The following is a 100,953-nucleotide window of genomic DNA, read 5'->3' as shown; positions in this document are numbered from 1 at the left end:
CCGCTACGGTCCTGGCCGAACTGAACACGGACCGGCTGGCAGTGACGCTGGAAAACCACAGCGTCATAGGCGGGCTGTTCGAAACAGTCGCTTCCGCGGTCGTCACGGCCGGACTCGGCAAGCGCGTAGTGCCTGTGGCGCTGCCGGACSAGTTCCTCGACGCCGGCGCCCTGCCCACMCTSCACGASCGCTACGGCCTCGCCACCGACCGCATCGTGGCMAAGGTMCTCGCCGAACTCGGCTAGCCAACCCGCGCTGGACTGAGATCCGAACGAAGCGATCAACAGCAGCGGAAAGCACGGCACCGGTCCCGTCCGGTGCCGTGCTTTCTGCCGTACTATCGAAACAATCACTGTAAACAGTCGACTAATAACATTGAGGACATGCCATGGCCGGACTATCAGCCCCGCTGCTGGGACTGGAGAAGCAAAACCTGCGCGAGCAAGCTCTCTCCGCACTGAGGACCGCCATCACCAGCGGTGAGCTGGAACCCGGCCGGCACCTGGTGGAAACCGAACTTTCGGACATGCTGCAGATCAGCCGTGGCACCCTGCGCGAGGCACTGCGCCAACTCGCGCAGGAAGGCCTGCTCTCCGCCGGGCCCCGAGGCCGGCTCTCCGTCCGGCACCTGGACGAAAAGGAAATCCGCGACATCTTCGCCGTCCGGGCCGCCCTCGAATCATTGGGGGCCCGCACACTGTGCGAACTCCCGGACAGGGCTCAGGCCATCGCCACCCTGCACCGGAAGCTAGAGGACATGGAAGCAGCGCAGGACGCGTCTCTAGCGGAACGGATCGAATCCGACATGGAATTCCACCGCACGCTGTGCCGGCTCACCGGCAACGAGACCCTCCTTCACTCCTGGACCTCACTTGAAGGCTCCATCCGGATGTCCATCATGTTCGCCGGACTGGAAAAAGGCGTCAAAAACATGAGCGTGGACCGCCACCGCGATATCATCGTGGCCATCGAAACCGGGGACGCATCCGTGGTGCGCAAGACCATCCGCGAACACATGGACACCGCCGCCGACAACCTTGTGGCATAACTGCACTCTGTACATTTGCTGCCGCCTGAGATTTGCGCGTGCTGCCCGGGATGGCCCTCGAGGCTGTCTGCCTGGGGCCCAACTTTTGGCAGCTAGTTGCCCTCAGGGCAGATCGGCATGACATGACCACGGCCCGCATCTGGTGCACATGCCGAAATCTACGACGCCGGTATTGCCGTACTGGGTCATAGTCGTTTAAAACCGCACGGCCGCCTCGGCCGCGTGGACCTCGCACATGAGGCCTCTGGTGCTCATAAGGGCACCGGCGTAGCGTCCCTTACGGGGGAAAGTTCCTGGCGGGATCGCCATGACATCCCAGGGAAATGCATTGGAGGGCCTATCATGGCCGGCTGGAATGCTGAGACTGCGGCCGGCCCCTTGGGTGCGGCCGCAGTCACTCTTGTGGAGGGGTCTTGCTTCTGTATCTCGTTGTCGAACGGGGACATTGCATCCCGAGTATCCCCATGGGCTTTTCGTCCAGAACACTCGTATCCTCTCCGGCTGGAAACTTACGATTAATGGCCAAGGGCTTGAGGCGCTGGTTGCGGAGACGAAGGAACCGTACCGTGCATTGTTTGTGGGGCGCGTTCCCCGCACACTGGATCGCGCTCGTCGAAGTGCATGCGCTGACGGCAGCGATTCGGGCGGCAGGTGACGGTGTGTCCGACCGGGGCAACCCTGCGTATCACAGGTCGACTCCGATTCTGTTGACGGGCGGGCGTAGGAACGGCTGGCTCAGTTCCGCGCGATCGGCGGCAGGTCGGCCGTGACCTTGCGGGCTCGTACGGCGCCGCCGGTGGCGGCGAGCCAGCATCCGGCCATCATCAGCGGGAAACCGATCAGCAGGCCGACCGTCAGCGGCTCGCCGAGAATGAGCGTGCCCAGCACGATCGCAACGACGGGGTTGACGTATGTGAACAGCGGCGCCCGCACCGGGCCCACGCGCGCGATCAGCGCGAAGAAGGTGATGAATGCCAGCGCCGTGCACAGGACGGCCAGCGCGATGAGCGCTAGCGTGTCCTCGAGGGTCGGCACCTGGTGCTGCGTCAGGAACGCGATCGGCGTGTAGAAGATCCCTACCGCGAGGAGCGCGAGGGTGATGGAGCCGAGCGAGGGCACGTCGCGCAGCTTGGTTGCGATGACGAACGGCGCGATCGCGTACAGCAGCGCGACCAGCAGGACTTCGCCGACGGCGATGAAACCATTCCCGCCTTCGACTGCGAGGCCCGGCCCGGCGACCATCACGAACACGCCGACGAAGCCGACGAAGAGTCCGATGCTGCGCGCCGGGCTTAGGACCGACCGGTCACCGCCGCTGAACGCGATGATCGTCGCGAACAGCGGGACCGTTGCGACGAGCAGGCCCGTGAGCCCCGACGGCAGTGTCTGCTCGGCATGACCGAGGAGCAGGAAGGGTCCCGCCATCTCGATGGCGCCGAACAGCAGCACCCAGCCGATCTTCGCGAACGCGGGTCGCAGTGCCTTCTGCCGGATGACGAACGGCAAAAGGATCACGGCGCCGAGGAGAGTGCGGCCCGCCACCACCGCAGCCGGAGAGTAGGACTCGACGGCGACACTGATAAAGAGATAGGGAGTGCCCCACAGCACTGCCATCGCGGCGAATAGCAGCCACGCACGCGTGTCGTAGCCCTGCGAGGAGTTCATATGGTCACGCCCTCGGCCTCGCCCCACACATACTCGCGCAGGATGGCACGCCAGCGCTGTCGATGCAGCAGGAATGGCGCCATGACGAGAACCGCTACGACTATACGTGCCGCGGCGATCGACAGAGGTTCGATGTCCCTTAGTGCGATTTCGATGAAGAGGTAAGGCGCTCCCCAAAGGAGTGAAACCAGGGCAAACAGCCCCCACGCGCTTGCTTTCACGCTCTACCTGCCGGGTTGCCAAAAGGATCATTTTCCAACACGGTATCCAGCCTAAGGAGAGGGCGGACGTCAGCGGAAGGCTACTTGTAAAGCTGTTGGGGTAGAAACTATTCACTTGGAAAGTCGACAGGCTAGAATTTGTTACATGGTATCTCTGGATGATGTGGACTGGGAGCTATTGCGGCTGTTGCAGGATGATGCCCGCCTCGGATATCGAGAGCTGGGGAGACACGTAGGGTTGACCGCCCCTGCAGTCGCTAGCAGAGTGCGACGTCTGGAGCGGCACGGGGTGATAACTGGCTACAGTGCCCGTGTCGACCCCCTTGCTGCTGGATACGCGGTTGAGGCTTTCATTCACATTGAAAGTACCGGCAAGCGGCAGTCCTATGGGATCGCAACCCAAGCTATCGCCGACCCGTATGTACTCGAGGATCATCGGGTGGCGGGCCAGGACGATCACATCTTGCGTGTGGTCGCGGAGACCATCCGGGATCTGGAACCATTCATCGACTCGCTCAACGATAAGGGCCGCTCTGCGACATCATTTATCTTCTCGTCGCCCAAGCGATGGGCTCCGGTCGCTCAACCGGGGTCCAGGGAGCCAGGGAGCCAGGGAGCCAGGACAACAGAACCAGCGACTGAGCTCCAGGAGTCGGAACGAGCGCGAACGGGACGCCCCGCAAGCCAGTATTAGCCGGCCCAACTCCGTCGACGCTGGAACTGGACCAACTCCGTCAGTGGGGCCACACCCAAAGCTGACACATGTCTCCTTACCTGGTCCTCGCAGCGGTCGGCCCTGCGCGCTTGATGGCCAGAGTATCCATCGCCCAGATGCTGCACGGCTTCGGTCCCGGCAAAGGATCAACGCCAGCCGGGCATACCCGCTGGGCTGGCCGGCCCCGACAGCACTCGGCGTCCTTCGCGGCAGGCCGAAGAATGTCTGGTCCACGGCCACCTCCCGCTTGCGGTGTGGCTATACCGCGGCACTGCGGTGGCGCGTGAAATGCGACGTGGCGCGCTTCGATGGCTATTAGTAGGAGCGGGGCAGACCCAGGACCTTGGTGGCAACGAAGCTCTTGATCAGATTGTTGTTGACCGGGGCTACTTGGAACATGCGGGTTTCGCGGAACTTGCGTTCGACGTCGTATTCGTCCACGAAACCGTAGCCGCCGTGGGTATCCAAGCAGGCGTTCGCTGCCGCCCAGCTGGCTTCGGAGGCCAGGTGCTTAGCCATGTTGGCCTCGGCACCGCAGGGTTCGCCGGCGTCAAAGAGCCGCGCGGCCTCGTAGCGCATCATGTCCGCGGCCCGGACCTTCATGTAGGCGTCGGTGATGGGGAACTGGACCCCCTGGTTGGTACCGATTTTGCGGCCGAACACCTCGCGGCTGTTGGCGTAGGCCACGCCGCGCGTTGTGAACCAGTAGCCGTCACCGATCGCCTCGGAGGCCAGCAGGATGCGCTCGGCGTTCCAGCCGTCAATGACATAGCGGAAGCCCTTGCCCACCTCGCCGATGACGGCCGATGCCGGCACGCGCATGCCGTGGTAGTGGATCTGGTTGGTGGCGTAGTTGAACATGGTGCGGACCTTGACCACCTCGAGGGTCTCCGGCTGTTCGGCACGGACCTGGCGCAGGTCCACCAGGAAGAGGGTCAGGCCGTCCGTCTTGTCGGTGCCCTTGCCTTCAGGCTTTTCGGAGGTGCGGGCCAGGACGAAGAGCAGGTCTGATTCCTCGATGCGGCTGGTCCAGCTCTTATGACCGGTGATGATGAAATCGTCGCCGTCGCGCACGGCTGCGGTCTCGATGCTGGTGGTGTCCGAGCCTGCCTTGTCTTCGGTGATGGAGAAGGCCTGCAGCCGTAGTGAGCCAGCGGCGATCTGCGGCAGGTACTCGTTCTTTTGGGCGGCGTTGCCGTGCCTGAGCAGAGCGCCCATGGTGTACATCTGCGCGTGACATGCCGCTGAATGCCCGCCGGACTTGTTGATTTCCTCCATGATGACGCTGGCCTCGGTCAGGCCAAGGCCCAGGCCGCCGTATTCGGTGGGGATCAGGGCCGAGAGCAGGCCGGCTTCGGTGAGCGTGTCCACAAATTCCTGAGGGTAGCGGCGGTCGCGGTCCGTTTCGCGCCAGTATTCGTCGGGGAAGCCTGCACACAGGAGGCGGGTCTGCTCGCGCAGCTGGTCCAGTCCGGCGGTGAGGGTATGCATCGGTGCTCCTTTGAATGGTTGACGGCGACCTTCTGTCACTGCTGGGACACGACGATACGCCAATATATTAGGAGCTGGCAAGGCCTTTCATCTACATTAGCTAACGACCGTAAACCTTGACATTGCCGGAAACGAGCCGCCAAACTGGTCGAAGACCGTAATATATTGAGTTGAGGAGATCAACGATGACCGACGAAGCAACGCAGTCAGCAACAACCGAAGGCCGCGTAGTGGAGGGCTGGACGGGGCGCCTTTTTGAAGACTTCTCCCCCGGCGACATCTACTACCACCCGTTCGGCAAGACCGTGACGGAGGCGGACAACCAGTCCTTCACGCTCATGACGCAGAACGTGGCCAAGACCCACGTGGACCGCAATTTCGCCAAGGCCACCGAGTTCGGCCTGCCACTGGTCAACTCCACCTTCACGCTCGCGCTGGTGACCGGCCAGTCCACCATCGACCTGTCCATGAATGTCTTCGCGAACATGGGCTGGGACGAGGTCCGGATGCCGAACCCCGTCTACGAGGGAGACACCATTTACTCCCGGTCCAAGGTCCTCTCCACCCGGGAGTCCAAGTCCCGTCCCAACCTCGGCCTGGTCACCGTCGCCACCGAGGGCTTCAACCAGGACAGCAAGATCGTGATCAGCTACCGCCGTACATTCATGGTGTACCGGCAGGGCCACCTCCCCGGCGTCGAGTCCGCCCGCCCGGATGAGTCCACGCTTCCCTCGATCGGGGACTTCCAGTGACGGTCCCGGGAAGCCTTAGGACGGCGAGCCTCACCGCCGTGGCGACCGTCGCTGCTGCGGTCACCGCTTTGTTCGTTCCCGGTGACCGCCCCGAACGGTTCGCCAAGGCAGCCGCCGCGGGCGCGGGCGTCGTGATGATTGACCTCGAAGACGCCGTGGCCCCGGACGCCAAGTCCGCAGCGCTGGCAGCGGCGGTGGAGGCAGTGGCACCGTCCGACGGAGGCGCCCCGGTGCGTGCCCTGGTCCGGGTGAACCCGCAGGGTTCCGGCCATTACGACGCCGACATTACCTTGCTGCTCTCCGCCGCCCGGACGCCGGGGTCCGGCCTGCTGGGCCTCGTAGTGCCGAAGGCCGAAGACCCCGGCGCACTGCGCCAGCTGCGCGCCGACATGCCCGAGCACCTGGCCCTGGTCCCGCTCATCGAGTCCGCGCTCGGCGTGGTGAACGCCGTGGAACTGGCACGGGTACGGGGCGTGACCCGGCTGGCGTTCGGCGCCATCGACTTCGCCCTCGACATAGACGCCGACGGCGGGGACCGCTTCCTTGACCACGCCCGGTCCCAACTTGTCCTGGCCTCCCGCGCTGCCGGCATCGCCGCACCGCTCGATTCGCCGTCGACCGACATCAAAGACACCACCCGCGTGGCTGAGTCCGCTCGGCTGGGCCGGAACTTCGGTTTCGGCGGCAAGCTCTGCATCCACCCCGCCCAGCTCGCCACCGTTTGCGAGGCGTTTGTGCCCACGGAGGCGGACATAGAGTGGGCACGGTCCGTGATCGGCGCCGAAGGCGGCGCTGCCCAGGTGGATGGCCAGATGATCGACCGGCCCGTCACAGAGCGGGCCAGACGTATCCTGCAGCGTGCAGGGAAGGAGCAGTAAATGGGCACCCTCCCCCTGGCGGGCATCACCGTCATCTCCCTGGAACAGGCCGTAGCCGCCCCGTTCGCCACCCGCCAGCTCGCCGACCTCGGCGCCCGGGTGATCAAGGTGGAACGGGACACCGGCGACTTCGCCCGCGGCTACGACACCAAGGTCCACGGCATGGCCAGCTACTTTGTCTGGCTGAACCGGTCCAAGGAAAGCATCGTCCTGGACCTGAAGTCCGACGAAGGCATGGCGGTGCTCCGCAAGCTCGTGTCCACCGCTGACGTGCTGGTCCAAAACCTCGCCCCCGGTGCCATCGAACGCCTGGGACTGGGCCCGGATGAGGCTCTGGCCCTGAACCCGCGCCTGATCCACACTTCCATCTCCGGTTACGGCCGCGGCGGTTCCTATGAACAGAAAAAGGCCTACGACCTGCTGGTCCAGTGCGAGACCGGCCTGCTCAGCGTCACCGGCACCCCGGACTCCCCCGCCAAGGTGGGCGTGTCTATCGCCGACGTATCCGCCGGCATGTACGCCTACTCCGGCATCCTGACCTCACTGCTGCAGCGGGGCACCACAGGCCGCGGCGACGTCCTGGAGATCTCCATGCTCGAGGCACTGGGCGAATGGATGGCCCAGCCCTACTTCTACGCGGAATATGGCGGGACCCCACCCGTCCGCAGCGGCGCGCAGCATGCCAGCATCGGCCCCTATGGACCGTTCGGCGCTGCCGACGGCACCGTGTTCTTCGGCATCCAGAACGAGCGCGAATGGGCCAAGTTTTGCACTGATGTGCTGCAGCAGCCCGGACTTGCGCAGGACGCACGCTTCGCCGGCAACGCGCTGCGTGTGGACAACCGTCCGGCGCTGCACGAAGCCATCAACGCAGTCCTCGGGACGCTGTCGGTGGCCGAGGTCCTGTCCCGGCTGGACGCCGCGGGCGTTGCCAACGCCCAATTGCGGGACATGCACGAGTTCTCCGCGCACCCCCAACTGGCAGAACGCAACCGCTGGCGGGATGTTGGCTCCCCTGTTGGCCCGCTGCGCAGCCTGCTCCCGCCGGTTACGTCCCGGGAAACCGACGTCAGGATGGATCCGGTGCCGGAGATCGGCGAACACACGGACAAGATCCTGGCCGAACTGGGGCTCTGAGCACAGGGCTGGCTACGCCCGGAACCACCACCCAAGTTTCCCGGGCTTCGCATTAGCCACGGCAGGTCCGGTAACCCCGGGCCTGACGTGGCTGATGCCGTATGTTAGGTGGGGAAATTGATCAGAAAGAGTCCGCAGCCCATGACCAGCCGCAGCCCCCGCAGCAGCGCACGCCCGCAACTGAGCGAGAAGGCAACGGCCCATATCCGGGGCCTCATCATGTCCGGTGAACTGCGGCCCGGAACCTTGGTCCGCCCCGAGACGATCGGCGAGCAACTGGGCATCTCCACCACGCCGGCGCGCGAGGCGCTCCAGGCCCTCAGGGTTGAAGGCTTCCTGGAACTTGTGCCGCGGCACGGGTTCGTCGTGGCGTCGCTGACCGGGCAGGACATTCGCGACCTCTTCCAGGTCCAGGCCCTTATCGGCGGGGAACTAGCCGCCCGGGCCGCCGCCAACGCCACCGAACAGGACGTGGCCGAACTCGAAGCACTGCACCACGAACTGAGCGCGGCCGCCGCCCGGAACAACCACGAACTCCTGGAAGAGAAGAACCACGCCTTCCACCGCGAGATCAACCTGATGGCCGATTCCCGGAAAACCGTATGGGTCCTGGGGCTGGTTACCCGCTACGTTCCCCGGCAGTTCTACTCCACCATCCCCGGCTGGCCCCAAGCCACGATGGACGACCACGCCGAACTGCTCCAAAGCATCAAAGCAAAAGACCCGGAGGCGGCACGGGCAGCGATGCACCAGCACATCGTCCATTCGGGTGAACTGCTGGCCGCCCACTTCGACGACCGCATCGCCGCAGCCCAGCGTGACGTCCAGCCTCTTTCCTAGGCACGGTTCAGATTGCGGGTGACGTTCTCTTCTCCCAGACGTGCCACCGAACTACTGGACCAGGCGGGCGGACGGCCACTTTCCGGCACTAATCAGGCTAAGAACCGTTTCTTCCAGGACGTCCGCGACCATCCGGACGGCACTCGTGGACCGCGAGCCCGTGGGCCTGGCGAGGACGATCCTCCGGGGGATCCCCGGGTTGACGATGGGAGCTGCGTTGAGGGTTCCTCCCGCCGCTTCGGCCGCCACCATGATGCCTGGCAGGACCGTCCATCCGAGCCCGCCCTGCACCAGCTGTTTCTGAACCACGGCATCATTGGTTTCCACTGCTATGTCCAGCGCCAGCCCGATTCGCGCCGCGGAACTTTCCACGAGCGAGCGGATGCCGTGCGGCGGGCTCGGCATCACAAGGGGCCGCTGCAACAGGTCGCGAAGGTCCACACCCTCAGCCGCGAGAAGGCCTTCCATTGGGGGTGCCACTGCCCACAGGTCCTCATCCAAGAGCGTTCTAACGTCAAGTGCGGCCGCCGGCGGCTGGTTGTAGGTGAGGGCAACGTCCACGTCCCCGGCCTCAAGCCAGCGGCTGAGGTGGCCGCCATACCCGGTCACTATCCGCAGCCGGACCCCCGGATGCCGCTCCGTCACGGCGGAAACCACGGGGACAGCGAGTAAGGCGGCGGTGCTGGCCAGAAGGCCCACGGTCACGATTCCGTAGAGGCCCGCACCGGAGGAGCGCGCCTCCTCACGGGCGCGGTCCAGCTCGCTGAGTGCCCGCCGTGCGCGTTCGATGACCTGGACGCCGATGTCCGTTGCCCTCATCCCTGCGCGGCTCCGGTCGAAGAGTACTGCCCCGAGCTCGGCCTCCAAGTTGTGAATTTGGCGGGTGACCGCGGGCTGCACCACATGCAGCAGCTCAGCGGCCCGTGTCACGCTTCCCGTGTCCGCCACCGCCAGCAGTGCCTGGAGCTGCCGCATTTCCATGGTTCCTCCGTCCGGAGCCTAGGCAGTGCCTTAACTGCCGTTCCTGGGGCAGTGACTTGCTCGGCTCACGATCACCCTATGACATCCTTCCATCACAAAAAGGTATTTGTGACCATGATCCATAACGCGGACGATGGAATGAATCCCGTTGGTGCCCCCAACAACATCCTGATGGCACCTGACACACCTGCACTGCACGAAGGATTGAGATGCTGCCCAACGTAACCACCCCTGATCCAAAGCCCGCCGAATCCGGGCCCGAATCCAGCAGCACGCCAGACGCCGACGTCCGGCGCCCGCTGCGGGGCCGGTCCGCCGCGATGGCCCGGAACATGGACGCGAGCCTCAGCATCCCTACGGCCTCAACCATCCGCACGTTCGAGGTGTCGGCCCTGATGCAGTGGCGGGAAAAGCTGCGGGCAGAGGGCTTCAACGTCCCCATCGCCGCCGTCCTCGCCACAGCGATGGCCCGGGCGGCCCAGGGTCCTGTGCCCGCAGCACGGCGGAGGATTGAAACGGCGGAGAAGGACCTGGTCCTGGTCGAAGAAGCAACGGTGAACCTTGGTGTGGCCGTGGATGTTGAGACCGCCGCCGGCCATTCGATCATGGTCCCCGTGATCCGTGACGCCGCCAGCCTTTCCTTCCCGGCCTTCGTCAGCCGCCTCGGCGAACTGTCCCAGGCGTGCCGGGCCGGGACGGTCGCCGTCACCGACCTTCGCGGCGCCACCCTGATCCTGACAAGCACCGGCCGGTTCGGGTCCACCACCGGCGTCCCGCTGCTCCCGCCGGGTCCGGGAATCATCGTCGCGGCGGGAGCCATCGGCGTCCCGGCCGGACTTGAGACACTCGCCCGTACCCAGCATGTGGATCCCGTGCTCACCCTGTCCTCAACCTACGACCACCGGGCCATCCAGGGCGCGGATTCCGGGCTCTTCCTGGGAACCGTCGAGAAGCTCCTGCGCTCCCCGGAATTCCTCGCTGATCTCGAAGGCGAACTGCGCGGCACACCGGCCGGTGATGTCCTGCTCGACATTCCCGCCCAGCCGGGGTCCGAGCACGACGACATCAGGCTGGCCGAGTACGAAAGCTCCGCAAGCACCGCCGTCGCCCGGCTTGAACCGGTGCGTGCCCGCGAGGAAGGGTCCTGGCTTCCCGACGGTGTGGAAGTGGAATTCAGCCACCTCTCGGACCCGGAGTCCCGCCAGTGGCTCGCCGAGCTCCTGCGGAACGGAACGCCGTCGCCCGCTTCCTCCCGCCGCCTTCAGGCACTGCGGCTGGCCACCGAACTCGACGTCTTCGAGGCCTATCTGCAGACCCAGTTCCTGGGGCAGAAGACCCTGTCCGTCCAGGGGCTGGAAGCGACAGTCCTCGCCCTTGCCGAAATGGCCGGCCATGCTGCGGAGGCAGGCTATTCGGACGCCGTCCTGGGTATGGCGCACCGCGGCCGGCTGAGCATCATGGCCCATGTCCTGAACTGGCCGGCGGAGCGTATCCTGGCGGAGTTCCTGCCCACGGCGCGTGCCTCGGAAAATGCGCCGGTAGGCGATGTCCGCCAGCACCTCGGCGGTAAGGGCAGGTTTGACGACGTCGACGGCGCGTCCATCAACGTCACGCTCGAACAAAACCCCAGCCACCTGGAATTTGTCTCCCCCGTGGCGCTCGGCGCGGTCCGCGCCAAGCAGGACCAGCTCGTGGCCGGCGGAGAAAGCAGGGAGCAGGCCCGTCGCCGCGTCCTTCCCGTCCTCCTCCACGGCGACGCCGCCTTCACCGGCCAGGGCGTGGTGTACGAGACCCTGAACCTGCAGAACCTGGCACCGTACGACGTGGGCGGCAGCATCCACATCGTCCAGGACAACCGCCTCGGCTTCACCGCCACCCCCTTCCAGCTCCGATCCACATTGTGGCCTTCCGACGTCGTCAAGGGCTTTGACGTGCCGGTCATCCACACCGACGCCGACGACATCGACGCCAACCTGGTCGCCGCCAAGATCGCCTTCGACTACCGCGAACGCTTCGGCAAGGACATCATCATCCACGTGCTCGGCTATCGCCGGCACGGCCACAACGAGACGGACGAGCCGCGCTACACGCAGCCTGTCTACTACACCGACATCGACGAACACCCTCCCGTGCACGAAATCTACGCTTCCCGCCTCGAGGCCTCCGGACTGGTCCCGTCCGACTACGTGGAAACCACCAAGACCGCGGCGCGCGCTGCGCTGGTGGAGTCCTTGGAGAAAGCCCGGACGTTTGATCTGAATACCGTCGTCAACCAGGAGCTGCCTCTCCGCCCGGCCGTGCGGGCTGCCCTGGAAACCGCACCGGCCGACTGGGCCGTCCAGGTCCTCGACCTGGCCGAGCAGGACCGGGATGGCTTCGCGATCCATCCGAAGCTCATGCGCCAGTTCTCAAAGCGGCTGAACACCCGGGCCCAGGACGCCATGGTTGACTGGGGGCAGGCAGAACTGCTCGCACTGAAACTCATCAACGAGGCGGGCGTGCCCATCAGGTTGACGGGCGAAGACGTTGAGCGTGGGACCTTCAGCCACCGGCACATCGTTGTCCACGACGCCACCACCGGTGACAAGGCCGAGCGCCTGGCCTTCGACAAAGCCCCGTTCCTCGTGGCAAACACACCCCTGACCGAGGTCGCCACCGTTGGATTCGAATACGGCTACGGCCGGACAAACACGAACTCCCTGCAGATCTGGGAGGCGCAGTTCGGCGACTTCGTCAACGTGGCCCAAGTCATGTTCGACCAGTTCATCATGGCCGGACGCGACAAATGGGGCCGCGACAGCAGGCTGGTTATCCTCCTCCCCCACGGCTGGGAAGGCGCCGGACCCGAGCACTCCTCGGCACGGCTGGAGAGGTTCCTCCAGCTTGCCGCACGGAACAACTCGCGCATCCTGATCCCCACCACCGCGGCCCAGTACTTCGCGGCCCTGGTAGGAGCAGCGGCGGCAGATGACCCGCGTCCGCACGTGATCTTCACCCCCAAGTCCCTCCTCCGGGCAGAGTCGGCCAAGTCACCCGTGGCCGACTTCTCACCGGTCCGCTTCAACCCCGTCCTCTCCAGCGGAGCCTCCAGCGACCAGACCCGCAGGCTGCTGCTCTGCTCCGGGAAGGTCGGCGTCGAAGTCAAGGATCGCCTCGGCGACGGTGTGCGGCTCCTCCGGCTCGAAAGCCTCTACCCATTCCCGCAGGAGGAAATCCTGCGGGAAGTCGCCGCCGCGGCCAACCTCGAGGAAATCGTCTGGCTGCAGGAAGAACCGGAGAATATGGGCGCCTGGACCTACGTCCTTCCCAAACTCCTGAAGCTGGGCCTGGGCAAGTTCAACCTCGGCTACGTCGGCAGGCCCGAAGCGGCCTCCCCGGCGGACGGCTACTCCGCTGCACACAAAGCCGGGCAGGAGCGGCTTCTCGCCACGGCAGCCCGGGCCGGCGAAGTCGACTACCGCATCAGCTGACGCGGGGCCTAGAGTATCGGACAGGCGCGAAGGCGGTGCAGGCTTGCCTGCACCGCCTTCGCCAGTGAGAGGAGTCAAGGGAATGCGGATAGGAGTCGTCGAGGATGATGACGGCGTGGCCGGCGCGCTGCTCGATGCCCTGGCGTCCCACCGCATCGCCGCGGACCGCATGTCCCGCGGCGGGGACATCCTCACCCGCCACCCGGAATTCGACCTGATCCTCCTGGACCTCGGCCTGCCCGACATGGACGGCATCGAAGTCCTCCGCAGCCTCCGCCAGGTCTCGGCCGTCCCGGTCATCATCCTCACCGCCCGCGACGACGAACGGTCGGTGGTCAGGGGCCTGCGGAACGGAGCCGACGACTACTTGGTCAAGCCGGCGCGGATGACCGAGCTGCTGGCCCGGATCGAGGCGATCCGCCGGCGGGCCAGCAGGGCGCGGGAGTCGAAGGCGACCGTCCGCCAGTTCGGTGAACTGGCGGTTGACCTTGCGGGCCGGGAACTTACTGTGGCGGGCAAACCCGTCCCGTTGACCACCAAGGAATTCGACCTCCTCGCCGCACTGGTGGACAACCCCGGCACCGCGGTCAGCAGGCAGCAGTTGATGGACCAGGTCTGGGGCGACGCCTTTGTAGCAGTTTCAAAGTCCCTGGATGTCCACATGACGGCGCTGAGGGCCAAGCTCGGCCGCCCCGCCCGGATCGAGACCATCCGGGGCTTCGGCTACCGCTGGATCGGATAACGTTTGCGCAGCCGTCTCCTCCTGGTCCTGGCGATCCTGGGCACCGTTGTCGTCGCGGCCTTTGCCTTCCCACTGGCGACGTCCCTCGCTGATGCGCGGACCCGCGAATTCGTCCTCAGCCGGGACGCTGACCTGCAGCGCTTCGCAGACCTCGCAGACGGCTATGCCAGGAACGGAAATCCCGGGCTCCTCTTTGAAGAAGCCGGCGCCTACCACAGCCTGTACGGGGAAGACCTGGCTGTGGTCTCCACCAGGGGCGCGGCGCCGCGCGCGGTGGGAACAACCCTTGACGACCCCGCGGTCTCGGCCGCCATCGGCCGTGCCCTAAGGAACGAACGATCATCCGCGGTGGAGCTGCTGGCCCCGTGGAGCCCGGGCAGCATGGTCTTTGCCAAACCCATCGGCACAGGTGCGCAGGTTAACGGGGCTGTGGTGATTGTTGCATCCACCGCATCCGCCCGTGAAGACATCCTGCTGGCCTGGGCCATCATTACAGCAGGCTCGCTCGCCGCCATCGTCGGATTTGGAATCCTCGCGCTATCGGTGAGCAGGTGGGTACTACGCCCACTCGAAGAAGTCAGCACGCGCATGCAACGGCTGACGCGAAGCCTCCCCTTTGTTGCACTTGGCAGCGGAACCACGGATGCCCCCTCAGCGGCAGGCAGGACGGGCCCGCCTGAGTTGCGGGCCCTCTCATCCGCCTTTGAGACCATGGACAGCGCAGTCCACACGTCCGCGGATGCCCAGCGCAGGCTCGTGGCAGACACCGCCCACCAACTCCGCAATCCGCTGGCTGCCCTGCAGCTGAGGCTGGACACCCTCGGTCCCCGCGTGATGGAGGACGGCAAAAAGAGCCACGAACGCGCCATGGGCGAGGCCATCCGGCTCGAGGAAATCCTCGATGACCTGCTGGCTCTGTCGGTAGCCGAAGTTCCGCGGACCAAAGGCGGCGCCGCCGACAACACGTGCGTGCCGTACCTCGTCGCCGTCGAACGGGCGGACTACTGGCATGACACGGCCGCGGAATCCGGCACCGGCTTCCATGTGGACGACGACCCCGACGGGCTGGAAGCGCAGATCGATGCCGGCGACTTGGAACAGATCCTCGACGTGCTGTTCGACAACGCCTGCAAGTACGCCGGCCCAGGCAGCACGGTGCGGATCTCGGTGGGCATGGGTCCAGGCCACGGTCCTGAATCCGGCCAACGGACCGTGCTCACGGTGTCCGACGACGGCGCCGGGGTAGCTCCCGGGGAACTGCAACTGATCACGCGGCGGTTCTACCGCGGCACTTCACTGGGCGGCACGTCCGCAGGCGATGACCGACCCACGGGCACGGGCCTGGGCCTGTCCATCGTGGAAGCACTGGTGGAAAGCAACGGCGGCGAGCTGGTCATCCGGGGAACGCCCGGTGGCGGCCTGACGTTCGTTATGCTTTTCCCAGCCCCCGGGCCCAAGGAGGCGGGGACATGACACCTCAGCCAGACGCCGGTCCCCTGCTGTCCCGACGGCGGCTGCTCGCCGGCGCCGCGGCGATCACCGCCGGCATCACCCTCGGCGGCTGCAAGCCGGATGTGCGGACGTACAGCCTTGGCACCGCCGAAAACCGCGGCTTCTTCTTCGACTTCGGGCAATCACTGACCGCCGCCGTAGCCCGGTCCAACACAGGATTCACCCTGAACCCGCTCATAACCGGGGGCTCCGTCGAGAATGTACCGGATATCATGGCGGGGCGGCTGGACCTGGCCCTTGCTTTGGCAGACGTCGCCGCCACAGAACGGGACAACCTGCGGGCGGTGGGCCGCGTCTACCTGAACTATCTCCAGTTAGCGGTACCGGCCGATTCCCCGGTCCGGACGCTTGCTGAACTGCGCGGCCGCACCATCAGCCTGGGTGGCAGTTCGGCGACCACCAGGGCAGGCGGGCTGCTGCTCGAGGCTGCTGGCCTCCGGGAGTCCGATGTGCGGGTGCGGGCCGTGCCGGTCACGGCAGTCCTGGATGCCCTTGCAAGCGGCGAAGTGGAGGCAGCCCTGTTCGCCGGTGGCGTCCCCCACCCGGAGATGGATACCAGCGGCGGGCGCGGTCCCGCCCCAGGGATACGCCTGATCGATCTTTCACGCTACCTGCCCGCCCTGCAGGCCGAATACGGTCCGGTCTACCAGCAGGTCAGGTTGCCCGTGGGCCTTTACGGGGCGAGTAAAGAGATCGGGTCCATCGGCATCGCCAGCCTCCTCCTGGCCCGGGCGGACCTCCCGGATGATGTCGTGAGCCGGATCGTTGATGTCCTGATCGAGAGATCCTCCGAGCTGGTGCCGCCGGGCACAGTGGGTGTCCAGTATCTCGATACCAGGTCCCTGATCTACACATCCGGCGTACCCCTCCACCCCGGGGCCGCCGCGGCATACCGACGCCACCACAGATAACACCGGCATGGATGCCGTAATTTGATATATCGCACCAGAGAAAGACAGACCATGACCGCGCGCAAGTGAGTTCGTCCTCAGCTGAGTGATGAGGCGTCCTCCCACATTCCGCGCCCTCATCATGTCCGGCAGCCGCCGCCCGGCACGCAGGTGCGTCCCGAGGTGCTGGGCGAAGCGCTGCGAACCTCCACCCCGCCTGTACGCGAAGCTCTGCAATCCCTGCGCGTGGAAGGGTTCCTGGAACTTGTTCCCAGCAAGCCATTCCAGGTGTCGCCCCTGACGGGGGGAAGGACATCCGCGATATTTTCCGGGTCCAGGCACTCATTGGTGTGAGTTGGCCGCGCGGGCAACCCTGAACGCGTCCGAGGACGACATCGCCGAGCTTCAGGCCCTGCACCAGGAACTCATTGCCGCCGCAGCCCGGCACGACGAGGTGCTCCTCGAGGAGAAGAACCATGCCTTGCACCGTGAGATCAACCTGCTTGGCCGACTCCCGCAAAATCATCTGGGTGATGGGCCTCGTAACCCGCTACGTGCCCCGCCGCTGCTACTCGAACACGCAGGGTTGGCCCCAGGCCACCGTAGATGACCACTCCAAACTGCTCGAGGCCTTCGATCCAAGGACGCCGCCACGGCCCGGCAGGAAATGGAAGAGCACATCATGCACTCCGGAGAGCTGCTCGCTGCCCACTTCGACGAGCGCGTGGCGTCTTCCGAAAAGTCGGACGAGGCCCCCGACCAGGCCCAGGGGCTCGTCCGGGTGCAGGCGGGGTCACAACAACCCTAAGGGAGTCCTAAGAATTCGCCGTTTCCATTTCTTGAAGCGGTGATGTGAGACACATTTGAACTAGTTCACGGGTGCAAGACCCGAACATGACGCCAACGGCAGCAGAACGCCGGGGCATCAGCCAAGAACAAGGGAGTTCAAATGAGCACGCAACAAGCATCGGTGCCGGCCAAGCCCCGGGTGGTCAGTAATGTGGTCAAGGGTTGCCTGGGCAACCTGATCGAATGGTACGACTGGTTCGTCTACGCCTCATTCAGCATCTACTTCGCCGCCGAATTCTTCCCCGCCGGCAACGCCACCGTGCAACTGCTTTCCACAGCCGCAGTCTTCGCGGTCGGCTTCCTGATGCGGCCCCTGGGCGGCTGGCTCCTGGGCATGTACGCCGACCGGCACGGCCGCCGCAACGCCCTGGCCCTCTCCGTCCTGCTGATGAGTGGTGGCTCGCTTGCCATCGGCCTCACGCCATCCTTCGAGACAATCGGCATGATGGCGCCGATCATCCTCGTCGCCGCGCGCCTGCTCCAAGGCCTCAGCGTCGGCGGCGAATTCGGATCCAGCGCCACCTACCTCTCCGAGGTAGCGACACCAGGCAAGCGCGGATTCTTCTCCAGCTTCCAGTACGTGTCAATCGTCATCGGCCAGCTCTCTGCACTCCTGGTCATGATCCTGCTGCAGCGCATCCTGACCCCCGAACAGATGGGCGAATGGGGCTGGCGCGTACCGTTCATCATCGGCGCCGTCGCCGGGCTCGGTGTAATGATCCTGCGCCGCACCATGGACGAATCCGAGCACTACAAGATTGAAAAGGCCCGCGAAGCGGCAGGTCTGGAAAACGGCACCAAGCCGGTTGGCTCCCTGCGAGCCCTGCTGCAATACCCCAAGCAGCTCATTGCCGTCCTCGCACTGGCCATCGGCGGCACCGTTTCCTTCTACGTCTACACCACCTACATGCAGAAATACATGGTCAACACCTCCGGCATCGCCAAGGAAGACGCCTCCGTCATCAGCTTCTTCGCCCTGCTGATCTTCATGTTCCTGCAGCCCATCGCCGGCGGCCTGTCCGACAAAATCGGGCGGCGGAAAGTCATGCTCTTCTTCTCCATCGGCGGCACCATCATCACCGTCCCCGTCCTGACCCTCCTGGCCGAAACCACGAACGTATTCGCGGCCTTTGGGATGATGATGCTCGGGCTGGTCTTCACCTCCGGCTACACAGCCTGCGCCGCGATCGTCAAGGCAGAAATGTTCCCCACGAGGGTCCGCGCCCTGGGCGTCGGTCTCCCCCACGCCCTGGTCGCAGCAACCTTCGGCGGCACCGCAGAACCCATCGCCCTCGCCCTGAAGCAGGCCGGCATGGAATCCACCTTCTTCTGGTACGTGACCGCCTGCATCGCCCTCACCCTCGTCGCCACCATCAGGGTCAAGGACCCATCCAAGAACTCAACCCTCGAAGCAGACCTGCAGCCCACCGAGGCCGAGAAGGCTCAGCGCGAATCAACCATCGTCACCTCGGTCCGGAAAGCTTAGTAAGCCTCAGAGCAAGCATCCACCGACAAACAGAGCGTACGACGGCGGGAATATTCCGCCGTCGTACGCTTCCGACCGAGCTCCACCGCAGCCTCCAGGACCACCGCCTCATCGTGGACGCCATCACCGAACGCGACAAACACCGGGCGTGCGCCCTGATGGAAGGCCACCTCCGCACCTCCTACCCCGCCCTCACCCGCAGACGCTGAAACGCAACACCAGGGCGAGAGCGGGACCTCAGTATGACCGTCAGGAACGACACGGCCGGAACGGGCCGCCGGGATCCTGCCCAAAACACCGCGAAAGCCAGAGCACATGACCCTCAACCGAGCCACACCCCACAAGCACGTCAAATGGAGCCTCCTGATCAACACCTTGGTGGAAATCCGACTCCACGGCCAGGTGCTCAGAATCGGCTTTGTCGAAAATGCCATGCCCGACTCCTCTGCCCTCTGGATCGCCGCCGACCGTAACGGACCACGGCAGATGTTCGAAGCCTGCCAAGGCCACCAAGTCTGGGTCACGCCCCAAAAACTTTGCGACGAACTTAGCTACCGGATGACAGCCAAACAGATTCTGGGAGCAGGCACTCCAAAGCGTGTGTAAAAAACCTTTGACGCCCGCCGCCCGTCCGGCTGGCCAAGGGTTGACGTAAAACATCCCCCAAGCGTCCTCCGGCAATGCCTCCGTCCCACTTCCCTGAAGGGGCGGACGTGCGTCATCTGGAAGTACACCCAAAGCTGACACACGGTCGCTTGTCTGGTCCTCGGAACAACCGGAATTTTTCTGCGTTCGAGCGAGGAATCAGTCCGCCCGCGCCCACATCCGGGGACAATCCTCATAGGTTATCCACCGCCACTGCTGCCAGGGAGCTATCCCAAGGGCTCCCAATTTCAGCCGTGGATAGGCTAAATTGACCCCAGCTATGGAAGGATCGCAGTCACCACCAGTCCCGGCTGCGTGATCAACAAGCACGGGTTTGCCTGGCCGACGCAGGTTGGCGGAATCTTCATTATCGGCGTTCCCAAGCAGTGAGAAGTGAGGGCGCACGAAGGCCGGAACGTTGGAGTCGTTGAAGGGCGTGAACGAGTCCTCGAGACCCATCGGCATGAGACCGATCTGCATGGTGAGTTCGGCTCGAATTCGAATCCGTCCATCGCCTTCTGGTACTTCGCAGACTCCTGCACAACGCTCAGGTGGCGGTTGAATACCGCGCGCGCATGGGTGAAATACGATGGTGCAATGGTAACTAGCGTCGATGTGGCCCGGCATCTGGGGTTGTCGCAGTCGACGGTTTCACGTGCTTTGCGTGGGGATCCGGCTGTCGCGCCGTCAACCAAGGATCGGGTTTTGGCCGGGGCCCGGGAACTCGGTTATGTGCCGGATGCAGCGGCCCGCATGATGGTGACGCGGCGGACGCATGCTGTTGGCGTGGTCGTCGCTGATCTGACCAGCCCCATCTACCCTGTCATCGTGGAGTCGTTGCAGAACAGGCTTCTTGAGCGTGGCTATCGGATGGTGTTGATCCGTGATCCGGATGTTTCGACTGATCCTGATGCGGTTGATGTGCTCGACAGGGCGACGGTCGACGGGATGATTTTTGTCTCGGCACGGGAGTCTTCTGCGGCGGTCTTCAGGGTCCTGGAGCGCGGGACACCGGTGGTGCTGTTGAGCCGTGATGATCCCAGTGTTGAGGTCGAAGCGGTTCTTGCCGATGATCGGGGCGCGGGCGAGATCGTCGTGGCGCACCTGCAGGGGCTGGGTCATGAACGCATTGGAGTGCTGACCACGCTGCGGGACCGTTCCAATGGCCGCGACCGTGAGGACGGTTTCCGTGCAGCGATGGAACACCACGGCCTGGAGGTGCGCGAGGAGTGGATTCGGCACATTCGCCTGACTCACGAGGACGGGGTGCGGGCGGCCTTGGAGATGCTTGGTGGCCAGGACAGGCCGACAGCACTGTTTTGCGTGACGGATGCTTTTGCGTTTGCTGCCCTGGACGCGGCCGCGCAATTGGGGATCAATGTTCCTGAGGAGCTCTCCGTCGTCGGATTCGATGATTCCGGGCCGGCGGGGTGGGCTTTTATCAACCTCACCACGGTGCATCAGCCGATTCCGGAAATGTCGTATGCGGCTGTGGACCGTCTGGCTGGGAGGATCGAAGGCGAGCCTCCCAGCGAAACGATGAAATCCGTGTTCCCGGTCAGGCTGGAGGTACGGGCAACGACAGCCGCACCCGCTTAGGCGGTGTTGCGGCCGCCGCTCAGGTCGAGTGTCTGACCGGTCATGTAGCTCGCTTCGGCGGAAAGCAGCCAGGTCGCCAGAGCGGAGAATTCTTCCGGCAGGCCGACCCTGCCCATGGGGACTTTGGCGAGCAGTTGGGCGTTCCGTTCCGGGCTGAGGTCGTCAAGGAGCCGGGTCTTCATCATCGATGGTGCGATGGAATTGACGGTGACGCCGTACGGGGCGACTTCCTTCGCTGCCGTTTTGACCAGCGCGACCAGCCCGGCCTTGGACGCCGAGTAGGCGGCCTGGTGCGGGTTTCCCTCGCGGGCTGAAATCGATGACAGGATGGCCACCCGGCCGTACGCCTGCCGGGTGAGGGCCGGGAGAATGCTGGCCAGGCCGTGCAGGCACCCGTCGAGGTTTACGCTCAGGGTTCTGGCCCACCCGTCGGCCGGCATTTGCGTCACGGGAACCTCGGGTCCCTGGATTCCGTGGGCGAACAGGGCGCCGTCGATCCGGCCGTACCGGTGGAATACTGTCTGGACGGTGTGGTCCCAGTCCTGCCTTCGGGTGACGTTCAGGGCCATGCAGTTTGCGGGGCTGCTTCCGTCGCCCAGCCCGCCGTCGGCGACGTCCGTGCAGATGACTGTGGCGCCTTCGCGTGCGAGCCGGTCCGCGGTGTCGGATCCGAGTCCGCCGGCGGCGCCGGTCACCAGAATGACCTGGCCCCGGAAACGGCCGGGCCAGTAAGTCTCGGCGTTGGCGGTTCGGGGCCCTGGGTGGCTGCCTGCCGCTGGCCCCGGTGTTGTGACTTCGGTGAGTTCGCTCATGATGTTGATTCCATTTCGGTCTGCTGGAGTGAGCCGATCAGCGTGTCGGCTGCGGTGTGGAGGTGTTTGAGATGGGCGGCCGTGCCGCCGGTCTCGACGGCCCAGACGTCAGGGACTTCGACGCTGATGGGCGCCTCAGGCAGTGCCGCCAGGCTCTCCCGGAGAGGGAACACTCCCTCCCCCGGGGCCAGCCTCTTCGCGCGGGATTCGATCTGCCGGGCGGATCCGTTCACGTCCTGTCCCAGCGGCATGCGGTGCGGGACGGGCAGTGCCGGGGTCCCGGCCGGGCCGTCACAGAGCTGGATGACGGTGACCGCGCCGGCAGGCAGGGCTTTCAGGTCTGCAATGTGGCCGCCCGCCCGCACGAAATGGAGCACGTCCAGCATGATCCCGCACCCTGTCGCCTCGACCAGCAGGCCCGCAGCGGGGACAGAGTCGAGCGGCTGGTAGGAGATCGGCTCAATGGACGGACGGATTCCGTAGTTGCGGGCATCGTCAACCAGCGCCGCAAGGCTCTCCGTCAACCGGGCAGGATCCGGATCAGCGCCGATCACGTTCAGAACGCCCGCGCCGAGGGCCGCTCCCGCCTCCAGCACCGGTTCCCATTCCTTGCGACCGCGGCTTCCGTCCAGGGTGAAGACCTCAACGTCACGCACCGCCAGCCCCGTACCGGCCAGGCGTTCAATGGTCTGCGCCGACATGAACGAACCGGCCGACATCGGGTACCGAGCCTCATTCCGTGTGGCCGGATGAACCCGGATCCCGACCGAGCTGAAGCCGGCAGCAGCGGCGGCGTCCACCAGCTCCGGGGGACTCAAATGCAGCGCTGACAAGTGCGCCAGACCAATGGTTCTATTCATAACTTCCATCCTGCTCGCTAAGTGTTTGACTGCTGTCACGCGGGGTGCGTATGATCTAAATCACTGAATGACTACGTAGTCATTAAAGCATTCATTCCGCTCGCCAGCAAAGGTGCAGCCGAGCTAGAGAAAGGTTGCGGTGAACCGCAATGCCCAGTCCCCAAATCCCCAGCACCGGGAGTGCCGCCGCACTGAACGCTCCCAACCACCCGCCGGTGGCCATCAGCGCTAAAGCAGGACGGCGGGCAGCGCTGGCCAGCACCGTCGGCGCCGTCGTCGACTGGTATGACTTCTTCCTCTACGGCACCGCCGCCGCCGTCGTATTCGGACCGTTGTTCTTCCCCTCGGACAACCAGGTCGCCGGACTCCTGGCCTCCATGGGGTCATTCGCCGTCGGCTTCCTGTTCCGCCCCTTGGGCGGGGCCATCTTTGGCCACTTCGGCGACAAGTACGGCCGCCGGACCATGCTCTTCATCACCGTCATCATGATGGGAGTCGCCAGCACCGCCATCGGCTTACTTCCCGGTTACGCCGCGATCGGCGTCGCCGCGCCGATCCTACTGGTGGCCCTGCGGGCCATCCAAGGCATGGCCGTCGGTGGCGAATGGGGCGGCGCGGCCCTGATGGCCGTGGAAAACGCACCGGCGGGCAAACGGAACTTCCTCGCCACCGGTGTGCAGATCGGATCATTCGTCGGACTGCTGCTAGGCACCGCCGCGTTCTCCCTGGTCACCGCCCTGACGACAGCGGAACAGTTCCAGGCCTGGGGCTGGCGGCTCCCGTTCCTGATCAGCATCCTCTTCGCCCTTGTCGGCCTCTGGATCCGCTCCGGCGTACCCGAATCGGCGGAATTCACCGCCGTGAAGGAAGAACACAAAGACGCCCGTGCACCGTTGGCCGAAGCTCTGCGGACCAGCCCCAAGAAGATCCTCGCCGTGATCGGCATGCGAATGGTGGACCAGAGCACCTTCTACATGGGCTTCACCTTCGCGCTTGCCTACGTCAAGAACTTCACCGACACCCCTCCGGCCACAGTCCTGACCGCCTCGATGGTCGCCATGGTCCTCGCCATCCCCTTCCTGGCACTCTGGGGACGCCTCGCCGACAAGTACGGCCGGAAATGGTTCTACATCATCGGCCCGCTCGCCGCGGCCCTGGCAGCCGCACCGTTCTTCGCAGCACTGGAAAGCGGAGACCTGATCCCGATGATCCTGGGCTTCGTCGCCCTCATCAATCTCGGGCACAACATCTCCACCTGCGTCCAGCAGACATGGTTCACCGACATGTTCGACGTCCGGATCCGCTACAGCGGCGCAGGATTCGCCTACGCACTGGCCGGGGCCGTGGGCGGCTTCATCCCGCTCATCGCCACCGCCCTCATGGCCAGCAGCGGCAGCTGGTTCCCTGCCGCAGCCCTGCTCGCCGGACTCTGCCTAATAGCCCTCGTGTCCAGCCTCTGGTCCTACAAGTGGGCCAACCAGGAACACCGCTAAACCCAAGAAGCAGGACCCGCCCAAACCAGCGGCGACGCGACGGCGAATGCGCGGGCAACCGGGTCGAAACGCCCGGCTGCCCGCGCGCTCACCCCCTGCACGCAAAACACCGACCACAGATACAGCCAACAATTAAGGCCAGAGCCGAGTGAAAACCACAAAACCTGATGACCTGACCACAGCCCCCGCCAAAACCCTGGACTGCGACGTCCTCGTCATAGGCTCCGGCGCCGGCGGCCTAGCGGCTGCCGTTACGGCCGCCTACCACGGCCTGAAAGTCATCGTGGCAGAGAAAGCCCCGGTCTGCGGGGGCGCCACGTCCTGGTCCGGCGGCTGGGCCTGGACCCCGGCAAATCCACTGGCGAAAGCTGCCGGCGTCAGCGAGGACCGGGACGCCATCCGCACCTACCTGCGCCACCGCCTCGGCCCCGACTACCAGACCGAGAAGGTCGAAGCATTTCTAGAGGCCGTGCCGCACATGGTGGGCTTCTTCGAGAACAAAACCAGCCTGCAGTTCACCCCAGGCGAGAAAATCAAGGACATCTACGGCAAAACACCGGGAGCCGGAACCGGCCACCGCTCGGTCGGGCCCAAACCCATCAACGCCCGCAGCATCAAACCCGAAGTACGCGCCAAGATGCGCCACCAACTCTATGAAACCTCGTTCCTGGGCATGGGCATCATGGCCGGCCCCGACCTCACCAAATTCCTTTCAGCGTCACAGGGCAGCATCACCGGCCTGTTCCACGCCGCACGCCGCTTCACCCCCCACGTCTGGGACCTCCTGGTCCACCGCAGGAACATGCAACTGGTCAACGGAACCGCCCTGACCGCCCGGCTCATGAAATCCGCCGACGACCTCGGCGTCGACATCCGCGTCTCCACACCCGCTGCCCGCCTCCTGAACGACGGCACGGGCCGGGTAACCGGCGCCCTCGTCCACTCCCCCAAAGGCGCACTGGCCATCAATGCAGCCCGCGGCGTGGTGCTGGCAACCGGCGGATTCCCCCACGATATTCAACGACGCAAAGAACTGTTCCCCCAAACCCCTACCGGCCGCGAGCACTGGACGCTGGCACCGGCTGAAGCCACCGGCGACGGCATCTCGCTGGGCCAGTCCGTCGGCGCCCGGTTCAAAACCAACGTGAAGTCGCCCGCTGCATGGTGCCCGGTCTCACTCGTCCCCTACCGCAACGGCCGGACCGGAACCTTCCCACACATCATGGACCGCGCCAAACCCGGCTCCATCGGAGTAAGGGCCGACGGCAAACGGTTCGTCAACGAGGCCAACGGCTACTACGACTACATCACCGCCCTGATCGACGCAACGCCCGAAGGCGAGGCGGTCCAGTCCTGGCAGATCGCCGACACCCGGTTCGTCCGCAAGTACCCGCTGGGCATGGCCAAACCGCTCCCCGTGCCACTGTTTCCCTACCTGCGCTCGGACTACCTGAAGAAAGGCCGCACACTTGAAGAACTCGCGGCCAAATGCGGGATCGACCCCCTCGCCCTGCGGCACACCGTGGGGCGCTTCAACGAACACGCCCGCCAAGGGATGGACCCGGACTACGGGAGAGGGGACACCGACTTCAACCGCTACGGCGGCGATCCGAAAGTGGGCCCCAACCCGTCCCTGGCACCCCTTGAAAAAGGCCCCTACTACGCGGTCAAGATAGTGCCGGGCAGCTTCGGCACCTTCGCCGGCCTCGACGCGGACGGCCGCGCCCGCGTCCTGAACAATCACGGCGAAGCCATCCCGGGCCTGTATGTAGCAGGCAACGACCACGCATCAGTCATGGGCGGCCACTACCCCGCAGGCGGCATCAACCTGGGACCCGCACTTACATTCGGCTACATCGCCGGCCGCGACCTGGCCGGGGTCACCGACTACGAAGACAACCCCACACCCTTGGCACAAACACACCAGAAAAAACAGGACACCACAGCCCCGCAGCCTTCGACATTCCAGCGGTAACCACCGCACGATGCTGCCCCGGCACACGTCCAACGCCGGAAGGGTACGCGCTCTCCAAGCAGCTCCACGGAGCGCGTCGCCCCCTCCCCCAGCGATGGGGCATGCTGAACCACCGCGGCATCGCACCTCAGTGGCAGCGCAAGGGACTGTCCGATCTTGCCAGGCGGAGTCGTGCGGCCGCCGAATGGCTCCCGTCAACTGGTTGTGCGCGTTCTCGCGTGGGGAGTCAGCTGAGCTGTAAGTTGTTGCCGGTCTTGGTTTTTACCATGTTCGTCGCGTAGCTGATCAGGAATTGGTACTCGTCTTCCGGTGTCAGGTCACCGAGGAGTACGTCGATTACGAGGCCGTCCTCTAGGGCTACGAAGCTCCGGGCCAGGAATCCGGCCGGCGCTGAGAGGGTGAAAGCATTCTCCTGCGCGCCTCGTTCCAGAATCCCTTTGTAGAGGTTCGTTTGACGCTCCACAAACGCCATCTGCTGCCGAGCGGCTGCTTTGTTGCGCAGATAAACCGGAATGAGTTCCACGAGGATCCGGGAAGCGGTTTCACTTTCCCCGGCCCAAGGTATGCCCGAGTGGATGCAGGCCCTCAGTTGCGCTTCAGGGTCGCTTTCGGCCTGGATGCGGGCCTCCCGGCGGTCACAGTACTCCGTAACACCCTGATTGAAGACCTCGCTGAAGAGCTCGTCGACGTCCCGGTAGTAGTACAGCACCGCAGCCGGGGTGACGCCGGCTTCATTGGCAATGTCGGAAAGGCGGGCCGCTGATGATCCCCGGTCCAGCAGGACCCGTCCCGCCGCTGCAATGAGTTGATCGCGGCGTTCTGCCTGATTCCGTGGTCTTGCCATGCTCCAATGCTTTCACATCGGACCTCAGAGTGACCCTTGACACACAGTAGTGAGTTAATTAATCTTTATTTAACAAATTCTACGACGCAAGGATGCATCTGTCATGACCCGACTCCTCCCTCTAGCTCTTGTGCAGTCACCTGCCGAGTCTTTGACTGATTTCGCTGCTGGTCTTGAGCGAAGGGTTAATGCGCATGCGGTCGCGGACCTTTTCGTTTACCCGGAGCTCCACTTGAACACGCCAGATTCTCCGGGTACCCAGGACCGGCAGGCTTATATGGAAGCGTCGGCCGAACCTCTTGACGGTCCGCGGGGGCGTACTCTTGCGGAGCTTGCTGGAGACCTTGGGATCTGGCTTTTGCCAGGCAGCGTGCTTGAACGTGGTACGGACGGGCATATCTACAACACCGCCGTTGTCTACTCTCCACAAGGAAAGGCCGTGGCCAGCTACCGAAAGATCTTTCCCTGGAAACCCTATGAGACCGTTTGTTCCGGTAAGGACTTCGTGGTCTTCGATATGACCGGCTACGGCCGCGTCGGTTTGTCGATTTGCTACGACGCCTGGTTCCCCGAACACAGCAGGCATCTGGCGTGGATGGGGGCAGAGCTCGTTCTCAATGTTGTCCAGACCCCGACCAACGATCGTGTGCAGGAAGTTGTTATCGGCCAGGCCAACGCAATCGTCAACCAGAACTTTGTCGCCAGTGTGAACGCCGCGGGTCCGCACGGGGTCGGACGCAGTCTTCTGGTTGATCCTGAAGGGCGCGTACGAATCTCTGCTGCCGGGCCCGAAGATGCAACCTTGGTCGACGTCATCGACCTGGACCAGGTACGAAATGTGCGCCAGCATGGCACAGCGGGCGTCACCCGCCCCTGGGACCAGTTCGCTGAAAACGACGACACCATTCCATTGCCGCTCTACGCCGGCCAACTTGATCCCCGCCTTTGGCGGCACACCAACTCCCCGTCAACCCTGACCAACCTCAGCACTGCCCCAGCTTAAGGAAACCCTCATGTCCGCTGAGAACATCAAACTTACCCCGAAGCTATCCCTGCTGTCGGTGGTCGTGTTCGGCTTGGCCTATATGGCCCCGGGAATCGTGATATCGATCTTCGGCGTGATCTCCTCCACGAGCGACGGAACAGCCCCGACAGCATTCGCCCTCGCCGCCGTCGCGATGCTGCTGACTGCCCTCAGCTACGCGAAGATGGCAAAGATCTTTCCAAACTCGGGATCGGCCTACGTGTACGCGCGCCGGCTGCTCGATTCCCGCGTCGGCTTCCTCGTCGGGTGGGCAATCCTCCTCGACTACCTCTTCCTTCCCACCGTGGCCTGGCTCTTCCAGTCGTTCTACCTCGCAGCCCAGTTTCCCGACATCCCCGTCTGGGCGTGGCTCGCTCTCAACGCTGGACTGACAACGATCATCAACGTCACGGGTATCGTGCTCACCGACCGCGTGAACAAGACCCTGACCCTTCTGGTCGTTACCCTCATCGGCATTTTCATCGCCTACTGCCTGGCCTACCTCGGGGGAAACCCACCCGCCTCGCTCACGGACCCCTTCTGGAACCATGCAACCACGGTCGGCGGTGTCGCTGCCGCGGCCGCTGTCGCCGCCTACTCCTTCCTGGGATTCGACGCCGTCAGCACACTCAGCGAAGAAACCAAAGACGCCAAGCGCAACATTCCCCGGGCGATCCTCCTGACCGTCCTCGTCGGCGGAATACTCTTTGTCCTCGTCTCCTACATCATGCAGCTCGTTCACCCCGGCGGAGACTTCGAGGACGCAGCGACCGCGGCATACGCCATGCAGGTTCTCGTCGGCGGGCAGTTCTACGCCAACATCACCAACATCCTCGCCATCGTCGGCGGATTCGCGTCCGGGCTCGCCATCCAGGCCAGCACCAGCCGACTCCTCTACGTCATGGGCCGCGACGGAGTCCTACCCCGCCGGCTCTTCGGCCGCCTCCACCCCCGAACCAAAACGCCCATCTTCAACCTGGTCCTCGTCGGTGCCGTGGCCATGCTGGCACTGAACATTTCCTTGGAAATCGCAACCTCCTTCATCAACTTCGGGGCCTTCCTTGCATTCGCAACCGTCAACCTCTGCGTCATCGCCTACTTCATCCGAAGCCGCCGACAAGGCACAACCCTGTCAATCATCGGCTTCATCGTCCTGCCGATCCTGGGCGCCGCCGTCGACATCTACCTCCTCACCCAACTCAGTCCCATCGCCATCACCATCGGCCTCTGCTGGATTGGTCTGGGCGTTCTCTACCTCGTCTTCCTCACCAAAGGATTCCGCAAGGAACCACCAGAGATGCGTCTCCACGCCCGCGACGGCCAGCCGGGCGAAGCCCCCAACCTTCAGCACCCAAAGGCGGCCGACACACAGTCAACCAAGCAGACTGCCCAGGCGCAGCCCACCGAAATCTAAACTCCCAGACGAACCACAGGGACGCGCCCGGACACCAGCCTCCAAGTCCGTCCTTGTGTGTGTGGCGTGCGCGCTCTCGAAAAACGGGACCTTGTAAGCGCCATTTGCCACCAATCCCTTGTCACGATGGGCGCTCTCCAAAGTCGTACCGTTCCGAATGACAATCCACTGCATCCCGGGCTGCCGAACAGCAACCCGGGATGCAGTGCAAGTGCTGGGCAAACTCCCGGTCAAAGCAGAATCTGATAGGGAGCGCCTGCCATCGCTGAAAACCATTTCTTCGTCCCGAAGAGCCGAATCGCTACGTGCCCCCGTCTTTTAGCACCGAGTCAAAGATCACATAAAGAGCAAATCAGGAGTCCAGTGATTATCACGATCGAGGCCGACCGCTACTTCCACATCACAGGTCAATCCCCGACGGAAATCGAAGACAGTATCAATACGGCAGTAGAGATGGCCCGTGACCACTCGATGACTGAAGGATGGCAGGGCATTCTCGTAACGCGCCACGGATCTGGCATGTACACGGTGAATCTAAGCTCTGATGTTCCCTACGGAGCACCGGTGGAACGGGATCTGTTCAGCAGTAACAAGCCTTAGAGGGGTCGGATCAACGATGAGACCCATATCGTCCAAGCGGTCGTGGCAACCATTGATGAGAGTGTTGTGGGGTTTGCTCACCCCCGCAGTGTGGACTTGTCCGATAGGTGGCGGCGTTCTGTTTTCGTTCTGTGTCGCTAGTTCCCGATAACGAGGATGCTGGCCGCGGCTTCCACGACGTCGTCGGTGATGGTTTCGAGCTGGTTGATCTTGAGGACGCGGGTGATCTGGGGGAATAGCCGTTCGAGGAGACGGAAGTTGCCTCGGGTGATGCGTTCTACTGCGGCAATTGCCTGGGCATCGGTGAAGTCATCCGGGTCGAGGGTCCGGCCGAGCCGTTTCCAATGTCGGTCCAGAACAAAGAGGAGCTCGTCTCTGCCGAGGGCTCGGTATCGGTGGGAGAAGCCAAGACGGCTGTAAAGCTGGGGATAGTGCCGGAATCGTTGGTCTATGCCGGGCATACCGATAAGGATCATGGGCAGGTGGGTTCGGTCGTGGTTGTCACGGAGGAGCTCAAGGGCTGTGGCGTTGAGGCGTTCGGCTTCGTCGATGATGAGCAGCTCCACTAGCTCGGTGACTCTGTTCATTGAGCGTGGTGCGGCATCGAGTTTGTGCAGGTGTTCGTCGATGCACGAGCCGATTCTCACCTGGTATCGGTGTATGTCATCCATGAGGTTTTTAGGACGGCAGAGGACGTCTGGGGTGTAGAAGACTGCGCGGGAGCGGTTGGCGAGGGTGTAGTGCTTTTCGTCCTGGTCGCCGCGTGGTCCCCATTCGGTGATGTAAGGCTCCAGGTCATCCCAATTGGCGTAGCGACGCGCGGAGAGTGTTTTACCCACTCCGGCATCTCCGTGGCAGATCCCTATTGTTCGTTCTTTCCGGACTGCGTTCGCGAATTCGGTGAAGCGTCGGTGTTCTTTGGTGACGATGAAGGTGGTGTTCATCATTCGTCCTCTTCGTAGGTGCGAAGTCGGCGCCGGCGCCGTACTGGTTCAGTGATGTGCGGTTCTTCACGGCTGGTGATTGTTGGAATGCGGTCGTTGATGGTGCGGCGCAGTTCTTTCCGGCGCGCTCTGCGTGCAGCCTCGATGTCCCGCAGACTCAGGCGAAGGTTGGGGTGGTCTTCATCGACCGCGACGCAAACGAAGGTGTCGTGGTCGTAGACGCGGATTTCGGAGATGTCCCGGGGGTCGTAGCGGATGGTGACGGTTTGCCCCACGAAGGGCGCCAGCGTGGGTGAGAGGTAGCGCTGGCCTTGAAAGTGGATACCGTCGCGTTGCACGGTTCGGTTCTTTGGAACTGTCAGGAGGAGTCCGTCGAGGTCCTCCAGACTTTCGGGCATCCGGGGCAGCCAGCCGTCGGCGACCCAAGCATCCCGTGGTGAGACACCGATTTCGCTGTGGGGCCGGTCGTTGTAGGTGGCGACGAAGCCTCCGACGGCACGATCCAGTCCGGGGAGATCGAGTGCGGGCTGTGGTTTTCTGTTCCTCGGTCCCAGATGTCCGGGGAGGGTGGGAAGAACTTCGGTGTTGATGGTCCCGAAGAACCGCTCGATTTTTCCCCGGCCTTGGGGCCGGGCGATGGTCGAGTGGATGACGCGGATGTGCAGCTCGATGGCAGTGCGTTCAAGGTGGTGGCTCGTGAAGTCGGAGCCGTGGTCCACGTGCAGGATGTCGGGCAGTCCGCACATTGCCCAGCTGGGATCACTCTTGCGCCAGATGGCCTGCCGGAGGGCGAGGGCTGTGTTGAGCGCTGAGGGCGCACCGGTGAAGACGGTGTAGCCGCAGAGCGCCCGGGAGTAATCGTCCATCACTGTCGTCAGCCAGGGCCGGTCGGGTTTGCCGTTGGCGCCGTTGATGAGGATGTCGAGTTGGGTGTGGTCCGCTTGCCAGATTTGGTTTGGGCGGTCGGCGCGGCGGCGAAGGACAAGTTCATGCCGGTCCCGGTAGGATGCGGGACCTTCGAGAGCCATGGTCACCAGGGCGGGGTCCAGTGCCTGGACGATCTTGCGGACGAAGGAGTAACTCGGCGCCGGGGCGCCTCGTCTGCCCGCTTCGGCCGCCGTAAGTCGGTGCAACGTTGCGATACTCGGGCGCGGTCTGGTCAGCGCGAGTCCCTCGATAAACCTAACCATTCCTGGGTCTATGCGCCGCGTGCCGGCGTCGGCGCGTGGACGCAGGTCAAGAGCACTCCCGCCACCAGTTCGGTAGAGCCGGAGCCAGCGTTGAAGAGTGCGGGTGCTGATCCCGGTTTCGCGGGCGAGGGCGGCAAGCGGGATCTGGTCCTCGACGTGAAGTCGAAGGACTTTCCAGCGCTCATCGCCGTTCAGGATTACCTACGTTCTGGTGCTCTCGCCGGGCGGCGAGGGCTTGCTGGTGGCGGTAGAGAGTGGCACGGCTCCAGCCAACGAGACGGGCTGCGTCTTCCGCGGTGCGTCCCTTCGCCCGGGCGTCCTGCGCGATCGCCAGCTTGTCCGCAATGACAACCGGATCGGTCAGCGGGCGGCCAAAGCGCGTTCCGTTCTGTCTGGCGGCGGCGATGCCGGCATTGACCCGCTCGACGATCAGCTCGCGCTCATATTCGGCCAAGGTGGCGAGCATGTTCAGCATCAACCGACCCGTCGATGTCGCCGGATCGATACCGTCTGAGATGGATCGGACCTGGACGCCGCGTTCACGCAGCAGGTTCACGGTGTTCAGTACGTCGATCAATGACCGGCCCAGCCGATCGACCCGCCACACAACGACGGTGTCGCCCTCCTCGGCGTACTCGAGGAGCCTTTTCATCCCGGGCCGTTCGATCGCCGTCTTACTTCCCGAGGTTACGTCGGCGAAGACGTCGCGCTTTTGCACGCCGACGGAGAGCAGAGCGTCGAGCTGCAGCTGGGCATCCTGGTTCGAAGTACTCACCCGTGTGTAGCCCAATTGCCTCATCAGGCCATTCTGACTCAAAAAGTCCGTCACGAGGCTATGCTGAGACGATTTACGGTGAGACGTGTTTCCGGGACATCGGCCAGCCCGGGTTTCTCAGTCCACCGCTGGCTCCTCCCGACGCCCCGAACAGTGTCTCGAAAAGCTGTTGTTTTTCAGGACACTAGCCACTAGCCAACGCCCCAAGTGCCAACGACAACGGCACGGACTTACTGAAGTCCGTGCCGCTGCCATTGAGGTGCTGGTTGAATCTCTTAGGGCGAGAGTTCTTCGAGGACGCGGCCCTTGGTCTCGGTGGCGAAGAAGATGGTGATCAAGCCACCGATGAGGGTTACTGCTGCGAACACGGTGAAGACGACGCTGACGCCGTAGTTGTCGACGATCCATCCCACAAGGAGCGGTCCGATTGCTGAGCCGGCGCGGAGCCAGGCGCTGCCGAATCCGGTGCCGATGGCGCGCAGCCGGGTGGGGTAGAGCTCTGCGGAGTAGAGGTAGAGGGAGAAGGAGATGGTTTGCAGGATGGCGTACGCGACGCTGGCGAACACGACGACTTGTGTTGCGGAGATGGCGCCCAGTGCTGTGAGGATGACGAGGGGAACCGTGGAGGCGAGGAAGGCTACGGAGTACCAGCGTCTGCGGCCGACCCGGTCGATGAGTAGTGCGCAGAGTATGGATGCGATCACGCCGACGGCGGAGGTAACCCAGCCGTAGGCGAGGCTGGTCTGCAGGGGAAGGTTGAAGGCCTGCTTGTATAGGGTCGGCAGCCAGGTGATGAGGCCGTTGTTGACCATGTAGACGCAGATCCATAGGAACCAGATGGTGAAGGTGCGTTTGCGGTAGATGCCCTTGAAGAGTTCGCGCCAGTCGGACCGGGCTGTGGCCTTGGGGTCCACGGGCCGCACGACGGGTTCGGAAAGTGTGGCGCCGGCTTTGAGTGCTTCATTTTCGAGCATGCTGACGACTGCGTCGGCCTTCTTGACGCGGCCGGTCGAGGCGAGCCAGCGGGGTGACTCGGGCATCAGTGCCCGCATGGGGATGGTGAGTACCGCGGGGATGAGTCCGACGATGAACATGGCTTTCCAGCCGAAGACCGGGACAAGGAAGTAGCCGGCGATGCCTGCGAACATGAGCCCGACGGGGAAGATCACTTCGTAGAGGAGGAAGAAGCGTCCGCGTTTTTTGGCGCCGATGAATTCGTTGATGTAGGCGCTGGCGACCGGGACTTCGCCGCCGGTGCCGATGCCTTGGAGGAAGCGGAGGACGATCATGGACCAGGCTCCCCAGGCGAACAGGCAGCCGATGTCCATGGAGACGAACAGCAGGATGGTGATGAGCAGGACGGGCAGCCGGCCTATCCTTTCGGCCAGATGTCCGAAGAAGAGCGCTCCGAAGATTTGTCCGACGTAACCGGCGGAGAGGATCATTCCGGTCTCGCCTGCGCTCAGGTGCCATTCCGTTACCAGTTGGGGCATGGCGAAGGCGATGGCCAGGACGGTGTAGGCGTCGAAAAAGGTGGCTGATCCGATGATGATGCGGATGAGGCTCAAACGTCGGGTGACCGGGAGCCGTTCAAGCCTGGCTACCAGCTCGGCGTTGATCCTGGCGGCATTGGGGCCGCCGGCCATGGTTGTGGTGTTGTTCGGCTCGCGCATTGCGAGTCCTCCTTCTCCAGCGGCGATGCTGGGGTCCTCATTGACCAAGAGTGGAGATGGCTAAAGCCTAGGGGAGGATGGCGGGAGTTGCTCCCGCCATCCTCAGGATCCGTGGATCAGACAGTGGCGGTGACCTTGCCGATGTTTGCGGCGGCAAAGGCTTCCGCAATTTCGGTCTCGGCGCCCTCCGGCAGTGGCAGGAGCGGGGTGCGCACTGTGGCGTGCTCGAGGATGCCGCGGTTCACGAGGCCCCACTTCAAGGCGACAGTGCCCTCCATGTGGGAGCCGCGGTGGTAGACGTTCTTGGTCACTGGCAGCAGCCGCTCGTGAATGGCGTGGGCACGCTTGTAGTCCTGCGCCTTGCCGGCTTCGATGAGTTCGACGAGCAGTTCGGGGGCGATGTTGCCGTAGCCGACGAGCAGTCCGTCGACATCGAACATTGTCGGCAGCAGGTACTCGTCATGGCAGGACAGCACCTGCAGCTCGGGGTACGCGGCGCGCAGCGCGGGGATCTCGGTGTACCACCGGCGCATGTTCCGGACACCGTTCTTCGTGGCAAAGACGCCCTCCTGGCCGGCGATCTCCAGCTGAGTGTCGAGGTCGTAGGTCGCCTTGGTGTTGTCGGGGTACTGGAAGAGGATCAGCGGCAGGCCGGACTCTTCGTAGATCTCCTGGTAGCGCGACTGCGGGGCGCCCTTCTGGTATCCGAAGCGCAGCCACCCGTGCGAGGGGTAGACGAGACCAGCTGACGCGCCGGCTTCGACGGCCTTCTTGGCCTCGAGGGCCGCGGTCTTGTTGCCCTCCTTCGTGATGCCCGCAACGACCGGTACGCGGCCGTCGGTCGACGCCACGAACGCGCGGATGACGTCCAGCTGTTCCTCTTCGGTGAGGAACGTGCCTTCGCCGGCGTGCCCCAGAACGACGAGGCTCTTCACGCCCTCAACCGATCCGAGCCACGAACCCAGACGCTGGATCGCAGCGAAGTCGACAGCGCCATCTTCGGTGAACGGGGTGACAGGTGCGGGGCTGAGTCCGCGGAGATCGAGTGCCATTGCAGCTACCTTCTTGTCTTCTTTGATGGTCGGTAGTCCCGCTATAATGAAAACGTTTGCGGGAACGTTTTCAAGTCTGCACGTGTTGCAGCTCACTGTCAAGAGAACGTTTGCAAGTTGGAGGAATAGAGTGTCTGTTACACCCTTGCTGAAGAGGAGAACCGCGATGGAACGGGCCTTACCCGGCGCGATCGTTACCCTGAAGGACGTCGCAGCTGCCAGCGGCGTAAGCATCTCCACGGCCAGCCGCGCCCTCGATGAACGTACGACGACACGGTCGGCGGCCGCGGCACACGTCCGTAAAGTCGCAGAGGAACTCGGGTACCGCAGGAATTCCTTCGCCTCCAGCCTTCGCCGCGGCGAGACCCGGACGCTGGGCGTCCTTGTTCCCCGCCTGAGCGACACGGTCATGGCCTTGATGTTTGAAGAGCTCGAGAAGGCGGCATCTGCCCGCGGCTACTTCGCCATGGTCGCTACCAGCGGGGATGACCCCGATGACGAACGAAGCGCAGCCGAAACACTCCTGGACAGAAACGTCGACGGGCTGATTCTCGCAACAGCTCGGCTCGATGACGAACTACCCCGCCTCCTGCGCGAACGCCGGGTAGCCCATGCGCTGGTGCTCCGCACCGACGGTATCAGCCCATCCGCGCTCGGAGACGACGAAGTAGGCGGATACCTCGCCGTACGCCACCTCATCGACCTCGGTCATAGTGACATCGCCGTCGTCACGGGCCCCGCCTTCACATCAACCGGAACCGCACGCCTGGCAGGAGCACGGAAAGCACTGAGCGAAGCAGGCATACAGCCGCGGGAAGAATGGCTGATCGCCGCCGGCTACGGCATCGAAAACGGCTACACGGCCGGCGAAACCCTCCTCACCCAGACACCAAAGTCCCGCCCCACAGCGATCTTCGCAGCCAACGACAACATCGCCATGGGCGTCATGGCGGCAGCCCACCGCAGCGGCATCACCATCCCCGACGATCTTGCATTGGTCGGATACAACGACATACCCCTTTCCGCGCGGCTACCCACTCCACTGAGCTCCGTGCGCGTTCCCCTGGATCAGATCGCGGCCACCGCCATCGACCTGATCGTCAACCCAGGGACAGAACCCGTCATACGGAGGTCCATGCCGACCCTAATCCCACGCCAATCCAGCGGAACACCTAAGCGCTCTGCTGCGAAGGTTCTCAATTAGATAGGAGGCGCAGAAGGTCCCGGCCAAAACAGGCAGTCATTTGACGCCGTCCTCAAGTCCCTTATCAGCTGCGCTGGCGACGCCCCTGACCGGCGGTGATTAGCCAAGTGCCGACCGGTAGGCGAGGCGGATTTCGAAGTAGTCGAGGTATTCCGCTGCTCCAACCTCCGCAAAAATCCCATCGCAATCCGGTCTTGTCACCAATCTCAGGCTAAGGCCAGCCGGCGGTCAGGCGCGGTCAGGGTTCTAGGGATCTGAGCGGTATGGACGGAGGCACCAGCTCGCTCTGCCGTGGGCGGCATTGGCGAGGCGTATGTCATAACCATCCCGTATCAAAACCCAAGGGTTACGAGGCAACCGCGATTCTTGACGGAGCCCTTCAGTCCAACTTGTCTAGACTTGTCTGAAGGATTCACTTTGGAAAGGATGGACTGCCGTGGCGGCCAGGTATGTCGCGATCGCTGAGGATCTGCAGGCCCGGATAACGGGTGGCCAGTGGGAAGTTGGTGCATTCCTCGCGTCTGAGCCAGAACTGGCGTCTAAATATGGCGTGTCTCGGGAGACATTACGCGCGGCGCTACGCCAGCTCGAGGAAGTCGGCCTGATTTCGCGGCGCAAGGGGCAGGGCACGCGGGTCGTCCGACAGCAGCCGGTGCAGGAATTCCACACAAAACTCTCCTCGATCGAGGAGCTCGCGCAGTACGGACGGACTGCGGTTCGCAGCATCATCTCCATGAGCCAGGTCACCGTCGATGATGGCCTGGCGGATGAGCTAGGTGTACCCGACGGCACAGTCCGCACCCTGATCACATCAACACGACAGGATCCAGCAGACGGCGGCCGCCCCGCGTCTTGGGCGCAGGTCTACCTCGCCCCTGCTGATGCGTCCCTCATTGAGGACGAACTCAAGCACAGCGACCGGCTAGTTGCTGATCTGGTCGCCGAACATACCGGCCGTCAGGTCAACCGCGTGCTGCAACAGATCAAGGCGACCGTACTGGATGAGGAAGTTGCGAAGGTCTTGGGCGAAATGCCGGGCTCCGTCGGCCTGCGGCTGACGCGGCGCTACGTCGACGCCGATGGTGAAATCCTGGCCGTCGCGGTAAGCACGCACCCGGGCGCCCGCTTCGTCTACGAATCCGTACTCGAACGCAGCTAAAGTCCCGGCTCCCTCAGAGGCTTCCTAAAAGCAGGCTTGACAGAACACCATGATATGCCTCACATTTGTCTAGACAGAAAATGTGTCTAGACAAGTGAGGCGTCAATGAAGTCGCAAAACCAGCTCCTGGAAGCAGCCGCTCCCCGGCCCAAGAAAGCCTGGTACCGCAGCCTGGGTACACAGGTCATGATCGCCATGGCCTTAGGCATCGTGGTGGGCTTTGCCTTCCCCGGATTCTCCGCCCAACTCAAGATCGTCGGGGATCTGTTCCTGGCCCTGATTAAGACGGGCATCGCCCCGCTGGTCTTCCTAACCGTGGTCCTGGGCATCCTCTCGGCCGGAAACCTCAAGCAGGCCAGCCGAATCGGGTTCTCCGCCCTCATCTACTTCGAAATCGTTTCCACCATTGCCCTTGGCCTCGGCCTGCTCGCGGCAAACCTGCTGCACGTCGGCGAAGGGGCCGCAGCACTCACCGCAAACAGCGGAAAGCCCCCGGCCACCGACGGCGACCACTCCTTCGCCGGCTTCCTGAAGGGAATCTTCCCGGAGAACTTCTTCGGGGCCTTCACCTCGGGGCAGCTGCTGCAGGTGGTCATCCTCGCCGTCATCTTCGGCGCTGGCCTGCTCACCCTCAAGCCCACCGTGCTGGGCAAGATCCAAGGCGGCCTGGACACCGTTTCGGAGGCGTTCTTCGGCTTCATCAACGTGATCATGAAGCTCGCCCCGATTGGCGCCTTCGGTGCCATCGCCTACTCCGTCGGCACCAACGGCAGCGCCATGCTGCTCGCCCTTGCGCAGCTCGTGCTCGAATACTGGGCTGTCGTCGCCCTGTTTATCACCGTCGTCCTCGGCCTGGTCTGCCTGATCGCCGGGTTCAATGTCTTCCGCATCTTGCGATTCGTGAAGGTCGAGATGTCCCTGGTGCTGGGCACCGCCTCCTCCGAATCGGCCCTGCCCGGGCTGCTGAAGAAGCTCACCGCTATGGGCTGCTCGAAGCAGAGCGTCGGGCTGGTCGTTCCCACCGGCTACGCATTCAACCTCGACGGCACATCCCTGTACATGTCAATCTGCACCATCTTCCTGGCCAATGCCTTCGGCGTTCATATGGGGCTGGGTGAACAGCTGGGCCTGATGGCGATCATGCTCCTGACCTCCAAGGGCGCGGCTACCGTCTCCGGCGGCACCTACGTCGTCTTCGCCTCCACCGTCGCAGCCACCGGCTACCTGCCCCTGGAGGGCGTCGCGATCCTCTTCGGCGTTTACCGCTTCATGTCCATCGCCACCGCCTTCTGCAACACCTTCGGCAACGTCGTGGCCACCATCGTCGTCTCCAAATGGACGAAAGAAATGGACGTCCCCAAGGTCCGACGCGCACTGGCCGACCCCGTTGGCTTCCTCGCCGAAATGGAACGCCAGGAAGCTAAAGAAGCAGCTTCCCCTACCGCGCCCGGCACCGACGCAGACACCCCCGCGCTGACGGCCGCCGGGAGCCACGAAACCGGCAGCCTCTCCACCGCCTCCACGAAGTAAAGGACCCACCCGCATGAGCTCCACCGTTTACGACTCCCTCCTGTTCCGCGACATGTTCGGTACCGCCCGCATGCGCGAGATCTTCAGCGACGACGCCTACGTCAGCCGCATCATCGACACCGAAACCGCCCTCGCCCGCGCCGAGGCGCAAGTGGGCCTTATCCCCGCCGATGCCGCGGCCCGCATCACCGAAACCGCCAACTTCGCCGGGCTCGACCAGGAACGGCTTCGCCACGAAACCGAAATCGTCGGCTACCCGATCCTGCCCATCGTGCAGCAGCTTTCCGAACAGTGTGGCGACGACGGCCGCTACATCCACTGGGGCGCAACCACGCAGGACATCATGGACACCGCCACGATGCTCCAGTGCAAGCAAGGTATCGACCTTCTCACCGAACAGCTCAATGGAGTCAGGGCCGCCCTGGCCCGGCTCGCAGAAACCCACGTCAATACCCTCGCCGCCGGCCGCACCCACCTGCAGCACGCCCTGCCCGTGACCTTCGGCTACCGCTGCGCCGTCTGGCTTTCCTCGCTCGACCGGCAGGCCGACCGGCTCGCCCAGGCAGCGGAACGGGACCTCATGGTCCAGTTCGGCGGCGCCGCCGGCACCCTCGCCTCCCTCGGCGAAGGACCCGAGGGACTGGAAACCCGCGCCGCATTGGCAGCGGAACTCGGCCTGACGGACCCCGACATCACCTGGCACGTCGCCCGCGACGGCTTGGCCGAACTGGTATCCCTGCTGGCGAACATCGGCGGTTCCCTCGGCAAGATCGCACTGGACATCATGCTGATGTGCTCCTCCGAATACGGCGAAACTGCCGAGCCGTTCGTCATGGGTCGGGGTGCAAGCTCCACGATGCCGCAAAAGCGGAACCCGATCTCCTGCGAGCTCATGCTCGCGGCGGCAAAGATGCTCAGGGACAAATCCTCCACCATGCTCGACGCCATGGTGCAGGACTTCGAACGTGCCACCGGGCCCTGGCACCTGGAATGGGCCACCATCCCGGAAGCCTTCCTTCTGCTCTCCAGCTCCCTTGGTCAGGCCGAATTCATGCTCTCCGGCCTCGAAGTCAACGTCGAACGGATGCGCGAAAACACCGCTATCACCGGCGGCCTGATCGTTGCCGAAGCGGTGATGATGGCCGTCGCCCCCGTCCTCGGCCGCCAAGAGGCCCACCACGTCATCTACGACGCCTGCAAAACCGCCATCGAAACCCACACCACGCTGGAATCAGAGCTCCTTGCACACCCGGAACTCGTCCAGCACCTAGGAGCAGAACGCATCGCACAGCTCTGCGACCCCGCAGGCTACCTTGGCAGCGCCGGCGCCATGACCAAACAGGTCATCTCCGCCCGCACCCGGTAGTCACTGTCACGACGCCCAAAGACTGACTCACCCATGCACCGCAAGTGCCTGGGTGAGTCGGTCTTTAACAGCCGGCAGTAATCGTGCGGAATGGGTGTTAGTTGCACGCGAACTTGCTGCAGAAGATGACCGCCGGGTACGTCCCGGGCCGGGGGCGATGTCGCATAACCATGTATCCCGAGACCTTGAGATTCAAGACAGCCGGCGCGCAGTGGTGCGACAAAGAGCGATCACGAAACGCCGCCATTTATCGGCAAACTCTACAGGTGTGATTGCCCTTTTTCTGACACAGCTCAAGAGGCTCTTAGAGCTCAACCTGACAATATCGATACGCCAGCCGCGCTAAACCTCCGACACCGGGGCCGCGAACTGTGCCGCATACAGCGCCGAATAGGCCCCACGGGCAGCCAACAACGAAGTGTGCGTCCCCTGCTCCGCGATCTGGCCGGCTTCCATCACCAGGATGAGGTCGGCGTCGCGGATGGTGGAGAGGCGGTGCGCGATCACAAAGCTCGTCCTATCGAACCCAAAGACACTCATGGCATTCTGCACCAGCACCTCGGTCCGGGTGTCAACCGAACTGGTCGCCTCGTCCTGGATCAGCACCGACGGCCGACACATTCGAACCCTCGTCCTCAGCACAGTGTTGTAGCCCTCCGGCCATGAGTGAACGAATCGTTCCACGTACGTCGCCCGGGCGGCTTCGAGAATTTCAGCCTCCGAATCCCCAGGCCGGCCGTACGCGATGTTGTCCCGGACAGTCCCGCCAAACAGCCACGTATCCTGCAGCACCATGCCCCTCCGCGAGCGCAGCTCGCGGAGGGACATGGTGGTGACACGTCCACGCCGTCGAGCGTTGTCCGCCCCGCATCAATCTCGTAGAGCCGCATCATCAGGTTCACCAGCGTCGTCTTCCCGATCCCCGTGGGAGCCTATTCCACGCGAGCATCTGCTGTGCGCAGGGGCGGTGAGCGAGGTGCTTACAGCGCCGACCAGCCGCCGTCGGACGCCAGGATGGCGCCGTTGACGTTGGTGCCGTCGTCGCTGAGCAGGAAGGTGATGGAGGCGGCGAGCTGCGCCGCGGTGGCCGGCGTCGGGACGGTGGCCTGCATCAGCGGGCCGAGGCGTTCGGCCGCGAGCTGGGATCCCCAGTTGGCCACGATGTTGGTGATGGTGGCGCCGGGTGCCACGGCGTTGAAGCGCAGGCCCTTCGGCCCGTACATCACGGCCGAGTTCTTGGTCAGGCCGACGACGGCGTGCTTGGACGCGGTGTAGGCGGCACCGGCGGCGGAACCGCGCGGCCCGGCCTCGGAGGCGACGTTGACTACGGAGCCGGTGCCGGCGTAGAGCATCATCGGCACCACGGCGCGGGTGAGGCGCATGAGGGCGGTGACGTTGATCCGGAAGACACGGTCCCAGAGGTCGTCGTCCACCTCGTGGATGGGGGCGAAGTTGTCCATGACGCCGGCGATGTTGGCCAGCGCATCGACCCGTCCGCCGGCGGCAACGACGACGGCGGCCACGGTCTCTTCGGTGGAGATGTCGCCGGCCACTGGGACCAGGTCCAGTCCGGCGTTCTCGGCTACCAGGTCATCCAGGCGTTCCTTGCTGATGTCGGCGGCGATGACGCGGCCGCCTTCCTTGGCGACGCGCAGGGCGGTGGCCTGGCCGATGCCGGAGGCCGCCCCGGTGACGATGACGGTCTTGCCGGCGAAGCGGCCGCTGGTGGCGGCTTCCTGCCATGTAGCTTCGTTGCCCATGATGTCCTTCCAGACGTTGCTGATCGTGATGCGGTCCACTTTATGACACTCTGTGTCATTATGTAAGGGTGAATACTGGTGGGATGCCTTCGGATGCTTTGAAGACCGCCGTTCCGCGCGCCACCGGGCGCCCGGTGACGATTGATCCCGACGCCGTGGCCGCCATGGCGCTGCGACTCTTCGCCGAGCGCGGCTACGAGCAGACGTCCATGGAGGACATCGCGCGCGAGGCGGGGATCGGGCGCAAGAGCCTGTACCGCTACTTCTCCAGCAAGGCGGAGCTGATCTGGGGCGGCATGGAGCCGGTGGTCGAGGCGTCCGGGCGGGTTCTGGATTCCATTAGCGTTGCGGGCGCTTCCGACGGCGACATGCTGGCGGGGCTGCGAGATGCGGCTGTCGCTGGAGTTGCTGTTCTCCCTGACCTGGAGGTCACGCGCGGCCGGCTTCGCCTGATCGCTGAACACCCCGAACTGGCCAGCCGGAGCTACGAGTCGCTGGCGCCGCAGCGGGAGCGGACGCGTGCTTACCTGATATTGGCTGGAGTCAGCGAAGATGTTGCTGGGTATCTATGCGCCGCGTTCCTGGGGGCGACGTTCGAGGGCTGGATGCAGTGGGCTTCCGGGTCGGACGCGGATCCGGTGCCTTATTTGGTGGCGGCGGTTGGGGTGCTGCGGGTCCCGGGCTCGTAGATGCCTCGGCGGCCAATCCACGCAACGGCCTCGACCAAGGCAAAGTAGGGGAAGCCCATATCCGGTGTTACGTCAAGCTGGGATGAGGCGCTGATGAAGGGAAGTTTGTGAACAAGAATCGGCTGGAGGCATTCAGCGATGGCGTACTGGCCATCATCATCACCATCATGGTGCTCGAACTGCGTGTGCCGCACGAACCGACCTGGCAGGGGTTGGCCGCTGTGCTGCCCACCTTCCTCAGCTACCTGCTCAGTTTCGTTTACGTGGGCATCTACTGGAACAACCACCACCATATGATCCACTTGGCCGACCGAGTAAACGGCGGGATCCTCTGGGCAAACCTGCACCTCTTGTTCTGGCTCTCGCTCTTCCCGTTCAGCACCCGTTGGATGGACGAGTCCGGGTTCTTACAGGTCCCCGTACTTGTATACGGGATCAACCTCCTCTGCGCGGCCATCGCCTACTTCATCCTGCAGCAGACCCTCATCCGCCATCAGGGCAGGGAGGGTCCCCTCGCCCGGGCCGTCGGCAGGGACTGGAAAGGCAAGGCGTCCCCGCTGATCTATTTGACGGGCCTTACGCTGAGCGCAGTACAGCCGTTACTGGGACTTGCGGTCTATACCGTGGTGGCGCTGATCTGGCTTGTTCCGGATCGTCGGGTTGAGCACTTCGTAGCCCAGGCGCACCAAGACCAACGCCGGCGCTGACTTCGAACCCCAGCCCGGCCTCCATCACCAGGATGAGGTCGGCGTCGCGGATCGTGGACGGCCGCCGCTGCGGGCGACGCCGTCATCTGGGGGCCGGCTCACTGCCTCAGCTCCTGCGCGGCGCGTTCCGCGAGGACGGCGATGGCCAAGGAGAAGCGGCCAGGTAACGGAGAAAGTGCCAGACGGAACCAGATGGCGTCAGAGTACGCATCGAACCGGACCGGACTGACGTGCAGTTCCTCGGCGGCGGCCAGCACCTGGGTGTGAGCCGTCAGATATCGTGCGGGCGTCATGCGGTTATTTCGCAAATGAAGCTCCAGGCGGACGTCCAGGCCGGCCAGGTCCCGGGCGGCCTCGTGTCGGGCCGTACTGTCGAAGTCCAGCAATCCGGGCGGCATTTCGCCGGCAGGAACGATGATTTGCCTGTCGTAAAGGTCTCCGTGGGCCCAAACCAGAGGATCCGATGCCGTCCGAAGCAGGTTCGTGGCCACTTGCTCTGCAGCGGCACGCAAGGCATCGCGCTGAGACGACCGCTCCGGGGCATTTTCATTGTGCCGCAACCAGTCGTTCACCCGTCGCCACACCTTCGTTGCTTCCCACTCTGCTGAACGGAGCGGAAGGCTGTCGAGAACGCTCTGTGCCGCGGGACCATAGGAGCCGTTCAGTTCCGTGACCCAGGCGCGCGACCATTTCTCCCACGCCCTGGCGAACTCTTCATCGCAGACGGCGGCCTCCACCTGGCCCAGCTCGTTCAGGGTCTGTCCGGCGATGCCGCTGAAAACGATGACATCCTCCTGGGAACTCTGACGGAGAATTCTGGGTGTTGTGAAGTTGCCGGCGTCCAGCAGGACGTCCATTTGTGCACAGCGCTCGGCCGGTACGACGGCGCCGCCTGGCTCGAAGATCTTTATGTAGCGGCCCTCCGCCCGGACGACCGCCTGGTGGTGGGGCCAGTACGAAATCAATTCCCCCCGCTCCGCTTCCCCCCGCAAGGCGGGCAGCCCCGGATCGTCCAACGGGATAAGTTCGAACTGCCCGTGACGCAGATGAGCTCCCCTGACGCCGGGCCGTCCCGGAGTCAAAACCTCCAATACAAATTCTCCTGGCGTCCTGTCCGGCCACGCCCGCTGAATCAGCCAAAATGTACCGGTATCGTCGTCGGCAGACGCTGGAACGGGGGAGGGCCAGTCCCTGGAATCAATTCCTTGGACTGGCGGAGGCGCCAGCCAATGGTTTAAGCCATGAACTGCGGGCGGCCGAGACTCCCCAGCCGCTCTTCCAACCCTCGGCTTTCGAGACGACCCCACCCCTTAAACCTCCGCCACAGGAGCGGCGAACTGCGCCTCATACAGCGCCGCGTACGCCCCGCCGGCCGCCAGCAAGGAAGCATGCGTCCCCTGCTCCACGATCTGGCCGGCCTCCATCACCAGGATGAGGTCGGCGTCGCGGATCGTGGACAGCCGGTGGGCGATCACGAAGCTCGTCCGGTCGGACCTCAAAGCACTCATAGCCTTCTGCACCAGCACCTCGGTGCGGGTGTCCACCGAGCTCGTCGCCTCGTCCAAGATCAACACCGAAGGCCGGGCCAGGAACGCGCGCGCAATCGTGAGCAGCTGCTTCTCGCCGGCGGACACATTGGAACCCTCGTCGTCGAGCACCGTGTCGTAGCCCTCCGGCAGCGAGCGCACGAACCGGTCCACGTACGTCGCCTGCGCGGCCTCCAGGATCTCGGCTTCCGAAGCACCGGGACGGCCGTACGCGATGTTGTCCCGGACCGTCCCGGCGAACAGCCACGTGTCCTGCAGCACCATGCCCATCCGCGAGCGCAGCTCGTTGCGCGTCATCAGGGTGACGTCCACGCCGTCGAGCGTTATCCGCCCCGCATCCAGCTCGTAGAACCGCATCATCAGGTTCACCAGCGTGGTCTTGCCGGCCCCGGTGGGCCCCACTATCGCCACTGTCTGCCCTGGCTCGGCCACGAGGCTCAGGTCCGCAATCAGCGGCTTGTCAGCAGAATAGGAGAAGGACACGTTATCGAACACCAGCCGGCCCCGCACCGACTCCGGCGCCACGGCAACAGCCGGATCGGGGCTCTGCTCCTCCGTATCCAACAGCTCGAACACCCGCTCCGCCGACGCCACCCCTGACTGCAGCAGATTGGCCATCGACCCCAGCTGGGCCAGCGGCTGCGTGAACTGCCGCGAGTACTGGATGAACGCCTGCACGTCGCCCAGCTGCATCGCCCCGGACGCCACCTGCAGCCCGCCCACCACGGCGATCCCCACGTACACCAGGTTCCCGATGAACGTCAGCGCCGGCATGATCAGGCCGCTGATGAACTGCGCGCCGAAGCTCGCCTCGAACAGCTCCACATTCTTCTGCCGGAAGCGCTCCTCCACCTCCCGCTGCCGGCCGAACACCTTCACCAGTGCGTGCCCCGTGTACGTCTCCTCGATCTGGCCATTCAGCTCCCCCGTGTGCTTCCACTGCGCCACGAACAGCTTCTGCGAGCGCTTGGCGATCAGCGCCGTGGTCACCAGCGTCAGCGGCACCGTCACCAGCGCAATCAGCGCCAGCACCGGCGAAAGCAGGAACATCATCACCAGCACGCCCACCACCGTGAGCAGCGACGTCACCGCCTGGGAGATCGACTGCTGCAGGCTCTGCGAGATGTTGTCCACGTCGTTCGTCACCCGGCTGAGCAGCTCACCTCGCTGGACTGAATCGAAATACCGCAGCGGCAGCCGGTTGATCTTCGCCTCGATCCGCTCGCGCAGGCGGTACACCGTCCGCTGCACCACGCCGTTGAGCACATACGCCTGGATCCAGCCGAACGCCGACGCCAGCACATACAGCGCCAGCGCCCACTCCAGCACGCTGGCCAGCGCCGCGAAGTCGATCCCCGTCCCCGGCGTCAGCGTCATCGCGCCGATCATGTCCGCCTGCGAATTCTGGCCAGCCGCCCGCAGCCGCGCGATCACCTCGTCCTTGCTCACCCCGGCCGGCAGGTTTTTCGACACCACGCCGGCGAAGATCAGGTTGGTGCCCTCCCCCAGCAGCCGCGGCCCGATCACCGAGAACGCCACACTCGCCACGGCAAGCGCCAGGACCAGCGCCAGCCACAGCCGCTCCGGGCGCAGCGTGCCCAGCAGCCGCCTGGCCGACGGCCAGAAGTTCATCGCCTTCTCCGCCGGGACATTCATCCCGGCAAACGGCCCGCCCCTGCCCGGGCCCATCGGCGGCCGGGGCGGCCCCGCGGGCCTCTCCCCTGACCCGCCCGCGGGAGGACGTCCGACGGCGGGTGCTCCCGTTCCGCTGCCGGTTCCGGTCCGGCTGGAGGTGCTCATGCCGCCTCCTCCGCCGCCAGCTGGGAGGAGACGATCTCCCGGTACGTCTCGGACGTCTCCAGCAGCTCCCCGTGCGTTCCACGCCCGACGATCCGGCCGTCGTCGAGCACCAGGATCTGGTCCGCATCCACGATGCTGGACACCCGCTGGGCGATGATCACCAGCGTGGCTCCGGACGTGTCGCGCTTGAGGGCCTGCCGCAGGCGGGCGTCCGTCGCGGTGTCCAGCGAGGAGAACGAGTCGTCAAAGATGTACAGCTCGGGCCTCTTCACCAGGGCCCGGGCGATGGCGAGCCGCTGCCGCTGGCCTCCGGAGACGTTGGTGCCGCCCTGCGAGATCGGCGCATCCAGGCCGCCCTCCATCTCCCGGACGAAACTCTGAGCCTGGGCCGTGGCCAGGGCACGCCACAGCTCGTCCTCGGTGGCATCGGGCTTGCCGTAGAGCAGGTTGCTGCGCACGGTGCCGGAGAACAGGTAGGGCCGCTGCGGGACCAGGCCGATGTGCCCCCACAGCAGGTCCGGGTGCAGCTCCCGCACGTCCACGCCGCCGAACCGCACCGAGCCGGCGGTGGCGTCGAAGAGCCGCGGCATCAGGTTCACCAGCGTGGTCTTCCCCGAACCGGTGCTGCCGATGATCGCCGTCGTCTGCCCCGAGCGGGCCGTAAAGCCGATTCCGCTGAGGACCGGCTGCTCGGCACCGGGGTAGGCGAATCCGACGTCGCGCATTTCCAGCTCACCCCTTGGCTGGCCCCGCCGGCCACCGTCTTCAACAAAACCCCGATCGGCGCCAAAACCCACCGGGTACGCGGGCGGGCGCACGCTTGACTCTGTGTTCAGCACCTCCCCGATCCGGTCCGCGGAGACCGCAGCGCGGGGGATCATCACCGCCATGAATGTGGCCATCATGACGGACATCAGGATCTGCAGCAGATAACTGAGGAAGGCAATCAGGGTGCCCACCTGCATGGACCCGTCCTCAATCCGGAACGAGCCGAACCAGATCACGGCCACGCTGGAGACGTTGAGCACCAGCATCACCACGGGGAACGCGAGCGCCATCAGCCGCCCGGCGCGCAGGGCTGTATCGGTCACGTCCGCGTTGGCCCGCGCGAACCGGGCGGTCTCGATGTCCTCGCGCACGAACGCCCGCACCACACGGATGCCGGTGAGCTGTTCGCGGAGGACCCGGTTCACGGTGTCGATCCGGACCTGCATCTTCCGGAACAGCGGCACCATCCGCGTGATGATCAGTCCGACGCCAATCAGCAGTGCCGGGACGCTGACGGCGATCAGCCAGGACAGCTGGGCATCCTGCCGGACAGCCATGATCACACCGCCGATACTGAGCATGGGCGCCGCGACCATGAGGGTGGCTGACATCAGGACGAGCTGCTGGACCTGCTGGACGTCGTTGGTGGAGCGCGTGATGAGGCTCGGGGCACCGAACCGGGTGACCTCCTGCTCGGAGAACTCACCCACGCGGCCAAAGATGGCCCCGCGCAGGTCACGCCCCAGGCCCATCGCCGCCTTCGCCCCGAAGTACACGGCCGTCACCGCGCACGCGATCTGCAGCAGCGTGATGAACAGCATCAGGCTGCCCACCTGCAGGATGTAGCCGGTGTCACCCTTCGCCACACCTTCATCGATGATGTCCGCATTCAGCGTGGGCAGGTACAAGGAAGCGATGGACTGCGCCAGCTGGAAAACGACGACGGCGATCAGCAGCCGCCGCTGCGGCCGCAGGTACTCAACGAGCAGCTTCCAGAGCATCCGGGCTCCACCTCACGCAGGCACATCACGCACACTGATTTGGACAGTGTACGTCGCGAGGCTGGGGACGTGTTGGCGCCCTCCTTCCACACTTGACAGGGCCGCGGATTCCGTCACCTGTAGGCTGTGAAACACCGCCGGACATCCGCGGTACATCGCATGTTGAAGATTGGGGACTTCATTGGGGGAACAGCGTTTGGATTCCGGCGTGCCCGGGGACATACCGGCAGTCATTAGGTCGTCGGCGGCGTTCTGGCTCGCCAGCGCCGTGGCTGCAGGCATCCTGCCGGCCGTTTTGGAGGTGGTACGCATCGACTTCGGCCAGTCCACGCCCGATTGGGCGGTGCCGTACATGGTGGCGTTCGCGGTGCCGCTGACCGCCCTGCAGGTGTGGGCCGCGATCGAGCTGCTGAGGGGCGCGGGCTGGGCCCGCATCCTCCTGACCGTGGTTGCCGGTCTTTCCGCGCTGGGAGCACCGCTGGACCTGTCGGGCCTCATCCTGGCCGGGCTGGCGCTGACGCTGGCCGGTGCCGCGCTGATGTGGACTCCTGCCGCCAACCGGTTTTTCCGGCGGGGCCGGCACGAGTGTCCAGTCCCCGGCCTGGAGCCCGACGCTCCGAGGCGGTCCGCTGTCGGGCCCTGACGGGGACGGGCCCGAACGAGGACGGGGCCGGAAGAGGACCCGGCCTGAGTGGGACCGGGTCGCATCAGCCGCCCAGCACCACGTTGACCGGCGGTTCCCCGGCCAGCATGAGGTCGATCTGCCGCTGCAGCAGCCGCCCCATCCGCGGGCGCATCGCGGAGCTCGCCCCTCCCACATGCGGGGTGATGATGACGCCGGGTGTGCCCCAGAGCGGGTGGTCCCGGGGCAGCGGCTCGGGATCCGTGACGTCTAGGGCGGCACGGATCCGTCCGGACCCCGTGTGGCGGACCAGGGCTTCGGTGTCCGCCACCGGGCCCCGGGCCACGTTCACCAGCAGCGAGCCGTCGGGCATTGCCGACAGGAAAGCGTCGTCAATGAGGTGCTTGGTGGCGTCGCCGAGCGGCACCCCCACAATCACAATGTCGTGTTCCGGCAGCAGCGCGGGCAGTTCTGCGATGCCATGGACGACGCCCGTCTCATCCGTCCGCTGCCGGCTGGCCACCCTCGTGATGCTCGTTTCAAACGGGATGAGCCGCTGTTCGATCGCCTTGCCCACACCGCCGTAGCCGACAATGAGGACGCGGCGGTCCGCCAGGCTTGCGGTGGGCCTGGTGTCCCACTCGCCCTCCTGCTGGTTCCGCATGATGCGCGGGAACTCCCGCTGGCTGGCCAGCACCATGGCCAGGGCCAGTTCCGCGGTGGACGTTTCGTGCACTCCGGCGGCATTGGCAAAGACCCGTCCGGCCGGAAGCGCCTCCGCCACACCGTCGTACCCGATCGACTGGCTCTGCACCAGCGCCGTCTCCACGCCGTCTAGATTCCGCAAGACCTGCGGGCCGCCCATGTACGGCGGCACCACGATGTCGATGTGGCGCTGCGGCGGCTCGCCCGCGAAGTCCCACTCAAACACCGTGACGTCCGCGTTCGGCGCCAGGTACTCACGAAGTGCCGCATCCGGCAGGCTCACAGTTATCTTCCGGGTCATGGGTCTCCAACAGCTCCGTCGGCTCGGGGCAGGTCGGTCACATGGGAGCGCGCCTGCCGGGTGTTCTCTGTCGCCAGCCTAACGGAGCGGCCGGAGGCAACAGCTTTGCGGAGCCCCTGGGCGGGTGTACTTTGGCCGCATGCTGAGCATCGGCTCCATCGTGATCCGCGTTGATGACCTCCCGCGCCAGCTGGCCTTCTGGCAGGCAGCCCTGGGCTACGAACCGCGAAGGGCGCCGGATGAGGACTACGTGATCCTTGCCGATCCGGAAGGCAACCGTTTCTGCGTGGTGGACACCGCGGGCAGGGCGGTTTAGCGGCTGCGCGCCGACTGCCGGCCGTCGCCCTCCTCTCCTCGCAGGGGCGAAGATGTGATTCGGCTCAATGTTTAATCAAGATGTCCTAAATATGCCCTGATAAGCCTCTACCCGGCTGTACATTGATTCCAAGCTCTCCGTCTTTCCCCCCAGACCGGAGCGCCAGGGAGCCTCCGCGCTTGAGTCCACAGGATTCGCGCAGGGGGCTCCCTTTCACTTAGGGCCGGAGGACGGCTCTGGCCACCGAACGGTTCAGGCCGATATGGTAAGCATGCTGACGAATTGAGTTCTTGTTCGTCGGTGCCTGTTCAAGTCGACAAAGGAGACACTGTGAGCACGAGGGTTGAAAAACGAATTCTGGTCAATGTGCCGGTCAGCACGGCCTACAACCAGTGGACCCAGTTCGAGGACTTTCCCCAGTTCATGGGCGGCGTGAAGAGCGTGACCCAGCTGAGTGACGACCGCCTTGAGTGGGTGGCCGAGATCGCCGGCGTCAAGCGGAAATGGGAAGCGAAAATCCTCGAGCAGATCCCGGACCGCAAGGTCGCCTGGGCCGCCACCGAGGGTGCCACAAACGCCGGATCGGTAGAGTTCGAGGATGTGGGCGGCGGGCAGACGTCCGTCCGGCTCTTCATTGACTACGAGCCAGAGGGCTTGGTGGAGAAGGTCGGTGACAAGCTCAACGTGGTGGATCGCCAGGCCGAGTCCGATCTCCAGAAGTTCAAGGAGTTCATCGAAGACGAAGGGTATGCCAGCGGCGCCTGGCGGGGTTCCGTCAACGAAGGCGCCTCCGTCGGCACACCCGGCGTCGAACATGCTGCGGCGTCGCGCGGCGACAGCGGCAAGGCCGGAGTATCCGGCAAGCTCGCCGCGGGGGTCGGCGTTGCCGCGGCGGCAGGAGCCGTCGCAGCCACCCGCAGCAGCGATTCGGACGCCACAGTGCCAGTCCCCGACCACACGGCGACCCCGGCGGTGACGCCGGTGTACACCGAGACAGTAGGAACCGCCGGGACGCCTGGAGTGACCGGCACGGCTCCGGTAACCAGTGCGGACAGCTCGGCGCTGGCCGACGAGACGATCGCCCATCCCTTCGACCAGACCAACGGCCTCATTGACGACGACGGCGATTCGGACGAAACAGCCGCCAGTGACACCCAGAGCGCTGCGGAGCGCGACGAGACCGCTGACCGCGGCCCGGGCACCGTCCCGCCCATGGGTGGAAATCTCGGCCAGCATTAGGGGCAGCACGGCCGACTGAATTCCACAGCATCGACCCCAAACGAACGCAAAAGAACGACGGCGGGACTTCTCGCCGTCGTTCTTTTGGCTTTTCGACTCCAGACGGCTGAAAAGAAATTTGAACGGTAAGTTTTTAGGATTGACCTACACCCCAAGCGGTGGCAACGTGGGACACATCTCGCAACCTCCTCTCGTCGGGTATTTATGCACACCCCTTTCAGACATCTGGTGTCCGCCGCAGGCGGGCACCGACGAAAACGTCTGCGGCCCGCCACGGTGATGGCAGTCCTCGCACTCGTTGTGTTCCTCGCGGCGTGCACTCAGGGCGTGGCCCGAAACTCTGCATTCAATAACCACCACGGCGCCGCCACCATCTCGGGACTGGCGCCGAGCCCGGCAGTTCATGGTTACGCGCCGCTCGCATATTTCTTTGCCGCGTCCAGTGAGCCGCTGCAAGCGCGCAGCACTGACGGCGTGCAAGGCGACGACGCCTGGCTGCGGGACTCCGCCCTGCAGATCGCGGCAACTCCCGCTGCCACTGTCATCAGCTGCTCGCCGTCGCCTTTGCCACAACGGAAAGAGACCCGGCAGGACCGAAGCCGGCCCCCTCCGGAGCTCCGCGCCTGAATTGTTGGTTTTCCATATCCGCGCCTTACTTTTGTGGCTGCTCCAACGATACTGACAGGCAACCAACGCGCGGCAACAGTCCATTGAGGGCAAATTATGAGAGTTCTCTAATAATTTCTATCGCTTGATGAGCCTCTTTTTGAGGCTGGCTAGACCAAAGTAATCGTCACCGAGAATTCGGTTGGCTGTGGGGGCGAATTCAGTAGGCCGTGGGGGCCCATTGAAAAAGTTAAGAATTGCGCTCTATTCTCATGACTCGCTTGGCTTGGGACACGTCCGCCGCAATCTGGCGCTGGCGCACGCCCTGAGCAATCAGCTTCCCGGCCTCACCGGCCGGCCAGTAACCGGCGTCCTCATTGCCGGGAGCGCCCTTGCACCAGGATTCCCCGTCCCGGCTGGCTGGGACTGGGTCATCCTGCCCGGCGTCGGGAAGGGGCCCGACGGCTACCACCCGCGGAACCTGGCGGTGCCCATGCAGGATCTTGTATCGCTGCGGGCCGCCCTGCTGGAAGCAGTACTGGGAGGTTTCCGCCCCGACCTGATCGTGGTTGACCGCCATCCCACTGGCATTCACCGCGAACTGGAGGCCGCGCTGCGCCGTGCCCGTGCCCTGACTCCGGCGCAGGTTGTGCTGGGACTTCGCGAGGTGCTGGATTCCCCGGAGACTGCCCTCGCAGAATGGGACAGTGCCGGCGGCGCACAGCTCGTCAAAGACCTTTTTGACGCAGTCTGGATTTACGGCGACCCGGCAGTCCATGATCCACTTGCCGCCGGCGAGATTCCCGAGTCCCTCCGGGGCATGATCCGGTACACGGGCTACCTGGCGACCGGCAGGCCGCCCGGATCCGGGAAAATCTGCATGTCTGGCCCCTATTTCCTGACAACTGTCGGAGGCGGTGCCGATGGTCACGCCCTGGCGAGCATCGCCGCGGCCGCCGCACTCCCAGCCGGAATCGGACACCTCATCGTTGCGGGTCCGCAGATGCCGGAAGTGGAACTCAACGACCTGCGGCAGCACGCCACGCCCGGCGTCCGGGTGGTCGAAGCCCTGGACGACATGGTCCTGCACATGCGAAATGCTCAGGCGGTTGTATCCATGGGCGGATACAACACGGTGTGCGAGCTCCTGAGCACCAGCGTGCCCGCGCTGATCGTCCCCCGGAACCACTCCCGCTCCGAGCAGCAGATCAGGGCAGCCTCCCTGGCCCAGGCCGGCTATCTGGACCGACACGACATGGGCACGCTGACGCCTGCAATCCTGGCGGCCTGGCTGGCACAAAGCCTCGGCACCGAGGTGGACCGGCGGCTGGCGCACCTCAACGGGCTCGCCCGTGTGCCTCAGCTGGCAGCCGCCCTCCTGCAGCCGGTCCTCCAGCCGGCCGGCTCGCGGGCGCAGACCATCAGGGAAGGGGCGGCACGTGCTGCAGTCTGAACCGGCCATCGCCTACGTGCTGAAAATGTATCCGCGATTCTCCGAGACCTTCATCGTTTCCGAAATCCTCGCCCGGGAGGCAGCCGGGGACCGGATCGAAATCTTCTCACTTCTCCAGCCCAACGACCCCCGTTTCCATCCCGAGCTTGCCCGGGTCAAGGCTCCGGTCACCTACATTGACCGGCCGCTCAAGGCGTCCGAGCTATGGGAGAACTTCAGGGCCGCGGATACAGCCGGCCTGTCCGGAGCCCTTTCGCGCAACCTGGGCCAACTGACCGCGGCCGAATGCACCGAAGCTGCGCAGGCGATCAACCTCGCAACTGCCCTTTCGCAGCGGAACATCAGGCATCTTCACGTCCATTTTGCCAACGCGGCCACCAGCGTTGCGCGGCTCGCCGCGGCCCTCGTCGGTCTACCGTTCTCGTTCACGGCCCACGCAGTCGACATCTTCCATGAGTCAGTCCAGGCCGACGAGCTGCGGGTGAAGCTTGAAGAGGCCCATCACGCCGTGACCATAAGCCAGTACAACTTCCGTTATCTCCGCCGCCTGTTTCCCGCTGCCACCTCCCGCCTCCATCTGGTGCGCAACGGCCTGGAACTGAATCGATTCCCCTATCGCGAGCCACGCCCCATCGGTACTACCTTGCGCGTGGCCGCCGTCGGCCGGTTGGTGGAAAAGAAAGGTTTCCAGCACCTGTTGCCTGCCGCCGCAGAGCTCGTGGGCCAGGGCTTTCACCTCGACGTGCAGATCGCGGGCGCCGGCGAGCTTACCGAGGAACTGCAGAACACCATTGAACGACTCAGACTTGGGGACCACGTCAGGCTGATCGGACCGCGGACCCAGGACGAGGTCCTCGAACTGCTTGACTCCTCCGACGTTTTCGTGGCCCCGTGCGTCATCGGCGCGGACGGCAACGCCGACGGCATGCCTACTGTCTTGCTGGAGGCGATGGCAACTGGCGTGCCCTGCATCAGCACCTCGGTCACAGGCATCCCCGAAGCGATCCATGACGGCCAAACCGGGATTCTGGCAATTCCCGGAAGCCCGCACGCCCTGGCCCGGGCAATCCGCCGGATCAGCGCGCCCGGAACGGACCGGCTTGCCCTGTCCCGAAACGCCCGCGCCCTGATCGAACAAGATTACGACGTCCGCCGGCAGGTCGAGTTGCTCCGGTCCCTGGCCCTTTCGGAAAGGAAGGTGGCATGATGCACGTGGCCTATCTCTGTGCCGACCGCGGAGTCCCCGTCTTTGGCACCAAAGGCTCCTCCGTTCACGTGCAGGAGATCATCCGGGCCTGGCGCAATGCAGGGGACGACGTCACGCTCTACTGCACCCGCCGCGGAGAGGACCGCCCGGCGGACCTTGCCGATCTCGACGTCGTCGAAAATCAGCCGCTCCGGGGGCCCGACATACACCACGAGCGTGCTCTCCAGGATGCGGCGCTGGATCTCGCAGACACAGTCCTGAGTGACGGCTGCGACTTGTTCTACGAGAGATACTCGCTGTTCAGCCCGGCCCTGTCCCTTGTTTCCCAGGCCCTTGGCGTTCCGGCCGTTCTCGAAGTCAATGCACCCCTCATTGAAGAGCAGCGGCGTTACCGCCAGCTGCTGGACGCGGAAACGGCCGAAGCAATCCTGCGCCACAATGCGGGTGCGGCGCAGGTGGTTTCCTGCGTCTCAGAACCTGTGGTCCGCTGGGTCCGCGGCCGGGTGCCCGCGGCGAGGACCGTGCTGGCGCCGAACGGCGTCAACGTTCAACGCATCACTCCCCGGCGCCCCGGACGGCGGCATTCCGGTCATCTCACCGTGGCCTTCGTGGGGACGCTGAAGCCCTGGCACGGCGTCCCGGACCTGCTCCACGCCGTCGCAATCGCCAACACCCGCTCCGCCGACCCCGACCGCTGGACCGTGCGGATGATCGGAGACGGGCCGGAGCGGGACAACCTTGAACGCCTTGCAGCCACGCTCGGGGTGGAGACGGAATTTACCGGGGCAGTTCCCCCGGGGACCGTGCCCGGCCTGCTTCATGAGTGCGACGCCGCCATGGCCCCCTATCCTCCCGACAACGCCGGCCGGGAAGACTACTTTTCGCCGCTGAAGATCTACGAGTATATGGCGGCGGCCATGCCGATCATCGCAACGTCCGTCGGCCAGATCCCGTCCATTCTGGAACACGGCCGCACCGGGTTGCTGGTTCCGGGTGCCGATACGTCCGGGCTCGCCGCCGCACTGACGCGGCTGGCGGCGGAGCCGGTGCTGCGCGCAAGCCTTGGCCGCCAGGCCCGGGCCGACGCCGAGCACCGCTTCAGCTGGAACCACGTGCTTTCGACCATCACCGAAGCCTTGACGGCCGAACCAAAGGCGGCATTGCGATGAGCACAACTGCCCGACATGCGGGCGGCCGCGGGGCGCCGGGCCGCGACCCCAAGCCGGAATCCGGACTCCGGCGGACGCTGCGCTGCGTGCGCCCGCACCTCAAGGGACACCGGATCCTCATGGCCGGCGGCTTCGTGGCCCTCGCGGCGGACGTCCTCTTCCGCCTGCTGGAACCCTGGCCCGTAAAACTTGTGGTTGATGCCGTGTCGCGATCGCTCGGCGCAACGCTGCGCAAACCCGGTCCCTCAATGGACGCAAGCCTGGAAACCCTCCTGCTGTGCGGCGGAGCAATAGTGGTCATCAGCGTGGTGCGGGCCATTGCCAACTACTGGTCCGCGATCGCCTTCGCCCTGATTGGATCCAGGATCGCAGCCGACCTTCGCGCGCGGACCTTCCGCCATGTGCAGAGCCTCTCCATGAGGCACCACACGCGCGCCTCCTCCGGAGATACCGTCCAGCGCCTCGTGGGCGACGTCTCCCGCCTGCAGGAAGTGGCCGTTACCGCAGGGTTGCCGCTGCTGGGCAACATGGCAACTCTGGTGGCCATGACGGGCATCATGGTGTGGCTTGATCCGCTGCTCGCACTCGTCGTGTTCTTTGCCGGCGGCGCGTTCGTCCTGCTGTCCCACAGAAGTTCGCCGTCAATAACGGTGGCCGCCCGCAAGTCCCGCAAAGGTGAAGGCGCCCTGGCAACCACTGCCGCCCAGACCCTGAATGCCATGCGCGAAGTCCAGGCCTACGGCCTTGAGGACACCATCAGCGACGACTTCCGGTCCAGCAACAAGCAGACCCTGGGAACGGGAGTTGTGGCACTGCGGCTGGCCGCGGCGCTTGAACGCCGCACGGACGTACTGATTGGCGTGGCCACGGCGATCGTCCTGGCCGGGGGCGGCCTGCGCGTGCTGGACCATTCGATCACACCCGGAGACCTGGTGGTCTTCCTGACCTACCTGAAGACCGGGATGAAACCCCTCAAGGACCTGGCCAAGCAAACCAGCCGGATCGCCCGCGCCACGGCGTCCGGGGAACGGGTGGCAGATCTCCTGGAGGCGCAGACCGATCTCCCCGAGGCCGCCAACGCCCGTGTGCTTTCGAGCGCCCATCCCGACATTGTGTTCGACGACGTGACCGCTGGCCACGGCGAGGGAACCACCGTGCTGCACCGAATAAACCTCAGCGTCCCGGCCGGCGAACACCTGGCCATCCTCGGCCCCTCCGGCGCCGGCAAATCAACCCTGGCCAGCCTCATCCTGCGAATGATCGACCCAACGTCGGGGGCAGTGCTGGTCGGCGGCAGCGACCTCAGGGAGTTGAAGATCGCGTCCGTGCGCTCGCACGTTTCAATCCTGCTCCAGGATTCCGTTCTCTTTGGCACCACGGTCCGGGACAACATCAGGTTTGGCCGCCTGGATGGCACGGACGAGGAAATCGAGAACGCCGCCGCCCTGGCCCAGGCAGACGCCTTCATCCGTTCCCTGCCTGAGGGCTACGACACCGTCCTGGGTGAAGCGGCAAAGGATCTCTCGGGAGGCCAGCGCCAACGAATCGCCATCGCTCGGGCCATCCTCCGGCAGGCACCCATTGTGATACTCGACGAAGCGACTGCAGGCCTGGATCCGGCCTCACGGGAGTCGGTGCTGGATGCACTGGCCGCCCTCACCCGGGACCGAACCTCCATCACCATCACCCACGATGAGCATTCCGCCCGCTCCTGCGACCGCATCATCTGGCTCGAGGATGGCCGCATCGTTGAGGAGGGTCGACCGGATGCACTGCTGCAGGATCCGGCCACGCGTTTCGCACGCTGGATGGCCGACCAGGACCCCGGCCGGCCGCTTGAAAGGCTGGAAGTGCCATGACCGCGGCTGCATCCGCCCTCAGGGACCCGGACAGGGCCCTGGCCAGCCGGGACAATGACCTGGCCGGTTTGCCCTACCTGCTGGACAACAGCAACCTGTCTGCGCTGCTCGGCGAAACTGTCCGGGTGACCAGGGTCCGCTACAAACCACGCACTTCCTTGCTTGTCGCTTTCCGCCGGACGCGGAACGGCACCTTTGATTACGGCTGGGCCCTGACCAAGACCGAGGAGGGAAGCGGTCAGCTCCTCCGTCGCGAACAGGTCTCCAAGTCGCGCGACGGGAACATTAGGGTGCTCAGGCCCGACCCCCGTCAACCGGGTGCCCTCGTCGCCACGGGCGATATAGCCGATGACTGGAAGCTGCGGCGCAACCTAGCCTGGCTCCGCAAGCACGGTGTGGAGCGTCTGGGCGTCGGCCAGCTTCCTCTCAACGGCCACCTGGCCGGCGCGGCCAGCGTGCTGCGCTACAAGCCCGAACGGCGACTCGTGCTGATGATCCAGGATCCCGCGGCCCCCGTCGTCGTCAAGATAGCGGCCAATGCGGCCGACGGCGAACGGCGGCTGGATTTTCAGCGGCACCTTTACGAGCACGGCGTTCCGCTCCTGCCGCAACTCGGTGATCCGGAGTGCGCCCGTCACGGAATCGGCGCCAGCCCCGTATGGGGCGGAGGTGACCTGGCCGGACTCGACGACGCGCACGCGGCCGGCGGTGCCCATCGTGCCGGGGAGGCTCTCGCCCGGCTGCACGGCCTCCACGTCCGTCCCGATGCCGCTCCCGGTGACTGGTTTGATGATCTGATCAGACAGCTGGCCGCGACCCGCGCCATGGTGACTGCGCTCGTCCCCGAACTGGAGGGGCACGCGCGGAAACTGGAGAGCGGCCTACCCGGCCTGCTGGGCCACCGCGAAGAGCGCACCAGCGTCCCCGTCCACGGCGACTTCTCGGCCGATCAGGTGCTCGTGGGCGGATCGGACGTCCGCATCATCGACTTCGACCGGGCCCACCCTGGCTCCGCCGAAGCCGATCTGGGATCGTTCGCTGCCGTGGAAGAAGCTACTCTGGCGGCGCCCGGAATTGGAGCAGCCAGCACTAACGGCGCGGGCGGTGCAAAGACCGCCAGCCTGACCGAAGGCTATGTCCAGGCGGGCGGACGGTTCCGCCAAAAGGACCTCGATGCCTGGGCCGCCGTCCGGTTGTTCAAAGGCAGTGTGGACCCGTTCCGGGACCGGTCCCCCGAATGGGCCGCCGAAATAGCCTGGCACCTCCGCCGGGCCCTGGAGCTGATCGCATGAGCTGGCATCCTGCTGTACCGCCCCGCGTTTCCGATGCCGGCGGCAGGGACTGGCTGGTCCGCCGGGCCTGGCCCGGACCCGAAAGCAACGACTACATCCTGGAAATCCGGTCCCCCGGGATTCCGGGTGTCCGCGCAGCCCATCTGCGGCACGGGATCTTTGAGCCGGTACCCGACAAGGACCCACGGCTTCCCGCGCTCGCAAAGGAGGCCCCCCAGGGAGAAGTCGTGGCCCATCGCGCCCACAAGCGCGCCGTAGTCCACGCCGGCAGCCGGTACATCAAAGTCTTCCGTCCCGGCCCGGCAGAGACGGCCGCCAGGAGCCATGCCCTGGCCACCGCGCCTTTGACCGCAGGCCGCATCACAGCCCCTGTGCTGCTGGAGAGCCGGCGCTCGGTGCTCGTCTTCAGCAGTCTTACGGGACGCTCATATCATGAGCTCGGGCAGGACCAAACGACCGTTACGGACGCGTCCTTTGCACGGATGTGGCGCGAATGGTCACTGGCGTGGCTGCAAACAGTTGACGTCGCCAACAGCGCCGATTTCCGCAGCAGCGTAGAGAGACTGCCGCTGCACCCACCCGAGGGTGAAGTGGTCAATCTCCGGCGCTGGGTCGATCTCTGGCTCCTGCAAAGCGAAGGCGTCCCGGCAGCTGCTGCAGCGCGCACCGGCCTCGTGGCCCAGGCCGATAAAGCCATCACTGGGCTCTTGGCCACGCGCCCCGATCCGTTCGGCTGGGCGCATGGGGACCTGCATGACAAGCAACTGCTGCGGCGGGGAGGTAGCGGCACGCCCGGCTTGCTGGACTTTGACGAAGCCTGCCAGGCCGAGCCTGCACTGGACCTCGCCAATCTCGCCGTGAACCTTGAGCTGCGGCTGTGCCAGAAGCTTCTGACAACGCGGCGCTACGCCATTGCCCACGCTGAGGTCATGGCCGTAGCCGAAGAACTGCACGTCACGCCCGAACGATTCGCCGCGTATTGTGCCGGCACGCGCCTCCGCATGGCCTGCCTTTACTCCTTCCGCCCGCCTTGGGGGGCGCGTGCCGCGCGCTACCTGGTCTCTCCCTTCCCCAACCCGTCCCTGGAACGCGAGCCCGTCCCGGTATTGAGCACAGACTGGAGCCTGACATGAGCAGTTCCTCCCGGCGGGCGCGCGGCGCCGCGGATGTTCCGCCGTCGTCCGGCTTTTCCCTCTCCACCGGCGCCCCGATGTCTAACGGTCTTTCCCTCACCGTCATCGGAACGGGATACCTCGGCACAACCCACGCCGTGTGCATGGCATTGCTGGGCCACCGCGTGGTGGGGATCGACGTCGACGAAGCCAAGGTACGTGCCCTGTCGGACGGACAGCTGCCGTTTTTCGAGCCGGGCCTGAAGAAGCTCCTCCGGAAGATGCTGGAACGGGGCAGGCTGACGTTCACCAGCGACTTCTCCGCAGCCAGGGATGCTGACATCCATTTCCTGTGCGTCGGGACACCGCAGGCACCCGATTCCCCCGCCGCCGACCTCCGCTACGTGGACGCGGCGCTTGAGCGCCTGGCCCCGCAGCTGGGACGGCGGTGCCTCATCGCAGGAAAATCCACCGTTCCGGTCGGCACGGCGGAGCGGCTCACGGCCTACATCCGGGCGGCCGCCCCGGCCGGCACGCTGGCGGAGCTGGCCTGGAACCCGGAGTTCCTGCGTGAAGGCCACGCGGTGGAGGATACGCTGCATCCGGACCGGCTGGTCTTCGGTGTGCCCTCCGAGTGGGCCCGCGGCCGGCTGGCCGAATGCTACGCCCCCATCATCACCGCTGGCACTCCGGTAGTGGTCACAGACCTTGCCACCGCCGAACTGGTCAAGGCGGCGGCCAACTCCTTCCTTGCCACCAAGATCTCCTACATCAATGCGATGGCGGAAATCTGCGAGGCCACGGGCGCGGACGTCAGCCTGCTGGCGAAGGCGTTGTCCTACGACAACCGCATCGGCGGCCGCTTCCTCAAGCCGGGTTTGGGGTTCGGCGGGGGCTGCCTGCCGAAGGATATCCGGGCCTTTACGCACCGGGCCAGGGAACTCGGCGTCGGGCAGGCGGTCGGCTTCCTGCAGGAAGTGGACGCCATCAACCAGCGGCGCCGCCAGCGGACCGTGGACCTCATCACCGAAATGGCGTGCGGCGACCTGGCGGGCGTGCGCGTGACCGTTTTGGGCGCCGCCTTCAAACCCGACTCTGACGATATCCGCGACGCCCCGGCCCTTGACGTTGCCCGAATGCTCCACCAGAGCGGCGCCAGGGTCACGGTCTTCGACCCCAAGGCGATGGAGAACGCCCGCCGGAGCTATCCGGACCTCGCTTACGCGAATTCGCTGGAGGAGGCCGTGACCGGCGCCGAAATCGTGGCACTCCTGACCGAATGGGACGTCTTCCGGCGCGCTGACCCGGCTGCGCTGGGCGAGCTAGTGCAGCTGCGCAACATCGTTGACGGCCGGCACGCGCTTGACGCCGCGGCATACCGCGCCGCCGGCTGGGACTATCGGGCACTCGGAGCACCCAACAGGCTACCCGCGCCGGGCCCGGGGTCCACGACGTTCGAAGCGGCGCATCTGCGTGTCTAGTGCTGGTGCCTGCCTAGGGCTGGTGCCTGCTAACCCAGCCTACAAACGGAACAGCGGCCACCCAAACGCCTCAATGCGCCTGGGTGGCCGCTGTTTCCCTGCCTGGATACACCGGCCCCTTCAGAGTGCCGGGTCGGGTGAGCCTGCGATCTTGTTGTGGTTTTGCATCAGGTGGAGCTGCAGCTTCGCTTCAGCTTCCCGCCGCCGCCGAGCCTGCTCGCGCATCTTCCGCGTCGCCTCGGAGCCTTCGGGATGGAATAGTCCGGCCGTTCTATTACGGGGAGCGCCACCGCCGGAGGGTGCCGCCGCCATAAGTTCTTCGCTCATGCCCGTATCGTCACACGCCCGCCGCCCGGCCCGGAAGAGCCGTGACCGTAGTGTGACCGGATCGGAATCAATAAGGGCCGGCGGCGCTTGGGAAGGCACCCCGGCTCACCGGGGCTCTGCCGTCGGCCCCACAACAATTCTAGAAGCGAATCGGCTGTTCAAACAGGGGTTCCGCAGTGCCGTCTCCGGCATCAGCCTGCCGGACGGTCCGCAACGGTTGACGCCGGCACCCGCCCCGTCCTACACTTTTCATACAGCAGAATATAACTTCCACAATACGAAATAGCCGAGGAAGCCAGTACTGCTCAGCAAAGACGCCACCACCGGACCCGCAAGGAACAAAGACAATGACGTACACCGTGAACTGCTCCATCCTGCTGACGGAACTGCCGCTCTTGGAGCGCCCCGCCGCGGCGAAGGCTGCCGGCTTCGACGCCGTCGAATTCTGGTGGCCCTTTGACACCTCTGTCCCCGCCGACGCCCAGGTCACCGAGTTCGAGAACGCCATCAACGACGCCGGCGTGCAGCTCACGGGCCTGAACTTCAATGCCGGCAACATGCCCGGCGGCGACCGCGGCCTCACCTCCTGGCCAGCACGATCCCGCGAGTTCCAGGACAACATCGACGTTGTGGCCGGCATCGGCGAGCGCCTCGGCTGCAAGGCCTTCAACGCCCTCTACGGCAACCGCATCGACGGCGAATCGCCCGAAAAGCAGGACGCCATCGGCGCCGAAAACCTCGCAACGGCGGCTGCCGGCGTCGCCCGCATCGGCGGCACCGTCCTCCTCGAACCGGTCAGCGGCGCCCCCAAGTACCCGCTCCTCACCGCCGCAGACGCCCTTCGGGTGATCAGCCGGGTCCGGGAAGAATCCGGCGCCGAGAACATTAGGCTCCTCGCCGACTTCTACCACCTGGCCGTCAACGGGGACGACGTCGAAGCCGTCATCGAAAAGCACGCCAAGGACTTCGGCCACATCCAGATCGCCGACAACCCCGGCCGCGGGGCTCCCGGAACCGGGCAGCTTCCCCTCGGCGAATGGATCGCCCGCAGCCGCGAACTCGGCTACGAGGGCTACATCGGCCTCGAATATAAGGAACCGGCGGAAACAGCCTTTAGCTGGGCCATCCGCCAGCACGCTTCCAACTAGGTCCCGACAGGCTCGGCCACCAGAACCACCACAGACTTCAGAAAGAGAACCATCATGAGCAACGTTGCAGTCATCGGACTCGGAATCATGGGCCTCCCCATGGCCATCAACCTCGTCAAGGCCGGCCACGCGGTCACCGGTTTCAACCGCAGCCAGGACAAGATCGACAAGCTCGTCTCCGAGGGCGGCCAGGGTGCCACGAGCATCGCGGACGCCGTCAAGGACGCCGACGTCGTCATCACCATGGTCCCGGACTCCCCCGATGTTGAGGGCGTCGTCAGCGGTAAGGACGGCATCTTCGCCAACGCGAAGAAGGGCACCCTGTGGATTGATGCCAGCAGCATCCGCCCGGACGTCGCCAAGCGCCTCTCCGAGGACGCGGTCGCCGCAGGCATCCGCCCCCTCGACGCCCCGGTCTCCGGCGGCGAGCAGGGTGCCATCGACGCCGCCCTGTCCATCATGGTGGGCGGCGACGCGGCCGACTTCGACGCAGCACAGGACGTCCTCAACGCCGTCGGCAAGACCATCGTCCACGTCGGCCCCGCCGGCTCCGGCCAGACCGTCAAGGCAGCCAACCAGCTGATCGTGGCCGTCAACATCGAGGTCCTCGGCGAGGCCATCGCCTTCCTTGAGGCCTACGGCGTGGACACCGATGCAGCACTCAAGGTCCTTGGCGGCGGCCTGGCCGGCTCCAAGGTCCTGGACCAGAAGGGCCAGAAGATGCTGGACCGCAACTTCGACCCCGGCTTCCGCCTGGCCCTCCACCACAAGGACCTCGGCATCGTCACCTCCGCCGCCCGCGAAGCCAACGTCGCCGTTCCCCTTGGCGCCGTCGTCGCACAGCTCGTTGCCGCCACCGTCAACCAGGGCGACGGCGGACTCGATCACTCAGGCCTCTTCAAGCAGGTCCTGCAGCTCAGCGGCCGGAAGTAGCCCAGGCCGCCAGTAGGCCAGCCGCCCACAGGGCGGACTTAACAAGCAAAACCGGGCAACCGCCGTCGTGCATCAACGACGGCGGCTCCCTAAACACACCCAAAATTCAGCCCACAGCGGGCCACCCACAGACTTTCAAGGAGCACACCATGACGAAGATGCGCACCGTAGACGCAGCCGTCGCCATCCTGGAGAAGGAGGGCGCCACCGAGGCGTTCGGCCTGCCAGGCGCGGCAATCAACCCTTTCTACTCGGCCATGAGGGCCCACGGCGGCATCCGCCATACCCTGGCCCGCCACGTTGAAGGCGCCAGCCACATGGCTGACGGCTACAGCCGGGCCAAGGACGGCAACATCGGCATCTGCATCGGCACCTCCGGCCCCGCCGGCACCGACATGATCACCGGCCTGTACGCGGCATGGGCAGATTCCATTCCGATGCTCTGCATCACCGGCCAGGCTCCCGTGGCCAAGCTGCACAAGGAAGACTTCCAGGCCGTGGACATCGAGTCGATCGCCAAGCCGGTCACGAAGATGGCCATGACCATCCTGGAGCCGGGCCAGGTTCCGGGCGCCTTCCAGAAGGCCTTCCAGCTGATGCGCTCCGGCCGACCCGGCCCCGTGCTGCTGGACTTGCCGATCGACGTGCAGATGGCCGAGATCGAATTCGACATCGACACGTACGAGCCGCTGCCCATCGAGAAGCCCAAGGCGAGCCGCAAGCAACTGGAAAAGGCCCTGGCCATGCTCACCGCGGCCCAGCACCCGCTGATCGTGGCCGGCGGCGGCATCATCAACGCCGGCGCCTCCGCCCAGTTGGTGGAACTGGCCGAACTGCTGAACGTTCCGGTCATCCCCACCCTGATGGGCTGGGGCACCATCCCGGACAACCACCCGCTGATGGCCGGCATGGTGGGCCTGCAGACCTCGCACCGCTATGGCAATGAAACCTACCTGCAGAGCGACTTCGTGATCGGCATCGGCAACCGCTGGGCCAACCGCCACACCGGCGGCCTGGACACCTACACCGAGGGCCGCAAGTTCGTGCACATCGACATCGAGCCCACCCAGATCGGCCGCGTGTTCTCCCCGGACTTCGGCATCGCATCCGACGCCGGCGCGGCGCTGGACGGGCTGCTGGAACTGGCCCGCGAACGCCAGGCCGCCAAGACCCTGCCGGACTACTCCGGCTGGGTTGCCGAATGTGCCGAGCGCAAGGCCACCCTGCACCGCAAGACGCACTTCGAGAACATCCCCATCAAGCCGCAGCGCGTGTATGAGGAGATGAACCGCTCCTTCGGCCAGGACACCACCTACGTGTCCACCATCGGCCTGTCCCAGATTGCCGGCGCCCAAATGCTGCACGTCTTCGGCCCGCGCAAGTGGATCAACGCCGGCCAGGCGGGCCCGCTGGGCTGGACCGCACCGGCAGCCCTGGGCGTGGTGCGCGGCAAGCCGGACGAGACCGTGGTTGCACTGTCCGGCGACTACGACTTCCAGTTCATGATCGAGGAACTGGCCGTGGGCGCGCAGTTCAACCTGCCGTACATCCACGTGGTGGTGAACAACTCCTACTTGGGCCTGATCCGGCAGTCGCAGCGCGGCTTCAAAATGGAACAGAACGTGTCCCTGGCCTTCGAGAACATCAACTCCACTGATTCCTCCGCAACCGCAGCGGGCTACGGCGTGGACCACATCAAGGTGGCCGAGGGCCTGGGCTGCAAGGCCATCCGGGTGGAAGACCCCAACGACCTGGGCTCCGCGTTCGACAAGGCCAAGGCCCTCATGGGCGAGTTCCAGGTTCCCGTGGTGGTTGAGGTCATCCTGGAGAAGATCACCAACATCTCCATGGGCACCGAGATCAACGCCATCAACGAGTTCGAGGAGCTGGCCGAGACGCGCGCGGACGCCCCCACCGCCATCCTGGCCCTGCAGCCCTAAGCTGCGGCGCTCAACACTAAAAGACAGGCACTGCAATGCGCATAGTGATCGCGCCGGACAAGTTCAAGGGCTCGCTCTCCGCCCCGGACGTCGCCCGGCACCTGGAAAGGGGGCTGCAGGCGGGCTCCCGCATCGCGGGGCAGGGTCCCCTTGAGGTACTCCGGATTCCCGTGGCCGACGGCGGCGAGGGCACCTTGGACGCCGCCGTCGGCTCCGGCTTCACCCGCCGCAGCGCCGTGGTCAGCGGCCCCACCGGGCAGCCGCTGACTGCCGAGTTTGCGGTCCGCGGACGGGAGGCCGTCATCGAGATGGCCGCGGCCTCCGGGCTCGCGGTCCTCCCCGATGCCGGCGAGGCCGACGGCGGCGAGCCCGATGGTGCTGGAGCGACCGTCGGCCAGCCGGATTCCGACAGCGCCAAGGCCGCCACGAGCCTCGGCACCGGCGAACTCATCCGGTCCGCCCTGGACGCCGGCTGCCGGCAGATCATTTTGGGCGTCGGCGGCAGCGCCAACACCGACGGCGGAGCGGGAGTCCTGCAGGGCCTCGGCGCCATACTGTTCGACGCCGACGGCAACGAACTCCCGCTTGGCGGTGCCGCACTGGCGGACCTGGCGAGCATCGACTTCTCCGGCTTCGACGCACGCCTGGACGAGACCCGTTTCGTCCTGGCCAGCGATGTGGACAACCCCCTGCTGGGTGCGGAAGGTGCCGCTGCGATCTTCGGACCGCAGAAGGGCGCCACCCCTGCCGATGTGGCAACACTGGACAGCGCCCTGGCCAACTTCGTCCGCGTCCTCGCCCGGGAAATCGGCCCGCGCGCACTGAAAGCCGCGGACGCACCGGGGGCCGGAGCGGCCGGCGGCGTTGGCTACGCGGCCATAGCTGCCCTGGCCGCGACGCGCAGGCCGGGCATCGACGTCGTGCTTGAATTCACTGAACTGGCCGCCCGGCTGGCCGGCGCCGACCTGATCATCACCGGCGAAGGCAGTTTGGACGAGCAAAGCCTGCTGGGCAAGACGCCCATGGGCGTGGCCCGCGCCGCCGCTGCCGCCGGCGTGCCGGTGGTCGCCGTCTGCGGCCGCACCACGCTGACCGCAGAACAGCAGCAGGAATCCGGCTTCCGGCAGGTCTACCCACTGACCGCGCTGGAGGCCAAGGTAGAAATATGTATAGCCCAAGCAGGACCCCTGCTTGAACAATTGGGACAGCGCATCGGCGCGGAGCTGGCGAACCCGGTCCCCGCCGCCACCGCCACGGCGAACAGCGCCCGCACAAAGGAGCCCCTCAATGTCTGAAGAAAGCTTTGACCTCGTCATCCGGGGCCAGCGCGTCCTCACCACCGCAGGCGTCGCTGCGCGTGAGGTGGGCGTGCGGGGCGGCAAGATCGTCGCCCTCGAACCGCTCGGCAACGGCCTGTCCGGCCGGGAGATCATCGAACTCGCCGACGACGAAACCCTCATTCCCGGCCTCGTGGACACCCACGTCCACGTCAACGAGCCCGGCCGCACCGAATGGGAGGGCTTCGCGTCCGCCACCCGCGCGGCCGCGGCAGGCGGTGTGACCACCATCATCGACATGCCGCTGAACAGCATCCCGCCGACCACCACGGTGGAGGGCCTCAAGCTCAAGCGCGAAGTGGCCGAGGACCAGGCGTTTGTCGACGTCGGGTTCTGGGGCGGCGCCGTGCCCGGCAACAAGGCGGACCTCCGCCCGCTCCATGACGAGGGCGTGTTCGGATTCAAGTGCTTCCTGCTGCACTCCGGCGTGGACGAGTTCCCGCATCTGGAGGCGGATGAGATGGAGGAGGACATGGCCGAACTCAAGTCCTTCGATTCGCTCATGATCGTCCACGCCGAAGACTCGCACGCCATTGACCGCGCGCCGCACCCGGGCGGCGACCACTACTCCACGTTCCTGGCGTCCCGCCCCCGCGGTGCCGAGAACAAGGCCATCGCCGAGGTCATCGAGCGGGCCCGCTGGACCGGCGCCCGCGCGCACATCCTGCACCTCTCCTCCTCGGACGCGCTGCCCATGATCGCAAGCGCAAAGCGCGACGGCGTCCACCTCACCGTGGAGACGTGCCCGCACTACCTCACGCTCATGGCCGAGGAGATCCCCGACGGCGCCACCGCCTACAAGTGCTGCCCGCCCATCCGCGAAGCCTCCAACCGCGAGCTGCTCTGGAAGGGCCTGCAGGACGGCACCATCGACTGCATCGTCTCTGACCACTCGCCTTCGACGCTTGACCTGAAGGACCTGGAAAACGGCGACTTCGCCGTGGCCTGGGGCGGCGTCTCCTCACTGCAGCTGGGCCTGTCCCTGATCTGGACCGAGGCGCGGCACCGCGGCATCCCCCTGGAGCAGGTGGTGTCCTGGATGGCCGAAAAGCCGGCAGCCCTGGCGCGGCTGTCCAACAAGGGACAGCTGGCGCTCGGCTACGACGCCGACTTCTCCGTCTTCGCCCCCGACGAGGCGTTCGTGGTGGATGTCTCCAAGCTCAAGCACAAGAACCCCATCACCCCGTACGACGGCAAGGCCCTCTCCGGTGTGGTCCGCAAGACGTTCCTGCGCGGCAGCGTGGTGGACGGCCAGACGCCCAGCGGCAAACTGATCCGCCGCGGCGGCGTCTGAGGCGTTCCGCCATGGCCGTCCATGCCCATACGCCCCGCGGGAACCCGGCCGCCGGCAGCGTCGGCGGGCGCCCGCATCTGACGGCCGTCCCGGACCGGAACTCCGGCGCGCCCGGGTTCAAGGCGCGGGGCTTGGCCGTCTGGGTAACCGCCGGGCCCGGGCAGGACATCGATGAGGCCGTTCTCACCCGCGCCGCCGAGCTGGTGCTCGCGCGTGCCCTGAAGATTGCTCCGGAGGCGGAAGTCCACTGGCCTGCCGCCGGAGCTGCAACGTCCGCCGCCGGTTCGTTCCCGTCCGGGAAGCCCCCAGGGGACGGGGCACCCTCCGGGACGCCCGACGGCGGCACTCCCGCGCCGTCGTCGTCCTCCCCGGAGGACTCCCCGCAACTGGACGACGGCGGCGCACCCCACCTCCCGCCGTCGGCCGGCCCCGTCAGCAGGGTCGCCGTGGACCTCGCGAAAGGCGAGGTGCTGCTGGACGGCAGGCCGGTGCCGCTCACCGGCGTCGAGTTCAAGCTGCTGCGTTACCTCGTGGAAAACTGCTCGCGCGCCATCGGCCGCGAGGAGCTGCGGGTGTTCCTGGAATCGTTCGACAGCCCCGGGGCGGCCACCCGCTCCATCGACGTCTATGTGGGCCGGGTGCGGCGGAAACTGCGCGGCGGCCGGCACGCGATCGCCACGGTGCGGGGCGGCGGCTACCAGTTCATCCCCGGCCCGGGCGCCACCGTCCGCGGCCCGGCGGAATACAGTATCTAGCTAGGCTGTTATCCAGTTCAGCCCTTGATTCTTCCACCAGCTTTTGTTTCGCAAGATCCATCCGAAGGAATGCCATGAGCCCCAAACTGACCACCAAGCTCCAGCCCGGAACCCAGGCCCCGGACTTCACCCTGCCGGACGCTGAAGGCAAGCAGACCTCGCTGGCCGATTACCGGGGCAAGAACGTCATCGTGTACTTCTACCCCGAGGCGGCCACCCCCGGCTGCACCACCGAGGCCTGCGACTTCCGCGACAATTTGGCCACCTTCCAGGGCTCCGGCTACGAGGTCCTGGGCGTCTCCCCCGACGCCCCGGACAAGCTGTCCCACTTCACCGGCGACTTCGCCCTGACCTTCCCGCTGCTGGCCGACGAGGACCACTCCGTCGCACTGGCCTACGGCGCCTGGGGCGAGAAGCTCGTGGACGGGGAGGTCCGCGAGGGCATCGTGCGCTCCACCGTGGTTCTTGATCCCGAGGGCAAGGTCCGCCTCGCCCAGTACCAGGTCAAGGCCCAGGGCCACGTCCAGGCGCTGAAGGAATCCCTGGGCGTCTAAACGCTCTCTCACCTCCTGCACGTTCCGGGCCGACGCTCTCTCACTTCCTGCACGTTCCGGGCCGACGCTCTCTCACTTCCTGCACGTTCCCGGCCGACGCTCTCTCACTTCCCGCACGTTCCGGGCCGACGCTCTCTCACTTCCCGCACGTTCCCGGCCGACGCTCTCTCACCTCCTGCACGTTCCGGGCCGACGCTCTCTCACCTCCTGCACGTTCCGGGCCGACGCTCTCTCACCTCCCGCACCAAAAACCGGAACGCTCTCTCATCTGGTGAGAGAGCGTTCCGGTTTAAGCGACGGGAAGTGAGAGAGCGTTCCGGTTTAAGCGACGGGTGGTGAGAGAGGGCTGCCTGGGCTCAGCCGTGTGACGGGCCGGCGGTCAGCTCCGGCTGCCGGACCTGCGCCGGGGTGAAGCGGGCGCCGGCGTCGGGAAAGCCCGGAACCTTAATGCGCGCGTGGCTATGGACTTCAGTCACGGTGTCCCGCGTGTGCTCGGCGATTTTGGCCATTGTGGTGACCCACATCCCGTCCATGGCTTTGACTCGGTTGATCAGCTGCTCCAAGGCCACCGCCTTTGAGGGCCGGCCGGAGATGAACGGATGGTTCGTCAGCACGAAACAGCTCCCGGCCGCATGGTGTGCCTCTGCCTCCAGCGTCCACATTTCGAGGACCTTGGCGGGGCTTTCAATGACTCCGCTGCCGGTCACCCCCGGATAGAAGGCGTACTGCTCCCAGTCGTCCAGTGCCCAGTCAACAGGGATTTCGACCAGATCCCTGGAGTCGCCGTCGGCGACGCTGAAGCGGTACGGTGCGTCGCCGTCGAGCAGGCTTGAGTCGTAGAGGAAGCCGCGGTCAGCCAGGAGAGCCGGCGAGTGCCAGTTCAGCTCCCACCAGGGAGCGCGGTAGCCGACCGGCCGCACGCCCGCAACCTTGGCCAGTGCTTCCAGCCCGCGGTCGATGTACCGCGCCTCGGTGGCGGCGTCGATGCCCTGCATGGGTTCGTGGAGGTAGCCGTGGTGGGCGATCTCATGTCCTGCATCCGCGATCCGGCGCACCACGTCGGGGTAGCTTTCCGCGGTGAAACCCGGGATGAAGAACGTGGCCTGGATGTCCTGCCGTTCGAGGATCTGCAACAGCCTGGGGACCGCAACCTTGGGCCCGTACGACTGGTGCGTCATGAGGGACATCCGGCGCGTGCTGGTGGGGTCATGGGCAATGGTGCACGATTCGGCGTCGACGTCGAACGTGAACGAGGCGGCTGCCCGGTACCCTTCGGGCCAGGTGATGGGATGGGCGGAGTCTGCGAAGGCAGGGAATTCCATGGTCCGTTCCTTTCTAGAGGGCGGCAGTGGTTGTTGACGGGAGGGCTACTGTCTCCGGGACGGCTGCCGGGACCGGCGGCGATCCGGCGTCGGCCAGAAACCTGCGGTGGACCCGGGGGCCAAGAACCGCGTAGCACGCGGCGCTGCTGAGGCCACCCGCGAGCCAGGACAGGTCCCAGCCGCCCAAGGCCACGGCGATGGGGCCCTGCATCACCGGGATCAGCCCGTACATGAACAGCCAGGTGGCGAAGATGCCAACCAGGAGGGATACAACGCCGGCCCAGTTGATGCCGGGGAGCCGCCTGGTGCCCACACTGTCGAACAGCCGTCCGCCGTCGGCTGGCCAGCGCTTCTCGATCCAGAAATAATGCACAAGCATGACGCCGCCCCAGGCAGCCACCCAGGCCACGAGCCCGATCAGCCATGCATCCAGGACAGAGGCGAAGTCCTCCTGGAAGACGAAGAATACGACGGCGGCCAGCGAGAAGACGCCGACGAACAGGTTCAGCTTGCGGCGGCTGATGGTGATGTCGAGTGCCTGAGTGGCGACGGAGAAGGTGTAGATGTTCAGGATGTTGGTGGCGATGGGCCCGTGCAGGACCATCAGGAGCACCGGGAGCGCCATGACCCCGAAGTTCTGGACGATGAGCTTTCCGGGGTCAATTTCGCCGCTGTTGGTGGCGAGGCTGGCTCCCAGGATTCCGAGCCAGACGACGGGGATGAACTGGCCGAGGACCGACGCGAGGTAGACCTTGCGCTTTGGCACTTCGGTGCTGACGAACCGGGAGTAGTCGGCGGCGTAGGTGAACCAGGTGATCCCCCAGCCAATGCCGATGGCAGTCATGACCGCGCTCATCGCAGCGATCCGCTCCGAGCCTTCGAGGATGTTGCCAGCCGGTCCTGCGTAGGACCAGTTGATCTTCATCCCGAACCAGGCGACGGCGGACATCACCGCGAGGATGATGATGGTTGGCGGTACGGTCCATTTTTCAAAGGCGGCAATGGCCTTGTAGCCGAACCAGGCGATGGCCACCTGCGCTGCCATGATGGTGGTGGCGACGCCGATCTTCCAACCATAGTTGTGGGCCGTCGGGTCGACCCAGCCGAGGGTTCCGAAGAGCGCCATCACGAGGTCCAGGATGATCCAGGTGTTCACTGCGCACCAGCCGATCACCAGCAGCGCCTGAATGGCGGCGGGCAAGTAGTTTCCGCGCCGGCCGAATGCCGCGCGGGCCAGCACCATGCCGGTGGCGCCGGTCTTCTGGCCGAGCAGTACAAAGCAACCGAACAGCAGCATTCCGATGAGGTTGCCCAAGACGAGGACGGTGACGGTGTCGGCAAAGCCGAGCCCGAGGTGGATGCCGAGGGCGCCGAGGACCCAGTTGATGGGTGCCAGGTTGGCGCCGGCCCAGATCCAGAACTGTCCGGAGACTTTCCTGGTCCGCTGGGATTCCGGAATGGGCTGGAGCCAGGCTTCGACATCATTGTCGGCTGCCGGCACTGGGCCGTCCGCGGCTGCAGTGGAGTGGTTGTGCATGGGGGCCTCCGTAGGGGAAAGGGGGATACCGCCAGATTATGTGTCACAGGCCACAGTCAACAAGATACTATGTGTATAACACAACGCTCATCTACGTTACGGATCGTAATGCCTGTATTGCTCGCCGACGTGCTTAAGCACCCCACCCTCACGGCCGCTGATCCCGTGATCCGCGCCGGGGCAGGTGCAGCGTCGGGTACACAACTGCGCTGGGTCCATTCGAGTGAGGTACTGGACATTGCGCCGTTACTTAGCGGCGGTGAACTGCTTCTCACCGGGGGTGATGCCCTGGTCTCAGCCACGGACGGCCGGCGCGTGGAGTACGTCCGACAGTTGGCTGAACGCGGCGTCGGCGCCCTGGCCGTGGAGACAGGCCAGACCCTCGCGTCGCTTCCGTCCTCGATGATCCGGGCCGCCGAAGAAGCCGGGCTGCCCCTCATTGAATTCCGCAAAGTGGTGCCGTTCGTGGGCATCATGCAGGCCATCAACTCGATGCTCGTCAGCGAATCGGTGGCACACCTGCGCCGCGCGGACGAGGCCAGCCACGCCATGGCCGTGGAACTGGCCCACGGGAGCAGCCTGGACCGGATTCTCGCCGTGCTGGCCGGGATCATTGAAGCGACGCTGGAACTCTCGTCGGTGTCCGGTGTGACACTGGGAACCGCCGCCCCGGCAAGTGACGGTTCCGCCGGTTCCATTCCGGCGGACGGTTCCGGGCCCGACGAACGGCGCGAGAACGCGGCGGGGACCGGCACGGATGGAACGCCGATCAATATCGACGTCCCCGTCCGCGGCGTGCCCTCCGCCAGGCTGGCAATCAATGTCCCGGCCCATGGCGACGTCAATTTGGCACGCGTTGCCGGCGGGCGGTGCGTTGACATCCTTTCGCTGGCGCTGCTGCAACGGATGCCACCCGGCTTGAAAGAGGTCGCAGGGACCGCGCTGCTGCGCGCTGTCAGTTCCGGCAGTCAGCCCTGGCGGCTGCAACAGCTCTCTCCGACTGCCGGGATTCCGGCCTCGGCAACTGTGGTCGCCATCGTCGTCAGGACGTCCACGTCCCAACAGTTACGCGCCGCAATGGACAAGATCCTGAAGCGCTCAGCCCAGCAGAGCGCCAGCTATGTGGATAATTCAGAGCTTCTTGCTCTCGCAGCCCTTCCTTTTGACGGCGCCTCAGCCGCACGGGCGGAACTCGTGGCGGCCCTGCAGGAACTCCCTGTGGAGGCCGGAACCATGACGGCGGTGGGCCCCCTGGCTGCCGGGATCGTAAACGCACCGTGGTCGCTGTCGGAGGCGAAATGCGCCCTGGACCTGGTGGTGAACGCATCACTCCGAGCGGCGCGGCTGCCGTCGGAATCCGCAGGTGTGGTGGTCGACGTCGAAGACCTCGCCGTGGAGCGAATGGCTGTGCAGCACCTGGACCAGGGGGCACGGCAGGACTTTGTGCGCCAGCAACTTGGCCCCGTGCTGGAGCACGACGAGCGGCGGAACTCCCAGCTGCTGATAACCCTGGCCATCTGGCTCGACTCCGGCTGCAATACGGCCCAGGCCGCGAGGGAACTTCACGTGGAGCGGCAGTCGATGCATCACCGGCTGCAGCGGATTTTTGAATTGTGCGGCGGAGATCCGCGGGGAACTGGCCGGCTCGCAGCCCTGCATCTGGCCACCCGGCTGGCCGTCCTGTAGCCCCGGCAGGATGGACGCTCTCTCACCTTTCGCAACAAAAATAGGGACGCTCTCGCACTTCCCCCAAGGAAGTGAGAGAGCGTCCCGGCTCAAGCGACAGGAAGTGAGAGAGCGTCCCGGCTCAAGCGACAGGAAGTGAGAGAGCGTCCCGTTAGCGGAGCACCACTGTCCTGTTGCCCTGCAGGATCACGCGGCCCTCGCAGTGCCAGCGGACGGCGTTGCTCAGCGCCTTGCACTCGGTGTCGCGGCCGGCGGCCACCAGGTCCTCCGGGCCGTACGTGTGGTCAACCTCCACCACCTGCTGGGAGATGATGGGCCCCTCGTCGAGCTCGCCGTTGACGTAGTGTGCCGTGGCCCCCACCGTTTTCACGCCGCGGGCGTAGGCCTGGTGGTAAGGCTTGGCGCCCTTGAAGCTGGGCAGGAATGAGTGGTGGATGTTGATGGCGCGGCCGTCCAGCTTGCGGGTGAGCGCGTCGCTGAGGACCTGCATGTAGCGCGCCAGCACCACCAGTTCCACATCGAACTCGTCCACGAGCTCCAGCAGCCGGGCCTCCGCAAAAGGCTTGGTAGCGGCGGTGACGGGCACGTGGAAGAACGGAATGCCGTGCCATTCCACGAGGGTCTGGTGGTCGGTGTGGTTCGAAACAACGGCCACCACCTCCACCGGCAGTTCGCCGATCCTGGCGCGGAACAGCAGGTCGTTGAGGCAGTGCCCGAACTTGGAAACCATGATCAGCACGCGCCGCTTGGAGCCGTGCGGCTCCAGCCGCCAGCTCATCCCGAAGCGTTCAGCAACGGGGGCAAAAGCGGTCCGCAACGCGTCCGCGGTGGAGGCGTCGCCGTCGGACGCAAAGTGCACCCGCATGAAGAAGTGCCCTTCGGAGCGTTCGCCGAACTGCTGGTTGTCGATGATGTCGCAGCCGTGTTCCAGCAGGAAGCCGGAGACGGCGTGGACGATACCCGGCGACTCCCGGCAGTCCAGCGTGAGGACATGCTCCACGGTGGTCGCGGACGGACCGGTAAAGGATTCAGTCTCGATGGCAGTCATGGCTCAGCACTCGATCACATTCACGGCGAGGCCCCCGCGGGAGGTCTCCTTGTATTTGGTTTTCATGTCCGCTCCTGTCTCACGCATGGTTTTGATGGCTTTATCCAGCGACACCTTGTGGCTGCCGTCGCCGTGCAGCGCCAGCCGCGCGGCATTGATCGCCTTCACGCTGGCGATCGCATTCCGTTCGATGCAGGGGATCTGCACCAGGCCGCCCACTGGATCGCAGGTCAGGCCAAGGTTGTGTTCGATCCCCACTTCGGCGGCGTTTTCCACCTGTTCGGGGGTGCCGCCCAGCACCTCGCACAGCCCGGCGGCGGCCATGGAGCAGGCCGAGCCCACCTCGCCCTGGCAGCCCACTTCCGCGCCGGAGATGGAGGCGTTGATCTTGAAAAGGATCCCGACGGCGGCCGCCGCCAGCAGGAAGCGGACCACACCGTCGTCGTCGGCTCCCGGAACAAACTTGACGTAGTAGTGCAGCACCGCCGGCACGATGCCGGCCGCGCCGTTGGTGGGGGCGGTGACGATCCGTCCGCCGGCGGCGTTTTCCTCGTTCACGGCCAGCGCGAAGAGGTTCACCCACTCCATGGCCCGGAGCGGGTCGGTGACGCCGGTGTCCGCCGTCAGGGTGTTGAACAACGACGGCGCCCGGCGCCTTACGTTCAGACCGCCGGGAAGGATCCCTTCCGCGGCGCAGCCGTTGTCGACGCATTCGCGCATGACGGCCCAGAGTTTCAGGAGCTCCTCCCGGAGTTCCGCTTCGCTGCGCCACACGAGTTCGTTGGCGAGCATGACGTCGGAGATGGACATGCCTTCGCGGCGGCAGATCTCCAGGAGTTCGTCGGCAGTGGTGAATGGGTACGGCAGCGGGGTGTCGTCGGCCACCACCTTGTCGCCGGCGTGGGCGTCGCCGTCAACCACGAAGCCGCCCCCGATGGAGTAGAAGCTCCGTTCGCTGAGCACGGCGCCGGCGTGGTTTAGCGCCCGGAAGGTCATGCCGTTGGGGTGCGCGGGCAGCGACTTGCGGCGGTGCAGCACCACGTCCTCGTCCCAGTTGAAGTCCACCCTGTGGTCCCCGCCGATCCGGAGTTCGGCGTCGAGGGCGGCCGCGGCCACCTGGTCGTCGGCTGTGGACGTGTCCACCGTTTCCGGGTCCAGGCCCTGGAGGCCCAGCACCACGGCCTTGTCGGAGCCGTGGCCCCGGCCGGTGGCGCCGAGCGATCCGAAGAGTTCGGCCTGGACCCTTGTGGTGGAGCTCAGGTGGCCATCACCTTTGAGTCCTTCGGCGAACAGCTTCGCCGCCCGCATCGGGCCGACCGTGTGCGACGACGACGGCCCGATGCCAACAGAGAACAGGTCCAGGGCGCTGAGCGCCATCAGGGCACCTCGGGGGAAGCGAACTCCCTCATGGCGTCCAGGAGCCAGCGGCCCAGGAAGTCCGCGAACGAGGCCCGCGGGAACAGCCGGAAGCTGTCCTCACCGGTCTTCAGCAGGGTGACCGGGATGTTGCCGACTTCCGTGGTCAGCGCCGTCCCGGGCGTAAAGCTGCGCGGGTGCAGGTCCAGGGCGCAGCCTTTCTCCAGCACGGCCCGGGCCCGCGGGCCGGAGAGCTCGAACGTGGTGCGGTTGGCGGAGAGGTCCACCACCTGTCCCGGGGCGTCGCCCAGGGCGGCCGTGAGGGATCCGATGAGGTCCCCGCCCAGGGAGTCGTGGGCCTCTTCCGGCGCCACGACGAGGAACTCGGACGGGCCGAGCCACAGGACGCTGACGCCGTCCCTGCCGGTGACCTCGCCGCAGCGTGCCGGCAGGCCGCCAGCGACGGACGCGATCCTGGCGCCTTCCTCGGAGCTGGGGGCGACGCGGACTCCGGCCATGGTCTGGAACGGGCCCTCCTTGAGGACGACTGCCCCTGGTACGGAGCCGGCTTCGAGTGCCTGTGCCAGGTGGGAGGCCGGGCTGCGGCGGATTTCCCGGAGTCCATTGATGCCTGTGAGTGCTGCGGTGTTAGCCATCTTTACGGGTCCCTTCGCGGTCAAAAAGTACGGTTTCGGCGACGACGACATCGACCAGCTGGTCGCCGGCGGCGGCCACGAGAGTCTCGCCGATGCGGTTGCGCCCGTTCTTGATCAGTGCCAGTGCGAACGACCTGCCGAGCGCGGCGCTGTGGTAGCTCGAGGTCACGAAGCCCTGCATGGGCACGGGGCCGTAGGCGGGGTTCGTGGTGATGCCCTTCTCCACCAGCTGGGTGCCTTCCGGCAGCCGGAGTGACCCGTCCACGGGAAGGACGCTGACCAGGTGCTTGCGGTCCTCGCGCTGTGCGTCGGCCCGGGCGTAGGAGCGTTTGCCGATGAAGTCCTTGGCCTTGGAGACCACCCATTCCATCCCGGCGTCCTGCGGGGTGACCGTGCCGTCGGTGTCCTGCCCGACGATCGGGTAGCCCTTCTCGGCCCGGAGCACGTGCATCGTTTCGGTGCCGTACGGGGTGATGTCGAATTCGGCGCCTGCGGCGGCCACGGCTTCCCAGGTGTTCAGCCCGTACCAGGACGGCACATTGATTTCGTAGGCCAGTTCACCGGAGAACGAGATGCGGCAGATCCGCGCCTTCACGCCGGAGGCGAGGGTGGTTTCGCGGAAGGTCATGAACGGGAAGGCTTCAGCTTCGAGCCCGCCGCCCGCGGCGAGTTCGGGGGCTACCTTCGCGATCACCGCCCGGGACTTGGGCCCGACGACGGCGATGGTGGACCACTGTTCGGTCACCGAGGTGCAGTGCACGTCCAGTTCGGGCCATTCGGTCTGCAGCCATTCCTCCAGCCAGTCCAGCACCTTCGCGGCGCCGCCGGTGGTGGTGGTCATGAAGAACCGGTCCTCGTCGAGACGAAGGGTCACGCCGTCGTCGAAAATCATGCCGTCCGCCATGCACATGACGCCGTAGCGGGCGGAGCCCGGTGCGAGCTTCTTGAACGCGTTGGTGTAGATCCGGTTGAGGAATTCACCGGCGTCCTTGCCCCGGATTTCGATCTTGCCGAGGGTGGTGGCGTCCATGAAACCCACGGATTCGCGGACGGCGGCGCACTCGCGCAGCACGGCGGTGTCCATGTCCTCGCCGGACTGCGGGTAGTACCAGGGCCGCTTCCACTGCCCCACGTCCTCGAACAGCGCGCCCTGTGCCACGTGCCACGGGTGGATCGACGTGACGCGGGCTGGGTCAAACAGTTCGCCGCGCTGGCGTCCGGCCAGTGCCGCGAAGGCCACGGGGGTGAACGGCGCCCGGTAGGTGGTGGTTCCGATGTCGCCGATGCCCCGGGACGCTTCGCCGGCCTGCCGGAGGGCGGCGGCGATGACGCCGATCGCGTTGACGCCGGAGGTCTTGCCCTGGTCGTTGGCGGTGCTGATGGAGGTGTAGCGCTTGATGTGCTCCACGGAGCGCATGCCCGCCCCGGTGGAACGGAGGACGTCGGCCACGGACTGGTCCCGCTGAAAGTCGACGAAGTGGTGGTGCCAGTCATCCGGCGTGCCGGTCTGCCCGGGGACCAGCCACAGCTGGCGGGTGGGGCCGGACGCTTTCGGCTCACTGATAACGGAAGGCTCGACGGCGGAACCAAAGCCGGCGGCGATCGCCGCCGACGCTCCGGCCGAGATGCCTTCGGCGAGGCAGTCCTTGAGTTCGAAGCTGCCGCGGCCTGAGCCGACGATCTGCTGGTTCGGGACCACGCTGCTCGGCACGAAGGCCGCCAGGTCCTCGTCCCAGCGCAGCTTGCCCTGCCGCTGCGAGTGCAGGTGCACCAGCGGGCTCCAGCCGCCGGAGACCGCCAGCAAGTCGCAGGCGATCTCTTCGATGCCGGAGGTGAGTTCGCCGTCGTCGTTGATGCTGCGGACGGTGACCCCCGTTAGCCGGCCGTCGCCGTTCTTTGCGGCGGCGGTGTTGGCCACGGCGCTGCCGATCAGCACCCGGGTGCCGGCTTCGACGGCGGCGGCGGCCACCGGGGTGAGGCGGGGACGGGCGTCGACGACGGCGGCCACCTTGACGCCGGCGGCCCGCAGGTCCGCGGCCAGGGAGTAGGCGCTGTCGTTGGTAGTACTGATGACCGCGCGCTGCCCGGCGGCGACGGCGTAGCGGTTGAGGTAGCTGCGAACGGCCGAGGCGAGCATGATGCCGGGGCGGTCGTTGTTCTCGAACACCAGGGGCCGTTCGTGGGCGCCGGGAGCAAGGACGACCTGATTAGCACGGATGTGCCAAATACGCTGCCGGGAGACACCGGGGGCGGCCGGGCTGGACAGGTGGTCGGTGCGGTTCTGGACGGCAATGACGTAGTTGGCGTCGTAGGCACCAAAGGCCGTGGTGCGGTTCAGGACGGTGCATTCGGCTCCGGAGACAAGCTCTGCTTCGACGTCCGCCACCCATTCCAGGGCGGGCTTGCCCTCGATGGTCTCGGCCGGGCCGGGGGCCGTGGATCCGGAGAGAAGCGTGCCGCCCAGTTCGGGCTGGTCGTCCAGCAGCATCACGCGGGCGCCGGTGCGCACGGCTTCGCGGGCCGCGGCCAGGCCGGCGGGGCCGCCGCCGATCACCAGGATGTCCGTGTGGACGTATTTCTTGTCGTACTCGGCGCGGTCGTCCTCCGGGTCCAGCCGGCCCAGGCCGTTCAGCAGCCCTGCCTTCAGGCCGTCCACCAGGGTGACGGTGGTGGACGGGAGCATGGATTCGGCCACGTGGCCGGGGAAGCGCGGTTCGATCCGGACCAGGGCGTTGGGTTCCTCCACGCCGGCTGCCAGGATGCCGCGGGGCCGGTCCTCGTAGAGCGAGTTGCCGACCGTGATCCGGCCGTTCGCGAGCAAGGCCGAGGCGAGCGTGTCGCCGGGGTGGCCGGTGAATTCCTCGCCGTCCACTGTGAAACGCCAGGAGATGCTGCGGTCGATGCGTCCGCCGGCGGCGAGGCGAGCGTTCTGGGAAGTCACTTGGTTGCTCCTTCCGGGGCGGTGCTGCTGGAGATGATGCTGGTTGCAGAGGTGCTGGGTGCGGCTTTCCCGATGGTGGTGCTGTCCGCGGCGACGCTGGCGGTGCCGACTTCAGCAGCGGCGGGAACCGCCGTCGCCGGCCGTGGCGTGCCCATCGGGTAGACGGCGTGGATGTCGTAGGTGACGGTGTCGCGGAGCATGTTGAACCACTGGCGGCAGCCGGTGCTGTGAAGCCAGCGCTCGGCGAAGGTGCCCTTGGTGTTGTCGCGGTAGAACAGGAACTCGGCCCATTCGCGGTCGTTCAGCTCGTTCGGGTTTTCCGGGTAGGGCACGTGGGCCTGGCCGCCGTAGTGGAACTCGGTCTCGTCGCGCGAGCCGCAGTTGGGGCATGAGATAAGCAGCATGTGCGTCTTCTTTCTAGTGGACGGCGGCTAGTGGGCGACGGCGGCTGCGCCGTGTTCGTCGATCAGGGCTCCGGTTTCAAAGCGTTCCAGCGCAAACGGCCTGTTCAGCTTGTGCGGTGCGCCCGTGGCGATGGTGTGTGCGAACGTGAGTCCGGCAGCGGGCGTTCCCTTGAACCCGCCGGTTCCCCAGCCGCAGTTGACGAACATGTTCTCCACCGGTGTGGTGCCCACGATCGGCGAGGCGTCCAGCGTGGTGTCCACGATCCCGCCCCAGGTCCGGAGCACATGCGCCCGGGCAAAGATGGGGAACAGTTCGACGGCGGCGGCCATCTGGTGCTCGATCACGTGGAAGGATCCGCGCTGGCCGTAGCCGTTGTAGGAGTCGACGCCGGCGCCCATGACCAGTTCGCCCTTGTGGGCCTGCGAGACGTAGACGTGGACGTGGTTGGACATGACCACGGTGGGGTGGACGGGTTCGTGGAGTTCGGACACGAGTGCCTGGAGCGGGTGGGACTGGATGGGGAGCCGGAAGCCGGCCATTTCGGCGAGGACCGAGCTGTGCCCGGCGGCGCACAGGCCCACCTTTTCGGTGTGGATCGTGCCCTGGTTGGTTTTGACGCCGACGACACGGTTGCCGTCCTTGAGGAAGCCGGTGACCTCGCAGTTCTGGATGATGTCCACGCCCAGCTCATCGCATTTGCGGGCGAAGGCCCAGGCCACGTGGTCGTGCTTGGCGATGCCCGCCCGCGGCTGGTAGGTGGCGCCCATAACGGGGTAGCGGATGTTGTCGCTGATGTTGAGGATGGGGCAGAGTTCCTTGACCTGGTCCGGTTCCAGCCATTCAGCGTCCACGCCGTTGAGCTTGTTCGCTCCCACGCGCCGGATGCTTTCGCGGACGTCACCCAGCGTGTGGGCCAGGTTCATCACGCCGCGCTGGCTGAACAGGAAGTCGTATTCGAGCTCTTCCGGCAGGATTTCCCACAGCTTCAGGGCGTGCTCGTAGATGGCCGCGCTCTCGTCCCAGAGGTAGTTGGAACGGATGATGGTGGTATTCCGGGCCATGTTGCCGCCGGCGAGCCAGCCCTTTTCCAGGACGGCTATGTTGGTCATGCCGTGGTTCTTGGCCAGGAAGTATGCGGTGGCCAGCCCGTGCCCGCCGCCGCCCACGATCACTGCGTCGTAGGAGGACTTGGGCTCCGGGTTGCGCCAGAGGAAGTCCGGGTGTTCCGGAAGCTGCTGCGTGCTCACTGGGCTGCTCCAATCATGTCTGCCTCGAAGTCGGCAATCTCGGTGCCCTCGTTCAGATGCGGGTAGAGGGGGAACTGGTCGGCGAGCGCCGTGACCCGGGCGCCGAGTTCGACGGCGGTGTCCTCGCTGAGCGGTCCGCCGGCGGTTTCGCCGCCGGTCGCCGCGGCGATGAGCGCCGTGGCGATGATGTCCGCCACTTCGGTGAATTCCGCTGCGCCGAAGCCCCGGGTGGCCAGTGCAGGCGTTCCGATCCGGAGACCGGAGGAGACCATCGGCGGGCGGGGGTCGAACGGGACAGCGTTGCGGTTGACAGTGATGCCGATCCGGTGCAGGGCGTCTTCGGCCTGCTGGCCGTCCAGTTCCGAGTTGCGCAGGTCCACGAGGACCAAGTGGACATCGGTGCCGCCGTTGACCACCGAGATGCCGGCAGAGGCAACGTCCGGCTGGAGGAGCCGTTCGGCCAGGAGCTTGGCGCCCTCGAGGACGCGCTCCTGGCGTTCCTTGAATTCGGAGGTTGCGGCCAGCTTGAAGGCCACTGCCTTGGCGGCGATGACGTGCTCCAGCGGGCCGCCCTGCTGGCCGGGGAACACGGCGCTGTTGATCTTGCGGGCGTACTCCTCCTTGGCGAGGATGACTCCGCCGCGCGGGCCGCCCAGGGTCTTGTGCGTAGTGGTGGTGACGACGTCGGCGTACGGCACCGGGTTCGGGTGCAGCCCTGCCGCCACGAGGCCGGCGAAGTGCGCCATGTCCACCATCAGGTACGCGTCCACCAGGTCAGCGATCCGGCGGAACTCGGCGAAGTCGAGCTGGCGGGAGTAGGCCGACCAACCTGCGACGATGAGCCGCGGGCGGTGCTGCAGGGCCAGGGCTTCGACTTCGGCCATGTCCACGCGGAGGTCGGATTCGCGCACGTGGTAGGGGACCACGTTGTAGAGCTTGCCGGAGAAGTTGATGCGCATGCCGTGGGTGAGGTGGCCGCCGTGTGCAAGGTCCAGACCCATGATGGTGTCGCCCGGGTTCAGCAGGGCGAACATTGCCGCGGCGTTGGCCTGGGCGCCCGAGTGCGGCTGGACGTTGGCGAACTCGGCACCGAACAGGGCCTTGACCCGGTCAATGGCGAGCTGCTCGACGACGTCCACGTGCTCGCAGCCGCCGTAGTAGCGCTTCCCGGGGTAGCCTTCGGCGTACTTGTTGGTCAGGACCGAGCCCTGCGCCTCCATGACGGCCGCGGGAGCAAAGTTCTCCGAGGCGATCATCTCGAGGGTGGACTGCTGGCGGACCAGCTCGCGGGCAACGGCCTGCTCGACCTCTGGATCGACTGCGGAAAGTCGCTCATTCAACTGCTCAACCACGGATGCTCCTTTGAAATACCATTTCGTCTATAACTGATATATCAGTGTGATGACAATGGTATGATTGAGATCACAAGAGAGTCAATAGCCGGAAGCAAAGTGGCACTGAGCTTCCATTTGAATCTCGGGCCGCAGTAGGTAAGAGGACCCCAGCACCGAGGAACGGAGCCGCGCCGTGAATGCACTTCCCGCTTTGCCGTCCGCCGAGGACGAAGTACTGTCCCAGGCCGAGGCAGCGTACCGGCAGTTGCGCGACAAGCTGATCATGCTTGAAATCCGGCCCGGCGAACCCATCAACGACGGGCAGTTGGCCGCGGAGCTCGGCTTCGGCCGCACGCCCGTGCGCGAGGCGATCAAGCGGCTGGAGGTGGACCACCTTGTGGTGTCCTATCCGCGGCGGGGAACATTTGCCACCACTGTGGACTTCACGGAGTTGGCCGACGTCTCGGAAATTCGGGAACTGCTGGAGCCGCTGGCGGCCCGCCGCGCCGCGAAGAGGGCAAACGCCGCGATGCGACGCGAATTGCGGGATGTCGCCAAGACCATTGCGGAACTGGATCCCAGCCCAGCAGAATCCCGTGAGCTCATGAAGTACGACCTCACGGTGCACCGCCTGATCTACAAGGCGGCCGCGAACCCGCACCTGGAAGACACCCTGATCCGCTACGACAACCTGGCCACGCGCATCTGGTGCCTGGTCCTGGATAAGGTCCCCTCGGTTAGCGGCCACATCACCGAGCACGTGGAGCTCCTCAAGGCGGTGGCCGAAGGGGACGCGGACAAGGCCGGTGAACTCGCTTTGCACCACGTCACGAGCTTCGAAGAGACCATCCGCAAGGTCCTCTAGGCACCCTCACCCCGCCAGACGCTCTCTCACTTTCCGCCATAAAAACCGGAACGCTCTCTCACCTGTGAGAGAGCGTTCCGTATAAGGCGACAGGAAGTGAGAGAGCGTTTCAGCTGACGCGACGGGAAGTGAGAGAGCGTCCGGCAAACGAAGAATCCCCCGCGAGTTCGCGGAGGATTCTCCCGTCCCCTATGGCCTCTCCTTCGTGCGCCGCGAGACGAGTGGACTAGTGTCCGCCTCCGCCGATCACCCCTTTTTCGACGGCCTTCGTGACGGCATCGGCTTCGGCCCGGGTCAGCGTGCCGTCGGTGACTGCCGTGTCCAGCTTGGTCTTCAGGGCGGCCGCGCGCTCCGCCTGAGCAGCGGCACGGAGCTCCGACAGCGCCGTGGTGACCTTGGCTTCGACGACGCCGAGTGCCGTCGCCAGGGACTTGGCCATCGCCGCGTCCATGGCGGAGCGGTCCGGCTTGGTGCCGTCGGCGGGCGGCGTGGTGGGCTTGTTGGCATCCCGGAACGCCTGGAGCGCTGCGGTCACTTTGGCCTCCTCGACGCCGAGCTTTGAAGCGAGGCCGGCAGCGATCTGGCCGCGGTCCCCCTTGTGGCCGCCCCGCATGCCGTCCGCGGGCGCCGTGCTGGCGCTGGCCGTGGGCGTCGTGGTGGTGGCTGCGGAGGCCATCCCGGTGACTCCCAGTCCGGCGCCCAGCGCCAAGGCTCCGGCCGCAACGCCGAGCGTGATTCTTTTGGTTCGTGACATGTGGTGTCTCCTCGATCCGCCGTGCGAAACGGCTTGTGGCTAAGGGCGTCATGTTCAGCCCCCTCATACAAAGATGCGGCAGCGGGATATGGCACCGCTGTTCGGAAACTGTCAGGAAGCTGTGAGTGCAACCGACGATGCGCCGGGGGTCGGCGGCCACGTAACTGTCGCCGTCGGCAACCATGTCCCTCAGCGTCGGGGAACTGAACAAGGGCGGAAGCTTCCCCAACCTCGCCGGTCGCCTTCATGCAGTCCGTCCGCACGGCCCTGATCGCCCGCGGGATTCCGCCGAAGGACAACCAGTACGAAGTCTTCGGACCCGGACCTGTGGCCCGCCGACTACCAGTAATCATTCCCGGGGACGGTAGCCCGAAACCGGCTGAGCCCCGCCGGGCTTCTTTCGAATAGCCCACGACATCCCTTGGTCCGAGGCGGGCACCTCATAATGACTCCGTGGACATGGCCGCGCACCTGGAGAAGTCCATGCAGCTGATCCTGATTCCGGGGACCTAGCTCTCACCGGATCACTTCCGGCGTTTCGGTCATTTCACGTTCATCAGCAGCAATGCCAGCAACAGCGAGTCCACGGTCATGATTGCCGCTGCGAGGTAGGCCCAGCCGATCATCATGAGTTGCTCACCGCCAGCCGAAGGCCTGAAGTGCGGGTGTGGATCAGACTGCGCATGACAATCTCCTGACTTGGATCCCCCAGCCATTCGATAGTTCATACAGTGTGCCACGGGGCCACCCGGGAAGGAACGGCACCCGGCGACCGGCAGCCGGCACCAGAACCTCGGCCAACACCAGAACGGCGGCCGGCACCGAAGAGGTGCGGACCGCCGTCGGGGTTTCCCGGAAGCTCCTGCTAGACGATCGCTGCGCGCAGTTCCTTCGCGGCCAGCTCGGGGTCCGCGGCGCTGTAGATGGCACCGCCGGCGACGGCCACGTCGGCGCCCGCCCGCTGGACGGCCTCGATGGTGGAGAGGTTCACTCCGCCAGCCACGGAGAACGGCACGCGTGCTTCCTCCCCGGCGCTCAGCAGCACGTTCAGGTTGTAGCCGGGCTTGGCCTGCTCATCCAGGCCGGCGTGCATCTCTACGAATTTCGCACCCAGCGCGCGGACTTCCTTGGCACGGGTGACCTTGTCCGCCACGCCGATCAGGTCGACGACGACGCCCTTGTTGTGGGCCTTGGCTGCCTTGACGGCACCGGCAATGGTGGAGTCGTCGGCGGCGCCGAGCACGGTGATCAGGTCGGCACCGGCCTTGAAGGCGATGTCGGCTTCGAGTTCGCCGGCGTCCATGGTCTTCAGGTCCGCGAAGACGATCTTGTCCGGGTGGGCGTTCTTGATGGCGGTAACGGCGGAAAGGCCTTCGCTCTTCACCAAGGGCGTGCCGAGTTCGATGATGTCCACGTGTTCGGCAACCTTGCCGGCCAGTTCGAGGGCGGCTTCGGTGGTGAGGAGGTCGATTGCGACTTGCAGTTTCATGTGTTCTTCCTTGGTTTGTTGAGTGGTTCAGGTGGTTTGTTGGCGTTTCGGGGGTTACTCGAGGTTTGCGTGGCGCAGCCAGAGGTCTTCCGGAGCAGCGGCGTCTTCATCCCAAAGACTCTGGAACACCGCTTCCGTCGTGGTGAACAGCACCTGCTCGAACAGGCTGCCGGAGTACTGGCGCGAGACTGCTGACCCGTGGTCCGTCTTCTGCACTCCCGGGATCACGACGACGGCGGAGGCCGCCTCCGCGAGCGGGGAACCCGGGTTCGTGGTGTAGACAGCCACCCGCGCGCCCTGGGCGGCAGCGGTCTGTGCTGCCTTAACGACGCTCGATGTGGTGCCGGAACCGGAGGCGGCGAGCAGCACGTCTCCGGAACGGACGGCGGGTGCCGTGGTCTCGCCCACCACGTGCACTGTCAGTCCCAGGTGCATGAGCCGCATGGCCGCCATCTTCAGGACGAGGCCGCTTCGCCCTGCGCCCGTGACGAAGATCCGCTGGCCGCGCCGGATCTCAGATGCCAGGGCGGCAACCTGCTCCGGATCCACGCGGGCAGCTGTCCGCTGGATCTCGTCCAGGACCAGGAGCTGGTTCCTGGTGACCGATGCTGCCGGAACTGCGGTGGACGTTCCTGCCAGCGTGGCGGGATCGGTGTCCGTCATGACACTCATGGGTTATCTCCTTCGGGACGTTCTTGCCCTTCCATCTTCGATTGCTAAACGGGCGGGCACTACGGCATGATCGGACGGTTTTTCCCACCCAAAGGGATAGGCGGCGCCGCGGATTTCTATACAATGGACGGGTGTCAGTCATTACCGAAGCCGCCACCCCTCCCCCAACGCCTGAGACGTCCGCAGGCGTGAAACCCCTGCTTGAGGCGATCGCGTCCCTGTCCTCGGCGCCGCTGGCCCAGATCGCGCAGAAACTCCACCGGGCCACCCTCCCGTACCTGCGGAGCAGTGCCCTCGTGATCTTTACGGAAGACTGCACAGGCCGGCCGCAGAAAAAGTCCGGTGACGAGTCCGTCATCAGCCAGGTCTCCATCGCCGAACTGGATGCCGTCAGAGCGTCGCTGGACGGGGGCGAAACTTGGCAGGGCCGGGCACCGATCGGGGGCCGGGAACGCCCCATCCTTGCCCTGCCGTCGCCCACAAACGCGTTGCTGGTTCTGACCGATCCCCAGTCCGCCACAGGAGAAAGCGGTGCGGAGCTTCCCGGGCAGGAGCTTGCGGTGCCGTGGCTGGTCCGTTACCTGTGGGATCTCGCGGCCGAGCGTATCCGCGAAAAGGTGGCGGATGCACCGCCGTCGTACCTTATCGAGTCCCGTGCGGCGTCCGCCGAACGGGTCAGGGTGACGGCGGAACTGGTTGACCGGCACTCAACCACGCTGGAGACATTGCTTGCCGCCCTGCGCTCCCCCGCCCTCGCGGACGGTGCGGCCCGGAAGTCCGCCACAGATGTCGCCGCCAAGGCCCTGGTGGAACTGCGGACGCTCAATGACCGCACCACGGAACAGGTCGAAGAACCTGTTGCCACGGCCTTCCAGCGCCTCCGCGAAGATCTCCGCCCGCTGATGCATTTCAGCGGCATCGACGTCCAGTTCATCGAGCCCCCAGTCAACGGCCGCGCCCTTCCCGGGGAAGTGGCGCATGCCGCCCGGGCCATCGTCCGTGGCCTCGTGCTCGCCATGGTTGAACAGCCGGATGTGCGCCGCATCCGTACCCAGTGGGATTGCGACGGCGAGAACCTGCTCATCAACGTCCGCGATGACGGCCTGGGCAGCCTCTCCGCAGAGGCTCCCAGCATCGCCCGCCTGACGCAACGGGTGGAGGTCCTGGACGGCCAGATGACGATCGACCTGATGCAGGGCTGGGGTGCCGACGTCGCTGTCACCCTTCCGCTGGACCCGCCCGGCCGCAAACTGCCCGACGTCGCCGCCTGGAACCTGGGTGACCGGGAACTGGAGGTCCTGCAGCTGCTGGCCGCCGGGCAACGGAACCGGGCGATCGCGGCCAAGCTGCACGTCAGCGAAAACACCGTGAAGTTCCACCTCCGCAACATCTACCGCAAGCTCGGCGCCACTTCGCGCACTGAAGCGATCGCCTTGGCGCACAGCAACGGCCTGCGCTAAGTCGTCTTTCCACGCTTGCCTCCACCCGAGAGCGGTGGCAAGGTGGCCGCATGGCGATCGAGGTCCGTCCGGCGACGCAGTTCGAGGACGTGAAAGCGGTGGTGGGGCCCAAGCGGCCCGACGCAACCGTGTGCTGGTGCCTGAGCTACCGCATTCCGTCAAAGCAAAACGTTGAGCTGCGGGGCACTGCCCGCGGGGAGCTCGTGCAGGAACTGGTGGCGCAGGACCCGCCGCCCGGGGTGCTGGCGTACGACGGCGGGGAGGCAATTGGATGGGCCGGTGTCCATCCGCGCGCCGACACCAGCTTCGCCCGCAACCGCCGGATCCCTCACGTGGACGACCTCGACGTGTGGGCCGTGTGGTGTATCCGGGTGCGCCCGGGGTACCGCGGGCGGGGAATTTCCCATGTGCTGCTGCAGGGTGCCGTCGAATTCGCACGCTCGTTCGGCGCGCCCGCCATCGAGGGCTATCCGGTGGACAACCAGGGCAGGAAGGTGGATCTCACCATGGCCTATGTCGGTACACGCAAACTCTTTGAGGATGCAGGTTTCACCAAGGCCGCCGACACCGACTCCGTCCTCAACGGCTTCCCGCGGGTGCTTATGCGCCTTGACCTGCGCTGAGCTTTAACCGCCTCAACGCAATGTCGGCTCCGTCACACTTCCCGGCATAGGATCAACACGGGGGATTGGCCGAGAGGCCTGTCCACGCGGTCTCCCGGGAAAGCAGACCGCCGAAACTACTTTGAGAGTATGGATCATGGCTTCGAACAATGTCCTTGAATCCGGTGCCGACAGCGAGGGCGAGGGCGGCCAGCATGGCGGTGTCCAGTCTGTAGACAGGGCCCTCGCTGTCCTGGAGATCCTGGCCCGCGAAGGCCATGCTGGCGTGAGTGAGATCGCCGAGGAAATGGGCATTCACAAGTCCACTGCCTCCAGGCTGCTCGGCTCCCTGGTGGGCAGGGAGATGGTCCACCAGAACAGCGAACGGGGCAAGTATCAGCTGGGCTTTGGCATCCTGCGCCTGGCCAATTCCATTCCCGGCCGGCTGAGCCTGGTCCGCGAGGCACGCCCTGTGCTCGAAAGCCTGGCCGAGGAGTTCAAGGAGACGGTGAACCTTGCCGTGCTCCGGTCCAATTACGCGGTGAACGTGGACCAGGCCATGGGACCGTCAACTCTGGCTACGTATGACTGGGTGGGGAGCCTGACCCCCTTGCACGCGACATCGAGCGGGAAAGTTCTGCTGGCGGCACTGCCGGTGGAAGAACGGGAAAGGATCCTGACTGAGACCGGCCTGCCGGCCCGCACCCCGCGGACCATCACCAGCCGCGACAAGCTTGAAAAGCAACTTCTGGACGTCGCCCACCACGGCCATGCGGTGGTCAGGGAAGAGTTTGAAATCGGTCTGAACTCCATGGCGGTTCCGGTTTACAACCACCTGGGGACGGTGATCGGCGCGGTCAGCATCTCCGGCCCCGCATTCCGCTTCGATCCGGAGAAAACGCCGGGCCTCGTCGAGGGCCTCGGCCAGGCTGGCCTGCGGATCAGTGCCAACATGGGCTACACGCGCCGATGACCCGGACTTATCCACCGCGGCATCAAACCACGCAGCACAATCCCCCACCGCCACAATGCCCGGAACGTTAGTCCGCCCCATCGCATCGCACAGCACCCCCGAACCCAGGTCCACGCCGGAATCTCCCAGCCATTCCGTGTTCGGCACGGCACCGATCCCGACCGCCACTACCTCGGTGGCCAACGCACAGCCAACTGCCAAACGAAGACCGCTTGATGAAACCGGCTCCGACCACAGTCATGTGGACACCCGCCACGAGCTTGGGCGTCAACCCCTGGGCGTTCAGTCCGTGGTCGTCCGCCTCGAGAAACAGATCTTCGGCGGTGATGGTGCCGAGGAGGAAATCCTTGGACAGGGGCGGCCTGTCATAGGGGCGGTGATGCTCATCGCCAATGATGACCAACCGTCCGGAGAAGCCCTGAGCGCGGGCTGCCCTGGCCGCCGAAAGGCCGGCCAGTGAGGCTCCCACGATCGCAAGCGTCTGCATAATCCACTCGATTCCTAACTGCTTTATGCGCAACAACAATCGCGATAAGCAACAGCGTGATGTATGACATGTCGACTGTCAAGGATGACGCCAGGCCAAGGAATTCCTTGACAATTGCGTGTGAGCTAGCGCACTCTGTTGCTGAAGACGATGTGTGTTGATTACTGCGGAACTAAACGAGCAGAGGATCCGTCGCCCCTCCCCCGGCGGAACTGCTGGTCCGCATTCACGAAATCAAGATTGTCGACGGCGACAATCGAATCCGAGGACGAGCCGGACCTGCCGCCGGGCTAACCGCCGGCGGCCACGGTCGCCGTCCCACTTATTCAATTAAGGAACCTCATGACAATCAATAGTGACGTCACTATCGATGAAAGCAGCGAAGACAGTCGGGACTCCGGGGTGGACCCGGCGTTGGAACGAGAGCCTGAACCTCCCCAGGAAGACCTGCAAATCCTTCAGGCCCTGCGGGAAACCGAATCAGAACACGAAGAAGCGCGGCGCAGCAGCCAGCTGTTCCGGAAGGGAGGCATCGACAAGGTAGTCTTCGGCGTCGCCGGACTGCTCACACTGGCCTTTGTCATCTGGGGATTTGCCGGCAGGGAGAACCTGGCCGCCACTTCCCAGGTGGTCCTTGACTGGGTCATGGAAAACACCGGCTGGATGTTCGTTTCCCTTTCGTCCCTGTTCGTGGTCTACGTGCTGTGGCTGGCGGTCAGCCGCTTCGGGAACATTCCGCTGGGGAAAGACGCGGAAAAGCCCGAGTACTCCATGGTCTCGTGGGTCTCGATGATGTTCGCGGCAGGCATGGGTATCGGGCTCATGTTCTACGGCGTGGCCGAGCCGCTGTACCACTACATCTCCCCGCCACCGGGCACCGTTGACGGCCAGACTCCCGCGGCGGTCCAAACGGCAATGGCAACTTCGATCTTCCACTGGACCCTGCACCCGTGGGCCATGTACGCGGTGGTGGGCGTTGCCATGGCCTACGGGTCCTACCGCCTCGGCCGCAAGCAACTCATTTCCTCCGTCTTCACGTCCCTGTTCGGCATCCGCAGGGTGGAAGGTCCCATCGGCAAGCTCATCAACATGCTGGCCATCTTCGCCACACTCTTCGGAACGGCAGCATCGCTCGGACTCGGAGCGCTGCAGATCGGCAGCGGCATGGCGTCCAACGGCTGGATCGGCGGCCAACTTGCCACCCCCGTGCTCGTGGTGATCGTTGCCATTCTCACAGCCTGCTTCGTGGCCTCGGCAGTCTCCGGCATCAGCCGCGGAATCCAGTGGTTGTCCAACATCAACATGGTCCTGGCCGCACTCCTTGCGGTCATCGTCTTCGTGGCCGGGCCAACGCTTTTCATCCTGAACCTGATCCCGGCGGCCGTCGGCGACTATGCCCGGGACCTGGCCGAGATGGCCTCGCGGACCGAGGCCGTCGGCGACGATGCCCTGCGCACATGGATGTCCGGCTGGACCATCTTCTACTGGGCCTGGTGGGTCTCCTGGACTCCCTTCGTGGGCCTGTTCATCGCCCGCATCAGCCGCGGCCGCACCATCCGCCAGTTCGTCACTGGTGTCCTGCTGGTCCCCAGCGTCGTCAGCGTGATCTGGTTCGGCATCTTCGGCGGCGCCGCCATCCATATCCAGTCCACAGCTGATGCCACACCCGACACCGGCGATGGCCTGGCCAAGATCGTCGACGGAACTCCCACGATTTCCTTCGATGGTGCTCTGTTCGATCTGCTCCACCACCTGCCCTTGCCCAACGCCATTGCCGCCACGGTCTCCATCCTGGCGATGGTCCTGGTGGCGATCTTCTTCGTCACGGGTGCCGACGCGGCCTCCATCGTGATGGGTTCACTGAGCTCCGACGGCGCTGAAGAGCCACGCCGGGGAGTCGTTATCTTCTGGGGTGCCCTCACCGGCGCCGTCGCAGCTGTGATGCTCCTTGCCGGCGGCGACAAGCCGGCCGAGGCGCTTGCCGGACTGCAACGGATCACCATCGTCTCAGCGCTGCCCTTCGTGCTTGTGATGTTCCTGATGTGTTTTGCCCTGACAAGGGATCTGCGCAGGGACCCGCTGTCGCTGCGCAGGCGGCTGGTCACATCCGTCGTCGAGCGCTCCATCCGCAGTGGAGTCGAACAGCATGGCGGCGTCCAGTTCGATCTGGTGACCAAGCATGAATGTGATGAACGGTGCTCCAAGAGTGAGCTTGATCCTGCCGGGGACAAGCGGCGCTAAGTACAAACGCGGCCGGATCCCGGTACCACCTCGGACCGGGATCCGGCCGCACTGACGCGCCCCTGCAAGAACGTCGGACCCAGAAAGGGAAAGCGCAATGTCCGCAACAATCGGCACAGTCGCCGCGGTAACCACCCGGTCATCAGCTCGAAGCCACCACTGATGACCGTTCAACTTGGCTTGCCGGTGTTGCGCCAGGAGGCCCCCTACAACCGGATGAAGATCCCGCCGCGGCGGCCGCAAGGGCAGCCTTCGGGACTGTTCGACCGTTTTGGCCGCCGGGCCACCGACATGAGACTGTCCGTGACGGACAAGTGCAATCTCCGATGCACGTACTGTATGCCTGCGGAAGGCCTGGATTGGCTTCCCAAGCCGACGGTCATGACCGCCGAAGAGATCGTGCGGATCGTGGGGATCGGCGTCGAGCGGCTCGGAGTCAGGGAGCTGCGCCTGACGGGCGGCGAACCTCTGGTCCGCGGGGACCTCGTGGACATTGTCAGCGCGCTCCGCTGCCGCCACCCGGACCTTCCGATCTCCATGACAACCAATGGTCTGGGACTGGACAAGAAAGCCGAGTTGCTGAGGGACGCCGGCCTCACACGGGTCAATATCTCCCTTGACTCCCTGCACCAAGAGACCTTCACCAAAATTACCCGGCGCCCTTACCTGGGCAGGGTGCTGGCCGGGGTCCAGGCAGCCTCGTCCGCCGGCCTCGGCCCAATCAAGATCAATGCCGTACTCATGCGCGGCATCAACGACGCCGAAGCACCAGCGCTGCTGGCTTGGGCCCTTGAATTCGGTCATGAGCTGAGGTTTATCGAGCAAATGCCGCTGGACGCCGACCATGGCTGGTCCCGGCGCGACATGATCACAGCAACGGAAATCCGGGAAATCCTGGGAACAGTGTTCGTGCTGGCTTCCGATCCCGGGGATCGTGACGGCGCGCCCGCCGAACGCTTCCGCGTCCGACGTCGGGACCCGGCCACCGGCGGACCCGCCGGTCCGGTGCTGGGCACGGTGGGAATCATCGCCTCCGTCACGGAGCCGTTCTGCTCGGACTGCCGGCGGACCCGCATCACGGCCGAGGGCACGATCATGAGCTGCCTCTTCTCGCGCCAGGAGTTCGACCTCCTGGGCCTCCTGCGGGAAGGTGCACCCGAGGACGAGCTTGTGCGGCGGTGGGAGGACGCCATGTGGATCAAACCCAAAGCCCACGGCATGGAACACACAGGGTTGGGGGCGCAAGACTTTGTCCAGCCGGACCGAACCATGAGCGCCATAGGAGGCTAATTTGGCAGTACTGGTCCGTTACTTTGCCGCTGCGGCAGCGGCGGCCGGCATGGCGGAGGAACACTTCGACCTCGCGCCGGGGTCAACGCTGGACGAACTCCTGTCCGCCATACTTGCGGCAGACCGCCCGCAGCCCACTGCCGGCGCTCCGCAGCTGGAGGGGGTTCTGTCCAGGAGCAGCTTCCTCCGTAACGAAGTGGCTGTCCGCGACCGGTCAACAGCCCTGAATTCGGAGGACGTTCTTGACGTTCTCCCGCCCTTTGCGGGCGGCTAACTCTCCGCGTCTACGAGCGCGTCCCAAACTAGAAAAGGCACTCACATGGCACCATCGGCGTCCACAGTGGCAAAGGTTGAAACGGAATCGGATGAAGCTTCCTCCGTTGATGACTGCGACTACCACGGCTGCTTTTTCTGTTCCGGCCCCGAGACCGACTGACTGCCGCGTCCGGCTTTCCCGATTGCCTCGAGCACGTTGACGCAGCCAAGTTCGGGCACATACGATCACTTATATATTAGTTGTATAACTCACAAATATCAGGCAAATCAGCCGCTCCCAAAAAGCCGCTGACGCCGAATCAGAACACCTCCGGCCCCCACCCGCTCCCCCGCATAGACAGCGCCAGGCGCCTGCGAAAAAGCGATGTGTCAACTGTGCCAGCCGCAGAACACTCGAAAGGAACACCCAGATCATGGTTCATAAAGTGAAGGCAGTTGTTGTCAGGGAGAAGAACGCTCCGGTGTCGGTGGAAACGATCCTGGTCCCGGATCCGGGGCCAGGGGAGGCCCTGGTGGATGTCCTAACGTGCGGGGTGTGCCACACGGACCTGCATTACAAGCTGGGCGGCATTGGGGACGAGTTCCCGTACCTGCTGGGCCACGAGGCCACCGGCGTGGTCTCCGCCGTGGGTGAAGGTGTAACCGGGGTGGCCCCGGGTGACCGGGTGATCCTGAACTGGCGTGCGGTGTGCGGGCAGTGCCGGGCGTGTTCGAAGGGCCAGCCGCAGTACTGTTTCAACACCGCCAACGCCACCCAGAAGATGACGCTGGAGGACGGAACCGAACTGTCCCCGGCCCTGGGGATCGGGGCGTTCGCGGAGAAGACCCTGGTCGCTGCCGGGCAGTGCACCAAGGTCGATGAGGACGTCGACCCGGCCGCGGTGGGTTTGCTGGGCTGCGGGGTGATGGCCGGCATCGGGGCGGCGATCAACACCGGGGAGGTCAAGCGCGGCGAATCGGTGGCCGTGATCGGCTGCGGCGGCGTGGGCGTTGCCGCGATCGCCGGCGCGAAGCTGGCCGGGGCCACCACGATCATCGCGGTGGACATCGATGAGAACAAGATCGAGATGGCCAGATCCCTGGGCGCGACCCATGGCGTGAACTCCCGCACCTCCGACCCGGTGGAGGCGATCCGGGCGCTGACCGGCGGGAACGGGGCCGACGTCGTGATCGAGGCCGTCGGACGCCCCGAAACCTATAAGCAGGCGTTCTACGCCCGGGACCTGGCCGGCAGAGTGGTCCTCGTCGGCGTCCCGACGCCGGACATGCAGCTGGAGTTGCCGCTGCTGGATGTCTTTGGCCGGGGCGGGTCGCTGAAGTCCTCCTGGTACGGGGACTGCCTGCCCTCCCGCGACTTCCCCATGCTCGTCTCCCATTACAAGCAGGGCAACCTGGACCTGGACGCGTTCGTCTCCGAACGCATCACCATCGACCAGGTCGAGGATGCCTTCGACAAAATGCACGAAGGCAAGGTCCTGCGCTCCGTCGTCGAAATCCAGCCCGCCCAAGACATCCAGACTGTCGAAGGCATCCAGACGGCAGGTGCCTCCGCATGAGTGTCACGATCGAAAACCTGGTCACCTCGGGGACCTTCTCGCTCGACGGCGGGACATGGGACGTGGACAACAACGTCTGGATCGTGGGCAACGAGAACGAGTGCGTGATCATTGATTCCCCGCACGACGCCGCTGCGATCATCAGCCAGGTGCGTGGCCGGAAGGTCCTGGCCATCCTGCTCACGCACGCGCACAACGACCACATCGGCGCCGCCCGCGACGTCGCCGGCGCCGTCGCCGCACCCATCTGGCTGAACCCGGAGGACCAGGTCCTCTGGGAACAGGTCTACCCCGGCACCACCCCCGACCGCCAGATCGCGGACGGGGACGAGTTCACCGTCGCAGGCGCCCTGCTGACGGCCATCCACACCCCCGGCCACTCGCCGGGCTCCACCTGCTTCCTCCTCGAACAGGAGGGAACGGTGTTCACCGGGGACACCCTGTTCAACGGCGGCCCCGGTGCCACCGGCCGCTCCTACAGCGACTACCCGACCATCCTGACCTGCATCCGCGAACGGCTCCTCACCCTCCCCGCGGAAACGGTGGTCCGGACCGGCCACGGCGACAGCACCACCATCGCCGCCGAACGCGAAAACCTCGCCAAGGTATCCCAGTAAGGCTCGGCAAAACAGCCGAACGGCCCCCGTCCTGTAGATGGGGGCCGTTCGTGTACCACTTCATAAAGCGGTACTTCGCAAAGCAGAAAGGAGGGACATGTCCCTGATCAAGCGCGTGGCTTTCCTGTCGCTGCACACCTCCCCCATGGAACAACCCGGTTCCGGGGACGCCGGCGGCATGAACGTCTACGTCCGGGGCCTCGCCTCGGCCCTGGCCGAATCCGGCATCGAAGTGGAAATCTTCACCCGGTCCACCGCCGCCGGCCAGCCCGCCGTCGAACACCCCGATCCCGGCGTCTGCGTCCACAACGTCCTGGCCGGTCCGCCCCGCAAACTCCCCAAAGAGGAACTCCCCGAACTGCTGCACGCCATGGTCGCCGAAATCGAACGCATCCGCGCCCGGCAGCCCCACGGCCGCTACGACCTCATCCACTCCCACTACTGGGTCTCCGGTAGCGCCGGCCTGGAACTGTCCGCCCTGTGGAACGTGCCGCTGGTGCACACCATGCACACCATGGCCAAGGTCAAAAACCTCCTGCTGCAGTCCGGCGAGGAACCCGAACCCCGCCGCCGCGAAGACGGCGAACACCGGATCGTGGACGGCGCCACCCGGCTGATTGCCAACACCACCGCCGAAGCCGCCGAACTCGTCTCCCACTACGGAGCCGACTTCGACCACATCGACGTCGCACCCCCCGGCGTCGACCTGTCCGTCTTCACACCGGCGTTCCGCGCCCGCTCCCGCACCGCCCACGGCATCGGGCCGGGCGCGTTCCACCTGCTCTTCGCCGGCCGGATCCAGCGGCTCAAAGGCCCGCAGATCCTGCTCAAGGCCGCCGCCCTGCTCCGCCAGCGCCGCCCCGACATCGACCTGAAACTCACCGTCCTCGGCGAGCTCAGCGGCGCCAAGGACTTCAACCTCAAATCCCTCGTCAGCGCCGCCGGACTGGACGACGTCGTCACCCACCACCCGCCGGTCGGCGCGCCCGAACTGGCCGCCTGGTACCGCGCCGCCGACGTCGTCGTCATGCCCTCCTACAGCGAATCCTTCGGCCTCGTCGCCCTCGAAGCGCAGGCCTGCGGCACCCCCGTGGTCGCCACCCGCGTCGGCGGGCTGACCCGCGCCGTCAGCCACGAACGGACCGGGCTGCTCGTGGACGGCCACCGCGCCGCCGACTGGGCCGACGCGCTGGAAGCCCTCTACGACGACCCCGCCACCCGCGACCACATGGGCCGCGCCGCCTCTATCCACGCCGAAAACTCCGGCTGGCAACGCACCGCCGCCATCACGCTCGAAAGCTACCACGCCGCCGCGGAACAGCGCCCTGCCCGGCTCCAGGCCCTGGCGGGGTAACCTGCGCAGCTCACCGCCGGCAGTCACTTCCTCTCCTGGTCCCGCATCCCGCCAAAGCACCGGCGCTCCCCCACCCGAAAGGGGACTGTAAATTTACCGGTGTAACTCCTGAGGAAGAAGGAGAGCCCTGTGACGGATGTGACAGCCGCTGCGATCGATGCGGTGGATGAGGAACTGGTTCGGCAGCTGACGGAGCGCGCCCGGGCCGAGGGACTGCAGCTGACCGGGGAGGGCGGCCTGCTGCAGAAGCTGACCAAGCTGGTGATGGAGTCGGCGTTGGACGGCGAACTGGACGATCATCTGGGATACGGCAAGCACGATCCGGCCGGCCGCGACGGCGGCAACTCCCGTAACGGCCGGCGGTCCAAGGCGCTGCTGACCGAGGCCGGGCCGGTGGAGATATCGGTGCCCAGGGACGCGACGCGTCGTTCGAGCCGCGGATCGTGGCCAAGCGGCAGCGCCGGCTGACCGGTGTGGACGACCTGGTGATCTCACTTTCGGCCAAGGGCCTGACCCATGGCGAGATCGCGGCGCACCTGGCCGAGGTTTATGGCGCCGAGGTGTCCAAACAGACCATCTCCACGATCACTGACCGGGTGCTGGAGGGGATGGGCGAGTGGCAGAACCGCCCGCTTGACCCGGTGTACCCCGTGATCTTTATCGACTGCGTGAACGTGAAGATCCGCGACGGCCAGGTCGCGAACCGACCGATCTACGTCGCCTTGGCCGTCACGGTGGACGGGACCCGGGACATCCTCGGACTTTGGGCCGGCGAGCACGGCGACGGCGAGGGCGCGAAGTACTGGCTGCGGGTGCTGACCGAGATCAAGAACCGCGGCGTGGCCGACTGCTGCATCGTAGTCTGTGACGGTCTCAAGGGCCTGCCCGATGCAGTCGCGACGGTGTGGCCGCAGACCGTCGTGCAGACATGCATCGTTCACCTGCTGCGCAACAGCTTCCGCTATGCCTCGAAGAAGGACTGGTCGCAGATCGCCAAGGACCTCAAGCCGGTCTACACCGCGCCGAGCGAGGCAGCCGCGCTGGACCGGTTTGCGGAGTTCTCCGGCAAGTGGGAGAAGCGGTACCCGGCCATCATCGGACTCTGGACCAATGCGTGGGCGGAATTCGTTCCGTTCTTGCAATTCGACAACGAGATCCGCACAGTGATCTGCACTACCAACGCGATCGAGAGCATCAATGCACGGATCCGCCGAGCTGTGAACGCCCGCGGCCATTTCCCCACCGAACAAGCCGCGCTGAAGTGCGTCTACCTGGCGGTCATGAGCCTGGACCCCACCGGCAAGGGCCGAAAACGCTGGAGCAACCGTTGGAAGGCCGCCCTGAACGCCTTCGAGATCACTTTCGATGGACGCCTGTCCGCCGGCAGGAATTAGAACAAGAAACAACCCCGGTTACACCGAATAATTGACAGACCCCCCGAAAGTGAGGGAGCGTCGCGTGGAAACCTGCAAAAGCTGATGGAGCGTCCGGATGAAGCCCGCAGGATCTGAGGGAGCGTCGGGTCAAGACCTGCAGGATCTGAGGGAGCGTCGCGGGGGTTAGCGCTTGAGGTCGCCGCGGATGAAGGCCTCGACCTTTTCACGGGCGAGGTCGTCATTGAACTGCTCCGGCGGGGACTTCATGAAGTAGCTCGAAGCCGACAGGAGCGGCCCGCCGATGCCGCGGTCCAGGCCGATCTTGGCGGCGCGGATGGCGTCGATGATCACACCGGCGGAGTTGGGTGAGTCCCAGACCTCCAGCTTGTATTCGAGCGAGACGGGGGCGTCGCCGAAGTTGCGGCCCTCGAGCCGGACGAAGGCCCACTTGCGGTCGTCCAGCCACTGGACGTAGTCCGACGGGCCGATGTGAACGTCCTTCGCAGCCAGTTCGGCCTCGACGTTCGAGGTGACGGCCTGGGTCTTGGAGATCTTCTTGGACTCGAGGCGGTCGCGCTCCAGCATGTTCTTGAAGTCCATGTTGCCGCCGACATTGAGCTGGTACGTGCGGTCCAGCGTGACGCCGCGGTC

General features: G+C 65.3%; 88 protein-coding genes and 5 pseudogenes. 58 read left to right on the top strand and 35 right to left on the bottom strand.

Translation table 11 applies throughout. The annotated features are described in order from the left end of the window. The 3 genes and pseudogenes from AC1DDG_RS15140 to AC1DDG_RS15130 all read left to right on the top strand — a co-directional run. The coding region (locus AC1DDG_RS15140; protein WP_476876690.1) for a transketolase C-terminal domain-containing protein at positions 1–245 on the top strand (245 nt) is incomplete at its 5' end. A 143-nt stretch (positions 246–388) separates the two neighbouring features. After that, on the top strand, positions 389–1,048 hold the full coding sequence (locus AC1DDG_RS15135) for a GntR family transcriptional regulator (RefSeq protein WP_476876689.1): 660 nt from the start codon (positions 389–391) through the stop codon (positions 1,046–1,048). Positions 1,049–1,390: 342 nt separating this feature from the next. Further along, positions 1,391–1,646, top strand: a pseudogene (locus AC1DDG_RS15130) (glycogen debranching N-terminal domain-containing protein); the annotation flags it as partial. 137 nt (positions 1,647–1,783) lie between these two features. Here the strand turns inward: AC1DDG_RS15130 and AC1DDG_RS15125 are convergent. Together AC1DDG_RS15125 and AC1DDG_RS15120 are read right to left on the bottom strand one after the other, a co-directional pair. Next, on the bottom strand, positions 1,784–2,713 hold the full coding sequence (locus tag AC1DDG_RS15125) for a DMT family transporter (protein ID WP_476876688.1): 930 nt from the start codon (positions 2,711–2,713) through the stop codon (positions 1,784–1,786). After that, the gene (locus AC1DDG_RS15120; protein ID WP_476876687.1) at positions 2,710–2,934 is read right to left on the bottom strand and encodes an EamA family transporter; all 225 of its coding nucleotides are present in this window, start codon (positions 2,932–2,934) and stop codon (positions 2,710–2,712) included. The genes AC1DDG_RS15125 and AC1DDG_RS15120 overlap by 4 nt, the downstream gene beginning before the upstream one ends. Positions 2,935–3,079: 145 nt before the next feature. Here AC1DDG_RS15120 and AC1DDG_RS15115 point away from each other — a divergent pair, with 145 nt between their 5' ends. Continuing rightward, complete coding sequence (locus AC1DDG_RS15115; protein WP_476876686.1) at positions 3,080–3,628, top strand: Lrp/AsnC family transcriptional regulator; 549 nt, start codon at positions 3,080–3,082, stop codon at positions 3,626–3,628. Between the two features lie 336 nt (positions 3,629–3,964). On the opposite strand, the gene AC1DDG_RS15110 is transcribed toward AC1DDG_RS15115, so the two are convergent. Beyond that, a complete protein-coding gene (locus AC1DDG_RS15110) occupies positions 3,965–5,140 on the bottom strand; it encodes an acyl-CoA dehydrogenase family protein (protein WP_476876685.1) in 1,176 nt (391 codons plus the stop codon). 185 nt (positions 5,141–5,325) lie between these two features. Here AC1DDG_RS15110 and AC1DDG_RS15105 point away from each other — a divergent pair, with 185 nt between their 5' ends. The 4 genes from AC1DDG_RS15105 (at position 5,326) to AC1DDG_RS15090 (ending at position 8,747) form a co-directional block, all read left to right on the top strand. Beyond that, the gene (locus AC1DDG_RS15105; RefSeq protein WP_476876684.1) at positions 5,326–5,892 is read left to right on the top strand and encodes a MaoC family dehydratase; all 567 of its coding nucleotides are present in this window, start codon (positions 5,326–5,328) and stop codon (positions 5,890–5,892) included. Between the two features lie 38 nt (positions 5,893–5,930). After that, on the top strand, positions 5,931–6,770 hold the full coding sequence (locus AC1DDG_RS15100) for an HpcH/HpaI aldolase/citrate lyase family protein (RefSeq protein WP_476876683.1): 840 nt from the start codon (positions 5,931–5,933) through the stop codon (positions 6,768–6,770). Beyond that, positions 6,771–7,907: a CaiB/BaiF CoA transferase family protein gene (locus tag AC1DDG_RS15095; RefSeq protein ID WP_476876682.1), complete on the top strand. Its 1,137-nt coding sequence runs from the start codon at positions 6,771–6,773 to the stop codon at positions 7,905–7,907. A gap of 141 nt (positions 7,908–8,048) precedes the next feature. Then, complete coding sequence (locus AC1DDG_RS15090; RefSeq protein WP_476876681.1) at positions 8,049–8,747, top strand: GntR family transcriptional regulator; 699 nt, start codon at positions 8,049–8,051, stop codon at positions 8,745–8,747. Positions 8,748–8,798: 51 nt separating this feature from the next. On the opposite strand, the gene AC1DDG_RS15085 is transcribed toward AC1DDG_RS15090, so the two are convergent. After that, positions 8,799–9,728, bottom strand: coding sequence for a LysR family transcriptional regulator (locus tag AC1DDG_RS15085; RefSeq protein ID WP_476876680.1), 930 nt, complete (start codon positions 9,726–9,728; stop codon positions 8,799–8,801). A gap of 209 nt (positions 9,729–9,937) precedes the next feature. Between AC1DDG_RS15085 and AC1DDG_RS15080 the strand changes: the two genes are divergently transcribed. The 9 genes from AC1DDG_RS15080 to AC1DDG_RS15040 all read left to right on the top strand — a co-directional run bounded on the left by AC1DDG_RS15080 (position 9,938) and on the right by AC1DDG_RS15040 (position 20,921). Then, positions 9,938–13,198: a 2-oxoglutarate dehydrogenase E1 component gene (locus AC1DDG_RS15080; RefSeq protein ID WP_476876679.1), complete on the top strand. Its 3,261-nt coding sequence runs from the start codon at positions 9,938–9,940 to the stop codon at positions 13,196–13,198. An 82-nt stretch (positions 13,199–13,280) separates the two neighbouring features. Next, positions 13,281–13,940: a response regulator transcription factor gene (locus AC1DDG_RS15075; protein WP_476876678.1), complete on the top strand. Its 660-nt coding sequence runs from the start codon at positions 13,281–13,283 to the stop codon at positions 13,938–13,940. 3 nt (positions 13,941–13,943) lie between these two features. Beyond that, positions 13,944–15,413 (top strand): sensor histidine kinase, encoded by a 1,470-nt coding sequence (locus tag AC1DDG_RS15070; RefSeq protein ID WP_476876677.1) that lies wholly within the window; start codon positions 13,944–13,946, stop codon positions 15,411–15,413. Further along, positions 15,410–16,363 carry a TAXI family TRAP transporter solute-binding subunit gene (locus AC1DDG_RS15065; protein WP_476876676.1) on the top strand — a complete coding sequence of 318 codons (954 nt, stop codon included), beginning with the start codon at positions 15,410–15,412 and terminating at the stop codon, positions 16,361–16,363. Before AC1DDG_RS15070 ends, AC1DDG_RS15065 begins: the two co-directional genes overlap by 4 nt. Positions 16,364–17,009: 646 nt before the next feature. Then, positions 17,010–17,150: a hypothetical protein gene (locus AC1DDG_RS15060; RefSeq protein WP_476876675.1), complete on the top strand. Its 141-nt coding sequence runs from the start codon at positions 17,010–17,012 to the stop codon at positions 17,148–17,150. Between the two features lie 141 nt (positions 17,151–17,291). Then, a complete protein-coding gene (locus AC1DDG_RS15055) occupies positions 17,292–18,677 on the top strand; it encodes an MFS transporter (RefSeq protein ID WP_476876674.1) in 1,386 nt (461 codons plus the stop codon). Continuing rightward, positions 18,581–18,886, top strand: a complete 306-nt coding sequence (locus tag AC1DDG_RS15050) for an FCD domain-containing protein (RefSeq protein ID WP_476876697.1) — start codon at positions 18,581–18,583, stop codon at positions 18,884–18,886. The genes AC1DDG_RS15055 and AC1DDG_RS15050 overlap by 97 nt, the downstream gene beginning before the upstream one ends. A 106-nt stretch (positions 18,887–18,992) precedes the next feature. Continuing rightward, a complete protein-coding gene (locus AC1DDG_RS15045) occupies positions 18,993–19,283 on the top strand; it encodes a hypothetical protein (protein ID WP_476876673.1) in 291 nt (96 codons plus the stop codon). 636 nt (positions 19,284–19,919) lie between these two features. Then, positions 19,920–20,921, top strand: a complete 1,002-nt coding sequence (locus AC1DDG_RS15040; protein WP_476876672.1) for a LacI family DNA-binding transcriptional regulator — start codon at positions 19,920–19,922, stop codon at positions 20,919–20,921. Here AC1DDG_RS15040 and AC1DDG_RS15035 read toward each other — a convergent pair. Beyond that, a complete protein-coding gene (locus AC1DDG_RS15035) occupies positions 20,918–21,733 on the bottom strand; it encodes an SDR family NAD(P)-dependent oxidoreductase (RefSeq protein WP_476876671.1) in 816 nt (271 codons plus the stop codon). The two genes, AC1DDG_RS15040 and AC1DDG_RS15035, sit on opposite strands and share 4 nt — an antisense overlap. Next, entirely contained in the window at positions 21,730–22,593 is an 864-nt protein-coding gene (locus AC1DDG_RS15030) for a sugar phosphate isomerase/epimerase family protein (protein WP_476876670.1), read from the bottom strand. The genes AC1DDG_RS15035 and AC1DDG_RS15030 overlap by 4 nt, the downstream gene beginning before the upstream one ends. A 149-nt stretch (positions 22,594–22,742) precedes the next feature. On the opposite strand from AC1DDG_RS15030, the gene AC1DDG_RS15025 reads away from it, so the two are divergent. After that, positions 22,743–24,086: an MFS transporter gene (locus AC1DDG_RS15025; protein ID WP_476876669.1), complete on the top strand. Its 1,344-nt coding sequence runs from the start codon at positions 22,743–22,745 to the stop codon at positions 24,084–24,086. 148 nt (positions 24,087–24,234) lie between these two features. Further along, the gene (locus tag AC1DDG_RS15020) at positions 24,235–26,061 is read left to right on the top strand and encodes an FAD-dependent oxidoreductase (RefSeq protein WP_476876668.1); all 1,827 of its coding nucleotides are present in this window, start codon (positions 24,235–24,237) and stop codon (positions 26,059–26,061) included. A 226-nt stretch (positions 26,062–26,287) separates the two neighbouring features. On the opposite strand, the gene AC1DDG_RS15015 is transcribed toward AC1DDG_RS15020, so the two are convergent. Beyond that, the gene (locus tag AC1DDG_RS15015) at positions 26,288–26,905 is read right to left on the bottom strand and encodes a TetR/AcrR family transcriptional regulator (protein WP_476876667.1); all 618 of its coding nucleotides are present in this window, start codon (positions 26,903–26,905) and stop codon (positions 26,288–26,290) included. Between the two features lie 103 nt (positions 26,906–27,008). Here AC1DDG_RS15015 and AC1DDG_RS15010 point away from each other — a divergent pair, with 103 nt between their 5' ends. From AC1DDG_RS15010 to AC1DDG_RS15000, 3 genes are all read left to right on the top strand, one after another. Then, the gene (locus tag AC1DDG_RS15010) at positions 27,009–27,908 is read left to right on the top strand and encodes a carbon-nitrogen hydrolase family protein (RefSeq protein ID WP_476876666.1); all 900 of its coding nucleotides are present in this window, start codon (positions 27,009–27,011) and stop codon (positions 27,906–27,908) included. 10 nt (positions 27,909–27,918) lie between these two features. Beyond that, complete coding sequence (locus tag AC1DDG_RS15005; protein ID WP_476876665.1) at positions 27,919–29,343, top strand: APC family permease; 1,425 nt, start codon at positions 27,919–27,921, stop codon at positions 29,341–29,343. Between the two features lie 363 nt (positions 29,344–29,706). Further along, positions 29,707–29,943 carry a hypothetical protein gene (locus AC1DDG_RS15000; protein WP_476876664.1) on the top strand — a complete coding sequence of 79 codons (237 nt, stop codon included), beginning with the start codon at positions 29,707–29,709 and terminating at the stop codon, positions 29,941–29,943. A 137-nt stretch (positions 29,944–30,080) separates the two neighbouring features. On the opposite strand, the gene AC1DDG_RS14995 is transcribed toward AC1DDG_RS15000, so the two are convergent. The 5 genes from AC1DDG_RS14995 to AC1DDG_RS14975 all read right to left on the bottom strand — a co-directional run bounded on the left by AC1DDG_RS14995 (position 30,081) and on the right by AC1DDG_RS14975 (position 35,577). Continuing rightward, positions 30,081–30,887 (bottom strand): AAA family ATPase, encoded by an 807-nt coding sequence (locus AC1DDG_RS14995; protein ID WP_476876696.1) that lies wholly within the window; start codon positions 30,885–30,887, stop codon positions 30,081–30,083. After that, complete coding sequence (locus tag AC1DDG_RS14990) at positions 30,887–32,272, bottom strand: Mu transposase C-terminal domain-containing protein (protein ID WP_476876695.1); 1,386 nt, start codon at positions 32,270–32,272, stop codon at positions 30,887–30,889. The genes AC1DDG_RS14995 and AC1DDG_RS14990 overlap by 1 nt, the downstream gene beginning before the upstream one ends. Further along, on the bottom strand, positions 32,259–32,876 hold the full coding sequence (locus AC1DDG_RS14985; RefSeq protein ID WP_476876694.1) for a recombinase family protein: 618 nt from the start codon (positions 32,874–32,876) through the stop codon (positions 32,259–32,261). Before AC1DDG_RS14985 ends, AC1DDG_RS14990 begins: the two co-directional genes overlap by 14 nt. Positions 32,877–33,127: 251 nt before the next feature. Next, positions 33,128–34,525, bottom strand: a complete 1,398-nt coding sequence (locus AC1DDG_RS14980) for an MFS transporter (protein WP_476876663.1) — start codon at positions 34,523–34,525, stop codon at positions 33,128–33,130. Positions 34,526–34,641: 116 nt separating this feature from the next. Then, positions 34,642–35,577, bottom strand: a complete 936-nt coding sequence (locus AC1DDG_RS14975; protein WP_476876662.1) for a dihydrodipicolinate synthase family protein — start codon at positions 35,575–35,577, stop codon at positions 34,642–34,644. Positions 35,578–35,743: 166 nt separating this feature from the next. Here AC1DDG_RS14975 and AC1DDG_RS14970 point away from each other — a divergent pair, with 166 nt between their 5' ends. From AC1DDG_RS14970 to AC1DDG_RS14955, 4 genes are all read left to right on the top strand, one after another. Next, positions 35,744–36,781, top strand: a complete 1,038-nt coding sequence (locus AC1DDG_RS14970) for a LacI family DNA-binding transcriptional regulator (RefSeq protein WP_476876661.1) — start codon at positions 35,744–35,746, stop codon at positions 36,779–36,781. 436 nt (positions 36,782–37,217) lie between these two features. After that, positions 37,218–37,940, top strand: coding sequence for a GntR family transcriptional regulator (locus tag AC1DDG_RS14965; RefSeq protein ID WP_476876660.1), 723 nt, complete (start codon positions 37,218–37,220; stop codon positions 37,938–37,940). A 105-nt stretch (positions 37,941–38,045) separates the two neighbouring features. Next, on the top strand, positions 38,046–39,470 hold the full coding sequence (locus tag AC1DDG_RS14960; protein ID WP_476876659.1) for a cation:dicarboxylate symporter family transporter: 1,425 nt from the start codon (positions 38,046–38,048) through the stop codon (positions 39,468–39,470). Between the two features lie 13 nt (positions 39,471–39,483). Continuing rightward, a complete protein-coding gene (locus AC1DDG_RS14955) occupies positions 39,484–40,836 on the top strand; it encodes a class-II fumarase/aspartase family protein (RefSeq protein WP_476876658.1) in 1,353 nt (450 codons plus the stop codon). Between the two features lie 342 nt (positions 40,837–41,178). Here AC1DDG_RS14955 and AC1DDG_RS14950 read toward each other — a convergent pair. Continuing rightward, positions 41,179–41,765: pseudogene (locus AC1DDG_RS14950) on the bottom strand (ATP-binding cassette domain-containing protein); the annotation flags it as partial. Between the two features lie 51 nt (positions 41,766–41,816). Next, entirely contained in the window at positions 41,817–42,596 is a 780-nt protein-coding gene (locus AC1DDG_RS14945; protein ID WP_476876693.1) for an SDR family NAD(P)-dependent oxidoreductase, read from the bottom strand. A gap of 83 nt (positions 42,597–42,679) precedes the next feature. Between AC1DDG_RS14945 and AC1DDG_RS14940 the strand changes: the two genes are divergently transcribed. Beyond that, positions 42,680–43,285, top strand: a complete 606-nt coding sequence (locus AC1DDG_RS14940; protein ID WP_476876657.1) for a TetR/AcrR family transcriptional regulator — start codon at positions 42,680–42,682, stop codon at positions 43,283–43,285. A 107-nt stretch (positions 43,286–43,392) separates the two neighbouring features. Then, positions 43,393–43,992 (top strand): TMEM175 family protein, encoded by a 600-nt coding sequence (locus AC1DDG_RS14935; protein WP_476876656.1) that lies wholly within the window; start codon positions 43,393–43,395, stop codon positions 43,990–43,992. Between the two features lie 98 nt (positions 43,993–44,090). Here AC1DDG_RS14935 and AC1DDG_RS14930 read toward each other — a convergent pair whose 3' ends face one another. The 3 genes from AC1DDG_RS14930 to AC1DDG_RS14920 form a co-directional block, all read right to left on the bottom strand. Then, positions 44,091–44,957, bottom strand: a complete 867-nt coding sequence (locus AC1DDG_RS14930) for a phosphotransferase (protein WP_476876655.1) — start codon at positions 44,955–44,957, stop codon at positions 44,091–44,093. Positions 44,958–45,302: 345 nt separating this feature from the next. Then, positions 45,303–47,339: an ABC transporter ATP-binding protein gene (locus tag AC1DDG_RS14925; protein WP_476876654.1), complete on the bottom strand. Its 2,037-nt coding sequence runs from the start codon at positions 47,337–47,339 to the stop codon at positions 45,303–45,305. Next, positions 47,336–49,108: an ABC transporter ATP-binding protein gene (locus AC1DDG_RS14920; RefSeq protein WP_476876653.1), complete on the bottom strand. Its 1,773-nt coding sequence runs from the start codon at positions 49,106–49,108 to the stop codon at positions 47,336–47,338. Before AC1DDG_RS14920 ends, AC1DDG_RS14925 begins: the two co-directional genes overlap by 4 nt. Before the next feature lie 208 nt (positions 49,109–49,316). Here AC1DDG_RS14920 and AC1DDG_RS14915 point away from each other — a divergent pair, with 208 nt between their 5' ends. Beyond that, on the top strand, positions 49,317–49,751 hold the full coding sequence (locus AC1DDG_RS14915) for a hypothetical protein (protein ID WP_476876652.1): 435 nt from the start codon (positions 49,317–49,319) through the stop codon (positions 49,749–49,751). A gap of 64 nt (positions 49,752–49,815) precedes the next feature. Here the strand turns inward: AC1DDG_RS14915 and AC1DDG_RS14910 are convergent, their stop codons facing one another. Continuing rightward, positions 49,816–50,736 (bottom strand): 2-hydroxyacid dehydrogenase, encoded by a 921-nt coding sequence (locus tag AC1DDG_RS14910; protein ID WP_476876651.1) that lies wholly within the window; start codon positions 50,734–50,736, stop codon positions 49,816–49,818. Between the two features lie 139 nt (positions 50,737–50,875). Here AC1DDG_RS14910 and AC1DDG_RS14905 point away from each other — a divergent pair, with 139 nt between their 5' ends. From AC1DDG_RS14905 to AC1DDG_RS14860, 10 genes are all read left to right on the top strand, one after another. Further along, positions 50,876–51,052: a VOC family protein gene (locus AC1DDG_RS14905; RefSeq protein ID WP_476876650.1), complete on the top strand. Its 177-nt coding sequence runs from the start codon at positions 50,876–50,878 to the stop codon at positions 51,050–51,052. A gap of 330 nt (positions 51,053–51,382) precedes the next feature. Then, on the top strand, positions 51,383–52,291 hold the full coding sequence (locus AC1DDG_RS14900) for an SRPBCC family protein (protein WP_476876649.1): 909 nt from the start codon (positions 51,383–51,385) through the stop codon (positions 52,289–52,291). Between the two features lie 279 nt (positions 52,292–52,570). Beyond that, positions 52,571–52,918: a hypothetical protein gene (locus AC1DDG_RS14895; RefSeq protein ID WP_476876648.1), complete on the top strand. Its 348-nt coding sequence runs from the start codon at positions 52,571–52,573 to the stop codon at positions 52,916–52,918. A 265-nt stretch (positions 52,919–53,183) separates the two neighbouring features. Then, positions 53,184–54,350 carry a glycosyltransferase family protein gene (locus AC1DDG_RS14890; RefSeq protein WP_476876647.1) on the top strand — a complete coding sequence of 389 codons (1,167 nt, stop codon included), beginning with the start codon at positions 53,184–53,186 and terminating at the stop codon, positions 54,348–54,350. Next, the gene (locus tag AC1DDG_RS14885) at positions 54,337–55,557 is read left to right on the top strand and encodes a glycosyltransferase family 4 protein (RefSeq protein WP_476876646.1); all 1,221 of its coding nucleotides are present in this window, start codon (positions 54,337–54,339) and stop codon (positions 55,555–55,557) included. Before AC1DDG_RS14890 ends, AC1DDG_RS14885 begins: the two co-directional genes overlap by 14 nt. Further along, a complete protein-coding gene (locus AC1DDG_RS14880; protein WP_476876645.1) occupies positions 55,554–56,726 on the top strand; it encodes a glycosyltransferase family 4 protein in 1,173 nt (390 codons plus the stop codon). The genes AC1DDG_RS14885 and AC1DDG_RS14880 overlap by 4 nt, the downstream gene beginning before the upstream one ends. Next, positions 56,723–58,585: an ABC transporter ATP-binding protein gene (locus AC1DDG_RS14875; protein ID WP_476876644.1), complete on the top strand. Its 1,863-nt coding sequence runs from the start codon at positions 56,723–56,725 to the stop codon at positions 58,583–58,585. Before AC1DDG_RS14880 ends, AC1DDG_RS14875 begins: the two co-directional genes overlap by 4 nt. After that, positions 58,582–59,877: a phosphotransferase family protein gene (locus AC1DDG_RS14870; protein ID WP_476876643.1), complete on the top strand. Its 1,296-nt coding sequence runs from the start codon at positions 58,582–58,584 to the stop codon at positions 59,875–59,877. The genes AC1DDG_RS14875 and AC1DDG_RS14870 overlap by 4 nt, the downstream gene beginning before the upstream one ends. Further along, positions 59,874–61,010: a phosphotransferase gene (locus AC1DDG_RS14865; protein ID WP_476876642.1), complete on the top strand. Its 1,137-nt coding sequence runs from the start codon at positions 59,874–59,876 to the stop codon at positions 61,008–61,010. Before AC1DDG_RS14870 ends, AC1DDG_RS14865 begins: the two co-directional genes overlap by 4 nt. Before the next feature lie 77 nt (positions 61,011–61,087). Further along, positions 61,088–62,470 (top strand): UDP-glucose dehydrogenase family protein, encoded by a 1,383-nt coding sequence (locus tag AC1DDG_RS14860; protein ID WP_476876692.1) that lies wholly within the window; start codon positions 61,088–61,090, stop codon positions 62,468–62,470. A 120-nt stretch (positions 62,471–62,590) separates the two neighbouring features. Here the strand turns inward: AC1DDG_RS14860 and AC1DDG_RS14855 are convergent, their stop codons facing one another. Then, positions 62,591–62,797: a hypothetical protein gene (locus AC1DDG_RS14855; protein ID WP_476876641.1), complete on the bottom strand. Its 207-nt coding sequence runs from the start codon at positions 62,795–62,797 to the stop codon at positions 62,591–62,593. Positions 62,798–63,144: 347 nt separating this feature from the next. Here AC1DDG_RS14855 and AC1DDG_RS14850 point away from each other — a divergent pair, with 347 nt between their 5' ends. The 7 genes from AC1DDG_RS14850 to bcp all read left to right on the top strand — a co-directional run bounded on the left by AC1DDG_RS14850 (position 63,145) and on the right by bcp (position 70,758). Then, positions 63,145–63,945 carry a hydroxypyruvate isomerase family protein gene (locus AC1DDG_RS14850; RefSeq protein ID WP_476876640.1) on the top strand — a complete coding sequence of 267 codons (801 nt, stop codon included), beginning with the start codon at positions 63,145–63,147 and terminating at the stop codon, positions 63,943–63,945. Positions 63,946–63,999: 54 nt separating this feature from the next. Then, a complete protein-coding gene (locus AC1DDG_RS14845) occupies positions 64,000–64,878 on the top strand; it encodes a 2-hydroxy-3-oxopropionate reductase (protein ID WP_476876639.1) in 879 nt (292 codons plus the stop codon). 149 nt (positions 64,879–65,027) lie between these two features. Continuing rightward, on the top strand, positions 65,028–66,818 hold the full coding sequence (gene gcl / locus AC1DDG_RS14840; protein WP_476876638.1) for a glyoxylate carboligase: 1,791 nt from the start codon (positions 65,028–65,030) through the stop codon (positions 66,816–66,818). 35 nt (positions 66,819–66,853) lie between these two features. Beyond that, a complete protein-coding gene (locus AC1DDG_RS14835; protein ID WP_476876637.1) occupies positions 66,854–68,113 on the top strand; it encodes a glycerate kinase in 1,260 nt (419 codons plus the stop codon). Further along, positions 68,106–69,449, top strand: coding sequence for an allantoinase AllB (allB, locus tag AC1DDG_RS14830; RefSeq protein WP_476876636.1), 1,344 nt, complete (start codon positions 68,106–68,108; stop codon positions 69,447–69,449). The genes AC1DDG_RS14835 and allB overlap by 8 nt, the downstream gene beginning before the upstream one ends. An 11-nt stretch (positions 69,450–69,460) precedes the next feature. Then, positions 69,461–70,204 (top strand): winged helix-turn-helix domain-containing protein, encoded by a 744-nt coding sequence (locus AC1DDG_RS14825; RefSeq protein WP_476876635.1) that lies wholly within the window; start codon positions 69,461–69,463, stop codon positions 70,202–70,204. A gap of 74 nt (positions 70,205–70,278) precedes the next feature. Next, positions 70,279–70,758 (top strand): thioredoxin-dependent thiol peroxidase, encoded by a 480-nt coding sequence (gene bcp / locus AC1DDG_RS14820; RefSeq protein WP_230118453.1) that lies wholly within the window; start codon positions 70,279–70,281, stop codon positions 70,756–70,758. Between the two features lie 356 nt (positions 70,759–71,114). Here bcp and AC1DDG_RS14815 read toward each other — a convergent pair whose 3' ends face one another. Both AC1DDG_RS14815 and AC1DDG_RS14810 read right to left on the bottom strand, forming a co-directional pair. Then, complete coding sequence (locus AC1DDG_RS14815) at positions 71,115–72,080, bottom strand: polysaccharide deacetylase family protein (RefSeq protein WP_476876634.1); 966 nt, start codon at positions 72,078–72,080, stop codon at positions 71,115–71,117. 13 nt (positions 72,081–72,093) lie between these two features. Further along, positions 72,094–73,617: a purine-cytosine permease family protein gene (locus AC1DDG_RS14810; RefSeq protein WP_476876633.1), complete on the bottom strand. Its 1,524-nt coding sequence runs from the start codon at positions 73,615–73,617 to the stop codon at positions 72,094–72,096. Positions 73,618–73,725: 108 nt separating this feature from the next. Here AC1DDG_RS14810 and AC1DDG_RS14805 point away from each other — a divergent pair, with 108 nt between their 5' ends. Then, entirely contained in the window at positions 73,726–75,303 is a 1,578-nt protein-coding gene (locus tag AC1DDG_RS14805; RefSeq protein WP_476876632.1) for a PucR family transcriptional regulator, read from the top strand. 151 nt (positions 75,304–75,454) lie between these two features. On the opposite strand, the gene purU is transcribed toward AC1DDG_RS14805, so the two are convergent. From purU to glyA, 7 genes are read right to left on the bottom strand one after another with little or no spacing between them, the layout of a single operon-like run. After that, a complete protein-coding gene (gene purU, locus AC1DDG_RS14800) occupies positions 75,455–76,351 on the bottom strand; it encodes a formyltetrahydrofolate deformylase (RefSeq protein ID WP_476876631.1) in 897 nt (298 codons plus the stop codon). 3 nt (positions 76,352–76,354) lie between these two features. Further along, positions 76,355–77,728 carry an L-serine ammonia-lyase gene (locus AC1DDG_RS14795; protein WP_476876630.1) on the bottom strand — a complete coding sequence of 458 codons (1,374 nt, stop codon included), beginning with the start codon at positions 77,726–77,728 and terminating at the stop codon, positions 76,355–76,357. Then, entirely contained in the window at positions 77,728–78,363 is a 636-nt protein-coding gene (locus AC1DDG_RS14790; RefSeq protein ID WP_476876629.1) for a sarcosine oxidase subunit gamma, read from the bottom strand. The genes AC1DDG_RS14795 and AC1DDG_RS14790 overlap by 1 nt, the downstream gene beginning before the upstream one ends. Further along, on the bottom strand, positions 78,356–81,304 hold the full coding sequence (locus tag AC1DDG_RS14785; protein ID WP_476876628.1) for a sarcosine oxidase subunit alpha family protein: 2,949 nt from the start codon (positions 81,302–81,304) through the stop codon (positions 78,356–78,358). The genes AC1DDG_RS14790 and AC1DDG_RS14785 overlap by 8 nt, the downstream gene beginning before the upstream one ends. Beyond that, entirely contained in the window at positions 81,301–81,708 is a 408-nt protein-coding gene (locus AC1DDG_RS14780; RefSeq protein WP_476876627.1) for a sarcosine oxidase subunit delta, read from the bottom strand. Before AC1DDG_RS14780 ends, AC1DDG_RS14785 begins: the two co-directional genes overlap by 4 nt. A gap of 27 nt (positions 81,709–81,735) precedes the next feature. Further along, complete coding sequence (locus tag AC1DDG_RS14775; RefSeq protein ID WP_476876626.1) at positions 81,736–82,956, bottom strand: sarcosine oxidase subunit beta family protein; 1,221 nt, start codon at positions 82,954–82,956, stop codon at positions 81,736–81,738. Then, positions 82,953–84,308: a serine hydroxymethyltransferase gene (gene glyA / locus AC1DDG_RS14770; protein ID WP_476876625.1), complete on the bottom strand. Its 1,356-nt coding sequence runs from the start codon at positions 84,306–84,308 to the stop codon at positions 82,953–82,955. The genes AC1DDG_RS14775 and glyA overlap by 4 nt, the downstream gene beginning before the upstream one ends. A gap of 175 nt (positions 84,309–84,483) precedes the next feature. Between glyA and AC1DDG_RS14765 the strand changes: the two genes are divergently transcribed. Next, a complete protein-coding gene (locus AC1DDG_RS14765) occupies positions 84,484–85,155 on the top strand; it encodes a GntR family transcriptional regulator (protein WP_476876624.1) in 672 nt (223 codons plus the stop codon). A gap of 226 nt (positions 85,156–85,381) precedes the next feature. Here AC1DDG_RS14765 and AC1DDG_RS14760 read toward each other — a convergent pair whose 3' ends face one another. The 4 genes from AC1DDG_RS14760 to hxlB all read right to left on the bottom strand — a co-directional run bounded on the left by AC1DDG_RS14760 (position 85,382) and on the right by hxlB (position 88,070). Beyond that, the gene (locus tag AC1DDG_RS14760) at positions 85,382–85,909 is read right to left on the bottom strand and encodes a hypothetical protein (RefSeq protein ID WP_476876623.1); all 528 of its coding nucleotides are present in this window, start codon (positions 85,907–85,909) and stop codon (positions 85,382–85,384) included. A 542-nt stretch (positions 85,910–86,451) separates the two neighbouring features. Continuing rightward, the gene (locus AC1DDG_RS14755; protein ID WP_476876622.1) at positions 86,452–86,625 is read right to left on the bottom strand and encodes a hypothetical protein; all 174 of its coding nucleotides are present in this window, start codon (positions 86,623–86,625) and stop codon (positions 86,452–86,454) included. Positions 86,626–86,774: 149 nt separating this feature from the next. Then, positions 86,775–87,398, bottom strand: coding sequence for a 3-hexulose-6-phosphate synthase (gene hxlA, locus AC1DDG_RS14750; RefSeq protein ID WP_476876621.1), 624 nt, complete (start codon positions 87,396–87,398; stop codon positions 86,775–86,777). A gap of 54 nt (positions 87,399–87,452) precedes the next feature. Beyond that, the gene (gene hxlB, locus AC1DDG_RS14745) at positions 87,453–88,070 is read right to left on the bottom strand and encodes a 6-phospho-3-hexuloisomerase (RefSeq protein WP_476876620.1); all 618 of its coding nucleotides are present in this window, start codon (positions 88,068–88,070) and stop codon (positions 87,453–87,455) included. Positions 88,071–88,210: 140 nt separating this feature from the next. On the opposite strand from hxlB, the gene AC1DDG_RS14740 reads away from it, so the two are divergent. From AC1DDG_RS14740 to AC1DDG_RS14730, 3 genes are all read left to right on the top strand, one after another. Then, a complete protein-coding gene (locus tag AC1DDG_RS14740; RefSeq protein ID WP_476876691.1) occupies positions 88,211–89,530 on the top strand; it encodes a helix-turn-helix transcriptional regulator in 1,320 nt (439 codons plus the stop codon). 50 nt (positions 89,531–89,580) lie between these two features. Next, positions 89,581–90,153, top strand: a complete 573-nt coding sequence (locus AC1DDG_RS14735) for a GNAT family N-acetyltransferase (RefSeq protein WP_476876619.1) — start codon at positions 89,581–89,583, stop codon at positions 90,151–90,153. 136 nt (positions 90,154–90,289) lie between these two features. Then, positions 90,290–91,105 (top strand): IclR family transcriptional regulator, encoded by an 816-nt coding sequence (locus AC1DDG_RS14730; protein WP_476876618.1) that lies wholly within the window; start codon positions 90,290–90,292, stop codon positions 91,103–91,105. 45 nt (positions 91,106–91,150) lie between these two features. Here the strand turns inward: AC1DDG_RS14730 and AC1DDG_RS14725 are convergent. Beyond that, positions 91,151–91,252: pseudogene (locus tag AC1DDG_RS14725) on the bottom strand (hypothetical protein); the annotation flags it as partial. A 229-nt stretch (positions 91,253–91,481) separates the two neighbouring features. Continuing rightward, a pseudogene (locus tag AC1DDG_RS14720) lies at positions 91,482–91,592 on the bottom strand (hypothetical protein); the annotation flags it as partial. A gap of 342 nt (positions 91,593–91,934) precedes the next feature. Between AC1DDG_RS14720 and AC1DDG_RS14715 the strand changes: the two are divergent. The 7 genes and pseudogenes from AC1DDG_RS14715 (at position 91,935) to AC1DDG_RS14685 (ending at position 100,320) form a co-directional block, all read left to right on the top strand. Then, positions 91,935–93,833 carry a BCCT family transporter gene (locus AC1DDG_RS14715; protein WP_476876617.1) on the top strand — a complete coding sequence of 633 codons (1,899 nt, stop codon included), beginning with the start codon at positions 91,935–91,937 and terminating at the stop codon, positions 93,831–93,833. A 162-nt stretch (positions 93,834–93,995) separates the two neighbouring features. Further along, complete coding sequence (gene moaA / locus AC1DDG_RS14710; RefSeq protein ID WP_476876616.1) at positions 93,996–95,123, top strand: GTP 3',8-cyclase MoaA; 1,128 nt, start codon at positions 93,996–93,998, stop codon at positions 95,121–95,123. Between the two features lies 1 nt (position 95,124). Beyond that, on the top strand, positions 95,125–95,397 hold the full coding sequence (locus tag AC1DDG_RS14705; protein ID WP_476876615.1) for a MoaD/ThiS family protein: 273 nt from the start codon (positions 95,125–95,127) through the stop codon (positions 95,395–95,397). 415 nt (positions 95,398–95,812) lie between these two features. Beyond that, positions 95,813–96,955 (top strand): S-(hydroxymethyl)mycothiol dehydrogenase, encoded by a 1,143-nt coding sequence (locus tag AC1DDG_RS14700; protein WP_476876614.1) that lies wholly within the window; start codon positions 95,813–95,815, stop codon positions 96,953–96,955. Then, positions 96,952–97,572: an MBL fold metallo-hydrolase gene (locus AC1DDG_RS14695; protein WP_476876613.1), complete on the top strand. Its 621-nt coding sequence runs from the start codon at positions 96,952–96,954 to the stop codon at positions 97,570–97,572. The genes AC1DDG_RS14700 and AC1DDG_RS14695 overlap by 4 nt, the downstream gene beginning before the upstream one ends. A 97-nt stretch (positions 97,573–97,669) precedes the next feature. Continuing rightward, on the top strand, positions 97,670–98,926 hold the full coding sequence (gene mshA / locus AC1DDG_RS14690) for a D-inositol-3-phosphate glycosyltransferase (RefSeq protein WP_476876612.1): 1,257 nt from the start codon (positions 97,670–97,672) through the stop codon (positions 98,924–98,926). A gap of 129 nt (positions 98,927–99,055) precedes the next feature. Beyond that, a pseudogene (locus AC1DDG_RS14685) lies at positions 99,056–100,320 on the top strand (IS256 family transposase). A gap of 165 nt (positions 100,321–100,485) precedes the next feature. Here the strand turns inward: AC1DDG_RS14685 and AC1DDG_RS14680 are convergent. Continuing rightward, positions 100,486–100,953, bottom strand: a 468-nt coding sequence (locus AC1DDG_RS14680; protein ID WP_476876611.1) for an inositol-3-phosphate synthase, incomplete at its 5' end; no start/stop codon positions are given.

Source organism: Arthrobacter sp. 10L430 (assembly GCF_056395245.1).
This window is presented reverse-complemented; position numbering and strand designations above follow the sequence as displayed.

What these genes read in the sequence shown, in the direction of transcription:
- AC1DDG_RS15135 (WP_476876689.1), top strand. Translation starts at nt 389, where the DNA reads ATGGCCGGACTATCAGCCCCGCTGCTGGGACTGGAGAAGCAAAACCTG.
- AC1DDG_RS15125 (WP_476876688.1), bottom strand. Translation starts at nt 2,713, where the DNA reads ATGAACTCCTCGCAGGGCTACGACACGCGTGCGTGGCTGCTATTCGCC.
- AC1DDG_RS15115 (WP_476876686.1), top strand. Translation starts at nt 3,080, where the DNA reads ATGGTATCTCTGGATGATGTGGACTGGGAGCTATTGCGGCTGTTGCAG.
- AC1DDG_RS15110 (WP_476876685.1), bottom strand. Translation starts at nt 5,140, where the DNA reads ATGCATACCCTCACCGCCGGACTGGACCAGCTGCGCGAGCAGACCCGC.
- AC1DDG_RS15105 (WP_476876684.1), top strand. Translation starts at nt 5,326, where the DNA reads ATGACCGACGAAGCAACGCAGTCAGCAACAACCGAAGGCCGCGTAGTG.
- AC1DDG_RS15095 (WP_476876682.1), top strand. Translation starts at nt 6,771, where the DNA reads ATGGGCACCCTCCCCCTGGCGGGCATCACCGTCATCTCCCTGGAACAG.
- AC1DDG_RS15090 (WP_476876681.1), top strand. Translation starts at nt 8,049, where the DNA reads ATGACCAGCCGCAGCCCCCGCAGCAGCGCACGCCCGCAACTGAGCGAG.
- AC1DDG_RS15085 (WP_476876680.1), bottom strand. Translation starts at nt 9,728, where the DNA reads ATGGAAATGCGGCAGCTCCAGGCACTGCTGGCGGTGGCGGACACGGGA.
- AC1DDG_RS15080 (WP_476876679.1), top strand. Translation starts at nt 9,938, where the DNA reads ATGCTGCCCAACGTAACCACCCCTGATCCAAAGCCCGCCGAATCCGGG.
- AC1DDG_RS15075 (WP_476876678.1), top strand. Translation starts at nt 13,281, where the DNA reads ATGCGGATAGGAGTCGTCGAGGATGATGACGGCGTGGCCGGCGCGCTG.
- AC1DDG_RS15065 (WP_476876676.1), top strand. Translation starts at nt 15,410, where the DNA reads ATGACACCTCAGCCAGACGCCGGTCCCCTGCTGTCCCGACGGCGGCTG.
- AC1DDG_RS15060 (WP_476876675.1), top strand. Translation starts at nt 17,010, where the DNA reads ATGGAAGAGCACATCATGCACTCCGGAGAGCTGCTCGCTGCCCACTTC.
- AC1DDG_RS15055 (WP_476876674.1), top strand. Translation starts at nt 17,292, where the DNA reads ATGAGCACGCAACAAGCATCGGTGCCGGCCAAGCCCCGGGTGGTCAGT.
- AC1DDG_RS15045 (WP_476876673.1), top strand. Translation starts at nt 18,993, where the DNA reads ATGACCCTCAACCGAGCCACACCCCACAAGCACGTCAAATGGAGCCTC.
- AC1DDG_RS15040 (WP_476876672.1), top strand. Translation starts at nt 19,920, where the DNA reads ATGGTAACTAGCGTCGATGTGGCCCGGCATCTGGGGTTGTCGCAGTCG.
- AC1DDG_RS15035 (WP_476876671.1), bottom strand. Translation starts at nt 21,733, where the DNA reads ATGAGCGAACTCACCGAAGTCACAACACCGGGGCCAGCGGCAGGCAGC.
- AC1DDG_RS15030 (WP_476876670.1), bottom strand. Translation starts at nt 22,593, where the DNA reads ATGAATAGAACCATTGGTCTGGCGCACTTGTCAGCGCTGCATTTGAGT.
- AC1DDG_RS15025 (WP_476876669.1), top strand. Translation starts at nt 22,743, where the DNA reads ATGCCCAGTCCCCAAATCCCCAGCACCGGGAGTGCCGCCGCACTGAAC.
- AC1DDG_RS15015 (WP_476876667.1), bottom strand. Translation starts at nt 26,905, where the DNA reads ATGGCAAGACCACGGAATCAGGCAGAACGCCGCGATCAACTCATTGCA.
- AC1DDG_RS15010 (WP_476876666.1), top strand. Translation starts at nt 27,009, where the DNA reads ATGACCCGACTCCTCCCTCTAGCTCTTGTGCAGTCACCTGCCGAGTCT.
- AC1DDG_RS15005 (WP_476876665.1), top strand. Translation starts at nt 27,919, where the DNA reads ATGTCCGCTGAGAACATCAAACTTACCCCGAAGCTATCCCTGCTGTCG.
- AC1DDG_RS14995 (WP_476876696.1), bottom strand. Translation starts at nt 30,887, where the DNA reads ATGAACACCACCTTCATCGTCACCAAAGAACACCGACGCTTCACCGAA.
- AC1DDG_RS14985 (WP_476876694.1), bottom strand. Translation starts at nt 32,876, where the DNA reads ATGAGGCAATTGGGCTACACACGGGTGAGTACTTCGAACCAGGATGCC.
- AC1DDG_RS14980 (WP_476876663.1), bottom strand. Translation starts at nt 34,525, where the DNA reads ATGCGCGAGCCGAACAACACCACAACCATGGCCGGCGGCCCCAATGCC.
- AC1DDG_RS14975 (WP_476876662.1), bottom strand. Translation starts at nt 35,577, where the DNA reads ATGGCACTCGATCTCCGCGGACTCAGCCCCGCACCTGTCACCCCGTTC.
- AC1DDG_RS14970 (WP_476876661.1), top strand. Translation starts at nt 35,744, where the DNA reads ATGGAACGGGCCTTACCCGGCGCGATCGTTACCCTGAAGGACGTCGCA.
- AC1DDG_RS14960 (WP_476876659.1), top strand. Translation starts at nt 38,046, where the DNA reads ATGAAGTCGCAAAACCAGCTCCTGGAAGCAGCCGCTCCCCGGCCCAAG.
- AC1DDG_RS14955 (WP_476876658.1), top strand. Translation starts at nt 39,484, where the DNA reads ATGAGCTCCACCGTTTACGACTCCCTCCTGTTCCGCGACATGTTCGGT.
- AC1DDG_RS14945 (WP_476876693.1), bottom strand. Translation starts at nt 42,596, where the DNA reads ATGGGCAACGAAGCTACATGGCAGGAAGCCGCCACCAGCGGCCGCTTC.
- AC1DDG_RS14940 (WP_476876657.1), top strand. Translation starts at nt 42,680, where the DNA reads ATGCCTTCGGATGCTTTGAAGACCGCCGTTCCGCGCGCCACCGGGCGC.
- AC1DDG_RS14925 (WP_476876654.1), bottom strand. Translation starts at nt 47,339, where the DNA reads ATGAGCACCTCCAGCCGGACCGGAACCGGCAGCGGAACGGGAGCACCC.
- AC1DDG_RS14920 (WP_476876653.1), bottom strand. Translation starts at nt 49,108, where the DNA reads ATGCTCTGGAAGCTGCTCGTTGAGTACCTGCGGCCGCAGCGGCGGCTG.
- AC1DDG_RS14910 (WP_476876651.1), bottom strand. Translation starts at nt 50,736, where the DNA reads ATGACCCGGAAGATAACTGTGAGCCTGCCGGATGCGGCACTTCGTGAG.
- AC1DDG_RS14905 (WP_476876650.1), top strand. Translation starts at nt 50,876, where the DNA reads ATGCTGAGCATCGGCTCCATCGTGATCCGCGTTGATGACCTCCCGCGC.
- AC1DDG_RS14895 (WP_476876648.1), top strand. Translation starts at nt 52,571, where the DNA reads ATGGCAGTCCTCGCACTCGTTGTGTTCCTCGCGGCGTGCACTCAGGGC.
- AC1DDG_RS14880 (WP_476876645.1), top strand. Translation starts at nt 55,554, where the DNA reads ATGATGCACGTGGCCTATCTCTGTGCCGACCGCGGAGTCCCCGTCTTT.
- AC1DDG_RS14875 (WP_476876644.1), top strand. Translation starts at nt 56,723, where the DNA reads ATGAGCACAACTGCCCGACATGCGGGCGGCCGCGGGGCGCCGGGCCGC.
- AC1DDG_RS14870 (WP_476876643.1), top strand. Translation starts at nt 58,582, where the DNA reads ATGACCGCGGCTGCATCCGCCCTCAGGGACCCGGACAGGGCCCTGGCC.
- AC1DDG_RS14865 (WP_476876642.1), top strand. Translation starts at nt 59,874, where the DNA reads ATGAGCTGGCATCCTGCTGTACCGCCCCGCGTTTCCGATGCCGGCGGC.
- AC1DDG_RS14860 (WP_476876692.1), top strand. Translation starts at nt 61,088, where the DNA reads ATGTCTAACGGTCTTTCCCTCACCGTCATCGGAACGGGATACCTCGGC.
- AC1DDG_RS14855 (WP_476876641.1), bottom strand. Translation starts at nt 62,797, where the DNA reads ATGAGCGAAGAACTTATGGCGGCGGCACCCTCCGGCGGTGGCGCTCCC.
- AC1DDG_RS14850 (WP_476876640.1), top strand. Translation starts at nt 63,145, where the DNA reads ATGACGTACACCGTGAACTGCTCCATCCTGCTGACGGAACTGCCGCTC.
- AC1DDG_RS14845 (WP_476876639.1), top strand. Translation starts at nt 64,000, where the DNA reads ATGAGCAACGTTGCAGTCATCGGACTCGGAATCATGGGCCTCCCCATG.
- gcl (WP_476876638.1), top strand. Translation starts at nt 65,028, where the DNA reads ATGACGAAGATGCGCACCGTAGACGCAGCCGTCGCCATCCTGGAGAAG.
- AC1DDG_RS14835 (WP_476876637.1), top strand. Translation starts at nt 66,854, where the DNA reads ATGCGCATAGTGATCGCGCCGGACAAGTTCAAGGGCTCGCTCTCCGCC.
- allB (WP_476876636.1), top strand. Translation starts at nt 68,106, where the DNA reads ATGTCTGAAGAAAGCTTTGACCTCGTCATCCGGGGCCAGCGCGTCCTC.
- AC1DDG_RS14825 (WP_476876635.1), top strand. Translation starts at nt 69,461, where the DNA reads ATGGCCGTCCATGCCCATACGCCCCGCGGGAACCCGGCCGCCGGCAGC.
- bcp (WP_230118453.1), top strand. Translation starts at nt 70,279, where the DNA reads ATGAGCCCCAAACTGACCACCAAGCTCCAGCCCGGAACCCAGGCCCCG.
- AC1DDG_RS14815 (WP_476876634.1), bottom strand. Translation starts at nt 72,080, where the DNA reads ATGGAATTCCCTGCCTTCGCAGACTCCGCCCATCCCATCACCTGGCCC.
- AC1DDG_RS14810 (WP_476876633.1), bottom strand. Translation starts at nt 73,617, where the DNA reads ATGCACAACCACTCCACTGCAGCCGCGGACGGCCCAGTGCCGGCAGCC.
- AC1DDG_RS14805 (WP_476876632.1), top strand. Translation starts at nt 73,726, where the DNA reads ATGCCTGTATTGCTCGCCGACGTGCTTAAGCACCCCACCCTCACGGCC.
- purU (WP_476876631.1), bottom strand. Translation starts at nt 76,351, where the DNA reads ATGACTGCCATCGAGACTGAATCCTTTACCGGTCCGTCCGCGACCACC.
- AC1DDG_RS14795 (WP_476876630.1), bottom strand. Translation starts at nt 77,728, where the DNA reads ATGGCGCTCAGCGCCCTGGACCTGTTCTCTGTTGGCATCGGGCCGTCG.
- AC1DDG_RS14790 (WP_476876629.1), bottom strand. Translation starts at nt 78,363, where the DNA reads ATGGCTAACACCGCAGCACTCACAGGCATCAATGGACTCCGGGAAATC.
- AC1DDG_RS14780 (WP_476876627.1), bottom strand. Translation starts at nt 81,708, where the DNA reads ATGCTGCTTATCTCATGCCCCAACTGCGGCTCGCGCGACGAGACCGAG.
- AC1DDG_RS14760 (WP_476876623.1), bottom strand. Translation starts at nt 85,909, where the DNA reads ATGTCACGAACCAAAAGAATCACGCTCGGCGTTGCGGCCGGAGCCTTG.
- AC1DDG_RS14755 (WP_476876622.1), bottom strand. Translation starts at nt 86,625, where the DNA reads ATGGCTGGGGGATCCAAGTCAGGAGATTGTCATGCGCAGTCTGATCCA.
- hxlA (WP_476876621.1), bottom strand. Translation starts at nt 87,398, where the DNA reads ATGAAACTGCAAGTCGCAATCGACCTCCTCACCACCGAAGCCGCCCTC.
- hxlB (WP_476876620.1), bottom strand. Translation starts at nt 88,070, where the DNA reads ATGAGTGTCATGACGGACACCGATCCCGCCACGCTGGCAGGAACGTCC.
- AC1DDG_RS14735 (WP_476876619.1), top strand. Translation starts at nt 89,581, where the DNA reads ATGGCGATCGAGGTCCGTCCGGCGACGCAGTTCGAGGACGTGAAAGCG.
- AC1DDG_RS14730 (WP_476876618.1), top strand. Translation starts at nt 90,290, where the DNA reads ATGGCTTCGAACAATGTCCTTGAATCCGGTGCCGACAGCGAGGGCGAG.
- AC1DDG_RS14715 (WP_476876617.1), top strand. Translation starts at nt 91,935, where the DNA reads ATGACAATCAATAGTGACGTCACTATCGATGAAAGCAGCGAAGACAGT.
- moaA (WP_476876616.1), top strand. Translation starts at nt 93,996, where the DNA reads ATGACCGTTCAACTTGGCTTGCCGGTGTTGCGCCAGGAGGCCCCCTAC.
- AC1DDG_RS14700 (WP_476876614.1), top strand. Translation starts at nt 95,813, where the DNA reads ATGGTTCATAAAGTGAAGGCAGTTGTTGTCAGGGAGAAGAACGCTCCG.
- AC1DDG_RS14695 (WP_476876613.1), top strand. Translation starts at nt 96,952, where the DNA reads ATGAGTGTCACGATCGAAAACCTGGTCACCTCGGGGACCTTCTCGCTC.
- mshA (WP_476876612.1), top strand. Translation starts at nt 97,670, where the DNA reads ATGTCCCTGATCAAGCGCGTGGCTTTCCTGTCGCTGCACACCTCCCCC.